Origin of the sequence: Komagataeibacter xylinus, assembly GCF_004302915.1 — a bacterium.
Classification (GTDB): Bacteria; Pseudomonadota; Alphaproteobacteria; order Acetobacterales; family Acetobacteraceae; genus Komagataeibacter; species Komagataeibacter xylinus_C.
Genome location: NZ_QQBI01000001.1, coordinates 113,020 through 216,255, shown reverse-complemented (window position 1 = coordinate 216,255; position 103,236 = coordinate 113,020). Strand labels below are relative to the sequence as shown.

Genomic DNA, 103,236 nt, shown 5'->3' with positions numbered 1-103,236 from the left:
GCGCGTTGTTGAACGCGTAGCGGACGCCTACGATGAACTGGTGGTTGAAGCGGTGGTCGAAGCGCACGCCGCCGCTACCGCTGCCATCGGTCGCCTCACCCTTGATGTAGCCCATGCCGAAGGACTCGACCTGGCCAACCATGCGGTATTCGGTGGTCATCTGCAGGCCGGGCACGCCCGGAATGTCATAGGCTGCACCGACGATACCCTGGTAGGCGAAGCTGCCATTGGTGCCGTGCAGGCGGGCGTTCGGGCTGCTTGCGCCACCCATGGCCACCATGGTGTTGCTGTTCACGTTCTCCCAGAGGTAACCGGCACCAACACCGACGAACGGCGTGACGGGCACATCAATGTTGAACAGGCGCTTCAGGTCGATGTCATACAGCACGTTGATGAAACCGCCATAGGAGCGGTCGCTGCCCTTGTCGCTACCGCTCTTGCGGTAGATTTCCGACCAGTTATACGCGCCTTCGACTTCAGCGCGCAGGCCGTTGCCAAAGCCCCAGCCAACCGAGCCGAAGCCGGTCCAGCCATGACGGTGGCCAACGCGGCCCATGCCCTCGCCATCATCCGTGCCGCCGGGGCGCATGTGCTGGGTCTGGGTCAGGTTGTAGCCGCCGCCGATATCGACATACGGGCCGGTGATGGTCGTGGCCTTGGCTGCGAACGGTGTCGCTGCCAGCAGGCTGGTTGCCAGTAACGCTGCGCGAAGACGCATGTTTCAGTCCTTAATCTGTTGTTGCAGGGCAGAGCCCCGTCTTGTGATCGGGCAATGGATTTGCCCCGAGACAGGGCAGCCTGAGATTACCCGCAAGCTATGAAGCGGGGATTAGCCTGTCTGGCCCGGCTTGAGAATGGGCAAAATGCGCCATCCGGAACAGGTGTGGCAAAAAAACACATATCTTTCAGTCCTCTTTGCGGCAGTCTATAAAAAACCCTGATTTTATAAGGATTTTTTTGAACCGCTTTTCCAGCCCCCCTCATTTTGCATAGGACAATGGTGTAAACGGAAGGTCTTTTTCAACCCGTTTCGGGGCCGGAAACGGATTCTCCGGCACGGGGTGCTTGCTAATGCGCACCGTGCCGGATTCTCCATTTCTTTCAGTATATTGCAGCCATGCCTAGTGCAGGATGATTTCCACCCTGCGGTTCTGCGGCTCGCGCGTGTCCGGGCCGGTGGGCACGAGGGGGCGGGCCTCGCCATAGCCATGAATGTCGATGGCGCTGGCCGCCACGCCATCACGGATCAGCTCCGCCTTCACGCTGTCCGCCCGGTGCAGGGACAGGCCAAGGTTGTATTTCTCGCCACGCGGGCCGGGATGGGCGGCGGAGTTATCGGTATAACCGTTAACTTCAAGCCGCGTGGTCTGTACATGGGCGGAGGCCTGCGCCGCCTGCGCCACGATGGCGCGGGCGCGCGGAGTCAGGGCCGCGCCATCCCAGTCGAAGAACACCAGATAGGTACGGGCGGCGACGGGCGCGGGCGGTACGATGGCGGGCGCGGGTGGGGGCGGCGGCGGCGGCGGCGCGGTATTGAACGCATAGCGCACGCCCACAATGAACTGGTGGTTGAAGCGCTGGTCATAACGGATGGAATTGTGGTCGGTTACCGGTTGGTTGTTGGGGTTGATCACCGTCTGGCCGAGATTGCCGTTGTTGAAGGACTCCACCTGACCGATCATGCGGTATTCGGTGGTCATCTGCAGGCCCGGCACGCCGGGAATGTCATAGGCCGCGCCGACAATGCCCTGATAGGCAAAGCTGCCATTGGTGCCGTTATGGCGCACGTTCATGATGCTGTTCGCGATGGGCGTTTCATCATTCACGGTCTGCCACAGATAGCCCGCGCCCACGCCGATGAAGGGCGTTACCGGCACATCGATGCCGAACAGGCGCTTGAGGTCGATGTCATACAGCACGTTGACAAAGCCGCCATAGGAACGGTCGGCACCATCGGTCTTGCCATGGCCGCCACCATAGGATGTGGTGGTGTAGCGGGTGGTTTCCGACCAGTTATAAGCCCCTTCCACTTCCGCGCGCAGACCGTTGCCAAAGCCCCAGCCGAAGGAGGCGAATCCGGTCCAGCCCGCGCCATGGTGCATGGTCTCGCGGGAGTGGGTTGCCGGAGACACTGCAGAGTCGAGAAACTTTGCTTCTTCAGGAGGCAGATTGAGGTTCTTGTTGAACTCGCTTACGCCCTGCCCATCATAGGCATGCATGTGCTGTGTCTGGGTCAGGTCATAGCCTCCGCCGATATCGACGTAAGGCCCGGTGATGGTCGTGGCCATGGCGGCCATGACAGGTGTTGTTGTCAATGCAGTCGCCAGCAGTGCCGCGCGAAGACGCATGGTCCCGTCCTTGATGCTTGATCAGACGCCTTCTTTATTTGGTGGAGATGGGGGCATGTTCCACACTGGCCTGATACGGGTTGATCCGGGCGGCGCATGCGCCGCCATTCCAGTGCCAGCGGGATGTCAGGGGAGTGCGAAGCTGCGTTCATCCGCATCAATCCATGGCAGGATCGTTTTGCGGGGCAAGCGTTGAAATAAGGTAAATGTGGCAGCGCGCCCTATCGGCGCGGGCGGGGCTGTGACCGGAATATCACAGGCCCCGGCAGGGCATCAGGCGGAGCGCTTCAGGGCGTGCAGCCATCCGCGCGCAGGACTTCAAGCACGGCCTCATCAGGCACGTCGCGGCAGGTAAAGGCCCGGCCAATGCCGCGCACCAGCACGAAGGACAGGCGGCCATCGCGCATCTTCTTGTCGCGCTGCATGTTGCGCACGAGCTGGGCTGCGGAGAAATTGCGCCCCGTGTCACCTATGCGTGCGGGCATGGACAGGCGCTCGAGATGGGCCGTGACGCGGTCGAGATCCTCGGCCGGGCAGTAGCCGAGCCGGACCGACAGCATGAAGGCCAGCCGCAGTCCGATCGACACTGCCTCGCCATGCAGCAGGCTGCCGTCATAGCCCATTTCGGCTTCCAGCGCGTGGCCGAAGGTGTGGCCAAGGTTGAGCAGGGCGCGGCCATCGGTCTTGCGCTCCTCGCGCTCATCGGCCACCACCACGCGGGCCTTGAAGGCGCAGGCAAGGCGGATGGCCTCGGCCTGCATGGCCGGATCGCCCGCCAGCACTGCGGCGCCATGGCGTTCGCACCAGTCAAACAGCCCCGCATCGCCCAGCAGGCCGGATTTCACGATCTCGGCGTAACCGGCCTTGAGTTCCCGCACGGGCAGGGTGGCCAGCGTGGAGGTATCGGCCAGCACCGCGATGGGCTGGTGAAACGCGCCAAGCAGGTTCTTGCCAAAGGGCGTGTTGATGCCGGTCTTGCCACCCACCGACGAATCCACCTGCGAGAGCAGCGTGGTCGGGATCTGCACAAACGGCAGGCCGCGCAGCGTGGTGGCCGCACAGAAGCCAGACAGGTCGCCCACCACGCCGCCGCCAAGGGCTACGACCGTGGTGCCGCGCTCGACATGCGCCTCGAGCAGGGCATTGGTCACGCGCTCGTACTGGCTGATGCTCTTTGAACCCTCGCCAGGCGGGATGGTGATGGTCTCGGCGCGGATGCCGGTCTCGGCCAGGGCTTCAAGCAGGCGGGGCAGGTGCAGGGGAGATACGGTGGCGTCGGTAATCACCATCACGCGCTTCTGTGGCAGCACCGGGGCCAGCAGCGCGCCCGCGCGGCGGATCACGTCGGGGCCGATCAGCACCTCGTAGCTGGCGCGGTCGAGCCGCACGGGCACGCGCAGGGGCTGCTGGTTGCGCTGCAGGGCGTGCAGCACATGGTCGGCGCTGTGTTCCACGTTGTCATCTCCACAATCAACGATAATGTCCGCTTCCGCATAGACCGGATGGCGCAGGCGCATAAGGTCGGCCAGCACGGCATGCGGTGTGGCGTTGTTGAGCAGCGGGCGGTGCGTGCGGTCGGCCACGCGCTGCACCAGCACGTCAAGCGGGCAGCGCAGCCAGATCGAGACGGCATGCTCGCGCACGCTCGCGCGCGTGCGCCCGTCCATGAAGGCCCCGCCACCCGTGGCCAGCACCACGGGCGGGCCGGACAGCAGGCGGCGGATGACCAGCCGCTCGCCCCGGCGGAACTCGGCCTCGCCATAGCGCTGGAACAGGTCGGCGATGGTGCAGCCGGCGGCGCGCTCGATTTCCTCATCCGAATCGACAAAGGGCACGCCCAGGCGCGTGGCCAGAAGGCGGCCGATCGTGGTCTTGCCCGCGCCCATCAGCCCGACCAGCACGATGGTGCGCCCGCTGCCCGACTGCCGGGGGCTGGCGGGGCCAACGGCGTTCAGGTCAAGGGGGATGGCAAGGGATGCGGGCTCCGGCTGGGGCCGAATGGGGGGAATCTGGCGTGACATGCCGCGCAACCTAACATACAGCAGGACAGGACCGGTAGAGTCCGTGGTCAGGGCCAGCCCCGCGTGGGCGGGGCAGCACGCCTGTGCGCGCCTGGCTTCGGGCCGCCGGGGTTCGCAGCATAGGAAAGCGGTTGAATGATCCGTATTGTTATTGCCCTGGCCAGTGTTCTGGCCCTGTGCGTGATCGGGGGCTTTTTCGCGCTCGGGGCCTTTCCGCCCGCGCTGGTGCAGGAGGACGTGCACAAGGATGTGCCCTTCGCTGCCCCGCCCGCGCCTGCCGCCCTGCCGCCCCTCGGCGCGCCAGCCCCGCTGCCGGTAGCCCCATTGGCACCGGGCTGAACGGGCGGGGCGCACGGTGAGCGCAAGCGGCGTTGACGCCTTTCTTGAAATGCAGGCCGCCGAGCGCGGGGCGGCGCTGAACACCATCCGCGCCTATACCCGCGACCTTGCGGATATGGATGCCGCCCTGCACGCCCGTGGCGTGACCCCGCTCACGGCGGGCGAAAGTGACCTGCGCGACTACCTTTCGGGCCTTGCGCGGCAGGGTCTGGCTGCGCGTACGCAGGCGCGCAGGCTGTCATGCCTCAAGCAGTATTTCCTGTTCCTGGCCCGCGAGGGTATGCGGCCCGACAACCCCGCCGCCCTGCTTGAAGCCCCCCGGCTCGATGCGCCGCTGCCGCGATTCCTGTCCGAGCCCGAGGTCACGGAACTGCTGGCCGCCTGCGTGCCCGAGCCCGATGCCACACCCGCGCGCAGGCGCAGGCTCATGGTGGCAAGGGCGGCGCTCGAGATGCTGTATGCCTCGGGCCTGCGTATATCGGAACTGCTGTCGCTGCCCCGCCGCGCGCTGGATGCGGCGCCGGGCATGATGCTGGTGCGCGGCAAGGGCGGGCGTGAGCGGATGGTGCCCATGTCGGCCCGGGCGCGTGAGGCGGCGCGCGCGCTGATGGCGCTCGATGCCGGGCGTGAAAGCCCGTACCTGTTCCCGGGCCGGAGTGCCCGCCAGCCCATGACCCGGCAGGGATTCGACCGCATCCTGCACGATGTGGCCCTGCGCGCGGGGCTGGACCCGCAGCGCCTGTCGCCGCATGTGCTGCGCCATTCCTTCGCCACCCATCTGCTGGCCCACGGGGCGGACCTGCGCGCGTTGCAGGTGCTGCTTGGCCATGCGGACATCGCCACCACGCAGATCTATACCCACGTCATGCTCGACCGCCTGCGTGATGCCGTGGCCCAGCACCACCCGCTGGCGCAGCCGCAGCCGCAGGACTGATAAGGCCGCCAGATATGAAGACGTTTCTGGTGAAGTCTTTTTCAAAAAAGCTTCGAACAATGCTGCCTGTATTAAAAAAGACCGTTCTCGCCCCTGCTTTTGCCGGCAATTGAAAACCGGCCTGCCGTCAGGACACGATGCGCGTGGGATGGGTGCATGGCACGCCAGTGCCCGGCAGGGCCGGACGGACAAAAATGCATGGCAGGCGGAATTCCATGCGCGAAAATGTTTGGCTCGCGCACAGGCTGTGCTATCGGCAGCGCATGCGCCAGTTTCTAGATTTCGAAAAGTCGGTCGCCGAGCTTGAGAACAAGATCGACGAACTTCGCAGGATGTCCGGTCCGGACGGGATCAACATCGCGGAAGAGATCACCCGGTTGAGCGAAAAAGCCGACCGGCAGCTGCGTACGGCCTACGCCAAGCTGACCCCGTGGCAGAAGGTGCAGGTGGCCCGCCATGCCCAGCGCCCGCACACGGTCGATTACATCGATGCGCTGATTACCGAGTTCTCGCCGCTTGCGGGTGACCGGCTGTTTGGCGATGACAAGGCCATCATTGGCGGCGTGGGCCGGTTCAATGACCAGCCCGTCGTCGTGATCGGCACCGAGCGCGGCGCCGAGATCGAGACCCGCCTCAAGCACAATTTCGGCATGGCCCGGCCCGAGGGCTACCGCAAGGCCCAGCGCCTGATGAAGCTGGCGGGGCGATTCGGCCTGCCGGTCCTGACCTTTATCGACACATCGGGCGCGTGGCCCGGCATCGATGCCGAAGCCCGTGGCCAGGCGGAAGCCATTGCCCGCTCCATCGAGACCTGCCTGAACGTGCCGGTGCCCGTCATCGCTACCGTGATTGGCGAGGGTGGCTCCGGCGGCGCCGTGGCCCTTGGCGCGGGTGACCGGGTGATGATGCTCGAGCACGCCATCTATTCCGTCATCTCGCCCGAGGCATGTGCCTCCATCCTGTGGCGCGACCCCAAGCAGGCCGCAACTGCCGCTGATGCGCTCAAGATTACCGCGCAGGACCTGCTCCAGCTGCGGCTGATCGACCGGATCATCCCCGAGCCGCTTGGCGGCGCGCAGCGCGACCCCAGGGCAGCCATCCGCGCGGTGGGCGACGCCATTGCCGCCGAACTGCCCGGCCTGCTGGCCAAGGACCCGGTGCTGCTCAAGGCGCAGCGCCGCGAGAAATTCCTCGCCATGGGGCGTGAAGCCGTCGCCTGACGACTTCGGCTAGCAAAAGTTTTTGGTGAAGCTTTTTTCAAAAAGCTTCAAGAAACGCCGCCTTTTTGTAAAAAGGCGGCGCCCAAAAACTTTTATTTTTTAATAAATTCAGGCTTTTGCCGGTTCACCGGGCAGCGGCGTAAAACCAAGGCGTGCAATCAGGTCGCGCACGGCGGTGGCGGCGGTGCTGACGGCCTGCGTATCCGTGCCCTTGCACAGCAGGCACACGCCGCGCTGGCTCTCATCAAGCCGGTAGGGGTAGGAGCCGATATCTATGGCGGGGTAGCGCTCCTGTATCGCCTCGAGCGGGGCGGCGAGCGTGCCTTCATACAGCCCATTGGCGTGCCAGGCCTGTGAGGTGACGGGCGTGCCGTGGGGCAGGGTGGGCAGCACTTCCTCGAACATCGCGCGCATGATGCGGGGCACGCCCGCCATCACATGCACGTTGCCCATGGTGAAGCCGGGTGCAACCGAAACCGAATTACGGATGGGCGTGGCCCCCTGCGGCATGGTGGCCATGCGCTGGCGGGCGGCATTGAACTCACCGGGCGGGAAATGGGCTTCGAGCAGGCTGAAGGTCTCGGGGTGGTGCACCCACGGCACGCCAAACGATTCCGCAACGCAGGCGGAGGTGATGTCATCATGCGTCGGCCCGATGCCGCCGGTGGTGAACACATTGTCATATGCCGCCCGCGCCTCGGTCACGTTACGGACAATGACGGCGCGGATATCGGGAATGATGCGCACCTCGCTGAGCGTGATGCCGGTTTCCGACAGGCGGCGGGCAATATACTGCACGTTTACGTCCTGTGTCCGGCCGGACAGGATTTCGTTGCCAATGACCAGCAGGCAGGCGGTGGGGTTCATGATCGGCATTCCACTAGGTTGCGGGCAGGGGCATTCTGGCCCCACCCTGTAACACCCACAAGCTTACCCCAAAGGAGACTGCATGAACACGCCAGCGATGCCACACCCGCAATGCGTATGGGATATCAGGGCGCAACTTGGCGAAGGGCCGGTGTGGTCCGCGCGCGAGCAGGCGCTTTATTTTGTCGATATCGTGGGCCAGGCCATCCACCGGCTTGACCCCGCCAGCGGGACCAGGACGTCATGGCAGGCCCCGGCGCGGCCCGGCTTTGTCGTGCCGGCCAGTGATGGCACGCTGGTCTGCGGGCTGAAGGATGGCCTGTACCGGCTTGATCCGCGCACCGGCGCGTTCGACGTCGTGCCGGCCAGTGATGGCACGCTGGTCTGCGGGCTGAAGGATGGCCTGTACCGGCTTGATCCGCGCACCGGCGCGTTCGACGTCGTGCCGGCCAGTGATGGCACGCTGGTCTGCGGGCTGAAGGATGGCCTGTACCGGCTTGATCCGCGCACCGGCGCGTTCGACCGCATGCTGGCGGTGGAGCCGGAGCATCCGGGCAACCGCATCAATGATGGCTGCGTCGATTCAAAAGGCCGGTTGTGGTTCGGCACCATGGATGATGAAGAAGGCACACCCTCCGGCGCGTTGTATTCCGTCACCCGCTCCGCGCGCGGGCTGGACGTGCTGCGACATGATGAAGGGTATGTCGTGACCAACGGCCCCGGCATCTCGCCCGATGGCACGCGGCTCTACCACAACCATTCGCCCGCGGGCGTGATTTACGTGTTTGACCTCGCCGCTGATGGCAGCCTGTCGAACAGGCGGGTCTTTGCCCGCGTGGACAATGGCTACCCCGATGGCGTGGTGGTGGATAGTGCGGGCATGCTGTGGGTAGGGGTGTGGAATGGCGGGCGCATCGAGCGTTTCCAGCCTGATGGCACGCGGCTCGAGCCCGTGGCCATGCCCGCGCTCAACGTGACCAAGGTGGCCTTTGGCGGGGCGGACCTGCGCACGCTGTACGTGACCACGGCACGCAAGAACACGCCTGATGACATGCTGGCCCGCTACCCGCAGGCAGGCAGCCTGTTCAGCCTGCGCGTGGACGTGCCGGGACAGGAACCACACGTTTTTCCCGCGGTCTGATCCGGGGCCGTCTTTTATTTTTTACGAGAGGCAGGTTTTCAAACAATCTCTTACAGCAGGTCCTGCAGAAGCGGGATCAGCGGGCGGTCGGCATCGGGCATGGGGTAGTCGCGCAGTCTGGCGGCGGGCACCCATTCCAGTTTCTGCCCCTCGCGCGGGGTGGGCGTGTTCTTCCACCGATGGCAGACATAAACGGGCATGAGCAGGTGGAAATGCCCGTAATCATGCGAGACGAAGGTGAAGGGCGCGAGGCATGAGCGGGCCACGTCCAGCCCCAGTTCCTCATCAAGTTCGCGGATCAGGGCGGCCTCGGGCGTCTCGCCCGCTTCCACCTTGCCGCCGGGGAACTCCCACAGCCCGGCCATGGACTTGCCTTCGGGCCTGCGGGCCAGCAGCACGCGGGCATCCGAATCCACCAGGGCTACGGCGGCCACCAGCACGATCCGGCGCGTATCGCCTGCTTCGGTCCCTTCCATCATCTCCTCGCCCGACAGGTCGGCATGCCGTGCTTCGAACAGGCGCACCGGGTATTCCCCCCCGCGTGAGACGAATTCCTGCGTGCCTGTGCCATGTTCCCGAAAGCCGATGCGCCTGAGCACCGCGATCGAGGCGTGGTTGTCGTGTGCGGCCGATGCGGTGAGCCGGTCCACCGGCAGGTTGGCCAGCGCCCAGCGCGCAAGCCTGCCCGCCGTGGTGCTGGCCACCTTGCGGTTCCAGTGCGCGCGACCCACCCAGTAGCCCAGCGAGCATGAGCGGTCGGCCGCGTTGATGCGCAGCCCGATGCAGCCGATCAGGGCATCGGGCTGGTCGGATTGCGGGCAGGTGATGGCGAAGTGATAGGCCTCGCCATGCTGCGACTGTTCGATGGTGGAGGCGATCCAGTCCTCGGTCATGGCCAGCGAATAGGGGAAGGGAACGCGGCTGAGCATCCGCACCACGCTCCAGTCATTGATCAGCCTGTGCATCGTGCCCGCATCAGATGTGCGGACTTCACGCAGGCGATATTCGCCGGCCTCGAGCAAGGTGGCCGAACCATGTCCCCCCTGATCCATCATGCCGATGCCGCACCCCGTGCAACCGGCGCGGGCGTATCATCCTGCGCGGGCAGGCCGCATTCAGCCAGCAGCGAGCGCAGGTTGTTGATGACCGGGAAGATTTCCTGGTTGCGGTCGCCGCCCTGCTCGTACCAGGCGTTCTGCTCGAGCTCCACGATCTCGCGGTCCTCGCGGAAGATCCGCTCGGTGAACGCGGTCAGGAACGGCCAGGCCAGGTCCAGCACGCCGGGAATGCCGGGCCGCTTGATGGAAAGCAGGCCAAACACGCGGTTGGTCAGTTCCGCCTCGTCCTGCGGCACGTAGGCAATCCACAGGTCCATGACCGGCGGGCTGTCGCCTGTCTGGATATGCAGGGTCTGGTAGGGGTAGGTGGTGCGGATGGTCATGACATCGCGATGGGCGAATTTCTCGCTGTTGTCGCGCTTCTGGCCAAAGATCAGCGCCTCGCCAATCGGCTGCTTGCCGCTGGTGCGCGCAAAGCTGTAGCGCGCCTCCACCAGGCCGGGGCCACGTTCCTGGCCCAGGAAGCGCGGCTTCATCTGGCCCATCTGCTTCATGTGCATGAACTGATGGTTCATATCCATCAGGTTCTCATGCATGAAGCTGTAGTGGCAATGCACAAGCTGGCCAAAGCGGCGGGTCTTGTAGGCGGGGTTCGCCACCTCCGCCAGGCGCGGGAAGGGCGTTGCCTCCGCCTTGTCCGGATCACCGGGAAAAACGAAGATCAGCCCGTCAACCTCGCGCACGGGGTAGGTGCGCACGCCGTTGGGCAGCTTGCCCTTGCCCAGATAGGGCACGTCGATGCACCGGCCCGAGCGGCCATAGGCCCAGCCGTGATAGCAGCACTGCACGGAGTCGCCCTTGACCGTGCCCTTGCTCAGGGGCACCTGCCGGTGGGCGCAGCGGTCTTCAAGCGCGAAGACGCTGCCCCCTTCCTTCGGGCGGACGAGGGCAATGGGCTGGCCCGCATAGCGGGTGCCAATGGTTTTGCCGGGCTTCAGTTCCCGCGACCAGGCAACGGGATACCAGAAATCGGGGTTGGCACGGATTCGGCGCAGATCCCGCCCGCTGGCCGGGGCGGAGGACTGCATGCTGTCAGGCGGTAACGTCTGATCCATTGTCTCTCTTGACTGTTAACAGGGCATGGCAGCCGGATGTGCCATGGCAGGACGTCGGGTACAAAAGGCATTGCGACGCATTCTGAACGATATCCTGCCGCCATGGCGATATTAAGGATGTTTTTTACGGTCAGGGCAAATGGTTCAGTGCCGTCATGTTTTGTAATGCAGGGCGGCATCCTTTCGCATCGGGCCTTTTCTGGCCTGAGGTGGCTCATGGGGAAGAACTGAACCGCTCCAGCATGCCAGCACCCGCATGGATCAATCCTTGTTATGGATCATGGCTGGGCGGAAAGTTCCGCGCTCAGGTCTTCAATGAACTGGAAGGCCACGCGCCCTGAACGCCCCCCGCGTGAGAGCGACCACGCATTGGCGCGGCGCACGAGGTCCTTATCGCCAATCGGCAGGCTGCGTTCCTTCGCATAGGCGCGGACCATGTCCATGAAGGTATCCTGCGCGCAGTTGTGAAAGCCGATCCATAGCCCGAAACGGTCGGAAAGCGAGACCTTTTCCTCCGTTGCCTCGGATGTGTTGATGGCGCTCGAGCTTTCGTTCTCGATCATCTCGCGCGGCATGAGGTGGCGACGGTTCGATGTGGCATAGAACAGAACGTTGTGCGGCCGCCCGGCAATGCCGCCGTCGAGCACGGATTTCAGCGCCTTGTAGTCCGCATCCTCGCGCTCGAACGACAGGTCATCGCAGAACACGATGAACCGGCGCGGGCTTTCACGCAGCAGGGCGAGCAGGTCGGGCAGGGTGGAAAGATCCTCGCGCTGGATCTCGACAAGCACCAGCCGCCCCTTGCCCTGGGCCGCGGGTCTGCCATCAACCAGGTTGGCCTGGGCATGGGCGGCCTTGACGAGCGAGGACTTGCCCATGCCGCGCGCGCCCCACAGCATGGCGTTGTTGGCGGACAGGCCGTGCGCGAAGTGCAGCGTGTTGTCGAGCAGCATCTGGCGCTGGCGGTCAATGCCCTGCAACAGCCCCATCTCCACATGCGCCACGTGGGCCACGGGGGTGAGGCGGCCAAGGCCAGGGTGCCAGATGAAGGCATCCGCCTGCTCCAGCCCGGCCAGCGAGGGGGCGGGGGGCGAGAGGCGCTCGAGGGCCGCGGCAATGCGTTCGAGAACGGGAAGGGTGGTCTGGTCCATCGTCGGTCCTGATTCGGTCATAACAGGGCGGTGGCGCATGCCACCGGGCGATCCGGAGCGCGTTGGCTGACACGGGCCAGGCGAACGCCTTGACGGGAAACAGGCGAAAACTATGGTCCGCATGGCAAACCCGCAACCCGTTCAACCCTTCATTCTGCCGGAAAGATTGCAATGGCCTCTATTTTCAATGATTTACTGACCACGCCCGCCCATGCCCAGGCTGCGGGCGGCGGCCTGCTGAGCGGCGATGGCATCATGGCGGTGCTGCCCTATGTGGCCATGTTCGGCATTTTCTATTTCCTGCTCATCCGCCCGCAGCAGGTCAAGCAGAAGCAGCTGCGCAACCAGCTTTCCACGCTGCGCCGGGGTGACCGGGTGCTGACGGCAGGCGGCATCATCGGGGTGGTGCAGAAGGTCTCGGCGGAGTCGAACGAGGTCGAGGTCGAGATCGCGCAGGGCGTGCGCGTGAGCGTGCTGCGCGACACCATCAGCTCGGTCATTACCAGCGCTGCCACCCCCGCCAATGACACCACGCCTGAAAAGGCGGCCAAAAAGGGCTGATCGCGCCCCACGCGCGCATGTTCGCCCCGGATCGGGGCGAACTTCCCCCCCGGCTGCATCGTTGCTGCTGTCAACAGCAGGAGCAGGCAGAATGCAAACGCAGCCCGGTATCGCGCAGACAGGCCAGCCTGCAGGCCCCCACCACCCGCCAGCCATACGCGGTCGCGCCGGGCTGGTAGGCAGCCTGGCAGCCCTTTCGGGCATCCTGTTCGGGCTGGATACGGGGGTCATGTCCGGCGCGCTCGACCTGATCGCGCAGGAATTCACCCTGTCGGACCTGCAGCGCGAATCGATCGTGGCCATCATGCTGCTCGGTGCGGCCCTTGGCGTGATCGCCGCCGCATGGCTTTCACACACATGGGGGCGCAAGCGCACGCTGGTGCTCACGGCGGGGCTGTTCGTCATCGGCCCGCTGCTGTGCGCCGAGGCTTCATCATTCGGCATGCTCCTGTTCGCCCGCCTGCTGCTGGGCGTGGCGACCGGCGCCACCACGTTCGCCACTCCGCTCTATATTGCCGAGATTGCCGATTCAGGCCGCCGGGGCGCCATGATCCTGGGCTATCAGCTCATGATCTCGTGCGGGTTGCTCGCGGCCTACGTGTCGGATGGGCTGTTCTCCTATTTCGGCGTGTGGCGCTGGATGCTGGGCATCGTGGGGTTTCCGGGCCTTGTGTTCATGATGGGGGTTATGTTCCTGCCACCCAGCCCGCGCTGGCTGCTCGCCCAGGGGCGTGAGCGTGACGCGCGGCGCGTGCTGATCGAACTGCGTGGCCTGCCCCGGCTGGTCATGGCCGAGCGCAACGCCATCATGGCCCGGCTAGCTGCGCGCAAGGATGGCATCGGCAATTTCATGAACGACGTCAACTGCCGCCGCGCCATGTGGCTGGCGGTGGGCCTGCAGGTGGCGCAGCAGTTCTCGGGCATCAACGCGGTGCTGTACTACGCGCCCTACATCATCGGGCTGGTGGGCTACAGCCATTACGTGCAGGTGTGGGGGCCGGTGGGGGTGGGGGTGATCAACCTGCTTTCCACCTGTGTCGCCACGTTCTGGGTGGACCGGATCGGGCGCAGGCCCATGCTGGTGGGCGGATTCGCGGTCATGGCGCTGGCCATGGCGGGGCAGGCCATGATCCTGGCAGGCGGCGTGCCGCCCATGCCGGGGCTGCGGCTGCTCATGGGGGTGTGCATGCTGGTGTTTGTCGCGGCCTTCGCGTTTTCGGCCGGGCCGCTGGCGTGGCTGCTCTGCGCCGAGATCCTGCCGCTGCGCGGGCGCGAGTTCGGCATGGCGTGCTCAACCTGCGCAAACTGGATCGCCAACATGGTGGTCAGCGCCACGTTCCTCACCGGGCTTGAGGTGCTGGGCGCAGGGCGGGTGCTGTGGGTCTATGCGGCGCTCAACGTGGTGTTCATGGCCATGGTGGCGCTGCGCGTGCCCGAGACGCGGGGCATGACGCTGGAGCAGATCGAGGCGGAACTCATGCGCGGCACGAAGCTGCGCGCGCTGGGCGGCAACGCCCCGCCTGAAAAGTGATAGATGCAGAAAACCCGGCGCGAAGCCGGGTTTTCCGTAGTCAGAACGCCAGATGCGTGATCAGGCGGACTGGAGCTGTGCCTCGGCAAACTCGTAGTTGGCGAGCTGGTCGAGGTAGTTGACGATGTAGTCGGGGCGACGGTTGCGGAAGTCGAGGTAGTAGGAGTGCTCCCACACATCGAGGCCGAGCAGCACCTTGCCCTGGCCTTCGGCCAGCGGGTTGGAGCCGTTGGCGGTCTTGGTCACCTTCAGCTTGCCGTCGGAGCCCAGGACCAGCCATGCCCAGCCCGAGCCGAACTGCGAGGCGGCGGCGGCCTTGAAGTCGGCCTTGAACTTCTCGATGCTGCCCAGGTCCTCAACGATCTTCTTGCTCAGGGAATCGGGAATCACCCCGCCCTTGGGCGCCAGGTTCTGCCAGAACAGGATGTGGTTCCAGTGCTGTCCCGCATTGTTGAACACGGGGGCGAGGTCGGGCTTGCCCTTGACCATGAGGATGATTTCCTCAAGCGACTTGCCCTGCAGTTCCGGCTTGGATTCGACAAACCCGTTCAGCGCCGTCACATAGGCCTGGTGGTGCTTGTCATGATGGAGTTCCAGCGTTTCCTGGCACATGCCACGGTTGGCAAGGGCATTGTAGGCGAAGGGAAGGGACGGCAATTCGAAAGCCATGAACATTCTCCTGGGAATTGCAAGGGGCGGCACGTGGCCGCCATACCAAGATTGCTATGGGGGCGGGCCCGGTGCGTCAAGTGACGGACATATGAACGCGCGCCTCCCATGCCTTCGGAACCAAACGCCATGACCGGCCCGATGGATGCATCGCCTGTCGCGCACGATGGCGTGTCCATGCTGCACGCCGCCCGCGCGGCGGACCCGGACCGCTTTTTCTGCGCGCTGTTCCTGCCTGCCGCGGCACGGGCGGCGGCAATGGCGCTGATCGCCTTCAATCATGAATGCGTGCGCGCCGTGGCCACGCCTGCCTCATGGGCGGTGGCCGGGCCGATGGCGGGGCTGATCCGCCTGCAGTGGTGGCGCGACGTGGTGGAAAGCGGCAATGCCCAGCGCCACGAGACCGCCCGCGCCCTGCTGGGCCTGCTGGCGCGGGGGCGGGTGCGGCGCGATACGGTCGAGGCCATCATCACGGCCCGGGAGGATGAACTTGATGGCCTGCCTGACCGCGAACACTGGCAGGCCGCCATGCTGGCGGGCGCGGGAGGCCTGCAGGTGGCCATGGCCATGGAAGCCGGCATTGACGATGGCCCGGCGCTGGAGCGGGTGCGCCTGTATGGCGGGGTGTATGGTGTGGGCGCGCTGGTGCGCTACCTGCCAGCCGTATTGGCCGCAGGCCGCTGCCCGCTGCCTGATGACATGCTGGCCGGGGCGAACCTTACGCGTGAGGGGCTGCGCACCGGCCAGGCTGCCCCCGGCCAGATCGCGGCCCTGCGCGGGGAACTGCGCCAGCAGGGGCAGGCATGGCTGGCGCAGGCGCGTGCGGGAGGCCGCCTGCCGCGCCCGGCGCTTGCCGCAAGCCTGCCCGCAGTGCTCGGCCTGCGCGACATGAAAGCCCGCGCCACGCCCGCCGCCAGCCCCCCGCCGGCGCGTGGCGTGGGCGACAGGCTGGCGGTCATGGCCGCGATGGTGCGCGGGCGGATCTGACACCCGTATAGTGATGCAAACCAAGGGCTTCTGGCGCTCTCTCCGTTCAGGAAAAGGCGGCCTTATCCTCAGGGCGTATTGGCCACCATGGATTCCATTACCGCAAACAGGGCGGAATAATCCTCGTTGGGGTACCGCCTGCGGGTGAGCGACAGGCTCTGGGTGGCGGCGGCCATGGCGGGGAGCGGGGCCATCTGCCGGGCGCCATCGGTCAGCAGCAGGCGCATATCCTTCTGCATGAGGCGGGTGGGGAATTGCGGGCTGAAATCACCCGCCTTCGCGGCCTTGAGCTTGCGCTTGTGGTGCGGCGAGATGACCGGCACCGCATCGAGCGCGTCATACAGCATGTCGCGCTCCAGCCCTGCTGCCAGGCCATAGGTCACGCCTTCGGCCACCACGGCCAGCGTGGCCCCCATGATGCCGTTGATGACAAGCTTGAGCTTGGAGCCGCTGCCAGCGGGGCCTGCGTGGATGGTCAGGCGGCCAATGGCGTCAAACACCGGCTGGGCGCGGCTGATCTCTTCTGCCGTGCCACCGGCCAGCACCACCAGATTGCCCGATTCCGCCTCCGGCGTGCTGCCTGCCACCGGTGCGTCGATTACGGTCAGCCCCAGCGCCTTGCCCTGCTCGGCCAGGGCTACGGAGGTCTCGGGGGCGACGGTGCTGGTATTGATGAGCAGGCCGCCGGGCTTCATGCCCGCCAGCGCGCCATCGGGCCCCTGCAGCGAGGCTTCGAGCGCCTCGTCATCAGGCACGCACACGATCACGATATCCGCCTCCTGCGCCAGCGCGCGCGGCGTGGGCACGAAGCGCGTGCTGCCATCGCCCCCCTTGCCCGAAGGGGTATAGGCCACGAGCCTGTGGCCCGCCTTGCTCAGGTTGGCCCCCATGCGCGACGCCATGGCGCCAAAGCCTATAAATCCGATCAGGGAAGCGGTGGACATGGATATTCTCCTTGTAATGGTGGGCACCGTTCAGGCCCGTGCCCGTCCTGCGCCGCAGCATGCATGAGGGGCGTGGGGCCTGTCACGGGGGCATCGGTCGCACTGCTGCGCGGGTGATATGGCCCGTAAGCCTTAACGGTGGCGCATGCCGGGGCGTGCCTGCAAACCGGGGCGGCCCGTGGTCACATCTGTGTCATGCGGGGCGGGTTCCGGTTGCGCCCTCGCATAAAGATGATGGCGGGCGGATACGGGGGGCTGTGGCATCAGGGGGGCAGGCCCTGCCCGCAACCCGAAAGAAGGCATGATGCGTAGCTTGCGTTTTTTTGATGATCTGGCCCACACCCTGTCCGGCCATGCCCCCATGCGGCTGGGGGTGGTCTATCCGTGCAGCCTGCCCGCCATCGAGGCCGCCGCCGAGGTGGCGCGTAACGCCCTGGCCCAGCCGGTGCTGATCGGCCCGGAGGCGCGGATCCGGCAACTGGCCACGGCATCGGGCGTGTCGCTGGCCGGCTGCACCTTCATTGACCTGCCCACGGCGGAGGAGGCGGCCCGTCATGGCGTGCGCATGGCGCGTGATGGCGCGGTGGCGGCGTTGATGAAGGGCTCGCTGCATTCGCGCATCTTTTTGCACGAACTCGGCCACCACGAGGGCGGGCTGCGCACGGCCCGGCGCATGAGCCATGTCTATGTGCTCGATGCCCCGCAGGCCCCGCGCGTGCTGCTGGTGAGCGATGGCGCGGTCAATATCGCGCCCGATCTCGAATCCCGCCGCGACATCGTGCAGAACAGCATCGACCTCGCGCACATGCTGGGCATGACGCAGCCGAAGGTGGCGCTGCTCTCGGCGGTGGAGATGGTCAACCCGGCACTCCCTTCCACGCTCGATGCGGCGGTGCTGTGCAAGATGGCCGAACGCGGGCAGATCACGGGGGCGGTGGTGGACGGGCCGCTCGCCCTTGATAACGCCGTCAGCCCCGAGGCCGCGCGTTGCAAGGGCGTGGTCTCGCCCGTGGCAGGGCAGGCGGATATTCTGGTGGTGCCCGACCTCGAGGCGGGCAATATCCTGGCCAAGCAGATGACCTTCATCGGGCAGGCGCGGGCGGCGGGCATTGTCATGGGCATGCGCGTGCCGGTCATTCTGACCAGCCGGGCCGACCCGGTGGCGGTGCGCGTGCTGTCGTGCATGGTGGCGGCGGTGATGATCCGTCACGGTTATGGCGGGACTCCGGCCACCTGCATGGACCAGTGCGGATGACGCCGCGCCGCGATGCGTGTAGGGAAGGCCATCCCCTGCGCGCGGGCCGGTTTTTCGGCCGCGCGCAGGAGGTGGGGCGGGGGCCATTGGGGCATGAATATGGCGTCCTCGCGTAGAGATGATGCAGCGCCCTGGCGCACATGGTGGCAAGGAAAGGGCTGACAGTCCGGTTGCCCATGGCGCATGGGGCCGGCGCGCCGGGTGCCACCGGCGCCAACATGAATGTAATCAGGCCGGGTGTCCCGCGCCGCCGGGCGTGCTGCCCGGTCCAGCCGATGAACAGTCACGCAGCGGGTTTCCGATGCCGATCCGGAGAATGCCATGACCTCGAATCCCTCATCCGCCACCACGTATGATGTGGTCCTGATTGGTGGCGGAATCATGAGTGCAACGCTCGGCGCCCTGCTGCGCCAGCTTGAGCCCGGCCTGTCCATCGCCCTGTTCGGGCGGCTTGATGACGTGGCGCTGGAAAGCTCGAATGGCTGGAACAACGCGGGCACCGGCCATTCGGCCCTGTGCGAGCTGAACTACACCCCCCTGCGCCCCGATGGCACGGTGGATATTTCCAAGGCCGTGAACGTCAACGAGGCCTTTCAGGTTTCACGCCAGTTCTGGTCCTACCTTGTCGAGACCGGGCAGATCGCTTCCCCGCGTGATTTCCTCAACCCCATCCCGCATATGAGCTTTGTGTGGGGGGCGGAGAATGTCGATTTCCTGCGCCGCCGTTACGCCGCCCTGCAGCAGCATCCGCTGTTCGAGGGCATGTCGTTCACCACCGATGAAGGCCAGATGCGGCAGTGGATGCCGCTGGTCATGCAGGACCGCGCGCCCGGCCAGCCCCTGGCCGCAACGTGGCACCCGGCTGGCACGGACGTGAATTTTGGCGCGCTGACGCACCGGTTGATCGACCTGCTGGCCAGCAAGCCCGGCTTTGACCTCAACCTCGCCCATGAGGTCGAGGATCTTACCCCCACGGGTGACGGGCAGTGGGATGTCGCGGTCCGTGCCCAGCATGGCGGGGGCGAGCGCAAGGTGCGCGCCAGGTTCGTGTTTGTTGGCGCAGGTGGCGGTGCGCTGCACCTGCTCCAGAAAAGCGGCATCCCCGAAGCCCGTGGCATTGGCGGCTTTCCCGTCAGCGGGCAGTTCCTGCGCTGCACCAACCCCGATGTAGTGGCCCAGCACCATGCCAAGGTGTATGGCAAGGCCTCGGTCGGGGCGCCGCCCATGTCGGTGCCGCATCTTGATACCCGCGTGATCGATGGCAGGCAGGGCCTGCTGTTCGGCCCCTATGCCGGGTTCTCGACCAAGTTCCTCAAGCATGGGTCGTGGCTGGACCTGCCGCGCTCCATCCGCATGGACAATATCGGGGCGATGATGGCGGTTGCGCGTGACAACATGCCGCTGACCAAATACCTGATCCAGCAGGTCATGCAGTCCAACGAGGACCGGCTCAAGGCGCTGCGCGATTTCGTGCCCACCGCCCGCAAGGAAGACTGGGAGCTGATTACCGCGGGCCAGCGCGTGCAGGTGATCAAGAAGGACGCCAAGAAGGGCGGCGTGCTCCAGTTCGGCACGGAGGTCGTGACCGGTGGCAGCGGTTCCATCGCGGGCCTGCTCGGGGCTTCGCCCGGCGCCTCCACCGCAGCGCCCATCATGCTCACCGTGCTGCAGCGCTGCTTTGCCGACCGCCTGCCGCAGTGGGAGGCGCGGCTGCGCGAGATGGTGCCTTCCTACGGCAAGAAGCTGGGGCAGGATGCGGCTTTGTGCGCGCAGGTGCGCGAGCGCACCCGCAATGCCCTGCAGCTTGATGGCTGAGGGCATGTCATGTGCTGAAATGATAAAAGTTTCTGGTGAAGCTTCTTTCAAAAAGCTTTGAAAAGCGACGCCTTAAAACTTTTATTCTTTATTTATCAATGATCTGTATTGAAAAATCCGCCCGGGCCAAGGTCCGGGCGGGTTTTTTCGTATCAGTCGCCGTCCTGTTCGCTCATCTGGTCCGCCGGGTGGCGCACCGGAGGGGGGGCGTTGTGGCGGGGCGGGCGGTTTTCAAGGTGGCGGCGCATGAAGTGGGTGGCGATGTCGGCCAGTTCAACGAACTGGTCGGCCTGGCGGCGCAGTTCATCGCCAATCAGCGGCGGCGTGGTCTTGATCGAGCCGACCACGGTGGTGCGCACGCCCTGGCGCTGCACGGATTCGAGCAGGCGGCGGAAATCGGAATCACCGCTGAAGAGCACGGCATGGTCGATGCGCGGCGCCATTTCCATCATGTCCACCGCGAGTTCCACATCCATGTTGCCACGCACGCGGCGGCGGCCGTTATGGTCGATGAACTCGCGCGCGTTCTTGGTCACGAGGGAATAGCCGTTATAGACGAGCCAGTCCGTCAGTGGCTTGAGGGGGGAGTATTCTTCGGTATCGAGCACGGCGGAATAATAATAGGCCCGCAATACGTTTGACTTCGAACGGAAGAATTGCAACAGCTTGCGGTAATCGACCTCAAAACCAAGGTTGCGTGATGCGGAATACAGGCTGGTGCCATCAATAAAAAGGCAGAGCCGTTCCTCGGGTTGAAAAAACATTTGTGTTCAGTCCCTGAAACAAGAAAGTGAATATGTTGCGATCGTGTTAAATTTCGACTGGCATGTATTTTATTACGATGGGGAAGTTGTGCGGTGGCAATCGGTCCAGTTATATAGAAGCGGATATCCTCACAGAAGTTCCCTGACGCCCGGATTACTCATCGGGCAACAGGCTACCGGACCATAGTTTCCCGATGAACATGCCGCAATCCATCTCCTGCATCACAGACACCTTTATTGCGGTGGGCGCCAATCTACCGCGCGAAAGTGGTGAAACTGCGGCCATGACCTGCCTGTGGGCGGTGGATGAACTCGCCCGCATCCCCGGTCTTTCGGTGGTGGGCGTCTCGGCGTGGTACGAGAGCGCGCCGGTGCCGCCTTCGGGCCAGCCGCCCTATGTGAACGGAGTCGTGCGCATGGCGGGCGATGTTGATCCGGCCTGGCTGCTTGGCCAGCTCCACGCCATCGAGGCCGCGGCCGGGCGCAGGCGCACGGTGGCCAACGCCGCCCGCCCGCTTGATCTTGACATCATCTCCATGGGCGCGCTGGTGCGCGCGGCGCCCGACCCCATCGTGCCGCACCCGCGCGCAACGCAGCGTGCCTTCGTGCTGCTGCCGCTGCGCGATGTCATGCCCGACTGGCGCGACCCGGTGACGGGGCAGGGGATCGACACCTTCCTGCCCGGGGTCGCGGGGCAGGAAATCCGGCGCATGGCGGAGCCTGAGCGGGCCTGAAGCGCCGCATAAGGCTTGCATCACGACAGGCGGGGGCGTAATAGGGTAAATTCTTATCAACACACCTATTTAACAACCGGAGTTCAGGCCTGATGGCACGCGTCACTGTCGAGGACTGCGTTGAGCGGGTTCCCAATCGTTTTGAACTGGTGCTGCTCGCAGCCCAGCGTGCCCGCGCCCTGTCGCGCGGCGAGGAAATGACGATTGACCGCGATAACGACAAGAACCCCGTTGTCGCCCTGCGCGAGATCGCGGACCAGACGATTAACCTCGAGCAGATCCGCAGCGACCTCGTGCGCTCGCTCGCCCGTGCGCCCGAGCCCGAGCCTGCCGATGAGGAAGTGGTCGACCTGATCCCGACTGAGCAGAACATCTTCGGCCTGCAGGATGTCTCGGCCGAGGAAGAAGCCCGCCATGCCACCGGCGGCATGTCGGCTGAAGAACTCGAGGCATCGGTTGAGTCGGCCCTGAGCGGACGGGGCCGTTAATTTCTGGCGAAAGGGTCGAAGGTGACTGACCCGACCGGCTCGGAAACCACATCTTCCTCCCTGCCCGTGCCTGCCACGGGTGGCGTGGCTGCCCCTGCGGCCACCCTTCCCGCCCGGCATGAGGGCGGGGAGCGCGTCCTGTCCTGCGAGGGGCTGATCCGGCGCATCCATGCGTATGACCCCGCCGCCGATGCGGAGCTGATCCGCCGGGCCTTTGCCGTGGCCCAGGCCGCCCATGCGGGCCAGGCGCGCGATAACGGCGATCCCTACATCACCCATCCGCTGGCCGTAGCCAATATCCTGGCAGGCTTCCATCTCGATACCGCCTCGATCGTGACAGCGCTCCTGCACGATACGGTGGAAGATACCGGGGTAACCCAGAAGCAGTTGCGGGAACAGTTTGGCGATACGGTTGCCGAACTGGTCGATGGCGTGACCAAGCTCACACGGCTCGAACTCCAGTCCGACCGCACCAAGCAGGCGGAGAATTTCCGCAAGCTCGTGCTGGCCATGTCGCGCGACATCCGCGTGCTGCTCGTCAAGCTGGCCGACCGGTTGCACAACATGCGCACGCTGCATTACGTGCAGCGCATCGACCGCAGGCAGCGCATCGCGCGCGAGACGATGGAGATCTACGCCCCCCTTGCCGGCCGTATCGGCATGGACAAGGTCAAGGTCGAGCTCCAGAACCTGTCATTCGCCGCCCTCGAGCCCGAGGCGATGGCCACGATCCGCGCCAGGCTCAACTACCTGCGCGGGCAGGGCGCCGATGTGATCGAGGAGATCCGCCGCGAACTCCAGGCCCTGTGCATTGATGCCGGGCTGGAGGGCGTGGAGGTGACAGGGCGCGAAAAGACGCCCTATTCCATCTGGGAAAAGATGCAGCGGCGCAATGTTGCCTTCGAGCAGCTTTCCGACATCATGGCCTTCCGCATCATCGTGCCTTCGCGCGAGGCCTGCTATATCGCGCTCGGCGCGGTGCACGCGGCCTATCCGGTCATTGCCGGGCGGTTCAAGGATTATATCTCCACCCCCAAGGCCAACGGCTACCAGAGCCTGCACACCGGGGTCACGCTGCGCCATCCGCGCAACCAGAAGATCGAGGTGCAGATCCGCACGGCGGAAATGCACGACGTTGCCGAGAACGGGGTCGCCTCGCACTGGCTGTACAAGCAACTGCCCGATGTGGCGGCCAAGGGCGCGACGAAGGGCGTGGTCTCGGGCCTGCGCTGGGTGCAGGACCTGCTCGACATCCTTGAGGATTCATCGGCCCCCGATGAGTTCCTCGAGAACACCAAGCTCGAACTCTATCAGGACCAGGTCTTCTGCTTCACGCCCAAGGGGCAGCTGATCTCGCTGCCGCGCGGGGCGACGCCGGTTGATTTTGCCTATGCGGTGCACAGCCAGGTGGGTGACACCTGCGTGGGCGCGCGCATCAATGGTCGCCTGATGCCGCTGCGCCACGAGTTGCAGAATGGTGACCAGGTCGAGATCATGACCGCGCGCGGCGGCACGCCCTCGCCCTCGTGGGAGCGGTTTGTCGCCACCGGCAAGGCGCGCGCGCGCATCCGCCGCCATGTGGCGCTGCAGCAGCGCGAGGCCCATCTGGAAAGCGGGCGCGTGGCGCTGGCCAAGGCCTTCCGGCAGGAAGGGGTGGACGGCTCGGAAAAGGTGCTCGACACCCTGCTCAAGGACCTGCGCCTGCAGAGTGTGGCCGACCTGTACGTGGCCGTGGGCAATGGCAACCAGTCCGCGCGCGAGGTGGTGCAGCTGGCCTACCCCGAGCTGCGCCGCGCGCCGCGCGCGCCGCGCATGGTGCCGGGCCTGTCCATGCGCGCGCCTGCGGGGGGCGCGCTGAGTGGCGGCGTGCCGGGGCGGCGCAAGCCGGCTGCGGGCGGCATGGCGCTTGCGGGCGTGGGTGCGGGCATGGCGGTGCATTTTGCCGGGTGCTGCCACCCGCTGCCCGGCGACCGGATCGTGGGCATCGTCTCCACCGGCAAGGGCATCACGGTGCATACGCTGGGCTGCCAGACGCTGGAAACCTTCGCCGCTACCCCCGAGCGGTTCATGGACCTCGACTGGGATTACGACCTGATCGCCCGCAACGCCACCGGCCACCATACCGGGCGGCTGAGCGTTGTCACCGCCAACGAACCCGCCATGCTGGCCACGCTGACCAATATCGCCGCCAAGCATGAGGGCGTGATGATGAACCTGCGCATCGTCAACCGGCAGCTTGAATTCATGGAGATCCTTGCCGATATCGAAGTGCGCGACCTGCGGCACCTGACCGCCATCATGGTGGCGCTGCGGGCTGCCAAGGGTGTTGTGCAGGTTGAACGGGCAAGGGGGTAGTCTGCCATGCTGATCGGCATCGGCTCGGACCTGTGCGATGCGCGGCGGATCGAGACGGTCCTTGCCCGGCACGGCGCGCGCTTCATCACGCGCGTGTTCACCGCGCGCGAGCAGCAGGCGGCGGCGCGCAGGCAGGGCAATGCGCGGCTGGGCACCTACGCCAAGCGCTGGGCGGCGAAAGAGGCCTGCGCCAAGGCGCTAGGCACCGGCTTTGCCCATGGCGTGTTCCATAGCGACCTTGGCGTGGAGAACCTGCCCGGTGGGCAGCCGGTCATGCGGCTTTCGGGCGGGGCGCTGGCGCGGCTTGAGGCCCTGCTGCCCGCAGGCCATGAACCCCACATATTCCTGACCATGACCGATGAGCACCCCTATGCCTTTGCCCAGGTCATGATCATGGCGGAGAAGGCGGCCACGGCCTGACGCCCTTCACGTTGCCCTTGGGCAATGCTTGACAGGCGGGGTGCGCGTGGGCTTGATCCGCACGTTATTCGTCCGGCGCAGCCTGTCCGGTCGATGCCAGAGCCGGATTGAAGATACAGACATGCCAATGGACGATAACAAGACAATTCTCTCGCAGGCCGAGCCCGAGCGTCGCTCTGGCGGCCTGCTCGAACTCGTGCGCACCGTGGTCATCGCCGGCGTGCTCGCCCTGAGCGTGCGTACGGTGCTGTTCGAGCCGTTCAACATTCCCTCCGGCTCCATGATCCCGACGCTGCAGGTGGGTGACTACGTGTGGGTGGCCAAATACAGCTATGGCTACTCGCATTTTGCGCTGCCCGGCGCGCCCAACCTGTTCGAGGGGCGGATTTTCAACAGCATGCCCCATCGGGGCGACGTGGCGGTGTTCCGCTTCACCAAGGATACCTCGATCGACTACATCAAGCGCATCGTGGGTCTGCCGGGTGATACGGTGCAGATGCGCGAGGGCAAGCTCTACCTCAACGGCACCGAAGTGCCTCGCGAGCCCGAAGGCGATTATGCCGCCATCGACGAGCACCGCACCCGCATGGAGGGTGACCGCTACCGCGAGATCCTGCCCGGCAGCGGCGGCCACGGCCCCGTGGCGCATGATATCCTGAAGCTGACCGATGAGGGCGGCAAGAACGACACGCCGGAATATGTCGTGCCGCCGGGCTACTTCTTCGCCATGGGCGACAACCGCGACGACAGCGCCGACAGCCGCTTCATGGGCGACGAGCCGCAGGACCTCGGCTTCGTGCCGATGGAGAACCTGGTGGGGCAGGCAAAGTGGATCTTCATGTCGGTCGATAACGCGCACCCGTTCTGGCAGGTATGGTACTGGCCGAGCGAGATCCGCTGGGGCCGCCTGTTCATGGGGGTGCACTGATCATGGAGGCCGAGCGCGTTCCCGTGGCCGAGATCAGGCGGCTGGAGGCGTGCCTGGACTACCACTTCACCCGCCCCGAACTGCTGCTGCGTGCGCTGACCCACCGCTCGGCGGCGCATGAGCGCAGTGGCAACCGCCGCACGCGCCTCAGCGTGGCCAAGCGCGGGGCGGGGTCGAACGAGCGCCTTGAGTTCATCGGCGACCGGGTGCTCGGGCTGGTCATGGCCGAATGGCTGCTCGAGCGCTTCCCTGATGAACAGGAAGGCGCGCTTGGCCCACGGCACGCCCATCTGGTCTCGCGCACGGTGCTGGCGCAGGTGGCCCATGAAATGAAGCTGCAATCGGCGCTTGACGTAGCCGAGCATGAAGCCCGCGCAGGCGTGCGGCAGATGGCCACCGTGCTGGCCGATGCGGTCGAGGCGCTGCTCGGCGCACTGTATCTTGATGGCGGGCTCGACCCGGCCCGTGCCTTCGTGCGCCGCATGTGGCGCGAGGCCATCATAGCCCAGGCCCGCCCGCCCAAGGACCCCAAGACGGCCTTGCAGGAATGGGTGCTCGGGCGCGGCCTGCCCCTGCCGCAATACCGTGTCGTCTCATCGGATGGCCCATCGCACGCGCCGCGTTTTGTCATTGCGGTCGATGCGCAGGGCAGGACCGGACAGGGCGTTGCAGGCAGCAAGCGCGCGGCTGAAAGCGATGCCGCATCGGACCTGCTGCGCCAGTTGGGCGTGGACAGCCAGGCCGCCACCACCACGAACCGTAAAGGGCAGGGACAATGACCGGCCAGGATACTGATCATACGACACGCTGCGGTTTCGTGGCGATTGTGGGCGCGCCCAATGCGGGCAAGTCCACGCTGCTCAACCGCATGGCGGGCACCAAGCTGTCCATCGTCAGCCCCAAGGCGCAGACCACGCGCTTTAGGGTGCTGGGCATTCTCATGCGCGGCACGACCCAGATGCTGCTCGTCGATACGCCGGGCATCTTCCAGCCCAAGCGCAAGCTCGACCGCGCCATGGTCGCCGCCGCCTGGACCGGCTCGGAAGATGCGGACATCACCCTGCTCATCGTCGATGCCCGCGCGGGCATGACCGATGCGCTGCACGCCATCGCCACCCGCCTGGCCGAGCAGAAGCGCAGGCTGTGGCTGGTGCTCAACAAGACCGACCTGGTCAGGCGCGACATGCTGCTGCCGCTCACGGCCCAGCTTTCCGCCATCCTGCCGGTCGAGCACGTGTTCATGGTCAGCGCGCGCTCGGGCGAGGGGGTGGACGACCTGCTCGACCGGATCGCCGCCGAGCTGCCCAAGGGCCCCTATCTCTACCCCGAGGATGACTTGACCGACCTGCCCGACCGCCTGCTGGCCGCCGAGATGGTGCGCGAGCAGGTGTTCTTGCAGACCCATCAGGAAGTGCCCTATGCCGCCACGGCGGAGACGGAAAGCTTTGAGGAACGCCCTGACGGCTCGGTGCGCATCGAGGTTACGATCTATGTCACGCGCGCCTCGCACAAGGCGATCCTGATTGGCGACAAGGGCAGCCGGATTCGCGCCATTGGCGAGAAGGCGCGGCGCGAACTTGGCCGCCTTCTGGACCGTAACTGCCACCTTTTCCTCAACGTGAAGGAACGCGCGGGATGGGACGAGGAGCGCGCCCGCCTGCGCGCCATCGGCCTGGATGACATTTCCTGAATCCTCAAAAGAGCGGCATCATCGGCTTGTGGGGGGGGGCATCCGTCTATATGACAGGGCATGGCCGGGCGGCCTGCCCGTCCCTAGCCCTGTTTGCCTGACCTGTCCCGAGGCCCAATGACCCAGCCCGTCAAAACCCCCGCTCCGTCATACAAGCGTGTTCTGCTCAAGGTGTCAGGCGAGGCCCTGATGGGGAGCGGGTCTTACGGCGTCGATCCGGCAACGGTTGACGCCATTGCAGTTGACGTGGCGGCCGTGGCGCGGACCGGGATCGAGGTGTGCCTTGTCATTGGCGGCGGCAACATCTTCCGTGGTGTTGCGGCGGCGGCGCGGGGCATGGACCGCGCGCAGGGTGATTACGCCGGCATGCTGGCCACCGTGATCAACGCGCTGCTCATGCAGAACTCGCTCGAGCGCCACGGCGTGCCCACGCGGGTCATGACGGCCATTCACATGTCCTCCATCGCCGAGCCCTATATCCGCCGCCGCGCCGTGCGGCACATGGAAAAGGGGCGGGTGGTGATCTTCGCCGCAGGCACCGGCAACCCGTTCTTCACCACCGATACGGGGGCCGCGCTGCGCGCTGCCGAGATGGAATGCGACGCCCTGTTCAAGGGCACGCAGGTTGATGGCGTGTATTCCGCCGACCCGCGCAAGCACCCCGATGCCACGCGTTACGACACGCTGACCTACCGCGATGTGCTGGCCAATGACCTCAATGTCATGGATGCCGCCGCCATCAGCCTGGCGCGTGAGAACCGCCTGCCCATCGTGGTCTTCAACATTCACGGGCAGGAACCCTTCTCGCGCGTGATGCGGGGCGAGGGGCGTTTTACCACCATCGTGGCGGCGGACTGACGCACGCCGGATTGCCCGTGGCGCAGATGCGCCAGGCGATGGACTGATTATTAGGAGGAGGGCCACAGTGTCTGTCGATCAGAAAAGTTTGCTGGCGGATCTGACCCGCCGCATGGACGGCGCCATCGAAAGCCTGCGCCGTGATTTTGCCGGCCTGCGTTCGGGCCGCGCCAGCCCGGCCCTGCTTGAGCCGGTGCGCGTTGAGGCCTATGGCGGCGAAGTGCCGCTGACCCAGGTCGGCTCCATTGCCGTGCCCGAGGCGCGCATGCTGACCGTGCAGGTGTGGGACCGCACGCTGGTGGGGGCTGTCGAGCGCGCGATCCGCGACGCCGGGCTGGGCCTGAACCCGGCGGCCGATGGCCAGACCGTGCGCGTGCCCATTCCGCAGCTGACCGAGGAACGCCGCAACGAGCTGGCCCGCGCGGCCGGCAAGTATGCCGAGAACGGCAAGATTGCCGTGCGTGGCGTGCGCCGCGATGGCATGGACCAGACCAAGAAGCAGGAAAAGGCGGGCGACATCAGCGAAGATGACGTGAAGACGTGGTCTGACGCGATCCAGAAGCTGACGGACCAGTACGTCAAGCGCGTGGACGACCTGCTGGTCGAGAAAGAACGCGAGATCAAGCAGGTCTGACCCTTCCGTGCATCCTGCCCCGCTTTCCCTACCCCCTACCGCGCATGACTAAGGAGGACGATCAGGTTTTGTCCGGGTCAGATCATCCGGTTGCAGGCGCTGCGTGCCTGCCCGAGCATGTTGCCATCATCATGGATGGCAACGGGCGCTGGGCCAATACGCGGGGGCTGCCGCTGCTTGCGGGTCATCGCGCCGGGGCGGAGGCGGTGCAGCGCACTGTTACGGTCGCCATCAAGCGCGGCGTGAAGTGGCTTACGCTTTATGCCTTTTCATCTGAAAACTGGCGGCGCGCGCCCGGTGAGGTCGCCGACCTGACCGGGCTGCTGCGCTACTACCTGCGCCACAAGGTGGCTGAACTGTCGCGTGAAGGCGTGCGGCTGCGCATTATCGGCGACCTGACGCGCTTCCCCCCTGACATTCAGGAAGAAGCGCGGCGTGCCGAGCAGGTGACCATGGGCAATGACCGGCTGGTACTGGTCCTTGCCCTCTCGTACGGAGGCCGGGCGGATATCGTGCAGGCAGCCGCCCGCATGGCGCAGGCCGTGGCGCGGGGCGATATCGCGGCGGACGAAATCGATGAATCCCTCTTTTCCAGCGCCCTGCTGACCGCAGGCATGCCGGACCCCGACCTGGTGGTGCGCACCAGTGGCGAGAGCCGCCTGTCGAACTTCCTGCTGTGGCAGTCGGCCTATGCCGAACTGGTTTTTCTCGACACGCCCTGGCCGGATTTTGACGAAGCGCATTTCGATACCGTGCTCGAGATCTACTCGCGGCGTGAAAGGCGATTCGGTGCAAGACCGGCGTGAAGGGGCGGCGACTTCCGTTGCGCCAGTAAAATCAGGCAACTGGAAAGACCTGCGCGCGCGCGTGCTGTCGGCTGCGGTGCTGATACCGTGCGCCGGGCTGTGCGTGTGGTATGGCGGCCTGCTTTATGGCGCGATGATCGTGCTGGCCATGGCGGGCATGGCGGTCGAGTGGGCGCGCATGTTCGGCTTCGGGCTTGAAACGCGGCGCGGGCAGTTGTGCATGGCGTGGGCCGCATGCATCGGCATTGCCGCGGTGGCCGGCCATTGGAGCGGTGCGCTGCTGGTTATGGCGGCGGGGCTAGTTCTTGGTCCGGCACTCGGGGTGGGGCAGGTGGCCATTGGCTGTGCCGGGCTGTCGCTGCTGTGGCTGCGCACCATGAGCGATCCGGGGGCGGGCGTGGTCCTGTTTGTCGTATCCTGCGTGGCGCTGAGCGATACCGGGGCCTACATGACAGGCCGCCTGTTTGGCGGGCCCAAGCTGGCGCCGCGCATTTCACCCGCCAAGACCTGGTCAGGCTCCATCGGCGGCCTTGCCTGCGCGGTGCTGGGCGGCATGCTGATCGCGAGCCTCATGCCCGCAGCCCAGCCGGGCGTGCTGTGGCGGGGCGCGGTGTTTGGCGGGGTGATCGCCCTTGCGGCCCAGATGGGTGACCTGGCGGAAAGCGCGCTCAAGCGGGCGCGCGGCGTAAAGGATTCGGGCACCATCCTGCCCGGCCATGGCGGCCTGCTCGACCGTTTTGACGGGCTGCTGGTCGCGGCCCCCATGGCGGCCCTGCTGTCTTTGGGGGCGGCGGGACGGGCGGCTTTCTGGTATGTGGGCCAGCACTGAAGCCATGGTCCCGGTCATGGGACGTTTTGGGGAATAAGGTTGCAATGAAGACAGTTTCCGTTCTGGGCAGTACGGGCAGCATCGGCTGCTCCACGGTAGACCTGCTGCTGCAGGCGCCCGGGCAGTTCAGCACCGGCGCGCTGGTGGGCGGGCGCAATGTGGCCAGGCTGGCCGAGCAGGCCCGCGCCCTGGGCGCGCGCCGCGCGGTCATTGCCGATGAAACCCTGCTGCCGGAACTGGAAACCCTGCTGGCGGGCACGGGCATCGAAACCGCTGGCGGCCGCAGGGCCGTGATCGAGGCGGCAAGCCTGCCGGTTGACTGGACCATGGCGGCCATTACGGGCGCAACCGGCCTGGAACCCACGCTGGCGGCGGTGAAGAACGGCAATGCCGTGGCCCTTGCCAACAAGGAGGCGCTGGTCTGCGCGGGCGATGTCATGCTCAAGGCCGTGGCCGATGCAGGGGCAACGCTGCTGCCGGTCGATTCCGAGCATAACGCCGTGTTCCAGTCCATGGCCGACAAGCAGGCCGATGAGGTCGAGCAGATCATCCTCACCGCATCGGGCGGGCCGTTCCGCCGCGCCACGCTTGAGGAAATGGAAAAGGCCCCGCTTGAAGCCGCACTCAAGCACCCGACCTGGACCATGGGCGCCAAGATCACCATCGATTCCGCCACCATGTTCAACAAGGGGCTGGAACTGATCGAGGCCGCGCGCCTGTTCAACGTGACCGAGGACAAACTCGGCGTGGTCGTGCACCCGCAATCCGTGGTGCATGGCATGGTGCAGTATACCGATGGCTCCATCGTTGCCCAGCTTGGCTCGGCCGACATGCGCATTCCCATCGCCCACACGCTGGCCTGGCCCCGGCGCATGCCCACCAACTCGCCCCGGCTCGACCTTGCGGCGCTGGCGCGGCTTGATTTTGAGGCGCCTGATGAAGTCCGCTTCCCCGCGCTGCGCCTTGCACGCGAATCCCTGCGCGTGGGCGGCGCCATGCCGGCCATCCTGTCAGGGGCGAATGAAATTGCGGTCGAGGCCTTCCTCAAGCGCGAAATCGGCTTTCTTGATATCGCCCGCATCGTCGAGGACGTGATGCAGTCCATCGGGCCGCAGCGCGCGGATACGCTGGAGGAAGTCCTGCACTGGGATGGCGAGGCCCGCCGTGTCGCCCGCCTGCGCACCGCTGCCCGCGCGGCTTGATGTGATTGTGGATGGTCACGGCGGCCATCGGGGGATAGCTTAGCATTCATGCATGATCTGATCCGGACCCTTCTGGCGTTCTCCCTTGTGTTGGGAGTGCTGGTCTTCATCCACGAACTTGGTCACTATCTCGCCGCGCGCTGGCGTGGCGTGCATGTCGAGGTGTTTTCGATCGGTTTTGGCCGCCCGCTGCTGCGCTGGCATGACAGCGTGGGCACGGAATGGCGGCTGTGCCCGGTGCCGCTGGGCGGCTTCGTGCGCCCGCATGGATTCGAAGGCCCGGAAGACGCGACCGAGGAGCAGAAGGCCGCATGGCAGCCCGGCCGCACCTTCCATGACAAGCCGGTGGGCTCGCGGGCCATCGTGATCCTGGCGGGGCCGGTTTTCAATTTCCTGCTCGCCATCGTACTGTTTACCGGCCTGTTCGCCACCGCAGGCCAGATCCGCGTGCTCACGCAGGTCGATGCGGTGACGCCGGGTGGCCCGGCGGCCGTGGCCGGGGTGGAAAAGGGCGACGTGATCACGCGCGTGGGCGACCATGCGGTGCGTGACGTGACCGACCTGCGCAATTTCGTGGGCGGCCAGGCGGGCGTGGACACCACGCTGGGCATTCACCGCAATGGCGGCGACACCACGCTGCCCGTCCATATCGGCAGCGTTACGGAAAAGGGCGGCACGCCGCACGGCCAGATTGGCGTGGCCTTCGCGGTTGAAATGGGCAAGCCGCAATCCCTGCCGCGCGCGTTTGTCTCGGCGGTGAAGGAGACGTGGGACGTCTCGGTCCAGACGCTTGACGGGCTATGGCAGATGATTACGGGCAAGCACAGCACCAAGGATCTGGGCGGCCCGCTGCGCATTGCCCAGATGTCGGGGCAGGTGGCGCAGTACGGGGTGGCAAGCCTCGTTTCCTTCATGGCGCTGCTGTCGATCAACCTCGGGCTGATCAACCTGTTCCCGGTGCCGATTCTTGATGGCGGGCGGCTGGTATTTTATATTTTTGAGGCTATTCTGGGGCGACCGGTCTCGCGCCGGGTGCAGGAAGTCAGCTTTCAGGTTGGCTTCGCCCTCATTGCCGGGCTGTTCCTGTTTTCGACATTTAACGATCTGTCACATTTTGGGCTGTTTCAGTGGCTCGCCTCGCGCGCTGGACACGGGTAAGGTGCACTGAGTGATACAAGTGCTTGCACAGTGTGGTGTATATCGGATAGGTGCGCCACCAAGGCTGATACATGACAGGAAGGGAGCCGGCCCTCCATCCGGTCTTAATGCATGGCTGATCCGCATGCCGAGTGGTGAGGAATAGCGATATTGTCGAGTAAACGTTCAGCGCTGCTTGCGTCTGTCTGCGTTGTGCCGCTGTTCTGGACCGCTGGCGCCCACGCACAGGATGAAGCGGCACAGAACACGCCATTCGGCGGAGAGACGGCGCCAGGCGGCGGGGAAGATGCGCAGGCCCCGCAGGTCGAGGCGATCAGGCCCCCCCCGCTGGAGGACCCGATCGAGGCGGTTGACATCAAGGGCAACAGCCGGATCGAGACCAGCACCATCCTGTCCTACATGGTCGTGCAGCCCGGTGACCGGTTCAATCAGGATCTGCTCGACCGTTCGCTCAAGACACTCTACGCCACCGGCCTGTTCCATGATGTAACGCTCAAGCGCGTGGGTAACGTGCTCGAGGTGCATGTGGTCGAGAATCCGATCGTCAACCGCATCGTGTTCGAGGGCAATCACGCCGCCAAGGACGAGGACCTGACCAAGGTCATCTCGCTGCGCCCGCGCGCGGTCTACTCGCCGCAGGGCATCTCGGCCGACCGCCAGAAGATCCTGGGCGTCTATGCCGAGAAGGCGCGTTACGCCGCCACCGTCACCCCCCAGATCATCCGGCTCGCGCATAACCGGGTGGATGTGATCTTCCATATCAACGAAGCGCAGAAGACCCTGATCAAGAAGGTCACGTTCGTTGGCAACAGGTCGTTCAGCAGCGCGCAGCTCGCGGGCGTCGTCTCCTCGAAGGAGACGGCGTGGTACCGCTTCTTTGCCTCAAGCGACCAGTACAACCCCGAGCGCATCAAATATGATGCCGAACTGCTGCATCGTTTCTACCTGAAGAACGGCTTTGTCGATTTCCAGATCAAGAACGCCACGGGCGAACTCTCGCCCGACCGCAAGAGCTTCTACATCACCTATACGATGGAGGAAGGCCCGCGCTACCGTCTGAACAAGATGAGCGTGCAGTCCTCGCTGCGGCATGTCTCGGCGGATTCGATGAAGAAGTACATCTCGCTCTTCCATGGGCAGTGGTATGATGGCAGCGCGATCCAGCATAACGCCACCAACATGCAGGAAATGCTGCAGGGCAAGGGCTATCCCTTCGCCATGGTGCACCCCGAGATCGCGCGCAACCCCGAAAAGCGCACCGTCAACCTGCTGTTCGACATCAGCGAAGGGCCGCGGATGTATGTCGAGCGCATCGACATCAACGGCAACACCATTACCGAGGACAAGGTGATCCGCCGCCAGCTGCCCATGGCCGAAGGCGATCCGTACACCCCGCTCGACCGCAAATATTCCAAGATGATTCTGGAAGATCTCGGCTTCTTCAAGACCGTCTCGATCGACCAGACCCCAGGTTCCGCGCCGGACAAGGTCAACATCTCGGCCGATGTGGTGGAAAAGCCCACCGGCGAGTTCTCGCTTGGTGGCGGTTACTCGACCGACGCCGGCGTGCTCGGCAACCTTGGCCTCAAGCAGCATAACCTGCTCGGCACCGGCATTGATGCCGGCTTTACCGGCACGGCCGCGTATTACGAAGACCAGGCCGACATCTCGCTGACCGACCCGTATTTCCTCAACCGCAACCTCGTGGCCGGTATCGACATCTTCGGCATGCAGAACCATTACATGACCTATCAGAGCTATTCTGAAGGCCGGTATGGCATCACGCTGCGGATGGGTTATTCCTACAACAACCACCTGTCGCAGTCGTGGAACTATACGCTGACCGACCGGCAGGTGGACGATACATGGTCGGATTCATCGTACTACGTGCATGATCAGTCCGGCTGGTCGCTGCTGTCGCAGCTGAGCACCACACTGACATACGATACACGCGACCGGCGGCAGCAGCCGCATAAAGGTTTCGTGGTACGTGTGGGTGGTGACTTCGCGGGTATCGGCGGCAACGAGCGCTACCTGCGTGGCAAGATCGATGCCGCCTACTACATTCCGCTCGACAGCATCATGGGCAACCATGAGTGGACCGTCAGTTTCCGTGGTGGCGCGGGCGACATCATGAACTGGGGCGGCGGTCGTAGCGACATCATCGATAACTTCTACCTTGGTGGTAACTCGCTGCGCGGCTTCATGGATGGCGGCGTCGGGCCGCGAAGCTACGCCATTCCCGCGCGTGACGGCAACCCGATGCATTCGCAGCAGGACTTCCTTGGTGGCCGGTTCATGTATACGGCCTCGGCGCAGGTGGATTTCCCCATTCCGTTCGCCTCGGCCATGGGCATCAAGGGGCGTTACTTCGTGGATATGGGTGGCCTCGATGGTCTGCGCGTGCGCCGCCGCTATACCTCCATGAAGGACTGGCCGAAATATACGCCGGTGTATGACGATACGCTGACGCCTGTTGTCTCGACAGGCGTGGGCATTGCGTGGAAGAGTCCGTTCGGTCTCGTGAATATCGATCTGGGTGTTCCCCTGCACAAGGGAACCAATGACAGGACCCAGCTGCTCCGCTTCGGCTTCGGCCAACAATTCTGAGGTGATAATGTTGCGTAAATCCGGCATCCGTCTGCTTGCCGCAACCGCTCTGCTCGGGTGGGGATATCAGGCCGTATCGAGCGCCCATGCGCAGGGAGCCGGCGGCAATGCCGGGTGGTTCGTGCCCAAGGCCGCGCAGCCCGCGGCCCATGCCCCCCAGCATGAGGCGGCGCCCCCCATGCCGCTCGCCGCCGCCCCGTCCGATACCGAGGAAGCGCAGTCCCAGAATCCGCCGATCCTGCCGCTGCCGCCCGTGCCCAAGGCGCCTGACGTGCCCAAGAGCGCACCGCCGCCCGCGCCCGTTATTGGCGTGATCAGCGTGCCGGAAGTGATGCGCCTGTCGAGTGCGGCCCAGCAGGCCGAGCGCGTGCTCGGCGCCCGGCGCGATGACCTTGCCCGTGAGGCGCAGAAAGAGCAGGCAGGCTGGCGCGATGAGCAGCAGAAGCTGCAGGGCCAGGCGAAGACCATGTCATCCGACCAGATCCAGGCCCAGGAGCGCAAGCTGCAGGAGCGGGTCATGGCGGCGCAGAAGGATTTCCGCAACCGCAACCGCGTGATCCAGGAGGCGGCCCAGGTGGCGTTGGGCCAGATCGAGCGTGAACTGGTCCAGATCATTCGCCAGGTGGCCGCCAGCCGCAGCATGAACCTCGTCCTGCACCGTGAGCAGGTGGCCCTGAGCCAGGAGCCGCTTGACATCACGCAGCAGGTGGCGACCCAGCTCAACGCGGTGCTGCCCACCGTCTTCATCCCCGCAGCCGATGCCGACCCCGAAGTGCTGGCCAAATCGGGCACCATGCCCACCACGGCCGATGCCGACAGGCCCGCTCCCGCCCCGGCGGCCGCAGCGCCCGCCAAGCATTAAGGTCCGTTTCATGACAGTGACGCCGGACAACATACCGGGCGATCCACGCTTCTTTGTCACGCAGGGGCCTTTCGGTCTGGCTGATCTGGCCCGGTGCAGCGGGGCCGAGCTGCGCGCAGCGAAGGAGGGGGACGGGACAGGCCGGTTTACCGGCATAGCGCCCCTGCAATCCGCCACGCGCGCGCAGGTCAGCTTTCTTGATAACCGCCGTTACCTGCCCCTGCTTGAAGGCACGGGCGCGGGCGCGGTGATCGTGGCTCCCGCCTTTGCCGACAAGGTGCCCGCGCATGCGGCGGCCCTCGTGTCGCGCGCGCCGTACCAGGCATGGGCGCGCATCGCCACCCTGTTCTATCCCGCGCCGCCGGTGACCCCCGGCATTCACCCCAGCGCCGTGATCGGCGCGGGCTGCGAGATCGATCCCACCGCCGCCATTGGCGCGTTTGCCGTCCTGGGCGAGCGGGTGCGCGTGGGGGCGGGGGTTGATATCGGTACCCATGCCAGCATTGGCGCGGGTGTCGAGATCGGCGCGCGTTGCCGCATTGGCGCGCATGTCGCCATCTCGCACGCGCTGCTGGGCGAGCGGGTGACCCTGCTGCCCGGCGCGCGCATCGGGCAGGACGGGTTCGGCTTTGCCGTAACGCCCGAGGGTTTCGAGAACGTGCCGCAGCTTGGCCGTGTCATCCTGGAAGACGGGGTGGAGATCGGCGCCAATTCCACGGTGGATCGCGGGTCGATCCGTGATACCGTGATCGGCGCGGGCTCGCGCCTCGACAATCTGGTGCAGATTGGCCATAATGCGCGGCTGGGGCGCTGTTGTATCGTGGTGTCCCAGGCAGGGATTTCCGGTTCCACCGAACTGGGTGATTTCGTGACCGTCGCGGCGCAGGCCGGGCTGATCGGGCACATCAAGATCGGTGCCAAGGCCCGGATCGGGGCACAGTGTGGTGTCATGTCCGATGTGGATGCCGGGGCCGATGTGATCGGCAGTCCGGCGATGCCTTTCCGGGAATTCTTCCGGAACGTGGCCTTTCTGCGTCGCATGGCCAGGAAAACGACGCAGGATGGCGGCGGGGAAAAGGCCGACAGGGCCTGATCGCCAGACGTCATCAGATATTCAACCGGTAGGAGGCGCCTGGCCCGTCTGGTGGCAGGTTTTCCCTTCCTTACCGAACAAGTGGTTGGACGACGTGGATAAAGAAGTAGAGGCACTGCCAGCGGACGCCAAGCCCGCGACCCTGGAATCGATTGACATCATGCGGATCATGGAAGCGATTCCCCATCGCTATCCGTTCCTGCTGATTGACCGCATGGTCGATATCGTGCTCGGGCAGTCGGCGGTTGGCATCAAGAATGTCACGGTCAACGAGCCGCATTTCCAGGGGCATTTTCCTGCCCGCCCCGTCATGCCGGGCGTGCTCATCATCGAGGCGATGGCCCAGACGGCGGCGACCCTCGTGGTGCTGACGCTCGGCCAGGCCTTCGAGGGCAAGCTGGTCTATTTCATGACCATCGACGGCGCGAAGTTCCGCCGCCCCGTGGGGCCGGGCGACCAGCTGCACATTCATGTGGAGAAGGAACGCAGCCGCGCCAATGTCTGGAAGTTCAAGGGCGTTGCGCGCGTTGATGGCGTGTCCGTTGCCGAGGCGACGTTCAGCGCCATGATCATGGGGTAATCCCGCAGGGAACGGGTCGCAGCGCGGCCCAAGGTTTGTGAAGCCACAGTTACTTGCGGGGATGGAGGCTATTCTGGCAGGAAGTTCATCTAACGGTACCCAACTGGATGAACGGCGTGACAAAGCGCCTGAAATCCATCCGTCATCCATTGTTTCCAGCCGGGCGCGCATTGGCAGCGGGGTCCGGATCGGGCCGTGGTGCACGGTCGGGCCTGATGTCGAGATCGGCGATAATGCCGAACTGATCTCGCATGTGGTGGTTGATGGCCATACCACGCTGGGCGCGGGGGTCGTGTGCTATCCGTTCACCACCGTGGGCATGGCGCCGCAGGACCTGAAATACAGGGGCGAGCCGACCGCGTGCGTGGTGGGGCCCCGCACCATCATCCGTGAAAACGTGACCATTCACCGCGGCACGGCCACTGGCACGGGCGTCACCCGCATCGGGCCGGACTGCCTGATCATGGCCAACTCGCATGTGGCGCATGACTGCACGCTCGGGCGTGGGGTGATCATCGTCAATAACGTGGTCATGGGCGGCCATGTCACGATTGGCGATGATGCCCGCATCATGGGGGCGGCAGCGCTGCACCAGTTCGTGCGCATCGGCCACGCGGCCCTTGTGGGCGGCGTGTGTGGCGTGGAAGCCGACGTGATCCCGTATGGCAGCGTGCTGGGCAACCGGGCGCGGCTGGTGGGGCTGCACTGGATCTGGCTGCGGCGCAACGGCGTGCAGCCCGATGAGATCCGGCGCATGCGCCAGGCCTTCCGCGGCCTGTACCCCAAGGCGGCGCATGCCACCGGCACCGTGTTCCAGACCCGGCTCGAGCAGGTGCGCAAGACCTATGGTGATGATGCGCGCGTGGTTGAAATTCTCGATTTTATCGCAGCTCCCAGCCATCGCGGGCTTGTACGCGTGCAGAGCGGCGACATGATCGAGAGCGATGGCGCCTGAGCGGGAAGCCGCTCGGCCTGCGGGGCGGTGTGTCGGCATCCTTGCCGGTGGCGGCCCGTTGCCCGGCCAGGTGGCCCGTGCGGTAACGCAGGCCGGGGGGCAGGTTTTTATTGTGGGCTTTCAGGGGTTTGCCGAGCCGGATGTGATCGGCCCCTGGCCCCACCGCATGATCCGCCTTGCCGCGGCAGGTGAAATCCTGTCCGCCCTGCATGAACATGGCTGCCGCGACCTGGTGCTGATTGGCCCGGTGCGGCGGCCCTCCCTTGTTAACCTACGGCCTGATGCCACGGGTGCGCGCATTCTCGCGCGCATCGGCAAGGCCCTTTTCGCGGGTGATGACGGCCTGCTGGGCGCCATCGTGCGCGTGCTGGGCGAGGAAGGTTTCACCATTCGCGGCGCGCATGAATATCTTGCCGGTTCCGTGGCCCGTCAGGGCGCGATGGGGTGTCATGCACCTGATAAAGCCGCCCTGGCCGATATGGAACTTGGCCGCCGGGTGGTGCGCCAGCTGGGCGCGCTTGATATCGGGCAGGGCTGTGTAGTGCAGGGCGGGCTGGTGCTGGCGGTTGAGGCGCTGGAAGGCACCGACCGCATGCTCGAGCGCGTGGGCGCGTTGCGGCAACCCGACCGGCCGGGCGGCGTTCTGGTCAAAATGGCCAAGCCCGACCAGGAGCGCCGCGCCGATCTGCCCACCATCGGGCCACGCACGGTAGCGGGGGCTGCGGCAGCGGGACTGCGCGGCATTGCCATCGAGGCCGGGGCCACGCTGATGACCGATCCCGCTGCGTGCATTGCCATGGCGGATGAGGCCGGACTGTTCCTCGCCGGATTTGCGGGCGGGGACGCAAGAACAACCTGAAGGGACAGACACCAGTGGGAACCTACCTCCATACCATGGTGCGCGTGCGCGACCTCGAGGCAAGCCTTGCCTTCTACCACCTGCTGGGCATGCAGGAGCTGCGGCGCAGGGTGGTGCCTGAAGGCAAATACACTCTTGTATTCATTGGCTATGGCGACAATGCCGCAGGCCAGGCCGAAATCGAGCTGACCTATAACTGGGGCGTTGATGACGGCTATGACGTGGGCACCGGCTTTGGTCATTTCGCGCTGGGCGTGCCGGATGTGAAGGCGTTGGTGGAGAAGGTGCGCGCCGGTGGCGGCAAGGTCACGCGCGAGCCAGGGCCGGTCAAATTCGGCACGACCTTCATCGCCTTTGTGGAAGACCCGGATGGCTACAAGATCGAACTGATCGAAAAGCCCCACGCCTGATTACCGTCAGGGCTGGCGCGCGGGCAAAAGGCGGCGCATGGCGCTGAGTTCCTTCGTGGTGGCCTCGAGGGCTGCAATAATGTCGCGCGCGGCGGCCCGGGTGCGCTCATCCTTGCTCAGGGCCAGCGAATCCGCCCGCAGCATGGCAGGCGAGAGGTGGCCACGAATGTCGTGGATATGCCGCCTGAGCGCTTCGGTCATGGAAGTGGCGGAGTCGGGGGAGGGGCTGGACATGGAAATCATCCGGTTCGGGCTCAAAGGGCGGGCAGCATTGACGTTGCCCGAAAGCGGCAGTATAAGGCGCCGCTCGGGTCGTGCGCATGGTGCGGGGCCTGATGGAATTTATTCCGTAACCTGTCTGTCATTGTCAATCTGGGAGTGCCGTTGTGAAGCGCACGTATCAACCCTCGAAGCTGGTCCGCAAGCGTCGCCACGGCTTCCGTTCGCGTATGGAAACCGTTGGTGGCCGCAAGATTGTTGCAAACCGTCGCAGCAAGGGCCGCAAGCGTCTTTCTGCCTGAGGCAGGTGACGTCTTTACGTTACGGGCCTTCAGGGGCCCGCAACGATGAATGTCTCTACAAAGGGGCGGCTTGAAGTGGCCGATCAGTCCACGCGTCTTAAAAAACGCGCCGAGTTCCTGCGGGTCGCGGCCAGGGGGCGCAAGGCTCCCATGCCGGGGCTGGTGCTGCAGGCGCTTGAACGCGGTGATGCGGATGCCGCCCGCTTTGGTTTTACCGTTACCAAAAAAGTAGGTAATTCCGTCGTGCGGAACCGCGTGCGGCGGCGCCTGCGCGAGGTGGTGCGGATTCTGGGTCGCGAGCAGGCGCTTGAGGGCGTCGATATCGTGGTCATAGGCCGTTCTGGCACGCGGGGGCGGCGGTTCGAGTCGCTTCTGGCCGATTACCGCAAGGCCCTGAGCAAGGCCGGGGTGAAGGAAGGATCGTGAGCACGTCTTCCATCAGCCTGCCTGCCCATGTGCTGCGCGCGATGATTCGCGCCTATCAACTGGTGATCCGTCCCATCTGGGGCGCGCATTGCCGTTTCTCCCCTTCATGCAGTCATTATGCGCGTGACGCGATTGCCCTTCATGGGGCAGGGCGTGGCAGCGTGCTGGCCGGGTGGCGCATCCTGCGCTGCAACCCGTGGAACGCGGGCGGTCACGACCCTGTTCCGGGCACGGCCTGCGGCTGTGGCATGCAAAACAGTAAAAGTCTGGCGGGTCGCTGATGGATATCAAGCGTTTTATGGTGGCAACGGCACTGTCTGCCGTAGTGCTGGTCGGTTTCGAGTATTTCCTGCCACAGCAGAACCATAAGACAGTCGAGCAGCAGGCTCCCGCGCCAGCACCGGCGCCCGCTCCTGCCGCAGCCGATGCTGCTGCCACCCCTGCAGCTGACCAGGCGGCAAAGCCCGACGCGCCCGACCCGCGGGTCACGATTGACGCTGGTCGGGTGGCTGGCTCGCTTGACCTGCGTGGCGCGCGGCTCGATGACCTCGTGCTCAAGAATTACCATGAAACCGTCAAGGACGGCAGCCCGCTGGTGCGCGTGCTCGCGCCGCGTGGCGGCGAGCAGCCCAACCTTGTCGAAGTCGGCTGGACCAACATCAGCGGCGGTCAGGTGCGCGTGCCCGACGCCAATACGGTCTGGACCGCCGACCACGACAGGCTGACCGAGGCCCAGCCCGTGACCCTGAGCTGGGATAACGGCCAGGGTCAGGTGTTCCAGATCGCCATCGCCATTGACCCCAACTACATGTTCACGGTCACGCAGAAGGTGGTCAATCACGGGAGCGATGGGGTGTCACTCTATCCGTTCTCTCGCGTGGAGCGTGGCTATACCCCGGTCGAGACGGGCGGCTACCTGGTGCATGAGGGGCCGATCTCGGTCATTGACCACCGGCTTGATGAAAGCTCCTACAAGTCGCTGCGCAAGGGAGCCGTGCCGCCGGGCAACATCGCGTGGTCCAAGTCCGGCCAGGGTGGTTGGGCCGGCATTACCGACAAATACTGGCTGTCTGCCGTGATTCCGCAGCAGGATAGCGATGTCGCGGCCAATTACGCCTTCCTCTCGCAGGGCGGGGACAAGGGCATCTATGATGTCGGCTTTACCGCGCGCGCGCCGCTGGTTGTGGCGGCAGGCGGCGAGGCCAGCACCGAGAGCCATGTCTTTGCCGGCGCGAAGGAAGTGCCGCTGCTGGAGAAATACGAATCCAGCCAGCATATCCCCGATTTCTGGAAAGCGGTTGATTTCGGCTGGTTTGCGTTCCTCACGCGCCCCATTTTCACGGTGCTGGACTGGCTGAACACCATGCTGGGCAATTTTGGCCTCGCGCTGATGGCGTTCACCCTGCTGGTCAAGGCGCTGTTCTTCCCGCTGGCTACCAAGCAGTTCCATTCCATGGGCAAGATGCGCCAGCTCCAGCCCAAGATCAAAGCCCTGCGCGAGCGCTATAAAGACGACCAGATGGCGCTCAACCAGCAGATGATCGGGCTGTACAAGCAGGAAGGCGTGAACCCCGCCAGCGGCTGCCTGCCCATGCTGTTGCAGATCCCCGTGTTCTGGTGCCTGTACAAGGACCTGTACGTGACCATCGAGATGCGTCACGCGCCGTTCTTTGGCTGGATCCATGACCTCTCGGCCTTTGACCCGACAAACCTGTTCACCCTGTTCGGGCTGATCCCGTGGGATCCCTCGGTCATCTCGCCCATGCTCCAGCTTGGCCTGTGGCCGATGGCGTTCGGGCTGACCATGTTCATCCAGCAGAAGCTGAACCCGGCCCCTTCGGTTGATCCGGCGCAGCAGAAGATGTTCCAGTTCATGCCGATCATCTTCACCTTCTTCATGGCGCGCCAGCCCGCTGGCCTCGTGATCTATTATTGCTGGAACAACCTGCTGACCATGCTGCAGCAGACCGTGATCCAGCGCCGCATGAACACCAAGGCCGCCGCAGCAGCGACCGGCCAGGCCAAGCTGCCGGCCGGGAAGAAATGACCGCAGGGACCAACATGGTGGATTTCTCGACCCCAGCCCCCACGCCAGAGGAAATGGAACGCGACCGTGAGACCGGTCGCGTGCTGTTTGCCGGTGAATTCAACTTCGTGTTTGGCGCGCAGAAGCTTGGGCAGCTGCCCGACCCGATCCTGCCCGAGATCGCGTTTGCCGGCCGCTCCAACGTGGGCAAGTCCAGCCTCATCAACGCGCTGACCGGGCGCAGGGCGCTGGCGCGCGCCTCGTCCGAGCCGGGGCGGACCAAGCAGCTCAACTTCTTTGAACTTGCCGACCGCCTCACGCTCGTTGACATGCCGGGCTACGGCTTTGCCAAGGCGGCGAAGGCGGTGAAGGAAGACTGGCAGGGCATGATGTTCTCCTACCTGCGTGGCAGGCCCACGCTGCGCCGCGTGGTGCTGCTGCTTGACAGCCGGGTGGAACTCAAGGCCAGCGACGAAGAGATCATGAAGATGCTGGACCGCGCGGCCGTGACCTTTCAGGTCGTGCTGACCAAGTGCGATGTGCCAAAGCCGCCCGCGCTCGCAGCCAAGCTGCGCGAAGTGGGTGAGATCGTGCGCGCGCATGCCGCCGCCTTCCCCGATGTGCTGGCCACGAGCAGCACGACTGGAACCGGGATCGAGGAACTGCGGGCCGAACTCGCCCGCCTGGCCAACCCGGTCTAGGCCGCATGCGGGCCCGCCCCCGTGATGTGGCGGGGCAATGGATATGAAGCAGTCAGGAGCGAAGGGACCGTTCGGATGACAGGAACAGGATCGGCTGATCAGGACGCACAGGCACGCGCCGAGGTTCTGGCCAGGGCGCTGCCTTATCTGCGGCGCTATGCGGGTGATACGGTCGTGGTGAAATATGGCGGCAGCGCGATGGTTGACACCACGCTGTCCACCGCGTTCGGCCACGATATCGCCCTGCTAAAGCAGGTGGGCGTCAACCCTGTGGTGGTGCATGGCGGTGGCCCGCAGATCAGCGCCATGCTCAAGCGTCTGCAGATCGAATCCTCCTTCATCGATGGCCTGCGCGTGACCGATGCCGCCATGATCGACGTGATCGAGATGGTGCTTGGCGGCAAGGTGAACAAGCAGGTGGCGGGCCTCATCAACCGCGCTGGCGCGCTGGCGGTCGGCATTTCGGGGCTGGATGGCGGGCTGATCACCGCGCGCAGGCTCATCCGTCGCGCGCGGGAAAACGGCGTTGAAACCGATCGCCTGCTCGACCTTGGCTTTGTGGGCGAGCCCGAGCGCATCGACCCGCGCGTGATCTATGCGCTGTCAGGCTCGGGGCTGATTCCGGTCATTGCGCCGATTGGCAGCAGTGCGAATGGCGAGACCTACAACATCAATGCCGATACCGCTGCCGGCGCCATCGCGGGCGCGGTCAATGCCAGCCGCCTGCTGATGCTGACCGACGTGCCGGGCGTGCTTGATGGTAATGGCAAACTGATCCCCGAACTCACGGCCGAGGACGCCCGCAAGGGCATTGCCAGCGGCATGATCTCGGGCGGGATGATCCCCAAGGTGGAAACCTGCCTCGAGGCCGTCCGCGCCGGCGCCAAGGCCGCCGTCATTCTCGATGGCCGGGTGCAGCATGCCTGCCTGCTCGAGCTCTTTACCGAAGCCGGGCCCGGAACCCTCATTCGCAGCGCATGATGCGCAGTGCCACGCGGGCTGGCGGGCAGGGGAGTGCGTTGACATTCCCCCTGATCCTCCGCATGGTCCGCGGGCAGATTAATACAGGTTTGCGGCCATGACAGGCCGGGAAAACCAGCCCAGACAGGATTTTGCCGATATGACCGATACATCCCTCCAGAGCCAGATCGAGGCCCTGTGGGAGCGTCGCGAGACGCTGTCCACCGCCACGACCGGCGCCGACCGTGATGCCGTTGAAGCCGCCCTTCTGGCGCTGGATTCGGGCAAGCTGCGCGTGGCCACGCCGGGCGCTGGCGGCTGGGTGGTGAATGAATGGCTCAAGAAGGCGGTGCTGCTGTCCTTCCGCCTCAATGATAACCGCCTTGTTGAGGGCGGCGGCGCGGGCGCGCCGAGCTATGACAAGGTGCCGCTGAAGTTTGCTGGCTGGGATCAGGCCGCCTTCGCTGCCGCCGGTTTCCGTGCGGTTCCCGGCTCGATCGTGCGCCGCTCGGCCTTTATCGCGCCGGGCGTGGTGCTCATGCCCAGCTTCGTCAATGCCGGTGCGTATGTTGATAGCGGCACCATGGTCGATACGTGGGTGACGATCGGCAGCTGCGCGCAGATTGGCAAGAACTGCCACATCAGCGGCGGCGTGGGCATTGGCGGCGTGCTCGAGCCGCTGCAGGCGGCGCCCGTCATCATCGAGGATGGCTGCTTCATCGGCGCGCGTTCGGAAGTGGCCGAGGGTGTCGTGGTCGAGCGCGGCAGCGTGCTGTCCATGGGCGTGTTCCTTGGTGCGTCCACCAAGATCGTGGATCGCGCCACGGGCGAGGTCTTCATGGGGCGTGTCCCGGCTTACTCGGTGGTGGTGCCCGGCACCCTGCCGCCGCGCCAGGCCACCTCGACCGATGGCAAGCCGCTGCCGTCGCTGGATTGCGCCGTGATCGTCAAGCGCGTGGACGAGCGCACCCGCTCCAAGACCTCGATCAACGAGCTGCTGCGCGGCTGATCGGCAACGGAGGCACAACCTGATGGCGGATGATGGAATGGCTGGTCCGGAACAGGACCCCGGTGGCGTTGTGGCGCTGGCGCGCGCACTGATCCGCTGCCCTTCCGTCACGCCTGATGATGGCTGTGCCCTCAACGCGCTGGCCGCCGTGCTCGAGGGCATCGGCTTCAGCGTGACCCTGCTGCCCTTTGGCGAGGGGGCCGCCCGCACGCCCAACCTGTTCGCCCGCCTTGGCACGGGGCACCCGCATCTGTGCTTTGCGGGCCATACGGATGTGGTGCCGGTGGGTGACGCCACCTGGGCGCATGACCCGTTTGGCGGCGAAATACACGACGGCATCCTGTTCGGCCGTGGCGCATGCGACATGAAGGGGGGCATAGCCGCCTTCGTCGCCGCCGTGCGCCTGTACCTGCAAAAGACGCCAAGGCCCCAGGGCACGATCAGCCTGCTGATTACCGGCGATGAGGAAGGCCCTGCCACCAACGGCACCGTGCGCGTGCTGGAATGGATGCAGGCCAACGGGCAGATCCCCGATTTCTGCGTGGTGGGCGAGCCCACCAATCCGGGCGGGATGGGCGAGGTCATCAAGATCGGGCGGCGTGGCAGCCTGAACGCCTGCATTACCGTGCATGGCGCGCAGGGGCATGTGGCCTACCCGCACCGGGCGGATAACCCCATTCACCGGCTGCTCCCCCTGCTTGGCGAACTGACGGCGGCCCCGCTTGACGCGGGCAGCGAGTGGTTCGAGCCTTCAAGCCTGCAGGTCACCAGCCTTGACGTGGGCAATACGGCAACCAATGTCATACCGGCACGCGCGCAGGCGCGGCTCAACATCCGCTTCAACGACCTGCATACCGGCGCGGACCTTGCAGGCTGGATCCGCACGGTGGTGGCCCGGCACGCGCCCAGGGCGGATGTGGCGGTTGCCATCAGCGGGGAATCCTTCCTGACCATGCCCGATGCCCCGGTCGAGGCCCTGCGCCGGGCCGTGCGCGCGGTAACGGGCCATGTGCCGAAGCTGGATACCGGGGGCGGCACGTCTGATGCTCGTTTCATCAGCCGCTACTGCCCGGTGGCCGAATTCGGCCTTGTCGGGGCCAGCATGCACAAGGTGGATGAGCATGTGGCACTGGCCGACCTGAAGCAGCTGACGGCGATCTATTCTGGTTTTCTTGAAAAGGTAATGGGCTAATGTCCGATCGCGGCCCCTCTCAGACCCCGAACGCATCAGGGTTTGGCGGTATTCTCAAAGGCATGATGCTGCTGGGACGGGGTCGCGCGGAAGGAATCGCCTATTTTGGCAATACGCGCGATTCCGTGCTCGCGGCCCTCGCCCCCCGGCTGGCGATGTGGCTGGTGCTCGGCGGCCTGACGCTGGGTGCTGCCCCGCAGGCCATCAGTGGTGTCAAGGTGCTGTTCGCGCTGTGCCTGATCCTGCTGCCTGCGGTTGTGACCAACGCGCTGGCCCGCCACTGGAAGCGTGAAGGGCTGTGGATGCGCTATATCACCGCGACATGGTGGACGGACTGGGTCACCCTGTTTGTCGGCCTCGTGGTGGCGCTGCTCATGGCGCTGGCCTCGCCCAAGCTGCTGCAATCAGCGACGGGGGCGGGCATTCTCAACGGCGTTGAGTTTGGCTACAGCCTGTGGCTGACCTGGTACGTCGCCCGCGTGGGGCTGCTGCTGCGGCGCGGGCAGGCGGTATTGCTGGTGGTGGCCATTCTGGGCAGCCTCGGGCTGCTGGTTGCCGCGACGGGGCTGCTTTCTCCCCACCAGCGGGCATGGCATGATTTTCTCTACCCGCTCATGGTCCAGCAGGCGCAGCCGCATCAAGGTAATGTCTGAAAAGTCAGGCCCGGTAATATCCTGGAAAATATAAAAACTTTGGGTGCCGCCTTTTTTCAAAAAGGCGGTGTTCTTTGAAGCTTTCTTATGATTGCCGGCTGTTTCCTGAGCTAACTTTTCAGACAGTCTCCTGAAACCGGGCTTTACCGGCTGAAGGGATTGTCCTCATAGCTCACCGCCGTCAGGCACAGCCCGTCTGGCGGGGCGGTGGGGCCTGCGGCGCGGCGGTCGCGGGCGGCAAGGGCCTCGGCCACCCGTTCCGGCTCCCAGCGGCCTTCCCCCACCATCTTCAGGGTGCCGACCATGTTGCGTACCTGATGGTGCAGGAAGGAACGGGCCGCGGTTTCAACCACCACGTATTCACCCTCGCGGCGTACATCGAGCCGCTCGAGCGAGCGCACGGGGCTGCGCGCCTGGCAGGCCGAGGCACGGAAGGACGTGAAATCATGCCGCCCGAGCAGGCAGCGCCCGGCGCGCTGCATGATGTCCACATCCAGCGGGGCCTTGATGTGCCAGACCCGCCCCTCATCAAGCGCAGGGCGTGATGAACGGTTGAGGATACGGTAGCGATAGGCGCGCGCGCAGGCGGAAAAGCGGGCATTCCAGTGCGGCAGCACCGGGCGCGCCATGAGCACCACAACGGGGTGGGGCTTCATGTAGAAATTCAGCCCGTCGCGCACCGTCGCACTCGACAGCGTGACATCGGCGGGAAAATCAAGATGCGCGACCTGTCCCGCAGCATGCACGCCCGCATCGGTGCGGCCTGCCGTGATGCTGCGCACCGTGCGGCCGCCGGTCAGGTTGCGCGCGGCGCCTTCCAGCAGTCCCTGCACGGATACGAGATCCTCCGCCGACTGGCGCTGCCAGCCCACAAGGCCCCGCCCGTCATATTCGAGCAGCACGGCCCAGCGGCAGACGGAAGGCGGGGCAATGTCATCAGGGCGGATGGTGGGAATGGCGGGGAGCGGGGGCGTGGTCTCGGTCATTGGTGGGTCACGCCCCGCCCAGCCGCGTGCCAGCGGCCACGGCCTGCCCGCGCAGGAAGTCGGCGGCCTCCATCATGCCCCGGCCGGGGCGTTGCAGGCGCGTAATGCGCAGGGCCGTGCCCCCGCCGCACGCCACGCGCAGCCCGTCATCCACCACCGTGCCGGGTGTTGCCTGCGCGTTGCCCTGCGCCACGCCTGCGGCCCCGATCTTGATCACCTGCCCGTCCAGCGTGGTGAACGTGCCCGGCCAGGGGGTCAGCGCGCGCACCTGCCGGTCGATTTCAGCGGCGGGACGGGTCCAGTCAATGCGGCCGTCCTCGCGGCTCAGGCGCTGCACATAGGTCACGCCGGTTTCAGGCTGGGGGGTGCCGGGGTGGGGTGGCTGCGCCAGCACGTCCACGATCAGGCGGCCGCCCATGGCGGCAAGGTCATCATGGAGCGTGGTGGCCGTGGTGTGGTCGGTCAGCGCCACATGGTCGCGCAGCAGCATGGCCCCGGTGTCCAGCCCGGCATCCATCTGCATGATGGTCACGCCGCTTTCGCTGTCGCCGGCCAGGATGGCGGCCTGTATGGGTGCTGCCCCGCGCCAGCGCGGCAGCAGGCTGGCATGGATGTTCAGGCAGCCGCGCGCGGGCGCATCGAGCATCTCGACAGGCAGGATCAGCCCGTAGGCCGCGACCACGGCGGCATCGAGCTTCAGGTCGCGGAAATGGGCATGTTCTTCCGCATTGCGCCGCAGCGAGAGCGGGGTACGCACGGGAATGCCCAGTTCATCAGCGGCAAGATGCACCGGCGAGGGGCGCAGCTTTTTGCCACGGCCCGCAGGCCGGGGGGGCTGGCTATAGACGGTAACGATGTCATGCCCGGCCTGATGCAGGGCGCGCAGGGCGGGCACTGCAAAATCGGGCGTGCCCATGAAGGCCAGTCGCATGTGGTGTGGGTCCGTTCTGTCTGGGCCGGAACCCTTGGCGTGACAGGTCGGGTTCCGGCGGCGGCGGTGATCCGCGCTGCGCACTCAGTGCTTGAGGCGCTGTTCCTTGGCCAGGCGGCGCATGATCATGTTGCGCTTGAGGGTGGAGAGATGATCGACGAACAGGATGCCCTCAAGGTGGTCGATCTCGTGCTGCAGGCAGGTGGCCAGCAGGCCGTTGGCCTCGAGTTCGTGCTTCTTGCCCTTCATGTCCTGGTAGCGCACGCGCACGGCCTCGGGGCGGATGACCTCGGCATACTGGTTGGGCAGCGACAGGCAGCCTTCCTCGCGCACGGCCATGTCCTCGGTCTCGGCAATCACCTCGGGGTTGATCAGCACGAGCGGGTTGCGGGCCTCCCCCTTGTCGGACACGTCCACAATGGCAAAGCGCATGCCAAGCCCCACCTGGGGTGCGGCCAGCCCGATGCCGGGGGCTGCGTACATGGCGGCGAACATGCGGGGGATGGTGGTGCGCAGGTCGCCCATGTCCTCGGGGCGGACAAGGCGGGTTTTCTGGCGCAGGACCGCCTGGGGCGCGACCAGGATCGGCATGGGGGTCGCCTGAGCGATGACATCATGATCAATCATAGATCGCCATTTAGCGTTTCCGCCCGCGTGATGCCAGTGGTGATGCACTCAAAATGCACCGGCGCGGTACGGTCTGCTCCCTTGTGCATTTCTATTATTCTCCCATATCGTAGGGGAACGGAGGGCGGATGCCGTTTCGGGTCCGCTTTTTCCGTTTCCTGTCTCGCTCACAGCAGAGGAGGCCGATTTGTCGGGAAGAGTTTTCGGGTCGCCCATGTTCCTTGGGTTCGACCATCTGGAGCAGATGCTTGAACGGGCATCAAAGAATGCATCGGACGGGTATCCGCCCTACAACATAGAGCAGGTAAGCCCCACCACGCTGCGCATTACGCTCGCGGTGGCGGGGTTCGTGATGGAAGACCTGCACATAACGCAGGAAGACAACCAGCTTGTCATCCGTGGCCGCCAGAGCGACGACGGGCAAGGGCGTATTTTCCTGCACCGTGGCATTGCGGCGCGGCAGTTCCAGAAGGCGTTCGTGCTGGCCGAGGGAATCGAGGTTGGCGGCGCGTGGATGGATAACGGGCTGCTGCATATCGAACTCGCCCGCCCGCAGCCGGAAGTACGTGTGCGCAAGATCGAGATCGCCCGCGCCCCGCGGGTCAGCCCGCCCGCCTCGCATGATCGTGTTGCGCCGGTGGTTGATGTGCCCGCCGGGCGCAAGCAACGTGTTGTCAGGGTGATTGACGAGGACTGACCCGCGCAATCAGGGGTTCCCCGTTGCGATGCGGAGACGAAGGGTGATGGAGACCCTTCATGATGCAGGAGATGACGCCATGAGAGTTACGACACGCAATGGCCGGGTGCTGCTGCAAGGCGAACCGGCACAGCCCACAACCAGCCCCCACATGATCAGCACGGGCGAACTGCGCGGGCTGGGCATGGAAGCGGTGGCCTATATCCGCGCAGTGCAGGTTGAGGGCGAGGATGCCTTCGCCATCCATGCCGCTGATGGCACACCCCTTGCGGTCGCCGAGGACCGCGATGATGCGGTCAATGCCATCATCCAGCACGACATGATGCTGGTGCCGCTGCACTAGCACCTGGTGCATGCCCCCTAAACAGATGGCCCTGCTCCCCTCTTTGGGGGCAGGGCCATTTTGCGTTGGGGGGCAGGCCCGCAGGGCCTGCCAAGGGGGGGTCAGTTGGGGCGCAGCGAGGGGTCGAGCCAGCCGATATTGCCGTCAGGGCGGCGATAGAGCACGTTGATCGTCTCGGTCTTGCTGTTGCGGAAGAGCTGGATCTGGCTGTCGGCCAAGTCAAGCCGCATTACCGCCTCGCTCACGCTCAGGGTCGGGATCTCGGTCGGGTGCTCGGCAATGATGGTGGCGTAGGGGCCGGTTGCGGGCAGCGCGCTGTCCTCGTCCTCGCTCGTTACGTCGTCTTCCGAGGGGGAAAGGGCGGGCATGCCGGGCCGCAGGATATAGCCGCGCCCGACTTCGGGCACCTGCTGGCGGGCTTTCTGGTGGCCATGCTTGGTGGCCTTGCGGTGGTAGCGGCGCAGGCGGCTTGCAATATGCTCGGCGGCATCATCAAAGGCCGAATGGGCATCGGCGGCCTCGCCTTCGCCGCGCAGGGTCAGCCCGCGCGTGGCATGGAGGTTGATGTCGCATGTAAAGAACGAACGCGCGCGGCTGAAGGTGACGCGGGCTTCCATGGCCTGTCCGAAATATTTTTCCGATATGCGGTCCAGATGGGCGCTTACCCTGTGTTTCAGGGCATCGGACAGGGCGATCTGCTTTCCGGCGACACTGATATGCATAAGGGGCAACTCCTTACATGGTCGTAACGCGGTGGCTTACGGGCAGAAGGAAGACGTGCTCTGAGCGAATGGCTATGAATTTAAGGGGACGATCCTTCCCGTAAGGCCTGCGTGCGTGTGGCTGCTGCGTCGTGTCCGTGGGGCACATGACAGCGAACGGATGTATTTGGGCATGGTTGCCCCCTCGCTGTCCATGCTTTCCTTGCATGTGGGAGCAGTGCTTTTTTTTGCGCCTGCCCCTTGCGTAAAGCGTAACGGATACAGGGGTGGCCTGACGGGCGGATGAGAGCCGTTCTGGGTGAGGCTTTTTTCAAAAAGCTTCGGTCAAAACACCGCCTTTTGAAAACAGGCGGCGCCCGGAAACTTTCATCAATGTGTTTAAAGGGTGAATTTCTCGCCCAGATAGACGCGGCGCACGTCTTCGTTGGCCACGATTTCCTCCGGCCGCCCCTCGGTCAGCACCTGCCCGCTATGCATGATGTAGGCGCGGTCGATCACTTCCAGCGTCTCGCGCACGTTGTGGTCGGTAATCAGCACGCCAATGCCACGGTCCTTGAGATGGGCCACGAGGTCGCGGATCTCGCCCACCGCGATGGGGTCGATGCCGGCCAGCGGCTCATCAAGCAGGATGTAGTGCGGCTGGCTGGCCAGCGCGCGGGCGATTTCAAGCCGCCGCCGCTCCCCGCCCGAAAGCGCGAGCGAGGAGGAATGCCGCAGCCTTGTGATGCCGAACTCGCCCAGCAGCCCGTCAAGCATGGTCTGGCGGCGGTCGGGGTCGGGTTCCACGATCTCGAGGGCGGCCATGATGTTCTGCTCGACATTGAGCCCGCGGAAGATGCTCGACTCCTGCGGCAGGTAGCCAATGCCCATGCGCGCGCGGCGGTACATCGGCAGTTGCGTGATGTCCGCGCCATCGAGCGTGATGGTGCCCATGTCGGGCCGCACCAGCCCCACGATCATGTAGAAGCTGGTGGTCTTGCCCGCGCCGTTGGGGCCGAGCAGGGCCACGGCCTCGCCACGCTGCACCTGCAGCGACACGTCACGCACCACCTGCCGCTTCTTGTAGCTCTTGCCAATGCCGCTGGCGATCAGCCCGGCCGAGGGCGCGGGAATGGGCAGTTCCGTGGGGTCGGGGCTGTCGGTCGGGGGGGTCATGTTCATTTGCCTTGTGCCTTGCCACCTTTGCCTGCCTGGTTGGGAATGACCAGGCCACTCACGCGCGAGCCGGGGTTGTCGGTCAGGGTCGAGATATCGGTATGCAGGTTCACGATGGCCGACGTGCCGCTGACCTGATTTTCCCCACGGGTGATATGCACGTTGCCCACCAGTCGGGCAATGCCCGTATCCGGCACGTACACGCCGCGATCCCCGGTTATGGTCTCGGTGCGGGTGCGGATGATGATGTGGCCGAACGCATCGACATGGTCCATCGTGCCCGCGCCGGGCGAGGGCTTGTCATCCGCCGCCGCGTCCTCCGGCGTGGTGGCGTCGTCGGGCAGCGGGTTCTTGCCGTTGGGGTGGGTCTGGCGCCATTCCTTGCGCTTGTTGCTGCGCTCGGGCTTGGGCTTGTCGTAGCCCACCAGCACGTCGGCACGGATCTGGCGGCCATCATTTGTGGTCATGGTGGCGTTGCCGCGCGCGACCGACATGTGCTCGTGCGAATGATATTCCAGCACGTCGCGCGCGGTCAGGATATCCTGCGGCGCGGTCATCTTCAGGTGTTCGCCGGTCATGACCAGGATGGCCTGATCGACGTCATACACGGCATGGTCGCCCCAGGCCTGGTCATTGAGGTTGAAGGCATGCACGTGGCCAATCGCCTCGAGGCGGTAGACCTCGCTCGACCCGCCGGATGAACCGCCATCGCCCGCCGTGCCGCCGCCGGTGCCATCGCCCTGCCCATTGCCCTGGGCCGTGCCCGCGGGGCCGTTGGCCGGGCCATTGCCGGGTGCGCCGATGGGGTCGGGCCGGTCAGGAATGGGCAGGTCCTGCGGCAGCACGTCGGATGGGGTGGCGAGGTTCGTATCCACGTCCGGGTCGCTGGCGGCGGCCGTGGCGTCGGGCGTACTGGCAGGCGCTGGCGTGCTGGTGGCGCCAGCGGGGGCGGGCGTGTCATCCACGATATGGGGCCTGCGCGTCTCGGGCGGGGGGGCGACGCCAAGATGGGCGGCCAGCGGCGCGTCGGGGCCGGGCGGCTTGCCCGCGGTCTGCGCGCCTGGTGTCGCGGCCGTATTCGCGCCGGGCGTGGCCTGTCCCGGCGCGGGGGTGGTGGCGGCCTTCTTGCGGTAGAAGGCGATGAGCTTGTCGGCGCGCACGGTCACGTCGCCACGGATGGCCTGGGCGCGGTCATAGGCGGTGACGGTCTGCGCGTTCTGGTCCCAGTCGAAGCCGCCTGCTGCGGTGACATTGATCTGCTGGCCATGCGACATGTCGAGCCCCTGCGCCATGGCGGGGATGGCTGCCACCAGCCCGAGCAGGACGCCGCCAAGCGGCAGGTGAGGGAAGAGGCGCGCCATCAGTTCGATCTTTCCGCTGCATTGAGGATCATGCGGCCCGGACCGCGAAACAGCATGATGCCACCGCGTGTATCCACCATGCCGCCGCGCGCGTCGAGCACGCCCACCGGGCCTTCGGCATGGACCCAGCTGTCGGTTACGATGATGTTGTGGCGCATGTCGACATCGGCAGTGGGGCTGAGCATGAGGGTTCCGTCATTGCGATAGAGGGTGACGTCACGCGTCAGGTCCAGCAGCTGGGTGTGCTGCATATACACGCCGTCGCGCGCGGTCACATACAGCCAGTTGCCGTTATCGGTCAGGGTGTCGGCGGCGGGGTTGCTCAGGTCGATGCGCTCGGGGTCGACCTGGCGGGCCTCGTCGGCGGTGATCATGTAGGGGCGGCCATGTTCGTCCAGCCCGCGATAGGTGGGGTTGAGCATGCTGCCGCTTTTAACGCGCACGCGGCTCATCTGCGCCATGGTGCCGGTATGCATGATCACGGCGCGCTCGACGGCGGGCCATGCGGCGATCGAGCCCAGCAGCACGAGGGCAAGCAGCGGCAGCATCCACTTGGCCGAGCGCATGATGGCCTGCCGGCGGGCCTGGTCGGCCGCATTGGGCAGCAGGCGCGTGCGCGCGCCCTGGTCGAATATGCTGCGCTGGCGCTCGATATCGGCGGCGCTGCGGGCATAATCCTCGCGCTGGATGGTGTTGGGATCGGTGTTGTCGTCCCTGTCCTCGGGGCGGTCGGTCATGCAATGCCCGCGCGCAGCAGGTCGTGAAGGTGAAGGATGCCCACCGCATGCCCCCCTTCATCAAGGGCGAAAATGCTCGAGATCGGGCGCGGGCGGTCGTTCATGACCCGCAGCGCCTCGGCGGCCAGCAGGTCGGGGCTGATGGTCTGCGGCGTGGGGTTCATGATGTCGGCGGCAAGGGTGTGGTCGAGGTCACGGCCCAGGGCCAGGCGCAGGTCGTGGTCGGTAATCAGGCCGAGCAGGCGGCCATGTGCGTCCACCACGCCCATGCAGCCAAAGGCCTTGCGGGTCATCTCCACGATCACGCGGCGCAGTTCCATGTCAGGCGGGCCAAGGGGCATGCTCTCACCTGTATGCATCAGTTCGCACACCCGGCGCAGCCTCGTGCCCAGCCGCCCGCCGGGGTGGAAGATGCCAAAGTCACTGGCGCTGAAGCCCCGGCGCTGGAGCAGCACGATGGCCAGCGCATCGCCCAGCGCAAGCTGCATGGTGGAGCTGGTGGTTGGCGCGAGGCCAATGGGGCAGGCCTCGGGCGCATGGGGCAGCAGCAGCACGATATCGGCCGCCTGCGCCAGCGTTGAGCCCGCGCGCGCGGTCATGGCGATGAGCAGCAGCCCGAAGCGGCGGGCATGCGAGATGATGTCGGCCATTTCCGCCGTCTCGCCGGAATTGGATATGGCCAGCACCGCATCGCCCTTCTGCAGCATGCCCAGGTCGCCGTGCGAGGCCTCGGCCGGATGCACGAAAATGGCGGGCGTGCCGGTCGAGGCAAGGGTGGCCTGGATCTTGCGCCCGATATGGCCCGACTTGCCCATGCCGGTCACCACCACGCGCCGGTTGCCCGACCAGATGCCCTCGACCGCCGCGATGAAGGCCGCCCCCAGCCCGCCATCGCCCTCTTCCATTGCAGCGATCATGGCCTGCAGCCCGGCGGATTCGGCGCGCAGCACGGCACGGGCCTCGCCCAGCATGCGCGCGTGCTGGGCCGTGTCATCGCCCGTGGTGGCGGAGGGAGGGGAAGGGGGGCTGCTATTCATGCACGATCTGTATCGGTCTGAATGGGTTCCCGGTCAAACCGGGCATGGGCCATCAGGCGGCCCGATGCGCGAAAATGTCAGGATCCTCGTAACCCAGTATATCAAGCCGCGCGCGCGTGGGCAGAAAATCGTAGCAGGCCTGCGCCAGTTCACGCCGCCCCTCGCGGTGCAGCAGGGCTTCGAGCTTTGCCCACAGGGCATGCAGGTACAGCACGTCGGATGCGGCATAGGCAAGTTGCTCGGGCCTGAGTACGTCCGCCCCCCAGTCCGATGACTGCTGCTGCTTGCTCAGTTCCACGCCCAGCAGTTCGCGGCACAGATGGGCCAGGCCGTGGCGGTCGGTATAGGTGCGCACCAGTTTTGATGCGATCTTGGTGCAGATGGCGGGGGCGACCGTAATGCCCAGCGTGTATTGCAGGATGGCCACGTCAAAACGGGCGAAATGCATGAGCTTGGGCAGGGTGGGGTCGGCCAGCACGCGCACGAGGTTGGGGCAGTCGGCGGCCTTTGCGCCTTTGGGCATCTGCACCAGGTGGGCGTGGCCATCGCCGCCGGAAAGCTGCACGAGGCACAGCCGGTCACGGTGCGGGTTCAGGCCCATCGTTTCCGTATCCACCGCAACACTGCCACTGAAGGTGACATGCGCGGGCAGGTCGCCACGGTAGAAGTGAATGGCGTCGGGTGATGGGCTTGTGGCCATATGTGAAATGCTCCGTCACGCAATTGAATTCACGGTGGCAGGTCTGCAACGCAACCGCAAGCGGGGGCAATCCGTTGTGTCGTAACGCCTGCCTGTGCCCTGGGCGGCCAGCACCGTGAGTGATGTGTTCGGGGCGGTTTACACCAATTCCGGCTGCGGAACAGGCAAAAAGATAACGGGACAGGCCCGTGACGGGCTGTCCTGATCGCCCCCGGAGGGGAATGCTATTCAGTTTTGAGAGATGGTGCCCAGAAGAAGACTCGAACTTCCACGACCTTGCGGCCACAGGTACCTGAAACCTGCGCGTCTACCAATTCCGCCATCTGGGCTCAGAGGCTCCCCAGCGGAGGCCGCCGGGGTGGTGTGAGCGCTGTTTAGTCCGGCCTGCGGGGGCGGTCAACAGGGGAAATGCATTTTTTTGAAACCAGGCGCATTTTTTTCGTTCCGTGGTCCGGCGCAGGCTGCCCGGCATGGCGGCGCAAACGAAATGGCTGGGAAGCCGTTTGCAAAAGATGCGAGAACAGGAGCCGGAAAACGATATGGATCACGGGCAGGAGCAGGTCATGGCGCGCAAGGTGGCAACGGTATTTGGCGGGAGCGGATTCGTGGGCCGTTCCGTGGTGGGGCGGCTGGCGCGGGTCGGCTACGTGGTGCGCGTGGCAGGCCGCACGGCGGCGCATGCCACGACCCTGCGCATGCTGGGTGACGTGGGGCAGGTGGTGCCCGTTGTCGCTTCCATCACCGATGAGGCCGCCTGCGTTGCCGCCATCGAGGGCAGCACGCTGGTCATCAACCTCGTGGGCATCCTTTCCCCCCACGGGGCGGCAACCTTCGAGGCGATCCATGTGGCGGGTGCGGCGAGGGTGGCGCGCATCAGTGCCGCCGCGGGCGTTGTGCGGCTGATCCATGTCTCGGCCATTGGCGCGGATGTGAGCAGCCCCTCGGCCTATGCCCGCAGCAAGGGCGAGGGTGAGGCCGCCGTCAGCCGCCACATGCCGCAGGCGATCATTGTCCGGCCCTCGCTCATTTTTGGCGCGGAGGGGGCCATTCCCGCCATGTTCGCCCGCATGGCGCGTTTCATGCCGGTGGTGCCGGTGTTTGGCCCGGCCACCCGCTTCCAGCCCGTGTGGGTGGGGGATGTGGCCGAGGGCATGCTGCGCATCGCCACCAGCGAGGGCATGGAGGGGGCGATCTTCGAGTTTGGTGGCCCCGTGGTCATGACCATGCGCCAGCTCGTGGCCTGGGCTGCGCGGTGGGGTGGGCATCCGCGCCCGCTCATCGAGGTGCCGCGCTGGCTCGCCACCCTTCAGGCCGGCGTGCTCGAGCACCTGCCGGGCAAGCTGCTCACGCGCGATCAGGTCAGGCTGCTTTATGTCGATAACGTCGTGGCCCCCGGCGCCCGCACGCTCGAGATGCTGGGCATAACACCCTCGCCCATGGATCTGGTGCTGGACTGATTTCCGCGCGGAGGGGAGAATTTCGCGTATTTCTGGTCTTTTCCTGCATTAAGGTCAGTACTGCTGTCTTTTCTTTGGGCAAGGCGTTGCGTAGGTCATGTGCGAACTAGCGGGCGCGCATGCCGTGCCCGACGCCTTCCTTCCATATGCAGACCAGGGGCAGACCGATGGCCGAGCGCATGCTGAAATTCGTCTCCGTGGCGCAGGAGCAGCCCGACAAACGGCCTGCCGAGGCGCGCCGCCAGGACTTCAACGAAATTTACGATGAGTTCGTGCCCGCCAAGGCCGAGGCGCAGGCCTCGCGCTGCTCGCAGTGCGGCGTGCCGTTCTGCTCGGTGCACTGCCCGCTGGGCAACAACATCCCCGACTGGCTGATGATGACGGCGGCAGGGCGGATGGAGGAGGCGTATGAACTGTCCTCCGCCACCAACACCTTCCCCGAAATCTGTGGCCGCATCTGCCCGCAGGACCGCCTGTGCGAAGGCAACTGCGTGATCGAGGAAGGGTTCGAAAGCGTCACCATCGGCGCGGTCGAGCGCTACATTACCGATACCGCCTTCGATAATGGCTGGGTCAAGCCGGTCAGGCCGGTGGCCGAGCGCGACGAGAGCGTTGCCATCATCGGTGCCGGTCCCGGTGGCCTTGCCGCGGCCGTGCAACTGCGCGAGCAGGGCTACCAGGTGCATGTCTATGACCGCTACGACCGTATCGGCGGCCTGCTGATGTATGGCATCCCCGGCTTCAAGCTGGAGAAGGACATCGTGCTGCGCCGGCACAGGCTGCTGGTGGAATCGGGCATCCAGTTCCATCTCGGCAAGGGCATTGGCGATACCGATGGCGCGGACAGCATTGCGTTCTCCACCCTGCGCGCGCGCCATGATGGCGTGCTGATCGCAACCGGTGTGTACAAGTCGCGTGACATTGGTGGCCCCGGTGCGGGTCTGGGCGGCATCGTGCGCGCGCTGGATTACCTGACCGCCTCCAACCGCGTCTCGCTGGGCGACAGCGTGGCCGAATATGACAGTGGCGCGCTGAATGCGGCGGGCAAGTCGGTCGTGGTCATTGGCGGTGGCGATACGGCCATGGACTGCGTGCGCACCGCCATCCGGCAGGGGGCGAAGTCGGTCAAATGCCTCTATCGCCGCGACCGCGCCAACATGCCCGGCTCCGTGCGCGAGGTGAAGAACGCCGAGGAAGAAGGCGTGGAGTTCGTCTGGCTCGCAGCCCCGCAGGCGTTCGAGGGCGAGGGCCATGTGAGCGGCGTGCGCGCCAGCCGCATGAAGCTGGGCCTGCCCGATGCCTCGGGCCGCCAGTCGGTCGAGCCGGTGGAGGACAGCGCGTTCACGCTCGAGGCCGACCTCGTGGTCAAGGCGCTCGGCTTTGACCCCGAGCCGCTGCCCACGCTGTGGGGCCAGCCGGAGCTTGAGGTCTCGCGCTGGGGCACGCTCATGGTCGATCGCAAGAGCTTCATGACCAGCCTGCCCGGCGTGTTTGCCGCAGGCGATATCGTGCGCGGGGCCAGCCTTGTGGTGTGGGCCATCCGCGATGGGCGTGATGCGGCAGCGCAGATGCACGCATGGCTAGAGGAAATGACGGCGGCACAGGCCGAGGTGGCGGAGTAAGCATGATGGATCAGTTCGAAAACCAGTCCACCGATTTCGTGCAGGAATGGCGCGACAACGCGCAGGCCATCTCCGGCCTGTACACCCCCGCCGATGAGCATGATGCCTGCGGCGTGGGCATGGTGGCCGCCCTTGACGGCAAGCCGCGCCGCGACGTGGTGGAAGCGGGTATCGCAGCGCTCAAGGCCGTGTGGCACCGGGGTGCGGTCGACGCCGATGGCAAGACCGGCGATGGCGCGGGCATCCATGTCGAGATCCCGCAGGATTTCTTTGCTGACGCCATTCATGCAGGTGGCGCCGAAAGCGGCGTGGACAGCCAGATCGCGGTGGGCATGATCTTCCTGCCCAAGACCGATATCGCAGCGCAGGAACGGTGCCGCCAGATCATCGAGAGCGAGATCCTGGCATTCGGCTACAGCATCTATGGCTGGCGCCAGGTGCCCATCAATACCGACTGCATTGGCGAGAAGGCCAACGCCACCCGCCCCGAGATCGAGCAGATCCTGATCCGCAACCTGCCCGGCAGCGGGGAGGAAGAGTTCGAGCGCGACCTGTATGTGATCCGCCGCAAGATCGAGAAGAGCGCGATCGCCAACCAGGTCGACCTGTATGTGTGCTCGCTGTCGTGCCGCTCGCTCATCTACAAGGGCATGTTCCTTGCCGAGCACCTGACCGAGTTCTACCCCGACCTGCTCGATCCCCGCTTTGTCAGTCGTTTCGCCATCTATCACCAGCGCTACTCGACCAACACCTTCCCCACATGGAAGCTGGCCCAGCCCTTCCGCCGGCTGGCCCATAATGGCGAGATCAACACCATCTCGGGCAACGTCAACTGGATGAAAAGCCACGAGACGCGGCTGGCCGACCCCATCCTTGACCCCTACATGGATGACCTCAAGCCCGTGGTGCAGGCGCAGGGGTCGGACACTGCCTGCTTTGACAACGTGTTCGAGCTGCTGACCTTCGCCGGGCGTGACGCGCCGATGGCGCGCTGCCTGATGATTCCGGCAAGTGTTGGCGGCAACTCCGCCATGCCGCAGCGCCACAAGGACATGTATTCCTACTGCAACGCGGTAATGGAACCGTGGGACGGCCCCGCCGCCCTGTGCGCCACCGATGGCCGCTGGATGGTGGCGGGTCTTGACCGCAGCGGCCTGCGCCCGCTGCGCTACACCCTGACCGAAGGTGGCCTGCTGATCGTGGGCTCCGAGACCGGCATGGTGAAGGTGCCAGAGGCCGAGATCGTGAGCCGTGGCCGCCTCGGGCCGGGGCAGTCGCTGGCGCTGGATCTGAAAACCGCGAAGCTCTACAGCAATGAAGAGCTGCTTGATGAGCTGTCGCAGCGGCAGGATTTCTCGGCCTGGGTCAAGCGCACGCAGGAAATCTCGAGCATCGTGCGCCCCGATGGCAGCGAGCCGGTGCTGTACGGGGCCGAGATGCTGCGCCGCCGCCAGCTTGCCGTGGGCCTGACGCTCGAGGACCTCGAGACAATCCTGCAGCCCATGGTGGAAAACGCCGCCGAGGCCATCGGCTCGATGGGCGATGACACGCCGCTTGCCGTGCTCTCCTCCCGCTACCGGGGGCTGGCGCATTACTTCCGCCAGGCCTTCAGCCAGGTCACCAACCCGCCCATCGACAGCCTGCGTGAAACGCGGGTGATGAGCCTCGTGACCCGCCTTGGCAACCTTGGCAACATTTTGGAGGAAAACGAGAGCCAGTGCGACCTGCTCCAGCTTCCCTCCCCGGTGCTGACCACGGGTGAGTTCCAGGCGCTGGTCGAGTTCTGTGGCAGGAATGCCTGCATCATTGACTGCACCTTCCCCGCCAGCGAGGGCGAGGCCGGGCTGCGCGCCGCCATCGCGCGCATCCGCGCAGAGGCCGAGGACCGCGTGCGCCAGGGCTGCACCCATGTGTTCCTGACCGATGAGCACCAGTCCAGCGAGCGGGCATATATCCCGATGATCCTCGCCACGGCGGCGGTGCATACGCATCTGGTGCGCCAGTCGCTGCGCACGTTCACTTCGCTCAACGTGCGCTCGGCCGGGGCGCTCGACGTGCATGCCATTGCGGTGACCATCGGCGTGGGTGCGACGACCGTGAACCCGTACCTGGCGCAGGAAAGCATTGCCGACCGCCACCGTCGCGGCCTGTTCGGTCAGCTTTCGCTCAGCGAGTCGGTGGAGCGCTACCGCAAGGCGGTCAACAAGGGCCTGCTCAAGATCATGTCCAAGATGGGGATTTCCATCGTGGCATCGTATCGTGGCGGCTACAATTTCGAGGCCATCGGGCTGTCACGCGCGCTGACGGCGGAATTCTTCCCCGGCATGCCCTCGCGCATCTCGGGCATCGGCCTGACCGGCATCGCGCGCAATGTGCTCAGCTTCCACCACAAGGCGTGGAACAAACAGGTGGAAACGCTTTCCGTCGGCGGGCGCTACAAGCTGCGCCGCAGCGGGGAAGTACATGCCTTTGATGGCAACCTCATCCACATGCTGCAGACGGCGGTGGGCACCGGCAGCTTCTCCATCTACCAGCGTTACGCCGATGCGGTGCGCCGCCTGCCGCCGGTGGCATTGCGCGACCTGCTCGACTTCCGTGGCGGGCGCACGCCCATCCCCGTGGAATCGGTCGAGAGCATCACCGAACTGCGCAAGCGCCTGATCGCGCCCGGCATCTCGCTCGGCGCACTCAGCCCCGAGGCGCACGAGACGCTGTCGATCGCCATGAACCGCATCGGCGCCAAGTCGGATTCGGGCGAGGGCGGTGAAGACCCGGCCCGTGCGAAGCCGCGCCCCAATGGGGATAATGCCTCATCCGCCATCAAGCAGATCGCCTCGGGCCGCTTTGGCGTGACCGCGCAGTACCTCAATGACTGCCGCGAGATCGAGATCAAGATGGCGCAGGGTGCGAAGCCCGGCGAGGGCGGGCAGCTGCCCGGCTTCAAGGTGACCGGCCTGATCGCGAAGCTGCGGCATGCGACGGAGGGCGTGACGCTGATCTCGCCGCCGCCGCACCACGATATCTACTCGATCGAGGATCTGGCCCAGCTCATCTATGACCTCAAGCAGATCAACCCCGAGGCCACCGTGACCGTGAAGCTGGTCGCGCGTTCAGGCATCGGCACGATTGCAGCCGGTGTGGCCAAGGCCAAGGCGGATGCCATCCTGATCTCGGGCCATTCCGGCGGCACGGGGGCGAGCCCGCAGTCTTCGGTCAAGTATGCGGGCATGCCGTGGGAGCTGGGGCTGGCGGAGGCGCATCAGGTGCTGATGCTCAACCGCCTGCGCCACCGCGTGAAGCTGCGCACCGATGGCGGGCTGAAAACCGGGCGCGACGTGGTGATCGCCGCCATGCTGGGTGCGGAAGAGTTCGGCATCGGCACGGCCAGCCTCGTGGCCATGGGCTGCATCATGGTGCGGCAGTGCCACTCCAACACCTGCCCGGTGGGCGTGTGCGTGCAGGATGAGGAACTGCGCAGGAAGTTCGAGGGCACGCCGGAGAAGGTGATCAACCTGTTCTCCTTCATTGCCGAGGACGTGCGCAACATCCTCGCATCGCTGGGATTCTCCACGCTTAACGAGATCATCGGCCGCACCGACCTGCTGCACCAGGTGCTGCGCGGGGCGGACTATCTCGATGACCTCGACCTCAACTCGCTGCTGGCGCAGGCCGATCCCGGCCCCTATGGCCGCTACTGCACGCGTGAGGGGCGCAACGAGGTGCCCGAGACGCTGGATGCCCAGATGATTGCCGATGCGCGCCCGCTGTTTGACCATGGCGAGAAGATGCAGCTGCAGTACAACGTGCAGAACACGCATCGCGCCATCGGCACGCGCATCTCCTCGCTCATCGTGCGCCAGTTCGGCATGGCCAAGCTCGCGCCGGGCCACCTTACGGCGCGGCTGCGTGGCTCGGCGGGGCAGTCGCTGGGTGCATTCGCGGTGCAGGGCCTCAAGCTCGAGGTGCTGGGCGATGCGAACGACTATGTGGGCAAGGGGCTCTCGGGGGCGACCATCGTGGTGCGGCCTTCGCCTTCCTCCAGCCTCGTGTCGAACGAGAACGCGATCGTGGGCAACACGGTGCTGTATGGCGCAACGGCGGGCGCGCTGTATGCGGCAGGACAGGCGGGCGAGCGCTTTGCCGTGCGCAACTCGGGCGCTATTGGCGTGGTCGAGGGCTGCGGGTCGAACGGGTGTGAATACATGACCGGCGGCACTGTGGTGATCCTGGGCGAGACGGGCGACAATTTTGGCGCGGGTTTCACCGGTGGCATGGCCTTTGTGTATGACGCCAGCGGCACGTTTGCCGAGCGCGTGAACCCCGATACGGTGATGTGGTGCCGCGTTTACGACCCCAAATGGGAGGCCATGCTGCGCGAGCAGGTCGAGACCCATGCCCGCGAGACCGGTAGCCGCTATGCCGAACTGCTGCTGCATGACTGGGACAAGACGCTGCCGCGCTTCTGGCATGTCGTGCCCAAGGAATATGCGAAAGTGATCGGCTTCGAGGCCCCCGCGCTGGCGGTCGGCGCGTAAACGGCAGAAGTTTCGCAAAAAATGGCGGGGCCGGGCAGCAATGTCCGGCCCCGCCTGCGTTGGGGGCATAATATCGGGCAGTGGGGTCGCCTAGCAGGGCATGACGCACTAGATTCACATCATGGAATCGCGGGGCCTGCGCTGGTGCGCAGGCTTCGCCCGATCTGATGGTTGGTGCCCGATCTATGTTCAAAGCGAATTTTCCCGCCTTCCCCTCTGCCCCGCGCAGCGCTGATGCGTCCGCCCCCGCGACCACGCCCGGCCTGGCCGGCCTGCCGCGGTGGGACCTGTCGGACCTGTATGCCGGGCCGGATGCCCCGGCACTTGCCACCGACCTCGATCAGGCCGAGGCCGATGCGCAGGCCTTCAGCAATGCGTGGCAGGGCAGGCTGGTCAGCCTGCCGGGGGCGGAGCTGGCGCAGGCCATTGCCGAATACCAGCGCATTGACGAGGTACTGGGCCGCGCAGGCTCCTATGCCCAGCTTCTGTTCGCGGCCAATACGTCGGATTCCGGCGTGGCGCGGTTCGCGCAGTCGATCAATGAACGGCTGACCACCATCTCCACGCATCTGCTGTTCTTCACGCTCGAGATCAACCGCATCGATGATGCGACGCTGTCCGCCCAGATGAGCGATGCGGCACTGGCGCACTGGGCGCCCTTCCTGCGCGACCTGCGCGTGTTCCGCCCCTATCAGCTTTCCGATGAGGTCGAGGCGGTCCTGCACGAGAAATCGGTCACGGGTGCCGCCGCATGGAACCGCCTGTTTGACGAGACGATGGCCGGCCTGCGCGTGCGCCTTGGCGGCGAGCAGGTCACGCTGGGCAATGCACTTGACACCATGTCCAGCCCCGACCGCAGGCAGCGTGCCGCGGCGGCGAGCGCCATTGGCGATGAGCTGAGCCGGAATGTGAAGCTGTTCTCGCTCATTACCAACACGCTGGCCAAGGACAAGGCCATCATGGACGGGCTGCGCCACTACCCGCGCCCCACCTCGGCGCGCAACTGTGCCAACATGGTGGAAGACGAGGTGGTGGACGCGCTGGTTCAGGCCGTGACCGAGGCCTATCCCCGCCTGTCGCACCGCTATTACGCGCTCAAGGCCAAGTGGCTCGGCCTTGAAAAGCTGGAATACTGGGACCGCAACGCCCCCCTGACCACGCAGGATGAACCGCTGATCCCGTGGGCGGAGGCCACAAAGCAGGTGCTGGGCGCCTATGAAGGCTTCGACCCGCGCATGGGCGAAGTGGCAAAACAGTTCTTCGACCACGCATGGATTGATGCGCCACCCGTGCCCGGCAAGGCCTCAGGCGCGTTTGCCCACCCCACGGTGCCCTCCGTCCACCCCTACCTTTTGCTCAACTACCGTGGCCGCACGCGCGATGTGATGACGCTGGCGCATGAACTCGGCCACGGCGTGCATCAGGTTCTGGCGGGCAGGCAGGGCTACCTCATGTCCAGCACGCCGCTCACCCTGGCCGAGACCGCCAGCGTGTTTGGCGAGATGCTGACCTTCCGCGCCCTGCTCGATGCCCAGACCGACCCGGCCCGGCGCAGGCTGATGCTGGCCGCCAAGGTGGAGGACATGCTCAACACCGTGGTGCGCCAGATCGCGTTCTACCGCTTCGAGACACTGGTGCATGAGGAGCGCCGCAAGGGTGAGCTCCTGCCCGCGCGCATTGGCGAGATCTGGCGCCAGACCCAGGCCGAGAGCCTTGGCCCGGCCTTCAACTTCACGCCAGATTATGATGTGTACTGGACATATGTTCCGCATTTCATCCATTCACCATTCTATGTGTACGCCTATGCCTTTGGCGATTGCCTGGTAAACGCGCTATACGGGGTGTTCCGGTCCGGGCATCCTGGTTTCCAGGACAAGTATCTCGACATGCTCAAGGCTGGTGGCACCCTGCGGCACCGCGAACTTCTGGCCCCCTTCGGGCTGGATGCGGCCGATCCGGGGTTCTGGCAGAAGGGGCTGGATGTGATCGCCGGATTTATAGATGAACTGGAGCGTGTCTGACGTGGCGGATGAACGGAACCTCGATAATACCGGCCTGTTTGGTGAATTCCGCCGCATGGTGCGCACCTCGGGCACGGTGGGCGGCATCGCCGCGCGCATTGCCGGGCACAAGATGGGCTTCCGCTCCAATCAGGGCGTGCATGCCGAGGACCTGAAAAGTGTGCTCGGCGGGCTGAAGGGCCCGCTGATGAAGGGCGCGCAGCTTCTCTCCACCATTCCCGGCGCCCTGCCTGAGGAATATGCCAAGGAGCTGGCCCAGCTCCAGGCCAATGCGCCGCCCATGGGCTGGACCTTCGTGCGCCGCCGCATGGCCGCCGAACTCGGCCCGAACTGGGAGCGCAGCTTCCGCTCGTTCGACCGCACGGCCTCGGCGGCAGCCAGCCTTGGCCAGGTGCACCGCGCCGTGCTGCCAGACGGGCGGCAGGTGGCGTGCAAGCTGCAGTACCCGGACATGAAATCCACCGTCGAGTCCGACCTGCGCCAGTTCCGCATGGCCGTGGGCCTGTTCTATCGCCTCGACAGCACCATCTGCCAGGATGACGTGCTCGAGGAACTGCAGGACCGCTTGTACGAGGAACTCGACTACCAGCGCGAGGCCGCCAACATGCGGCTGTACCGCATCATGATGGCGGACTGGCCCGACGTGACCATTCCCGAGCCTGTTGACAGCCTGTGCACGGGCCGCCTGCTGACCATGGAGTGGGTCAATGGCCAGGGCCTGCAGAAGGTGCTCGATGCCAACCCCACCCAGGAGCAGCGCAACAGCATGGCGCGCGCCCTGTTCCGCGCGTGGTATGCGCCGCTGTACCGCTACGGCGTGATCCATGGCGACCCGCATATGGGCAACTTCACCATACGCGATGACTACGGCATCAACCTGCTCGACTTTGGCGCCATCCGCATTTTCCGTCCGCGTTTCGTGCAGGGCATCATCGACCTGCACAAGGCGATCGAGACGGATGACGAGGATCTGGCCATGCACGCCTACGAGGCATGGGGCTTTGCCAACCTGTCGCGTGATACGGTGCGGGTGCTCAATGACTGGGCGCGCTTCATCTACGGCCCGCTGCTCGATGACCGCGAACGCTTCATCCAGGAAGACAACGACCCGCAATATGGCCGCGCCGTGGCCGAGAAGGTCTATAACGGCCTCAAGCGCACCGGCGGGGTGCAGCCGCCGCGTGAATTCGTGCTGGTGGACCGCTCCGCCGTGGGGCTGGGCAGCGTGTTCCTGCGGCTGAAGGCAAAGGTCAACTGGCATGCGCTGTTTCAGGAGCTTGCGGGCGACTTCAGCGAGGCGGCCCTTGCCACCCGCCAGACCGAGGCCCTGCGCGCCGCCCGCGTGCCGCCGCCGCTTGGCTCGCAGCATTAAGGGGGGCGGCGGGACGCAGCCGGCCATGGCCCTTGCGGCAGGGCCGGTGACGCCCCACTTGGTGTAGCCATGGCAACAGCATCACGCAAAAAGAAGAAAACTACCGACATTGACCCCGCCGACATGCCGGTCACCTTCCAGCCCGAGCGGCAGGCGGCCAAGCCCAAGGTCAACAAATTCAGGGTCCATTCGCCCTATGAGCCCGCGGGTGACCAGCCCACCGCCATTGCCGAACTCGTGGCGGGCGTTGAGGCGGGTGAGCGTGACCAGGTGCTGCTTGGTGTTACGGGGTCGGGCAAGACCTTCACCATGGCCAAGATCATCGAGGCCACGCAGAAGCCCACCCTCGTGCTGGCGCCGAACAAGACACTCGCCGCCCAGCTTTATGCCGAGATGAAGCAGTTCTTCCCGGAAAATGCGGTCGAGTATTTTGTCAGCTACTATGATTACTATCAGCCCGAGGCCTATGTGCCCCGGTCGGATACGTATATCGAAAAAGACAGCCAGATCAACGAGCAGATCGACCGCATGCGCCATGCCGCAACGCAGGCGCTGCTCGAGCGCAACGATGTCATCATCGTGGCCTCGGTGTCGTGCATCTATGGTATCGGCTCGGTCGAGACCTATTCGCGCATGGTGGTCAAGCTCGAGGTTGGCGGCGAGATCGCGCGTGACAAGCTGATCAAGGCGCTGGTCGAACTGCAGTACCGCCGCAACGATGCCGCCTTCCAGCGCGGTACCTTCCGCGTGCGTGGCGAGACGGTCGATGTCTTTCCCGTGCAGAACGAGGACCGCGCCTGGCGCATCAGCCTGTTTGGCGACGAGATTGACGAGATCAGCGAATTCGACCCGCTGACCGGCGAGAAGACCAGCGACCTCGAATCCATCAGCATCTACGCCAACAGCCATTACGTCACCCCGCGCCCCACGCTCACGCAGGCCATGACCGGCATAAAGCAGGAACTGCGCGACACGCTGGCCACCTTCACTGCCGAGGGCAAGCTGCTCGAGGCCGAGCGCCTGCAGCAGCGCACCACGTTCGACCTCGAGATGATCGAGACCACCGGCGTGTGCAAGGGCATCGAGAACTATTCACGCTACCTGTCGGGCCGCGCACCGGGCGAGCCGCCGCCCACTTTGTTCGAATACCTGCCCGAGGATGCGCTGCTGATCGTGGATGAAAGCCACGTGACCGTGCCACAGATTGGCGGCATGGAGCGCGGCGATCACGCGCGCAAGTCCGTGCTGGCCGAATTCGGCTTCCGCCTGCCGTCCTGCCTTGACAACCGCCCGCTCACCTTTGCGGAATGGGACAAATTCCGCCCCCAGAGCCTGTTTGTCAGCGCCACCCCCGGCCCGTGGGAGATCCGTCGCACCGAGGGCGTGTTTGCCGAGCAGGTCATCCGCCCCACCGGGCTGATCGACCCCATCACCATCGTCCGCCCGGTCGAGCACCAGGTGGATGACCTGCTGGCCGAATGCCGCCAGACCATTGCCGATGGCGGGCGCGTGCTGGTCACCACCCTGACCAAGCGCATGGCCGAGGACCTGACCGAATACATGAACGAGGCGGGCATCCGCGTGCGCTACCTGCATTCGGATGTGGATACGCTCGAGCGCATCGAGATCATCCGTGACCTGCGGCTGGGCGCATTCGACGTGCTGATCGGCATCAACCTGCTGCGTGAGGGGCTGGACATTCCCGAATGCTCGCTCGTTGCCATCCTTGATGCCGACAAGGAAGGCTTCCTGCGCTCGCGCACCTCGCTCATTCAGACCATTGGCCGCGCGGCGCGTAACGTCGATGGCCGCGTGCTGCTCTATGCCGACAAGATGACCGACAGCCTGGCCTACGCCATCGAGGAAACCGCGCGCAGGCGCGAAAAGCAGAGCCTGTGGAACGAGGAGCACGGCATCACCCCGCAATCGGTGCGCAAGCATATTGGCGAGGCCATTTCCTCGGTGTTCGAGCAGGATTATGTCACGGTGGCCCCCACGGCCGATGGCAGCGTGCAGGAGATGGTGGGCAAGGACTACAAGGCCGCCATCGCTGACCTGGAAAAGAAGATGCGCGACGCCTCGGCGGAGCTGGAATTCGAAACCGCCGCCCGCCTGCGTGATGAAATCCGCAGGCTCGAGGCCCTCGAGCTGGGCATGGAGCCGCCGCCGCTGCCGCAATCAAGCGCAGGCATGCCGGGCACCAGCCCCAAGGCCATCGCCCGGCGCAACCGTGGCCCCGTGCCGCTCGGTCCGGGCGGGGGTGGTTATGATCCCGAGCAGGCGAAGGGAAGGGGAAAGCGCCGTGGGCGATAGGGCCATGCCGCCATGCGCGGGGCAGCATGAACGCGAGATGTCCGCAACGCTGGAACTGAGCGCAGGCGCCGCCCGCCTTGGCCTGCTGCCCGATCTTGGCGGCAGCATCGCCTTCTGGCGCAGCGGCACGATGGATTTCCTGCGCCCGGTGGCCGACCCCCACCTTGTGGCCCAGCACGGGCGCGCGGTGGCGGGGTATCCGCTCGTGCCGTTTTCCAACCGGGTGGCGGGCAACCAGTTCCGTTTCGAGGGGGTGGATTATCACCTCACCCCCAATTTTGGCGGCGAGAACTGCGCCATTCATGGCAATGGCTGGCAGCACCGCTGGCGAATCGCCATGCTGTCGGACAGTAGCGCCACGCTCTCGCTCGATCACGCGCCCATCGGCCAGCGCGCGGGGGAATGGCCGTTCAGCTACCGCGCCCAGCTGCGCTATGACCTGCGCGAGGCCGGGCTTTCGATCGGCATCCTGATCGAGAACACCGATACCCGCAGCCAGCCCGTGGGCATGGGGTTCCACCCCTATTTTCCCCGCCATGCCGGGCTCAGGGTGGGGTTCGCGGCCAGCAGCGTGTGGACCAGCGCGCCCGATCACCTGCCGCTCCTGCGCATCCCGGCGGAGGGGCAGTGGTCATTCGCCCATATGCGCGACGTGGGTGAGGCGGCGATTGACAACTGCTACGCCGGCTGGTCGGGCAGCGCCTTCCTGCGCTGGCCGCGCGAGGGCTATGCCCTGACACTCGAGGGCAGCCCCGAACTGCGCCACCTCGTGCTGTTTACGCCGCCCGGCCAGCCCTATATCGGGCTGGAGCCGGTCAGCAACATGAATGATGGCTTCAACCGCATGGCCATTGCCGATAGCGGCGTGCGCGTGCTCGCCCCCGGCCAGAAGATGGAAGGGCATATCCGCATGACGGTGGCGCGATGCTGAAAACCCGTGCCGCCACAAAGGATGGCAAGCCCGCGACCGGCGGCCTGTCCTGCTACATCACACCCGCGGGCATCGAGACCATGCGGCGTGAACTCAATGCCCTGCTGCGTGATGAACGGCCAAAAATCGTTGAGATCGTATCGTGGGCGGCAGGCAATGGCGACCGCTCGGAAAATGGCGACTACCAGTACGGCAAGCGCCGCCTGCGCGAGATCGACCGCCGCATCCGCTTCCTGACCAAACGCATAGATAATGCCATCATTGTCGATCCCGCCGCCCAGCCACGGCGCGACCGGGTGTTTTTTGGCGCGACCGTGACCTATGTGAGCGAACGCGATGAGGAACGGACCGTTACCATCCTCGGCGTGGACGAGGCGGATATGGCGGCGGGCCAGGTCAGCCTCGTCTCGCCGGTGGCGCGTGCCCTCATGCGCGCGGGCGTGGGCGATGAGGTGAAGCTGGTCACCCCGCGCGGGGAGGAAATGATCGAGGTGATCGCCATTGCTTATCCGCCTTTACCCTGAAAGGGGGGCTGGCCGTGGGGCGGAAGGCATATTATGACATTTGGCTGCGGGTGGTTGCCTTTTGTTACCATCGGCTCGAACCGGACCTGTTCCGCGCGGAGAAACTGATCCTATGTCACGCCCCCTGAAGGTTGCCGTCCAGATGGACCCGCTTGGCGCCATCGACATCAATGGTGATTCGACATTCGCCATGATGCTCGAGGCGCAGGCCAGGGGCTATGAACTGTTTGTCTATCAGGTCGAGGCGCTGAGCCTGAGCGAGGGGCGTACCAGCCCGCAGGGCCACCGCACGGACCGCGTCACCGCCCGCGCGCGCCCGGTTACGGTGCAGCGCAAGGCGGGCGACCACGCCACCTTCGGCCCTGAGCAGGTCATCGACCTTGCGGGCATGGACGTGATCCTGATGCGCCAGGACCCGCCGTTCGACATGGCCTATATCACCGCCACCCATATCCTCGAGCATATCCACGGCATCGGCCCCGACCGCGCGCTGGTGGTGAACAATCCTGCCGCCGTGCGCAACGCGCCCGAGAAGATCCTGGTCACGCATTACCCCGACCTCATGCCCCCCACGCTGGTGACATGGGATGTGAAGGCGATCCGGGAATTCCGCGCAAAATGGCGCGACATCATCGTCAAGCCGCTGTTTGGCAACGGAGGGGCTGGCGTGTTCCGCATCCGCGAGGATGACCCCAACCTCAACGCCCTGCTGGAAATGCACTTCGCCCGCTCGCGCGAGCCCCTGATGATCCAGCGTTACGAACCCGCCGTACGGCAGGGCGACAAGCGCATCATCCTTGTCGATGGACAGCCCGTGGGGGCCATCGACCGCATCCCCGCCGAGGGCGAGACGCGCTCGAACATGCATGTGGGCGGCAAACCCGTGCGTGCGGAACTGACCGCGCGCGACCGCGAGATCTGCAACGCCATCGGCCCGATGCTGCGCGAGCAGGGGCTGATCTTTGTCGGGATTGACGTGATCGGGGAATGGTTGACCGAGATCAATGTCACATCCCCGACCGGCCTGCAGGAAATTGACCGTTTTGACGGCATCAATACCGCTGGCCTGATATGGGATGCGATCACATCCCGTCTGGTCGCGGGCGGCGTGAGCGCGTAGAGATTGAACCGGTGTTCATGGCAGGCACGGTGGTCGTGGCTGTCGCGCCCTGTGGCGTGACACCGGATTGGGATTACAGGCAGTTGCGCGGGCCGTGTGGCGCGTGGGCAGGTCAGGTGGAATTGTAATGCAGCACGATGGGACGGATTTGATCATGGCAGACGCAGCACGGAAGGGGGCTGGCCATGCCCTTTTCCATGGCCACGACAAGGGAGCAGCCCGATGAGCGATGTCCTGCCCAATGAAGCCGCCGAGACGGTCGTGGATATTCCGTCCCCCCGCGCCGCGATGGATGCAAATGCGGTCAAGGCGGCCTATCGCCGCTGGGCCAGCGTGTATGATGCGCTGTTTGGCAGCATTTCCACCTTTGGCCGCAAGCGCGCGGTCGAGGCGGTGAACACGCTGCCCGGCAGCAAGGTGCTGGAAGTGGGCGTGGGCACCGGCCTGGCCCTGCCATATTACCGGTCCGACAAGCGCATTACCGGCATCGACCTGTCAGGCGACATGCTCGAGCGCGCCCGCCAGCGTGCTGCCCGCATGCATCTGTCCAATGTCGATGCGCTGCTGGAAATGGATGCCGAGGCCACCGGCTTCGAGGATGGCGCGTTCGATATTGCGGTAGCCATGTTCGTGGCCTCGGTGGTGCCGCACCCGCGCGCGCTGCTGGCTGAACTCAAGCGCGTGGTCAGGCCGGGCGGCCATATCCTGTTCGTCAATCATTTCCTGGCCGAGGGCGGGGTGAGGCTTGCGGTCGAGCGCGGCATGGCACGGGCCTCGCACTCGCTGGGCTGGCATCCTGATTTTGCCATTGAATCCCTGCTGCCTCCCGCCGACCTGCGCCGCGCCACCCTGCAGCCGGTGCCGCCCGCAGGGCTGTTCACCCTCGTAACACTCGAGCGTGAAGCGGATGACTGTGCCAGCCCGATGGTGGCCTGAGCCACACCGGCACAGCCCTGCCCCAGCGGCAGGGCTGAAATGACGATTGCGCGACCACACGGGCGGCCCACAGGGTCGTTTTTGTGTATAAGTCGCGGTATATGATGAAATCATGGTAACGATTGGCCATGCCATAAGCGGCGCATGGCAGCAGGGAGTACATCGTATGCCCACAGGCACACAGTTCGGGGCGGATGCGGTGCAGGATGCGGGGGCCTGTCACTACAGGACCATCGGCATGCTGTATCTCGTCATGGCCATTGTGGCGGGCCTTGTGGGCGGATTGCTGGCGGTCGGGCTGCAGGCGGGCCTGCTGCCCCATGCCCTGATCGATGCCTGGGCCGGGGGCGACACGCCCGGCGCCATGGAGCGCATTGCGCGGCGCCATGGCATGATGATGGTCTTCTTCTGTGCGCTGCCAGCCCTTACGGGCGGGTTTGGCAACTGGTTCGTGCCGCTACTGCTGCGTGCGCGCGCGCTGGCACTGCCGCGCGTGGCGCTGGCGGGGTGGGGGCTGGTTGCGGCCAGTTTCGTGGCCGTGCTGGCCGGGCTTTCACCCGCGCTGCCCGCGCAGGTTTCGCTGCTCGCGCTGCTGGGCTGGTGCCTGGGCATGCTGATGCAGGGCATCTGCATGGTGGCGACCGTGCTGAACATGGGGCCGATGGGCCAGCGCCTGCGCGACCTGCCGCTGTTTGTGTGGGCGCAGGGGCTTGCGGGCATGATGGCGGTCATGGTCATGCCGGTCATGGCAGGGGGGCTGACGCGCATCTGGCTGGCTGGTGGCGATGTCTCCACCCATATCGATGCGCTGCTGCATGCCTTTTCCGGCCCCGAGATCGCACTGCTGCTGCTGCCTTCCATCGGGATCGTATCGCAGGTTGTCGAGACCTTCTGTAACCGCCCGCTGCAGATGCCGCGCCAGGTGCTGGGTGCGCTGGTGGTCATGTCGGTGGGTGGTAGCTCCGTCTGGGTGCATGACCTGCTGCATGGCGGGCTGGCGCATCTGGCGGCCCCATCGGCTGCGGTGCAGCTCGGGCTGATCGTGGTGCCTGTGCTGGTCGTGCTGGTGGCATGGGCGCAGACGGTGCGGCTGGGCCACATGCGCGCTTCCGTGCCGATGGAATGGGCGGTGGGCTTCGTGGCCCTGCTGCTGGCAGGTTCCGTCATGTCGCTGCTGCCCGGCGGCATGGCCGATGTGCATGCCGCAACGCTGTATGCCGCCGTCTTTGCACTGTTTGCGGGCTTCTATTACTGGATTGGCAAGATGGTGGGCCACGTGGCCCCGGTGGGTGCGAGCCGCCTGCATTTTGCGCTGACGGTGGGCGGAACCGTGTTGTCGCTGCTGGCGTTCCATGGGGCGCTGGGCGTGCTGGGCGCGGTGCTGATGGGCCTGTCGGTGCTGGTGTTCGCAGGCATCGTGGTGCAGGCGGGCCTGCGCCCGGGCAGCACCCTGCCGGATAATTACTGGGGGTCGGGTGCCCGCACGGCTGAATGGCAGGTACCTTCCCCCGCGCGCGAAAAGGCATGACCATGAGCGGCACTGTAACCAATCCGGCCAGTGAAGCTGGCCTTGCTTATGATTCCAGCCGCGTCGGCACGCTGGCGCGTGACTGGCTGCTGCTGCTCAAGCCGCGTGTCATCTCGCTGGTGGTGTTTACGGGTGCTGCCGGCCTGGCCATGGCGCCGGGGCCGATCAACCCGCTGGTGGCTGCTGTCAGCATCCTGTGCGTGTGCATGGCCTCGGGTGCCGCTGGCGCGATCAACATGTGGTATGACCGCGACATTGATGCGGTGATGAAGCGCACCGTCACCCGCCCCATCCCTGATGGGCGGATCGCGCCGGATGCGGCGCTGGGTTATGGCATTGGCCTGTCGGTCGCGTCGGTCATCCTGCTGTGGCTGGCCACCAATGCGCTGGCGGCGGGCATCCTCGCGTTTTCCATCTTCTTCTATGCCGTGATCTACACGATGTGGCTCAAGCGCTCGACGCCGCAGAATATCGTTATCGGGGGAGCCGCCGGCGCCTTTCCGCCTATGATCGGCTGGGCTGCGGCCACGGGGTCGATGGCCATCATGCCGGTGGTCATGTTCGGCATCATCTTCTTGTGGACACCGCCGCATTTCTGGTCGCTGTCGCTTTACGCGTGCAAGGATTACGGGCGGGCGGGCATTCCCATGCTGCCCGTGGTCAGGGGTGCGCGGCATACGCGTTGGCAGATCCTGTGGTACACCATCATCCTCACGGTCGTCTCGCTGGTGCCATCTTTCATGCATCTTGCGGGCTGGCTGTACACGGTTGTGGCCAGCGTGCTTGGCGCGGGCTTCATCCTGTGCGCCATAGGTGTGCTGCGGGACAGGCAGGATGCCAACGGGGTGAGCCTGACAGGCGATGGCCCGGCGCGCCGCTCTTTCCGCTATTCGCTGGCCTACCTGTTTTTCCTGTTCCTTGGCCTGCTGGCCGACCATGCCTTCATTGCCCACTGAGCGGGCTGTTTTCACATACGGGAGATCAGGCTTATGGAGCCAGTAGCAACCGCGCAGGTAAGCCCGCAGCAGGAAGCGCAGGAGGCTCTGCGCCGGCACAGGGGGCGGATCAAGGCCGTGGCCGTTACGCTCTCGGCGCTGGCGTTGATCCTCTACGCGCTCAGCCTCGCGCCCTTATAAAGGGAACAGTGTAAAAGTTTTGGTGAAGCTTTTTCAAAAGCTTTGAAAAGAGCTGGCATGCGGGGATTGGTTTACCGTGCGCCGCACATAAAAAAGGCCTGCATCATACGATGCAGGCCTTTTTCAGTAGGGCTGGTATCAGCGGCGCGGTGTCTGCTGAATGGCCGAGAGCAGCCATGTGCCGAGACCTGCCGCGCGCACGAAGGTCCACAGTTCCGTTACGGTGGTGCGGTTTGAGGGATCGCCCTCAAGCACGCGGCCCGTCATGTCGGTGGTGATGTCGATCATGGAATACTGCATGGCCACGGTGGCGTAGTCGGCCCCGTTTTCACGCCAGCTTTCCACCAGGTCGCCCCGCTCGAAATGCACGTCGGACACCACGTTGCGCACGCCCCGGCTGGCAAGTTCGGTCAACTGGTTGTTGAAGTAGGACACCATCTCCGGCGTGGCCATGTGGCGCATCGCGTCCACGTTCTGCTGGCTCCAGGCGGTCTGGATATTGATCACCGCCTGCTGGAAGGCCTGGTAGTCGGCTCCCGTGATGGCCACCCCCACACTCTGCGGGCCGCCCTGTTGCGGGGCGGCGGGCCCTGTGGCGCCAAAGGGGCTTGCGACGGGCCCGCCAGTGCCACCAGCCCTGTTGCTAAAACGGCGGATTGCCCACCGCACCAGGAAGAAGATCAGCGCCAGCTGGATCAGCAGGCCAAGGAAGCCGCCGCCGCCCATGCCCGAACTGAACATGCCATGGCCAAACACCATGCCAAACAGCCCGGCACCGATCAGCCCGCCCATGAACCCGCTCATGAACGGGTGGCGGGGCCGCGCCATGGCCATGCCTGCACCGGCACCATACGGGGCCCGCGCGCCATAGCCGGGCGCCTCCTGGCGTGGTGTCATGGTGCGCTGGAAGGGTGTTGCGCCAAACGGGGCGGTCTGTGAGGGGGCGGGGGCGCTGTAGGTACGCGAGCCACGGCTGCCCATCGACATGCCGCCACCCGCGCGGGCATCCGCCACGTCGGGGTGCGCCACGAGGGAGAGCATGCTCAGGGCCGCGCCAGCGGCGAGGATGATGCTTTTACGCGGCATCAGGCGCGAGGAATTCTGTTTCATCTGGGTCAGGGTATCTGCAATCCTGTATCGGAACCATCATTATCCATGCAGCCTGCATGAGATCGGGCCGCCTTTAACCAGATATAAGTAAGCCCGCGCCCCCATAACAGGGGCAACGGGCTTACAGAAACATGAAATCACGGAAAGGCAACAATCACGCCCCGGCAATCACCATGTCATCAATGCGGATGGTCGGCGCGTTGGTGGACTGGCGGAAGGTCAGGTCATTTGCCACAACAAGGCGGGCGAACATGTCGTTGAGGTTGCCAGCCACGGTCAGTTCGGCCACCGGCTCGGCCAGCACGCCACCCCGGATCATGAAGCCCGCGGCGCCACGGCTGTAATCGCCGGTAATGCCGTTGATGGCCGAGCCCATCATCTCGGTGATGTAGATGCCCTCGGCAATATCGGCCATCAGTTCGGTGGGCGTGAGCGTGCCGGGCTGCATGTGCATGTTGCCCAGCGAGGGCGCGGGCGGCCCGGACGTGCCCCGGCTGGCGCAGCCATTGGGGGTGAGGCCAAGTTGGCGGGCGGAGCGCGAATCAAGCGCCCAGGTTTTCAGCACGCCATTTTCCACCAGCGTGCGGGTGGCGGTCAGCATGCCCTCGCCATCAAACGGGCGCGCGCCGGGGCCACGCACCCGCCTTGGGTCGTCAATGATGGTGATGCCCGTGGGCATGATCTGCTGGCCCATCTTCTCCTTGAGGAAGGAGGTGCCGCGCGCGATCGAAATGCCATTGATCGCCCCCGAGAGGTGCCCGAGCAGCGAGGTGGAAACGCGCGGGTCGAGCACGATGGGCAGCCGCCCCGTGCGCGGGCGCACCGGGTTGAGGCGGGCCACCGTGCGCTCGCCCGCGCGGCGGCCGATCACGGCGGCATCCTCAAGGTCGGCCAGATGCACGGTTGAATGGTAGTCGTAATCACGCTGCATGTGCGTGCCCGAACCCGCCACCACGCTGGCCGAGACCGAATGGCTGGTGCGGGCATAGCGGCCCGAAAAGCCAGCCGATGTCATGAGGATGATGTCCGACAGGCCGGAACTGGCCGAGGCCCCGTTGCTGTTCGACACGCCAGCCACCGCAAGGGCCGCTTCCTCCGCCGTGCGGGCGCGGGCCATGAGGTCGGTGGTGCTGGGGGTGGCGGGGTCGAACAGGTCGAGGCCCGCGGCATCGACAAAACCGTGCTGCGCCTGTTCGCACAGCCCGGCAAAACGGTCCTCGGGCACCACGCGGGCCATGGCCACCGCGCGGGCGGCCAGCGTGTCGAAGCGTTCGGGGTCGAGTGCGGTGGCCGAGACGATGGCCGCGCGCTGGCCTACGAACACCCGTAAGCCCAGGTCGCACGTTTCGGAGCGCTCGAGGTCTTCCGTGCAGCCATTGCGCACCTGCACGCCATGGGCCACGCGGTTGACGTATATGGCATCCGCCGCATCGGCCCCTGCCGTGCGGGCGCGGCCGATGAGGTCAGCGATCAGGTCGAGGGGACTGGCATTCATGCCGCGAGCGCTCCCGTAATGCTGTCAAGCGAAGGCAGGTGGCTGACCGGCCCGAGCGAGGCCAGGGTGGGCCTGCCGCTGAAGATGCGGGTGGCGACACGCTGCACGTCTTCTATGGTGACGGCGTCGATCTTGCCCACGGTCTCGGTGGTGGGGATCAGGCGGCCAAACACCTGCAACTGGCGGGCAAGCTGCTCGCAGCGGCTGCCCGTGCTCTCCAGCGACATGAGCAGCGAGGATTTGAGCTGGGCGCGTGCGCGCGCAAGCTCGCTGGCATTGACGGTGTGGCGCACCTTGCGCAGTTCCTCCAGCGTGACCGGAACCAGATCGGCCACCTGTGCCTCGCCCGTGCCGGCATAGATGCCGAACAGCCCACCCTGGCGGAACGGCGCGTTGAAGGAATAGACCGAATAGAGCAGCCCGCGCTTTTCACGGATCTCCTGGAACAGGCGCGAGGACATGCCACCGCCGAGCAGCGTGGAGAGCAGCAGGGCGGGGTAATAATCCGGGTCGCCATACGGCATGGAGGGAAAGCCGAGCACGATATGCGCCTGGTCGAGTTCACGCTCCTGCACGAACGACCCGCCCACGTAGTTCACGCCGGGCTGCGGCGGCACGGTGCCGGTGGGCAGGTCGGCAAAGTGCTTCTGCACAAGGTCGACCACGCGGCCATGCTCGAGGTTGCCCGCCGCCGCCACGATGGTGTTGCCCGCCCGGTAATGGGTGCCCATGTAGTTGACCAGCGTTTCGCGCGCCATGGACTCGATGCCCGCTTCCCTGCCCAGCGTGGGGCGGCCCATCGGCTGGTCGGGAAAGGCGGTTTCCTGGAAATGGTCGAACACGATGTCGTCCGGCGTGTCGTTGGCCTGGCCGATTTCCTGCAGGATCACGCCGCGCTCGCGCTCGAGTTCATCGGGTGCGAGGCTGCTATGGGTCAGGATATCACCGATGATGTCCGCACCCAGATCAAGGTTTTCCTTGAGCAGCTTGACGTAATAGGCCGTGTGCTCGCGCGCGGTGTAGGCGTTGATGTGGCCGCCCACGTTCTCGATTTCCTCCGCGATGCCCACGGCGGTGCGGGTGCCCGTGCCCTTGAAGGCCATGTGCTCGAGAAAATGGGAAACCCCGTTCTCCGCCGCGCTCTCGTTACAGGTGCCCGCGGCGACATACGCCCCGAGCGAGATGGTTTCCACCCTGTCCATCCGTTCGGTCACGATGGTCAGGCCGGAGTCCAGTCGGGTCACATTGATCAGGTCGGTCATGCTGGTCCTGCGGGCGGCGTGGCGCCTTGGCGCCAGCAACCCCTTGTTTACGTAAGATGGATGGGGGAAAGGCTCAGGGCGCGTTGGTCAGGACCGCCGCGCGCACCTTGTCCTCGATCACGCCCAGATCGGCAGGCACCACGGTGTAGCGCTCGGGCCGGTCATACAGGTCGGCAAGCGAGTCGGGCAGGGCCGGGCGGATGCCGGTGGCCTTCGCCATCGCATCGGGGAACTTGGCCGGGTGCGCGGTGGACATGGCCACCATGGGAATGCCCGGCTCACGGAAGGCGCGGCCCGCCGCAATGCCGATGGCGGTGTGCGGGTCGGCCAGGTAGTGGCTGCGCGTGTTGAGCATGCGGATTTCGGCTGCCGTCGCGTCATCATCGAGCGCCATGCCGTGGAACAGGGCATTGGCGCGGTCCCACACGGGGGTTGCGACCTTCATCACGCCGGTCTTGCGGAAATCGGTCATGATGCGCGCGCAGGCCGCCGCGTCGCGGTCGAGCAGTTCGAACAGAAGGCGTTCGAAGTTGGAAGACACCTGGATATCCATCGAGGGCGACAGGCTGGGCACCACGGCGTGGATGCTCATGTCGTTCTCGTTGAGGAAGCGGCTCAGGATGTCGTTGCGGTTGGAGCCTACGCACAGCGCGCGGATGGGCAGGCCCATGCGGCGGGCCACCCAGGCGGCCAGCACGTTGCCGAAATTGCCGGTGGGCACCGCGAACGACACCTCGCGGTCGGGTGCGCCAAGGGCGAGGGCGGCATAGACGTAATAGGGCACCTGCGCTGCAATGCGCGCCCAGTTGATGGAGTTGACCGCCGAAAGGCTCATATCCGTGCGGAAGGGCAGGTCGGCGAACATCGCCTTGACCAGGTCCTGGCAGTCATCAAACGTGCCCTTGACCGCAAGGTTGGTCACGTTGGGTTCCAGCACGGTGGTCATCTGCCGGCGCTGCACCTCCGATGTGCGGCCCTCGGGGTGGAGGATGACCACGCGCAGGCGCTCGCGGCCCCGGCAGGCCTCGATGGCGGCCGAGCCGGTATCACCCGAGGTCGCACCCACGATGGTCACTTTCTCGTCACGCTCGGTCAGCACGTGGTCGAACAGGCGGCCAAGCAGCTGCATGGCCATGTCCTTGAAGGCCAGCGTCGGGCCGTGGAACAGTTCCTGCACGAACAGCCCGTCTTCCACCTGTGTCAGCGGCACGATGGCGGGGTGATCGAATCGGCTATAGGCCTCGCGGCACAGCTTCAGCAGCACATCGTGCATAATCGACCCTTCGGCGAAGGGGGCGATGATGCGGGCCGCAAGCTCCGGGTAGGGCAGGCCACGCAGGCCGCGCCAGTCATCGACCGAAAGCTCGGGCCAGCTTTCCGGCAGGTACAGGCCACCGTCCTCTGCCAGCCCCGCCAGCAGAACGGACGAAAAATCGCGGACGGGGGCTTGCCCCCGGGTAGAAATATAGCGCATGGCGCCATCATAATCCCAACCGCCCCCCGCGCGAAGGGGGCGCAGGCCCCGTGCGGGCGATTCCGCTGGCGGTGTGTCAGAATTTCGGCGGGGGCAGGTGGCCTACATTGATGCGGTAGATATGCACCGGCCACTGTATGGCATTGGCGCCGCCATTGAGCGGGGCCGTGCGGTCAAGCTGGGCGGCGGGCACGTAAAGCTGGCCATCCTTCGTGGCAAACGAGCCTGCGGGCCAGTGCAGGCGCGGGTCGGTCACGATTTTCTGGTACACCCGGTCGGGCATCAGGCGGAAGATGCTGCCGGTCGAGACATCATTGAAATACAGCGTGCCATCCGGCCCCACGGTAATGCCGCCGAGGGGGGGCGTCTTGTACCACAGCGTCGGCCCTTCCTCGAGTTCGATGGGGGTGACGTCGGGGTCGACCAGCAGGTCGGTATCGAGCTTGTAGACCGGGCCGCAGAGCGGCTCGAAATACAGCCACTGCCCATCGGCGCTGATATCCATCTGGCTGATATTGACAATGGCGGTGTGGCCTGCCGGGTTGGTCGCCACCTTGCCCTCCACCGTAATGGGCTGGTGGGCGGTCAGCGCAGGCGTATGCTCCATCAGGCGGCGCTGGATGTTGGTTTCGAGCTGGATCACGATCATGGCCGGAACCCCGGCGTCGCCCACAAAGGCATGGCTACGCGCCACGCGCATGGTGGCGGCATAGCTGCCCGCGCGCAGCATGTCGGGGTTGAGCGGCCAGGTCTGGAGCACGCGCTGGCCCCTGGTATCGAGCTTGATGATCTTGGGGCCCCCCTTGAGCGGCCTGCCCGCGGGGTCGGGCTGGCCGCTATCGAGCACCCATAGCGTGCCATCGGGCTGGAGCTGCATGTCAGCCGGTGCCACAAGGCGCGAGGAGGCCGGGGCAGCAGGATCATTCCATGTGGCGTCGGGGTAGGGCTGCGGGTTGCCGCTGGCATCGAGCACGGCAAGCCCCGGACCGGAATTGCCCGCCCAGCGCGGCAGTTCGACCAGCAGCCTGCCATCGGGCAGCACCACCACGCGGTCCCATGCGCTGGTGGAGGAGGATGCGACCTCCTCCAGTGCCGCGGGCGGGTTGAGCGGCGGCGCGGGCTTGGCTGCATGGGCTGCGGGCAGGGCCGCGAGCAGGCTGGTGCCGCAGGCAAGGAGAAAGCCCGCATGGCGCAGGCGGCGGAAGGCTGTAGGGATCATGGCGTGCATCGCGCCTTATCTCGTCACGAACGGGGGCGAATGGCAAGGGCATGATGCGGCATGCCCGCCCTGACCTGATGCGTGCCGAGAAAGCCAGATAAAGTTTGGGGCTGGCATAGGTAAGCCGATAGAGGCTTGATATATCCTATGAAAGCACGTCGTCGTAGCCGGTTACCTGTTGGCATCCAAAAACGGCTTCTGGAGCACTTCGTTGCGGGTACGCCCGCACGGAGTGCTGCCGAACTTGTGGGTGTCAATCGCAATACCGCGACCCTGTATTACCGTAAGCTGCGCGAAATCATTGCTGAACAGATTGCTCGTGACGCGCCCTTTTCCGGTGAGATCGAAGTCGATGAAAGCTATTTCGGTGGACATCGCAAAGGTAAACGGGGCAGAGGCGCTGCCGGAAAAGTCGCTGTCTTTGGTCTGCTGAAGCGGTCTGGCCGCGTTCATGCAGTCATGATCCCCAATGCCGGGCACCAGACGCTGATGTCTCTCATCCGGCAGAAAGTTCTGCCGGATTCAATCGTTTACAGTGATTCCTGGCATGCATACGACAAGCTCGATGTGTCTGAGTTCCACCACGAGCGCGTCGATCACAGCAGGCATTTCACCCAGGGAAGAAACCATATCAATGGCATCGAGAACTTCTGGAGCCAGGCCAAGCGTCATCTGCGACGATACAATGGAATACCACGCAAGGACTTCCATCTCTTTCTGGCCGAGTGCGAGTGGCGCTTCAATATCCGCTCTCCCGCAAAGCTCATGAAAATCCTTGCCGAATGGGCTAAGCTCCCTTCCTAGCCCGTCCCAACAAACGCTTACCTATGCCAGCCCCTAAAGTTTTTAGTGAAGCTTTTTTCAAAAAGCGTCGAAAGAGGCCGCCTTTTTGAAAAAAAGGCGGCACCCAAGACTTTTATGAATTCAAGGGGCTTAGACCTGCGCGCAGTAACGCTGCCGCAGGTGGCGCAGATACGGACCGGTATTGGGCACCGCCCCCGTGGCGTCGCGCACGATCTCCTTTGTGCTCGCCCCGCTGCCACGGGCATGGATGCGCGGGCGCAGCCAGTCGAGCAGGGGCGTGAAGTCGCCCTTCGCGATGGCTGGCATGATGGCGGGGTTGTCGCGCATGGCGGCCTCGCGCAACTGCGCTGCAATGATCGCGCCCAGCGTATAGGTGGGGAAATACCCCCACGAGCCGGACGGCCAGTGAATATCCTGCAGGCAGCCCAGACGGTCATTGGGCACTTTCAGGCCCAGCAGATCATGGATGCGGGCATTGAAGGCCTCGGGCAGGTCGGCCAGCTTCATTGTACCCGCGATCAGCGCGGTTTCCATCTCGTAGCGCACGAGGATATGGGCGGGATAGGTCACCTCATCGGCATCCACGCGGATGAAGCCGGGCCGCACGCGGGTGACAAGGCGGTGCAGGTTGTCAGCCTCCCACGGCGCATCATTACCGCTGCCGCCAAAGGCCGTGCGCAGGCGCGGGGCCATCCAGTCCATGAAGGGACGGCTGCGGGCCACCTGCATTTCCATCAGCAGGGACTGGCTTTCATGCAGGCTCATGCCGCGCGCCTCGCCCACGGGCTGGGCGCGCCAGTCTTTCGGCAGGCCCTGCTCATACAGGGCATGGCCGGTTTCGTGCACGATGCCCATCAGCGCGTTGATGCAGTCACCCTGCTCGTAACGGGTGGTGATGCGCACGTCATCCTCCGCCCCGCCGCAAAACGGGTGCAGGCTGACATCCAGCCGCCCGCGCTGCATGTCAAAGCCCAGGGCGGCCATGGTTTCGCGGCCCAGTTTTTCCTGCGCGGGCACGGCGAACGGGCCGGTGGGGGCAACGGGCGCAGGCAGGCTTTTCTGGTGGTCCAGCGCGGTTGCGATCAGGTGGGGCAGTTCGCTGGCCAGCTCGGCAAAGACGGGGTCGATATCCGCCTGCCGCGTGCCTGCATCATACTGGTCAACCAGGGCGTCATAGGGGGAAAGGTTGAGGGCCTCTGCCTTGGCGGCCGCGACGGCGCGCGTGCAGTCCAGCACGGTTTGCAGGTGAGGCAGGAGCCCGGCGAAATCGCTGTCCTGCCGCGCGGTGCGCCATGCCATCTCGCAGCGCGAGGCCGCGCGGGATGTCGCCTCCACCAGGTCACCGGGCACGGCGGCGGCATGGGCGTGCTGGCGGCGCATCTCGGCCAGGTTGGCCGTGGCCATGGCGTCCTTGCCGGGTTCGGCGCGGGCCAGCAGGTCGGGCATGTCGGGCGCGGTCATGAGCTCGTGCGAGAGCACGGCAAGGGTGGCGATGCTCTCGGCGCGGCTTTCGGCAGCGCCTGCGGGCATCATGGTATCCTTGTCCCACCCCAGAATGCCGAGTGCATTGCGGATCTGTCCCATGCGGGCAAAACGCTGGCGCAGGATGTCATAGGCCTGCTGGCCGGTGGGGCGGGACGGGATGTTCATGCGCACTCCTGCGTAAAAATCATGCCCACCAGTCTGTAAGACATAAGAAAGTTTTTGGTGAAGCTTTTTTCAAGAAGCTTCGGAAAACGCCGCCCGGCGTTCGGGCGTCATCTGCAAACCATTCCTTAACCTCCCGCCCTGTATGCAAACCAGTCCTGCCAGCAATCAAGGGAAAGCGCATGCCATGAACGCGATGACGGGGCGCACGGGCCTGCTGGCACGCGGGCAGGTGGCGCTGCGGGCGGGCGACATGGCTGGGGCCCGCGCCTGTTTTGCCACCATGCTGGGGTTCTGGCCCGATGATCCTGACGCCCTGCATGGCCTTGCCTGTGTTGCGCTGGCGCTTGGCCGGGCGGATCGCGCCATCAGCCTTGCCGGGCGGGCGCGATGTGTCGCGCCGCCGGGGCATCCCCATCTGGGGCATTATCATGAGGTGCTGGCCCGCGCGCTGCTGGCCTGCGGGCACCATGCCGCCGCGCGGGCCGCGATCCGGGCCGCCTGCCTGTGCCGCCCCGATGATGGCGCGATCATGCTGGCGCAGGCCGAGGTCATGGAGCGCACGGGCGATATCGCGACGGCAGAGGCGGCCCATGCGCGGGCCGTGGCGTTGGGCGGCGTGGCCGCGCGGGTGGCGCAGGCGCGCTTCTGGCGGCGGCGCGGGCGGGGTATGGCGGCGCTGGACCAGATGCGCCATGTGGCAGCGCATGCCCCGCATGATGGCACGGCGGTGCATGAACTGGTGGGCATGCTGCTGGCCCACGACCACCGGGAAGAGGCCGAAGCCGTGCTGCGCCGCCGACTGGCCCATGACGGGCGCGACGGGCAGGCGCTCTCCACCCTTGGCGCCCTGCTGTTTACCTCGGGCCGCCTGCGCCTGGCGGCCACCATGCTGCGCGCGGCCCTGCGCCATGATCCCGCCCCCGAAACGGCAAGCAACCTTGGCCTGACCCTGATGGCGCTGGGAGAGATGGCGAAGGCGCAGACCGTGCTGGCTGATGTCTGCCGCGCACGGCCGGATGATGCCCGCATTGCCCTCAACCACGCCACCGCCCTGTTTGAATCCGGCGGGCATGCGCAGGCTGGCACGGCCTTTGAGGATCTGCTTGCCCGCAGCCCCACGCCCGATCCGGCCACGCTGTCGCGTGCGCGGTTCAATCTGGGGGTGGCAAGGCTGGCCGAAGGGGATCTGGCGCAGGGCTGGGCGCTGTGGGAATCCCGCCTCGCCTTCATGCCGCCACATCCTGCCGCGCACCGCCTGCCGCGCTGGCAGGGCCAGGCGCTGCCGGCGGGGCGCAGGCTGCTGGTCACGATGGGGCAGGGGCTGGGCGATGCGGTGCATTTCCTGCGCTATGTGAGGCTTGCGGCGGTACGCGTGCCGGTGGTGCTCGACGTGCCGCCCGGCCTGCGCCGCCTGGCGGCAACGCTGGGGCGGGCGGTGGGTGAAAACACGCCGCACCCGATTGAAATTATCACTCCTGATAAAAATGATTGTCAGGGCGTGGCCTGCCAGTGCGACCTGTTCAGCCTGCCTGCCCTGCTGGGCGTGCGTGCGGTGGCCCCGTTCCGGCCCTATCTGGGGCAGGCTGCGTGGCGGCGGCAAAACCATGCCGGGCCGTTGCGGGTCGGGCTGTGCCATGCGGGCAATGCCGCCTATCGTTTTGATGCACGGCGCTCGATCGCGGCTGAAGCACTGGCCGCGCTGGCGCAGGTGGAGGGGGTGACGTTCATCTCGCTGCGCCCCGGTCGTAATCCTGCGCAGGACGCGGCTTTCATGCAGCACGAACTGGCGGCGGATGCGGACCTGCTTGCAACATCGCGCCTGATCGCCACGCTGGATCTGGTCATCAGCGTTGATACGCTGGCCGCCCATCTAGCAGGGGCCATGGGCTGCCCGGTCTGGCTGCTCAGCCGGTTCGGGGGGGACTGGCGGTGGTCGGCCGCATTTGACGCGGATCAGGGGCAGGGCATCTGCCCACCCGTTTCCGTGCCGGGTGCTGGCGGCCCAGCCCCTGCCAGCCAGTGGTATGACAGCATGCGCGTGCTGCGCCAGCCCGCCTTGCTGCCGCCCGGCCGGGCATGGCAGCCCGTGATTGCGGGCCTCGTGACCGCCCTGCAGGGCTGGGTCAGGCGGCGCAGGGGGTCAGATTGTAATGGATTCGAGCTCGGATGACCGGCGCTGGGCTGCTGCTTCCGCCTCCTGCAGGCCCGACAGCAGGGCCGCGCGCAGGCGGTCGAGGCGGCCCTTGTCGGTAATTTTCAGCCCGAACAGGTCCTTGACGTAAAACACGTCCACCGCCCGCACGCCATAGGTGGTGATGTGGGCGGAGGCGATCTGGAGTTTCTGCTCGCTCAGCGCCGCGGTCACGTCATGCAGCAGGCCGGGGCGGTCGCGCCCATTGATTTCAACCACAGTGCAGGTGTTTGACGCGCGATTGTCGATCACCACGCGCGGCGGCACGTGAATTGCGCGCATGCGCCGGCCTGCAATCCTGCGGCCACACTGCGCAATCTCGCGGTTGATGTTGATCTGCCCGGTCAGCGCCTGCTCGATTAGCAGCGACAGGCGGGCAAGTTGCTGCGGTTCCTCAAACGCAGCGCCGCCTGCATCCTGGATCCACAGCGTGTCGAGCGCCATGCCGTTGGTCATGGTGTGAATGCGCGCATCCACGATCGAGGCGCCTGCAATGGCCACCGCGCCCGCAATGCGCGAGAACAGGCCCGGATGGTCGGCGGCGTAGATGGTCACCTCGGTCACGCCACGCGCGGGCAGGGGCTGGGTCTCGACCGTAAGGGGGGAGTGGAGGCGCTCGGATTCGCCAATCAGCAGGGCATGGCGGGCATGGGTGTCGTGATCGAAGGACAGCCAGTAACTGCCATAGCCCAGCCCCATGAAGTGCTGCACGTCGGCCTCGTTCATACCGTCTTCCACCAGCCACCCGGCGGTGGCGGCCTTGGCGCGCTCCACGCGCACGTCGCGCTCGGTGGTGGCAAGGCTGCCCTCCAGCACCTCGGCCACGCGCATGTAAAGCTCGTTGAGCAGCGTCGCCTTCCAGGCGTTCCATACGCGCGGGCCAACCGCGCGCATGTCCACGATGGTCAGCAAAAGCAGCAGCCGCAGCCGCTCGGGCGACTGGATGATGTCGGCCAGGTCAAGGATGGTTTTGGGGTCGTCGATATCGCGCTGGAAGGCGGTGTGGCTGAGCAGCAGGTGGTGCAGCACCAGCCACGACACGGTTTCCGTCTCCTCGCTGTCCATGCCCAGTTCGGGGCAGACATACAGCGCGATCTGCGAGCCGATTTCCGAATGGTCGCCCCCGCGCCCCTTGGCGATGTCATGCAGCATCACCGCCACGTACAGCGCCCGGCGTGAATGCAGGTTGCGCGCCAGGTCGTAAGCTACGGGAATCTCGTCGGCCATTTGGCCGTGCTCGACCCGGCCAAGGATGCGCAGCGCGTCGATGATGTGCTCATCAACCGTGAACACATGGTAGGTATCGAACTGCATCTGCCCCACCACGCGCGACCAGTCGGGCAGCAGGCGGCCCATCAGCCCGGTCTCGTTGAGGATGTGCAGCCAGTAGGCGTTGCCCTTGCGCCGCCCCTCATCCATCAGGTGGAAGCTGGGGATGGCATCGGGTTTTTCCTCTTCCGCGCGCGCTGCGCGCTGCGGGCGCTCGGGGGGGGCGCCACACATCAGGTCGAGGAAGATGCGCGCGGTCTCGGGGTCGCCACGCAGGCTGGCGGCCTTGCGCTCCCAGCGGATGAGCTGGTGCATGGCCATGGGGTGGATGGGCAGCTTGCGCTTGTTGGCCCAGTCCAGCAGGCGCATCATCTGGATGGGTTCATTCTCGAACGACGTGCCGCGCTGGGGCAGGATGCGGCCGTCAATCACGGTAAAGCCCGCATCACGCATCTGGCTGTCGGCCTCGGGCGCGTTGGCCACGGGGCCGAGGGCCTGGCGCAGCACGGCGGGCTCGAGCACCAGGGTCAGGCGCATGACCTCGCGCACGGTCAGGAAGTAGTGGCGCATGAAGCGCTCCACCCCCACCTGCCGCCCGTGGCGCGTATAGCCCATGCGCCCGCCAACTACGGGCTGCACGTCGAATGTCAGGCGCTCTTCCGCCCGGCCGGACACGTAATGCAGGTGAAAGCGCACCCGCCACAGGAAGTCCCACGCGCGGCGCGCGCGCTTGGCCTCGGGCTCGGTCAGCAGCCCAAGCTCGCTGAAGCCCGGCGCCAGCAGGTCGGACACATGCCGCGTGCCGAAGGTGTAGCGGCACATCCAGTACAGTGTCTGGAGGTCGCGCAGGCCGCCGCGGCCTTCCTTCACGTTGGGTTCGACAAGGTAGGGGCTGTCGCCAAAGCGCTGGTGGCGGGCGGCGCGCTCCTTACGCTTGTCGGTAATGAAGCGGTCGGCGCCGGATTTGACGCAGGCCACGATGTAGCGGGCCTGGAACATGGAGAACAGCGATTCGCTGCCGGTCAGGATGCGGGCGTCGAGCAGGGTGGTGCGCACCGTGGTGTCGGCTTCCGCCTCGGCAATACACTCGTTGATGGTGCGGGTGGCGTGGCCCACCTTCAGCCCGAGGTCCCACAGGAAATACAGGATGTATTCCACGCAGCTGCGCATGTCCTCGCCCTGCGCATCGGGGGTGAGGAACAAAAGGTCGATATCGCTGAACGGGGCGAGCAGCCCGCGCCCGTAGCCGCCGGTCGCCGCGATGGCGAACGGGGCCTCATGGTGCGAATCGATGCCGGTCTGCGCCAGCGCGTAGGCGCCGAGCACCCGGATCATGCCATCCGTATAGGCCGCGAGCAGCTTGCCTGCCTCAGCGCCCCCAAGGCGATGATGCTCGAATTCCTCGCGCACATGCGCCTGGTAGCGCGACAGGTGGCGGCGGAACAGCCTGATCGCCTCCTCACGCGGGGGAAGGGCGTGCGTGCCGTCGTGCTCCCTTGTGGGGAACAGGGCGGCATGAAGGGCGTCGGTCATCGCCTCGACGGAGGAGGCGGGAAGGGGGGCAGCGTTCGACATCGTGGGCGGATGGCGTCCTGTAAGTGGCGAGAATGATCCAGTCCGGGAGTGTGCCGCCCTTGATGGGGTCAGGTCCAGAGCCGTATCAGGGTTTCAGCAGTTTTTTGAGTTTATAGAGCATTTCCAGTGCCGTGCGGGGGCTGAGTGCGTCGGGGTCCAGGGCCTCGAGCATTTCAAGGGCGGCGGGAGGCACGGGTACCTGCGCGGGCTCGGCTTCCACCGCTTCGGCCTGCTGCTCGAACAGGGGCAGCGGCGGGGCCTGCCGGCCGCGTTCCTTCTCCAGCATGTCCAGAAGGCGGCCCGCGCGGCGCACCACGGGTTCGGGCACGCCTGCCAGCTTGGCCACATGCACACCCCAGCTGCGCCGCGCCGAGCCGGGCACGACTTCATGCTGGAAGATGACCTGCCCCTTCCATTCCCGCACGCTCATGGTGTGGGGAGTGAGGCGGGGCATGGTGTTGGCGAGTTCGGCCAGTTCATGGAAGTGGGTGGCGAATATGGCGCGGCAGCGCAGGGTGGAATGCAGCGTTTCGAGCACCGCCCAGGCTATGGCCAGCCCGTCGAGCGTGGAGGTGCCGCGCCCGATCTCGTCCACCACCACGAGGGAGCGCGGGCCGGCCTGGTTGAGGATGGCTGCCGTCTCGGTCATTTCCACCATGAAGGTCGAGCGCCCGCGGGCGAGGTCATCGGCCGCACCCACGCGCGAGAACAGCCGGTCCACCACGCCAAGGCGCATGCTTGCCGCTGCCACCGGCAACCCCGCCTGTGCCAGGATGACGGCGAGCGCCGCCTGCCGCAGGAAGGTGGACTTGCCCGCCATGTTCGGGCCCGTCAGCAGCATGATGCGGTGGTCGGGCTCGAGGTCGCAGTCATTGGGGGTGAAGCGGGTGTTGCGTGGTAATGCGGCTTCCACCACCGGGTGGCGGCCCGCGCGGATGATGAAGGATGTATCATCGCCCACCACCGGGCAGCACCACGCGCCACCGCCCGCCAGCACCGCGCAGGATTGCGCGATGTCGATCACCGCAAGGGCGGCGGCCATGTCCGGCAGGGCGGCTTCATCAAGGATGTGGCCCACCACCTGCGTAAACAGGTGGCGCTCGCGCAGGGCAGCGTTCTCGGCGGCCTGTGCGATCTGCTGGTCAAGGCTGGCCAGCCGCTCGGTGGCAAAACGGCTGGAACTGGCCGTGCCCTGGCGCATGATCAGGTCATCACGCCCGCGCAGGCGGGTGGCTGCCGCGGCAGGCACCTCGATCACGTAGCCAAGCTGGGCGTGGTGGCGGATCTTGAGGTTGGCGATGCCGAATTCCTCGGCATATTCCTTCTGCAGCGCTGCGATGATGCGCCTGCTGCCATCGCGCAGTTCGCGCTGGGCGTCGAGTTCCTCATCATAGCCCGCGGCGATGGTGCCGCCTTCATCCATGCGTGCGGGCGGGTTTTCGCTCAGCGCGCGCTCCAGCAGGGCCTGAAGCGCTTGCGCACGGTCAAGGTGGCCCGCAGCCTGCGCCAGCAGCGGCGGCAGTTCCGCCTGCCGGTTCAGGATCTGCCCGATCTCACGCGCAACGCGCAGCGCCAGCCGGATGGCCCCGGCATCACGCGGCTGCCCGCGTCCGAGCGACAGGCGGCCAAGCGCGCGGGCCATGTCAGGGGCCGTGCGCAGGTGGGTGCGCAGGTCATCACGCACGCCCGGCCTGTCAAGCAGCCAGACCCACCCGGCCTGCCTGCGGGCAATGCGGTCGGGGTTGGTCAGGGGGGCTGCGATCCAGTCGGCCAGCATGCGGCTGCCCGCTGCGGTAACGGTGTTCGAGACGGCGGCAAACAGGGTGTGCTCGGTCGTGCCATCACGCGTGCGCAGCAGGTCGAGGCTGGCGCGGGTGGCGGGGTCAAGGCCGAGTACGTCCTGGCTGTCGCTGGGGCGGGGGTGTGACAGGCGCGGCAACTGGCCCGCCTGGCTGCGGCGGATGTAGTCCAGGGCGGCGGCGGCGGCCTGAGCCTCCGTATCGCTGAAGGTGCCGAATGCATCGGGGCTGGCCACGCCAAAGGCCTCGGCCATGCGGGTGCGGGCGGCCTCGGCGCCGGGCGGGGGCACGATGGGGGTGCGGCGGGGGGCGAAATCACCCAGCTCCACGTTGTCCGCGCACAGGATCTCGGCGGGGTCGAGGCGGCCAAGCAGGTCGTTCAGGTCGCGCGAGGGCACGCTTGCGGTCTCGAACAGGCCGGTGGAAATATCGATCCACGCAAGGCCGGGATCGCCCGCGTCACGCCCGGTGGGGCAGATGATGCAGGCCAGCAGGTTCTGGCGGCCTGCTTCAAGCAGTTCATCTTCCGTCAGCGTGCCGGGCGTGATCAGGCGCACGACCTCGCGCCGCAGCGGCCCCTTCGAGGCCGGTCGCCCCTTGCGCGGCTGCTCGGTCTGCTCGGCCACTGACACGCGGAAGCCCCGGCGGATCAGCCGCGCCAGATAGGCCTGCGCCGCATGCACCGGCACCCCGCACATGGCGATGGGCTGGCCTGCATGCGTGCCGCGCGCGGTGAGCGAAATATCAAGCGCCGAGGCCGCTGCCTCGGCATCATTGAAGAAGAGTTCGTAGAAATCTCCCATCCGGAAGAACAGCAGGGCGTCGGGGTGTTCGGCTTTGAGCGCAAACCACTGCGCCATGGCGGGTGTGGCGCCTTCGGGAGATGGAAATGTCATGTCTGGTGTCTACCGGTGGGGTGGGGGATTCGCCAGAAGGGAACGCCGCCTTTTTGAAAAAAGGCGGCACCCGAGAACTTTTACCCGTTGTTTTTAAAATGCTTTTACGCCTGTCGCTTACGCCCCAGCCGCCGTCTGACCGCGCCAAGGGCGAGCCGCAGGTCGGTCACTCCCAGCACGTGCAGCGCCACGAGGTAAAGCCCCACGCCCAGCCCGATCAGCACGCCCACATCCACAATCCGCATGACCGGGCCTGCCGTCATGGCATGGCCCAGCGGCGTATGGCCCAGCAGGGCCACGCCGCCCGCCATCAGCCCGGCACAGCCCACCATGCCCGCAAGCTGGCGCAGCAGGCCCGGGTCAGGTACGAGTGCGCCGCGCCGCAGCAGGATGAAGGCCAGAACGCCCGCATTGACCATGGCGGCCACGCTGCTGGCCAGAGGCGGGCCGATATGGGCCAGCCAGTGCATGAAGCTGATGTTGAGAATGAAGTTGAGCGCCAGCGTGCCCATGCCCACAAGCACCGGCGTGCGTGTGTCGCCGCGCGCGAAGAAGCCGGGCGAGAGCACCTTGACCAGCACGAAGGCGGGCAGCCCCAGCGCATAGGCCCGCAGCGACTGCGCGGCCAGCACCGCGTCATGCGCCGTGAACTGCCCGTGGCCGAACAGCGCCATCATCACCGGGGCCGCCAGCACCAGCAGGCCGGCGGCGGCGGGCAGGGTCAGGATCAGGGCGTAGGAAATGGCGCGGTTCTGCACGCCATGGGCCCCTGCCTCGTCATCGGCGGCAAGGTGGCGGGTGAGCACGGGCAGCAGCGTGGTGCCCGCAGCCGCGCCGAGCACGCCCAGCGGCAGCTGGTTCACCCGGTCGGCAAAATACATGAGCGACACGCTGCCCGCGGGCAGCAGGGTGGCGATGATGGTATCGACCAGGAAGTTGATCTGGGTAATGCCGCTGCCCACCAGCCCCACGCCCATGCGGGCCAGCAGCGTGCGGATGCGCGGCGTGAGGCACGGCATGACCAGCCGCAGCCGCATGCCCGCCCGGCTTGCTGCATAGAGCAGGATGCCGAACTGCACCACGCCCGAGGCGCTCACCCCCCAGGCCGCGGCATGGGCCACGTCGCCCGTAAAGGGCGGCAGGAGCAATATGGCGGCGATGCCCACCACGTTAAAGCTGACATAGGCGGCAGCGGCCACGCCGAATTTGTGCATGCCGTTGAGCACGCCCGAAACCAGCGCTGCCCCGCAGATCATGAGCAGGTAGGGAAACGTGATGCGGCTGAGCGAGATGGCCAGCGAATCGCGCACATCCCCATGTGCGAAGCCTGGCGCGATCACGCGCAGCACGCCAGGCATGAAGATCTCGCCCAGCACGGTCAGCAGCAGGAGCCACGACAGCAGCACGCTCATGGTCTCGCTGGCGAACTGCCGTGCCGTATCCTTGCCCTCGCGCTCGAGCTGGGAGGCAAACAGCGGCACGAAGGCGGCGTTGAGCGCGCCCTCGCCAAACAGGCGGCGGAACATGTTGGGCAGGCGGAACGCGATCTGATACGCATCCTGCGCCGCCCCCGTGCCCAGAAGGGCTGCCAGAAGCTGGTCGCGCACCAGCCCGAGCACGCGGCTGATCATGGTCCAGCCGCTTACGGTCAGGAAGCCCTTCAGCATGCCTGGGGGCGTGCCATGGTATCCATCAGTGATCCATCACGGCGCGTTCGACCGCCATGCGCACGCGGCGCGATTCGGGCGAGGTGACGCAGGTGAACCAGTTGGCCAGGTTGCCGTCGCGCCCGATCAGGTATTTGTAGAAATTCCAGCGTGGCAGCGACAGGAATCCCCCCTCGCGCGCCAGCCAGCGGAACAGCGGAATCGCCTGCTGGCCCTTCACGTGGCTCTTGAGCGTGAGCGGAAAGGTGACATTGTAGTTGCGCTGGCAGAATGTGCCGATCTCGGCAGGGGTGGTGAGTTCCTGGTTGCCGAAATCACCCGATGGCACGCCAATCACCATCAGGTCATGGCTGCGCCATGTGGTCCACAGGCTCTGCAGCCCCTCATATTGCGGGGTGAACCCGCATTTCGAGGCCGTATTGGCAATCAGGATCGGCTTGCCCCGCAGTGTGCCGAGGTCAATCTCGGAGCCATCCAGGGTGGGGAGTTTAAAATCGTAGATCGTGGTCATGGAATGCTCGGTCTCGTATGCGCGCCGGAATGATCCGATTGCAGGCTAGCTCGCCGGGGTCAAGCTGCCTGTTTGCAAATGTGTAATGTGGCCTGCGCTCCGGTCAGGCGAATTCATGCCCCACGGGCCGGGCCATAAGCGCGGTTGCTGCCTGCGCCATGTCGATCTCGCCCGCCAGCAGGCTGGCCACCGTGGCGATGACGGGCGTGCTGACCCCGTGCGCCTGAGCCAGAAGGTGCAGGGCGGGGGCCGTGGCCATGCCTTCGGCCACGCCCTCAAGGGCTGCTGCCGCCTCCCGCGCGGGCATGCCCTGGCCCACGGCCAGCCCCAGCCGGTAATTGCGCGAGGCCGCCCCCGTGCAGGTGAGCAGCAGGTCGCCGATCCCCGCAAGGCCGGACAGCGTTTCCACCTTCCCGCCCAGCGCGTGCGACAGGCGGGCAAGCTCGGCAATGGCGCGGGTAATCAGCCCCGCGCGTGCGTTCTCGCCCAGTTTCGCGCCCATGGTGGCCCCTGCGGCAATGGCCACCACGTTCTTGGCGGCCCCCCCAAGCTGCACGCCGGTCGGGTCATCGCTGGCATAGAGCCGGAAGGCGGGCGTGGTCAGCAGGTCGGCCAGCCTGCGGGCCTGCGCGCGCTCGGCGCTGGCCAGCACAGCGGCGGCGGGCAGGCTTGCTGCCACCTCATGCGCGAAATTGGGGCCGGACAGCACGCCAAGAACGCTATGGGGAAACACCTCGCCCAGCACCTGCAACGGCATGAGGCCGGTGCCCTGCTCGATGCCCTTGCAGCACGCGATCATCGGTGCGCAGGGGTGCAGCGTGCTGGCGATCGTGCGCAGGTGCTGCATGGGGCAGGCCAGCAGCATCAGATCCGCCTGGTGGGGCAGGGTATCGGTGACCGTAATGGTTTCAGGCAGGGCGAAGCCGGGCAGGCGTGGCATGACCCTTCCTGCCGAGAGAGCGGCGGGATTGCGCGCCCACAGCGTGACATGTGCGCCCGCGCGGGCGGCCTGCAGGGCCAGCGCCGTGCCCCAGGCGCCCGCGCCGATGACGGCGATGCGTTTGGTGTGGGTCATGATGTGCGTTCTCCGCGGGTGTGTGTGCCGTAAACCGGCCTTCTGTCATGTGCCTAACCGCAATGCGGCGCGCGGGGTTGCCGGGCAAGGGGACGGGCGGGTCTGTATCTGATAAAGGTTTCTGGTGAAGCTTTTTTCCAAAAAGCTTCAAAAGACGTCCCCTTTTTGAAAAAAGGCGACACCCAAAAACTTTTATCTTTTAAGGCGTGGCCTCGATCGGATCTGCGGTCATGCGCTGCGCCATCTCCGCCAGCGGCCAGCGCGGGCGCGGGCGCAGGGCGATGTCGTCGGGAATGGGCAGGCCCGCTTCACGGCGCGCGCGCATGGTTTCGATCGCGGCCCATGCCACCATTACCGCGTTATCGGTGCACAGCCTGAGCGGAGGGGCGGCAAAGGGCAGGTCGTGGCGGGTGGCGAACTGCTGCAGGCTGGCCCGCAGCACGCCATTGGCCGCAACGCCGCCTGCCACCACCAGCGTGGTGGGGCGCTCCATCATTTCCAGCGCATGGCCAAGGCGGTCGATCACGATGTCGCTCACCGCCTGCTGGAAGCTTGCGGCAATATCGGCCGCTTCCTGCCGGGGCAGGGCGGTGCGCACTTCGGCGGGCAGTTTCTGCGCCACGGCGGTTTTCAGGCCGGAGAAGGAGAAATCACAGCCCGGCCGGCCCATAAGCGGGCGCGGCAGGGGCACCGCGCGCGGGTCGCCCTCACGCGCCAGTGCCTCCACCGCAGGGCCGCCCGGCCAGCCAAGGCCGAGCATCTTGGCCACCTTGTCAAATGCCTCGCCCGCCGCGTCATCAATCGTGCCGCCCAGCCTGCGGTAATGGCCCACGCCTTCCACCGCGATGCACTGGCAGTGCCCGCCTGATACCAGAAGGAGTAGGTAGGGAAATGGCGCGCCATTCTCCGCCACGCCGGGCAGGCGGGCGGTGAGCGCATGGGCCTCGATGTGGTTGACGGCAATGAAGGGTTTATCAAGTGCTATGGCCATGCCCTTGCCCATGTCGGCACCGACGATCAGCCCGCCAATCAGCCCCGGCCCGCAGCTTGCGGCAATGGCGCCGAGCTCGCGGGGTTGCATGTTGGCCTTGGCCAGCGTGTCGCGCACCAGTGCGGGCAGGGCGGCAAGGTGGGCGCGGGCGGCAATTTCGGGCACGACCCCGCCAAATGGCACATGGCCGGATTGCGTTAATGTCGTTTCTGCCACGATCTGGCCGTCTGTCGCCACGATGGCACAGGCGGTGTCATCGCACGAAGATTCAATGGCCATAACGGGAGTTGGCAGATCGGGTGGGGTCTGGTCGCTGGCGTGCATGGCGTAATTTACAATCCGGATGTGTCGATTGTCATCTTTCCTTTATCGCGATGCGGTAATAGACACGCGATATGGAGTCCGCAAAGCCATCCGCCCCGTTTCCATCGTCCGCGCTACAGAAAGTCGCGGCCGAGGCTGCTGCACGCCAGCGAAAGGAAGCCACCCATACCGAACCCCACCGGCGGCAGCTGCCGCTGAAGGTCGGCACGCGGGCCTCCCCGCTGGCGCTGGTGCAGACACGCGCCTTCCTGACGGTGCTGACCCGCTTCTGCCCCGTCCTGCGTGACATGGGTGCGTTTCAGGAGCACCAGATCAGCACCACGGGCGACCAGGTGCTCAACCGCAAGCTGGCTGAAATTGGCGGCAAGGGCCTGTTCGCCAAGGAAATCCATGAGGCGCTGCTTGATGGACGGATCGATTTTGCCGTCCACAGCCTCAAGGATCTGGAAACCACGCTGCCGCCGGGTCTGGTGCTGGCCTGCACGCTCAAGCGCGAGGATGCGCGTGATGTGCTGATCCTCGGCCCCGGCTGTGGCGAGCCTGATCCGGCGGACCCGTATGCCGTGCTGCCGCAGGGTGCGCTGGTGGGCTGTGCCTCGGTGCGGCGGCAGGCGCAGATGCTGCATGTGCGCCCCGACCTGAAATTCGGCCTGCTGCGCGGCAACGTGCAGACACGCCTCGACAAGCTGGCCGCGCGCCAGTGCGATGCAACGCTGCTGGCCTATGCCGGGCTGCGCCGCCTTGGCATGGAAGACCGCGCCGACGTGATCCTTGACCCCACCATCATGGTGCCGGCGGCGGGGCAGGGCATTGTGGGCGTGACCGTGCGCGAAAGCGACGTGGAACTGCGCGAACTTCTTTCCGCCATCGAGGATTACGAGGCCCGCGCGGTGGCGACCGCCGAGCGTGCGCTGCTGGCCGAGCTTGATGGTTCGTGCCGCACCCCCATTGGCGGTTACGCGCGGCTGATCCCGGTCGTGGCCGGTGGCGCACCGGAACTGCACCTGACCGGGCTAGTGGCGCGCGAGGACGGCTCCTTCCTGCTCAAGCGCTCGATCAGCGGCGCGCCGTCCGATGCAGCCCGTCTGGGCCGTGACCTGGGCCGCAGCCTGCGGGCCGACAGCCCGGCTGATATTTTTGCCGAAAGCGCCTGATCCGCTCGACACTTCCGTTGCACGTGACGGGGTGATCATTACCCGCCCCCCGCCGGGCCTCGCCCCCACCGTGGCGGCGGTGGCCGGGCTGGGGTGGCGGCCCATTGCAGCTTCCATGCTGCATGTCGCGCAGCTTTCCCTTGCTCCGAACACTCCCCGGCCCGATGCGCTCGTGCTGACCAGCGGGCAGGCCATCGCCGCCATCAATCGCCCCGAATGGCATGATGTGCCCTGTTACGTGGTGGGTCATGCCACAGGCGAGCGGGCGCGTGCGGCCGGTTTCAGGCATGTCGTTACGGCAGCTGGCACGGCGGATGATCTGGTTGCGCTGCTGCGTGCGGCCCTGCCCGTGCGTGGCCTGCTGCTGCTGGCCGTGGGGCGTGGCTATGGGGATGACATGGCGCAGGCGCTGCGTGCGGCGGGGTTTCGCGTCATCAGGCGCTGTGTCTATGCGGTGAGCCCCGAACAGCGTCTGCCCGCGCAGGCGGCGCAGGCGCTGGCGGCGGGGCAGGTGGCGGCGATCCTGTTCTATTCCACCCGCACGGCGCAGGCTTTTCTTGCGGCCCTGAGTGCTGCGCAGGCCGCGATGCTGGGGCAGGTGGTGGCGGTGGCCATGTCCGATGGCGTGGCGGCTGCCCTGGCCTGTGGGCCAGCATGGAGGGCCGTGCGCGTGGCAGCCCGACCGGATCAGGCCGCCATGCTGGCCTGCCTTGGCAAAGCCCGCTGAGCGGCACGCCCGGGAAAGTTTTTGGAGAAGCTTTTTTCAACCCGTGAGGGAATGGCACGAACCATGAAAAAAAGGCCGGGAGCCAATGCCCCCGGCCTTTTGCCAGTAACCGCCAGAAGGATCAGGCGTGGCCCGGCGTCTGGTCAAACGAGTTACGCTTGGCCTGCCACAGCGCCACGAAGTCGATCGGCTGCAGCACCACGGGCGGGAACCCGCCATCGCGCGTGACTTCGCTGAGGATGTTGCGCACATAGGGGAAGATCAGGCGCGGCACTTCAACAAGCAGGATCGGCTCGACCAGCTCGGCGGGCGGGTTGGTCAGGGTCACGATGCAGGCATAGGCCAGCTCGGCAATGAATACCGGACGCCCCTGCGGGCCACCTTCCTGCTGCGGCGGCTCGCTGGCCTCGGTCTTTACGGCCAGGATCACCTCAAACACCATCTGGTCGGGTTCCAGACGGTTGGCCTGCACATCAATGTTGACCGAAATCTGCGGGTTGGTGCGCAGTGTTGCGAAGATCTCCGCCCCGGCGGGCACTTCGAACGAAAGGTCCTTGATGTATTGCAGGTTGATCGCCAGCGGCTGCGCCGGGGGGGCGGTCTGGTCGTTTTCAGGGGTGGGCGGCTTGGTCGTGTCGGACATGCTTGTCTGTATTCCCCACAAGAGAGACGCAAAAAGATTTAAGGGTACCGTATCCTCTGGCCGTAGCATGGGTATGCAGGTGATGCCATACCAGCTGCCGGAATTTTAACGCCTGTCGCGCATTGTGCTGGCTCCGGGCGTTGCCTATGTTGTAGCGCAGGGTAATCTTTGGCAGGCTGGCCCGCCTGCGGTAATGGACGCGCGGCATGAATTTTTCTTTTGGTCATTTTCCGCTGGATCTGATTGTTCTGGGGCTGGTGGCTGTCTTTCTCGTGCTGCGGCTGCGCAGTATCCTTGGCCGCCGTGTCGGCGCCGAGCCGACCCCGCGCCCCGTGGCGCCGCCGCCCATGGCCCCCACCGCAGTGCAGGCAACGCCCGAGCCGCCCCCGCCCGCCGTGACCTATGACATTCCCACACCCGATACGCGCGTGGGTGGCGTACTGGCCCGCATTGCCGCACTCCAGCCCGATTTTACGCCAGACGGGTTTGCCAAGGGCACGGAGACGGCCTTTCGCCAGATCGTGACCGCCTATGCGGCAGGCGACCTGAACACGCTGCGCACGCTGCTGACCGCGGCTACTTTCACGGCGTTCGAGTCCGCGATCCAGTCGCGCCAGCAGGCGGGCGAGACCCTGCGTAGCGAAATCCGCGATATTACCGATATCGCCATCATCGGCGCGGATATCGACGAGACGACAGGCCCCAATCCTGTCGCTCATATTGAAGTGCGCATCGTGTCCGACCAGATCAGCGTCACGCTGGATGGCAACGGCCAGCCCGTGGCGGGCGTGGATGCCGTGACCGAATTCTCCGACCTGTGGGTTTTCGAGCGCCTGCTTGGCGTCAATGGTGATGGCTGGCGGCTGGGGGCAAGCCGCAGCGCGTAAGGCAGATGAACGGCCTTACTTTCATCAATAAAGTCATGATAAATACATCTTTATGAAAGTGTTCAAGCGTATCGCGCCGTTGTGCGCCGTTGCCGCCCTGTGCGGGTGTCATATGGAGTCCCCCACGCTGGGGGCGAAGGCACCTTCTTCCCATGCCCGCGCACTCTCGTTCAGCAAACTGCCCGGCTGGCAGGACGATGCCCTCGAAGAGGCGCTTCCCGTCTTCCTGGCTGAGTGCCACAAGATCGAGAGCCTGCCGCCTGAAAGCGGGCTGGGTGGTGACCCTTCGGCGCATGCGGGCCATCAGGTGGGCGACTGGCAGGCCGCCTGCACGGCAGCCCGTGCGGTGCCGACCGGCGACCGGGCGGCGGCGCGGGCATTTTTCGAGCAATGGTTCGTGCCCACCCACATGGCCGCGGGCAAACGCGCGGGCGGTATGCTGTTCACCGGTTATTTCGAGCCCGAGATCCGCGGCTCCCTGCGCCGTGGCGGCATTTACCAGACCCCCGTCTACCGCAGGCCGCCTGACCTGGTGCGCCAGCGTGATGCGCAGGGCAATGTGGTGACCGGGCGTTTGCATGACGGGCAGATCGTGCCCTACTGGACCCGTGCGCAGATCGACGGCGGCGCGCTGGCGCATGAAAAGCTCGAACTGCTGTGGCTGGCCGATCCGGTTGACCTGTTCTTCCTGCAGATTCAGGGTTCAGGGCGTGTGCGCCTGCCCAATGACGAGATAGTCCGCCTTGGCTTCGATGGCCTCAATGGCCAGCCTTACGTGCCGCTGGGCCGGGCCATGGTGGCGCAGGGCCTGATTGGCAGCGATGACATCAACATGGCCTCGATCCGGGGCTGGCTGGAAGCGAATCCGGGCCAGGCGCGGGCGGTGATGGAGCAGAACCCCAATTACGTCTTCTTCCGCCAGCTGCCTTCCGACAGCCCGCTGGCCGGTGCGCCGGGCGCGCTGGGCGTGCCGCTCACGCCGGGGCGCTCCATGGCGGTCGACCGCTCTTACATTCCGTTGGGAAGCCCGGTATGGGTGCAGGCGCAGGTTCCGGTTGCAGGCCACCTGGCGGCGTGGAACCGGCTTGATTTCGCGCAGGATCTGGGTACCGACATCAAGGGACCGGACCGGGCCGACCTGTATATGGGCTGGGGGCCGGAGGCGGCGCAGGCGGCGGGAAACCTGCATTCACCCGGCCAGATGATCCTGCTGGTGCCCCGCAGCGAACCGGGGCGGGAAAAGAAGCACAGGCATAAACACAAACACTAGGTCCGCCCTGGGCGGAGTTAAGAGCGTAGCAGCATCATGACAGGGCGACCCCGCGCGGGGCAGGTTTCCGCATCCACACCCCGCCTGCCGCGGACTGTCCGTTACACCGAGGGGCCGCACCTGCTCGTGCGCGGCGACTGCCTGCGCGCGCTGCGCCGCATGGAAGCCGATAGCGTGGATGTGGTCGTGACCTCGCCGCCCTATAATATCGGCCTGAAATACCGCACCTATCGCGACCGGCTGGAAGAGGACGGCTATCTGGACTGGATGGTCGAGATCGCGCGCGAGGTGCGCCGCGTGATGCGGCCCGATGGGTCGTTCTTCCTCAACGTGGCCGGGTCATCAGCCCAGCCCTGGCTGCCGTTCGAGCTCATGGTGCGGCTGCGCGAGCTGTTCGTGCTGCAAAACCATATTGCATGGGTCAAGTCGATCTCGGTCGGTACCGACACGCATGGCCACTTCAAGCCGGTCAACAGCCACCGTTACCTCAACCGTAACCATGAGCACCTGTTCCACCTCACGCGCGGGGGTGATGTCGGGCTGAACCGGCTCGATATTGGCGTGCCCTACATGGACAAGTCCAACATCGTGCGCCGTGGCCACCGCCAGGACCGGCGCTGCCGGGGCGATACGTGGTTCATCCCGTATGAGACGGTGCAGGGCAAGGCGCAGAAATTCCATCATCCCGGCACGTTTCCCGTGCTGCTGCCACAAATGTGCATCCGCCTGCATGGCAAGAGCGCGCCGGTGGTGCTCGACCCCTTCATGGGCAC

General features: G+C 65.6%; 92 protein-coding genes, 1 tRNA gene and 1 pseudogene (1 of these 94 only partly in view). 60 read left to right on the top strand and 34 right to left on the bottom strand.

Annotation, left to right across the window (positions count from 1 at the left end; translation table 11 throughout):
* From DV027_RS00990 to aroB, 3 genes and pseudogenes are all read right to left on the bottom strand, one after another.
* Positions 1-646, bottom strand: a pseudogene (locus DV027_RS00990) (outer membrane protein); the annotation flags it as partial.
* 475 nt (positions 647-1,121) lie between these two features.
* Positions 1,122-2,348, bottom strand: a complete 1,227-nt coding sequence (locus DV027_RS00985) for an OmpA family protein (RefSeq protein ID WP_130730106.1) — start codon at positions 2,346-2,348, stop codon at positions 1,122-1,124.
* Between the two features lie 287 nt (positions 2,349-2,635).
* Positions 2,636-4,369 (bottom strand): 3-dehydroquinate synthase, encoded by a 1,734-nt coding sequence (aroB, locus tag DV027_RS00980; RefSeq protein WP_130730105.1) that lies wholly within the window; start codon positions 4,367-4,369, stop codon positions 2,636-2,638.
* A gap of 135 nt (positions 4,370-4,504) precedes the next feature.
* On the opposite strand from aroB, the gene DV027_RS00975 reads away from it, so the two are divergent.
* The 3 genes from DV027_RS00975 to DV027_RS00965 all read left to right on the top strand — a co-directional run bounded on the left by DV027_RS00975 (position 4,505) and on the right by DV027_RS00965 (position 6,862).
* Positions 4,505-4,708: a hypothetical protein gene (locus DV027_RS00975; RefSeq protein ID WP_130730104.1), complete on the top strand. Its 204-nt coding sequence runs from the start codon at positions 4,505-4,507 to the stop codon at positions 4,706-4,708.
* 16 nt (positions 4,709-4,724) lie between these two features.
* On the top strand, positions 4,725-5,642 hold the full coding sequence (locus DV027_RS00970) for a tyrosine recombinase (RefSeq protein WP_130730103.1): 918 nt from the start codon (positions 4,725-4,727) through the stop codon (positions 5,640-5,642).
* 263 nt (positions 5,643-5,905) lie between these two features.
* Entirely contained in the window at positions 5,906-6,862 is a 957-nt protein-coding gene (locus DV027_RS00965; protein ID WP_130730246.1) for an acetyl-CoA carboxylase carboxyltransferase subunit alpha, read from the top strand.
* A gap of 108 nt (positions 6,863-6,970) precedes the next feature.
* Here DV027_RS00965 and DV027_RS00960 read toward each other — a convergent pair whose 3' ends face one another.
* Positions 6,971-7,729, bottom strand: coding sequence for a competence/damage-inducible protein A (locus DV027_RS00960; RefSeq protein ID WP_130730102.1), 759 nt, complete (start codon positions 7,727-7,729; stop codon positions 6,971-6,973).
* 97 nt (positions 7,730-7,826) lie between these two features.
* Between DV027_RS00960 and DV027_RS00955 the strand changes: the two genes are divergently transcribed.
* On the top strand, positions 7,827-8,870 hold the full coding sequence (locus DV027_RS00955; protein ID WP_242621687.1) for an SMP-30/gluconolactonase/LRE family protein: 1,044 nt from the start codon (positions 7,827-7,829) through the stop codon (positions 8,868-8,870).
* Positions 8,871-8,920: 50 nt separating this feature from the next.
* Here the strand turns inward: DV027_RS00955 and DV027_RS00950 are convergent, their stop codons facing one another.
* From DV027_RS00950 to DV027_RS00940, 3 genes are all read right to left on the bottom strand, one after another.
* Positions 8,921-9,925, bottom strand: a complete 1,005-nt coding sequence (locus DV027_RS00950; protein WP_130730101.1) for a bifunctional GNAT family N-acetyltransferase/(deoxy)nucleoside triphosphate pyrophosphohydrolase — start codon at positions 9,923-9,925, stop codon at positions 8,921-8,923.
* Positions 9,922-11,043: a Rieske 2Fe-2S domain-containing protein gene (locus DV027_RS00945; RefSeq protein WP_408884438.1), complete on the bottom strand. Its 1,122-nt coding sequence runs from the start codon at positions 11,041-11,043 to the stop codon at positions 9,922-9,924. Before DV027_RS00945 ends, DV027_RS00950 begins: the two co-directional genes overlap by 4 nt.
* Before the next feature lie 278 nt (positions 11,044-11,321).
* Positions 11,322-12,194 (bottom strand): ATP-binding protein, encoded by an 873-nt coding sequence (locus DV027_RS00940; protein ID WP_130730100.1) that lies wholly within the window; start codon positions 12,192-12,194, stop codon positions 11,322-11,324.
* 171 nt (positions 12,195-12,365) lie between these two features.
* Between DV027_RS00940 and yajC the strand changes: the two genes are divergently transcribed.
* Together yajC and DV027_RS00930 are read left to right on the top strand one after the other, a co-directional pair.
* Positions 12,366-12,755, top strand: a complete 390-nt coding sequence (gene yajC / locus DV027_RS00935) for a preprotein translocase subunit YajC (protein WP_130730099.1) — start codon at positions 12,366-12,368, stop codon at positions 12,753-12,755.
* 91 nt (positions 12,756-12,846) lie between these two features.
* Positions 12,847-14,286: a sugar porter family MFS transporter gene (locus tag DV027_RS00930; protein ID WP_130730098.1), complete on the top strand. Its 1,440-nt coding sequence runs from the start codon at positions 12,847-12,849 to the stop codon at positions 14,284-14,286.
* 60 nt (positions 14,287-14,346) lie between these two features.
* Here the strand turns inward: DV027_RS00930 and DV027_RS00925 are convergent, their stop codons facing one another.
* A complete protein-coding gene (locus DV027_RS00925; RefSeq protein ID WP_110566925.1) occupies positions 14,347-14,955 on the bottom strand; it encodes a superoxide dismutase in 609 nt (202 codons plus the stop codon).
* A gap of 129 nt (positions 14,956-15,084) precedes the next feature.
* Here DV027_RS00925 and DV027_RS00920 point away from each other — a divergent pair, with 129 nt between their 5' ends.
* The gene (locus DV027_RS00920; protein ID WP_130730243.1) at positions 15,085-15,942 is read left to right on the top strand and encodes a squalene/phytoene synthase family protein; all 858 of its coding nucleotides are present in this window, start codon (positions 15,085-15,087) and stop codon (positions 15,940-15,942) included.
* A 68-nt stretch (positions 15,943-16,010) separates the two neighbouring features.
* On the opposite strand, the gene DV027_RS00915 is transcribed toward DV027_RS00920, so the two are convergent.
* Positions 16,011-16,886 carry an NAD(P)-dependent oxidoreductase gene (locus tag DV027_RS00915; RefSeq protein WP_130730097.1) on the bottom strand — a complete coding sequence of 292 codons (876 nt, stop codon included), beginning with the start codon at positions 16,884-16,886 and terminating at the stop codon, positions 16,011-16,013.
* Positions 16,887-17,187: 301 nt separating this feature from the next.
* Between DV027_RS00915 and DV027_RS00910 the strand changes: the two genes are divergently transcribed.
* Positions 17,188-18,141 (top strand): bifunctional enoyl-CoA hydratase/phosphate acetyltransferase, encoded by a 954-nt coding sequence (locus tag DV027_RS00910; RefSeq protein WP_130730096.1) that lies wholly within the window; start codon positions 17,188-17,190, stop codon positions 18,139-18,141.
* 321 nt (positions 18,142-18,462) lie between these two features.
* Entirely contained in the window at positions 18,463-19,956 is a 1,494-nt protein-coding gene (locus tag DV027_RS00905; protein WP_130730095.1) for a malate:quinone oxidoreductase, read from the top strand.
* Positions 19,957-20,108: 152 nt separating this feature from the next.
* On the opposite strand, the gene DV027_RS00900 is transcribed toward DV027_RS00905, so the two are convergent.
* A complete protein-coding gene (locus DV027_RS00900) occupies positions 20,109-20,720 on the bottom strand; it encodes a LabA-like NYN domain-containing protein (RefSeq protein WP_061271569.1) in 612 nt (203 codons plus the stop codon).
* 194 nt (positions 20,721-20,914) lie between these two features.
* Between DV027_RS00900 and folK the strand changes: the two genes are divergently transcribed.
* From folK to gloA, 20 genes are all read left to right on the top strand, one after another.
* Positions 20,915-21,454, top strand: coding sequence for a 2-amino-4-hydroxy-6-hydroxymethyldihydropteridine diphosphokinase (folK, locus tag DV027_RS00895; RefSeq protein ID WP_408884437.1), 540 nt, complete (start codon positions 20,915-20,917; stop codon positions 21,452-21,454).
* 92 nt (positions 21,455-21,546) lie between these two features.
* On the top strand, positions 21,547-21,942 hold the full coding sequence (rpoZ, locus tag DV027_RS00890; RefSeq protein WP_130730094.1) for a DNA-directed RNA polymerase subunit omega: 396 nt from the start codon (positions 21,547-21,549) through the stop codon (positions 21,940-21,942).
* A gap of 60 nt (positions 21,943-22,002) precedes the next feature.
* Positions 22,003-24,297, top strand: a complete 2,295-nt coding sequence (locus tag DV027_RS00885; protein ID WP_130730241.1) for a RelA/SpoT family protein — start codon at positions 22,003-22,005, stop codon at positions 24,295-24,297.
* Positions 24,298-24,303: 6 nt separating this feature from the next.
* On the top strand, positions 24,304-24,717 hold the full coding sequence (gene acpS, locus DV027_RS00880) for a holo-ACP synthase (protein ID WP_130730093.1): 414 nt from the start codon (positions 24,304-24,306) through the stop codon (positions 24,715-24,717).
* A 127-nt stretch (positions 24,718-24,844) separates the two neighbouring features.
* Entirely contained in the window at positions 24,845-25,645 is an 801-nt protein-coding gene (lepB, locus tag DV027_RS00875; RefSeq protein ID WP_130730240.1) for a signal peptidase I, read from the top strand.
* A gap of 2 nt (positions 25,646-25,647) precedes the next feature.
* Positions 25,648-26,424 carry a ribonuclease III gene (rnc, locus tag DV027_RS00870; RefSeq protein WP_130730092.1) on the top strand — a complete coding sequence of 259 codons (777 nt, stop codon included), beginning with the start codon at positions 25,648-25,650 and terminating at the stop codon, positions 26,422-26,424.
* On the top strand, positions 26,421-27,335 hold the full coding sequence (era, locus tag DV027_RS00865; RefSeq protein WP_130730091.1) for a GTPase Era: 915 nt from the start codon (positions 26,421-26,423) through the stop codon (positions 27,333-27,335). Before rnc ends, era begins: the two co-directional genes overlap by 4 nt.
* A gap of 117 nt (positions 27,336-27,452) precedes the next feature.
* Positions 27,453-28,193 carry a UMP kinase gene (gene pyrH / locus DV027_RS00860; RefSeq protein ID WP_130730090.1) on the top strand — a complete coding sequence of 247 codons (741 nt, stop codon included), beginning with the start codon at positions 27,453-27,455 and terminating at the stop codon, positions 28,191-28,193.
* 67 nt (positions 28,194-28,260) lie between these two features.
* A complete protein-coding gene (gene frr / locus DV027_RS00855) occupies positions 28,261-28,827 on the top strand; it encodes a ribosome recycling factor (protein ID WP_130730089.1) in 567 nt (188 codons plus the stop codon).
* Between the two features lie 131 nt (positions 28,828-28,958).
* Positions 28,959-29,633, top strand: a complete 675-nt coding sequence (gene uppS / locus DV027_RS00850) for a polyprenyl diphosphate synthase (protein ID WP_242621685.1) — start codon at positions 28,959-28,961, stop codon at positions 29,631-29,633.
* On the top strand, positions 29,602-30,462 hold the full coding sequence (locus DV027_RS00845; protein ID WP_242621672.1) for a phosphatidate cytidylyltransferase: 861 nt from the start codon (positions 29,602-29,604) through the stop codon (positions 30,460-30,462). The genes uppS and DV027_RS00845 overlap by 32 nt, the downstream gene beginning before the upstream one ends.
* A gap of 44 nt (positions 30,463-30,506) precedes the next feature.
* Positions 30,507-31,664, top strand: coding sequence for a 1-deoxy-D-xylulose-5-phosphate reductoisomerase (gene dxr / locus DV027_RS00840; RefSeq protein WP_130730086.1), 1,158 nt, complete (start codon positions 30,507-30,509; stop codon positions 31,662-31,664).
* Positions 31,665-31,712: 48 nt separating this feature from the next.
* Positions 31,713-32,822: an RIP metalloprotease RseP gene (gene rseP, locus DV027_RS00835; protein ID WP_130730085.1), complete on the top strand. Its 1,110-nt coding sequence runs from the start codon at positions 31,713-31,715 to the stop codon at positions 32,820-32,822.
* Between the two features lie 150 nt (positions 32,823-32,972).
* Entirely contained in the window at positions 32,973-35,432 is a 2,460-nt protein-coding gene (bamA, locus tag DV027_RS00830; protein WP_207303388.1) for an outer membrane protein assembly factor BamA, read from the top strand.
* Between the two features lie 7 nt (positions 35,433-35,439).
* Positions 35,440-36,294 (top strand): OmpH/Skp family outer membrane protein, encoded by an 855-nt coding sequence (locus DV027_RS00825; protein ID WP_130730084.1) that lies wholly within the window; start codon positions 35,440-35,442, stop codon positions 36,292-36,294.
* A complete protein-coding gene (gene lpxD / locus DV027_RS00820) occupies positions 36,242-37,387 on the top strand; it encodes a UDP-3-O-(3-hydroxymyristoyl)glucosamine N-acyltransferase (RefSeq protein WP_130730083.1) in 1,146 nt (381 codons plus the stop codon). The genes DV027_RS00825 and lpxD overlap by 53 nt, the downstream gene beginning before the upstream one ends.
* 94 nt (positions 37,388-37,481) lie before the next feature.
* On the top strand, positions 37,482-37,967 hold the full coding sequence (gene fabZ / locus DV027_RS00815; RefSeq protein WP_078528062.1) for a 3-hydroxyacyl-ACP dehydratase FabZ: 486 nt from the start codon (positions 37,482-37,484) through the stop codon (positions 37,965-37,967).
* A gap of 103 nt (positions 37,968-38,070) precedes the next feature.
* Entirely contained in the window at positions 38,071-38,922 is an 852-nt protein-coding gene (gene lpxA, locus DV027_RS00810) for an acyl-ACP--UDP-N-acetylglucosamine O-acyltransferase (RefSeq protein ID WP_130730238.1), read from the top strand.
* Entirely contained in the window at positions 38,912-39,781 is an 870-nt protein-coding gene (locus DV027_RS00805; protein WP_130730082.1) for an LpxI family protein, read from the top strand. Before lpxA ends, DV027_RS00805 begins: the two co-directional genes overlap by 11 nt.
* Positions 39,782-39,795: 14 nt before the next feature.
* Complete coding sequence (gene gloA / locus DV027_RS00800) at positions 39,796-40,191, top strand: lactoylglutathione lyase (RefSeq protein ID WP_130730081.1); 396 nt, start codon at positions 39,796-39,798, stop codon at positions 40,189-40,191.
* A gap of 6 nt (positions 40,192-40,197) precedes the next feature.
* On the opposite strand, the gene DV027_RS00795 is transcribed toward gloA, so the two are convergent.
* Positions 40,198-40,425, bottom strand: coding sequence for a hypothetical protein (locus DV027_RS00795; RefSeq protein WP_130730080.1), 228 nt, complete (start codon positions 40,423-40,425; stop codon positions 40,198-40,200).
* 152 nt (positions 40,426-40,577) lie between these two features.
* On the opposite strand from DV027_RS00795, the gene rpmH reads away from it, so the two are divergent.
* The 9 genes from rpmH to DV027_RS00750 all read left to right on the top strand — a co-directional run bounded on the left by rpmH (position 40,578) and on the right by DV027_RS00750 (position 47,679).
* Complete coding sequence (gene rpmH / locus DV027_RS00790) at positions 40,578-40,712, top strand: 50S ribosomal protein L34 (RefSeq protein WP_078526639.1); 135 nt, start codon at positions 40,578-40,580, stop codon at positions 40,710-40,712.
* Positions 40,713-40,787: 75 nt separating this feature from the next.
* Complete coding sequence (gene rnpA, locus DV027_RS00785) at positions 40,788-41,138, top strand: ribonuclease P protein component (RefSeq protein WP_130730237.1); 351 nt, start codon at positions 40,788-40,790, stop codon at positions 41,136-41,138.
* Positions 41,135-41,419, top strand: a complete 285-nt coding sequence (gene yidD, locus DV027_RS00780; RefSeq protein WP_110566655.1) for a membrane protein insertion efficiency factor YidD — start codon at positions 41,135-41,137, stop codon at positions 41,417-41,419. Before rnpA ends, yidD begins: the two co-directional genes overlap by 4 nt.
* Complete coding sequence (yidC, locus tag DV027_RS00775) at positions 41,419-43,185, top strand: membrane protein insertase YidC (RefSeq protein ID WP_130730079.1); 1,767 nt, start codon at positions 41,419-41,421, stop codon at positions 43,183-43,185. Before yidD ends, yidC begins: the two co-directional genes overlap by 1 nt.
* A 14-nt stretch (positions 43,186-43,199) precedes the next feature.
* Positions 43,200-43,865 carry a ribosome biogenesis GTP-binding protein YihA/YsxC gene (yihA, locus tag DV027_RS00770; protein WP_130730236.1) on the top strand — a complete coding sequence of 222 codons (666 nt, stop codon included), beginning with the start codon at positions 43,200-43,202 and terminating at the stop codon, positions 43,863-43,865.
* A 75-nt stretch (positions 43,866-43,940) separates the two neighbouring features.
* A complete protein-coding gene (gene argB / locus DV027_RS00765; protein WP_130730078.1) occupies positions 43,941-44,846 on the top strand; it encodes an acetylglutamate kinase in 906 nt (301 codons plus the stop codon).
* Positions 44,847-44,985: 139 nt separating this feature from the next.
* The gene (dapD, locus tag DV027_RS00760; protein WP_130730077.1) at positions 44,986-45,834 is read left to right on the top strand and encodes a 2,3,4,5-tetrahydropyridine-2,6-dicarboxylate N-succinyltransferase; all 849 of its coding nucleotides are present in this window, start codon (positions 44,986-44,988) and stop codon (positions 45,832-45,834) included.
* Between the two features lie 37 nt (positions 45,835-45,871).
* Complete coding sequence (dapE, locus tag DV027_RS00755; protein WP_130730235.1) at positions 45,872-47,026, top strand: succinyl-diaminopimelate desuccinylase; 1,155 nt, start codon at positions 45,872-45,874, stop codon at positions 47,024-47,026.
* On the top strand, positions 47,026-47,679 hold the full coding sequence (locus tag DV027_RS00750) for a hypothetical protein (protein WP_207303386.1): 654 nt from the start codon (positions 47,026-47,028) through the stop codon (positions 47,677-47,679). Before dapE ends, DV027_RS00750 begins: the two co-directional genes overlap by 1 nt.
* 143 nt (positions 47,680-47,822) lie before the next feature.
* Here the strand turns inward: DV027_RS00750 and truA are convergent, their stop codons facing one another.
* The 3 genes from truA to def form a co-directional block, all read right to left on the bottom strand.
* A complete protein-coding gene (gene truA, locus DV027_RS00745; protein WP_130730076.1) occupies positions 47,823-48,665 on the bottom strand; it encodes a tRNA pseudouridine(38-40) synthase TruA in 843 nt (280 codons plus the stop codon).
* A gap of 7 nt (positions 48,666-48,672) precedes the next feature.
* Complete coding sequence (gene fmt / locus DV027_RS00740) at positions 48,673-49,596, bottom strand: methionyl-tRNA formyltransferase (protein ID WP_130730075.1); 924 nt, start codon at positions 49,594-49,596, stop codon at positions 48,673-48,675.
* 84 nt (positions 49,597-49,680) lie between these two features.
* Positions 49,681-50,223: a peptide deformylase gene (gene def / locus DV027_RS00735; protein WP_130730074.1), complete on the bottom strand. Its 543-nt coding sequence runs from the start codon at positions 50,221-50,223 to the stop codon at positions 49,681-49,683.
* 214 nt (positions 50,224-50,437) lie between these two features.
* On the opposite strand from def, the gene DV027_RS00730 reads away from it, so the two are divergent.
* Both DV027_RS00730 and DV027_RS00725 read left to right on the top strand, forming a co-directional pair.
* Positions 50,438-50,920 carry an Hsp20 family protein gene (locus DV027_RS00730; RefSeq protein WP_130730233.1) on the top strand — a complete coding sequence of 161 codons (483 nt, stop codon included), beginning with the start codon at positions 50,438-50,440 and terminating at the stop codon, positions 50,918-50,920.
* A 79-nt stretch (positions 50,921-50,999) separates the two neighbouring features.
* On the top strand, positions 51,000-51,263 hold the full coding sequence (locus DV027_RS00725) for a DUF1150 family protein (RefSeq protein ID WP_130730073.1): 264 nt from the start codon (positions 51,000-51,002) through the stop codon (positions 51,261-51,263).
* Positions 51,264-51,364: 101 nt separating this feature from the next.
* Here the strand turns inward: DV027_RS00725 and hpf are convergent, their stop codons facing one another.
* From hpf to DV027_RS00690, 7 genes are all read right to left on the bottom strand, one after another.
* The gene (hpf, locus tag DV027_RS00720; protein WP_130730072.1) at positions 51,365-51,985 is read right to left on the bottom strand and encodes a ribosome hibernation-promoting factor, HPF/YfiA family; all 621 of its coding nucleotides are present in this window, start codon (positions 51,983-51,985) and stop codon (positions 51,365-51,367) included.
* A gap of 378 nt (positions 51,986-52,363) precedes the next feature.
* Positions 52,364-53,146, bottom strand: coding sequence for an LPS export ABC transporter ATP-binding protein (gene lptB, locus DV027_RS00715; RefSeq protein ID WP_373320372.1), 783 nt, complete (start codon positions 53,144-53,146; stop codon positions 52,364-52,366).
* Positions 53,143-54,501 (bottom strand): hypothetical protein, encoded by a 1,359-nt coding sequence (locus DV027_RS00710; RefSeq protein WP_130730071.1) that lies wholly within the window; start codon positions 54,499-54,501, stop codon positions 53,143-53,145. Before DV027_RS00710 ends, lptB begins: the two co-directional genes overlap by 4 nt.
* Positions 54,501-55,238, bottom strand: coding sequence for an LPS export ABC transporter periplasmic protein LptC (gene lptC, locus DV027_RS00705; protein WP_130730070.1), 738 nt, complete (start codon positions 55,236-55,238; stop codon positions 54,501-54,503). Before lptC ends, DV027_RS00710 begins: the two co-directional genes overlap by 1 nt.
* A complete protein-coding gene (locus tag DV027_RS00700) occupies positions 55,235-56,275 on the bottom strand; it encodes a KpsF/GutQ family sugar-phosphate isomerase (RefSeq protein WP_130730069.1) in 1,041 nt (346 codons plus the stop codon). The genes lptC and DV027_RS00700 overlap by 4 nt, the downstream gene beginning before the upstream one ends.
* Positions 56,276-56,327: 52 nt before the next feature.
* The gene (locus DV027_RS00695) at positions 56,328-56,975 is read right to left on the bottom strand and encodes a ribonuclease D (RefSeq protein ID WP_130730068.1); all 648 of its coding nucleotides are present in this window, start codon (positions 56,973-56,975) and stop codon (positions 56,328-56,330) included.
* Between the two features lie 242 nt (positions 56,976-57,217).
* Positions 57,218-57,304 (bottom strand) — tRNA-Leu (locus DV027_RS00690).
* 234 nt (positions 57,305-57,538) lie between these two features.
* Here DV027_RS00690 and DV027_RS00685 point away from each other — a divergent pair.
* The 13 genes from DV027_RS00685 (at position 57,539) to DV027_RS17345 (ending at position 76,470) form a co-directional block, all read left to right on the top strand.
* Positions 57,539-58,432 (top strand): complex I NDUFA9 subunit family protein, encoded by an 894-nt coding sequence (locus tag DV027_RS00685; RefSeq protein ID WP_130730232.1) that lies wholly within the window; start codon positions 57,539-57,541, stop codon positions 58,430-58,432.
* Positions 58,433-58,599: 167 nt separating this feature from the next.
* Positions 58,600-60,054: an NAD(P)-dependent oxidoreductase gene (locus DV027_RS00680; RefSeq protein WP_130730067.1), complete on the top strand. Its 1,455-nt coding sequence runs from the start codon at positions 58,600-58,602 to the stop codon at positions 60,052-60,054.
* A 2-nt stretch (positions 60,055-60,056) separates the two neighbouring features.
* Positions 60,057-64,589, top strand: a complete 4,533-nt coding sequence (gene gltB, locus DV027_RS00675; RefSeq protein WP_130730066.1) for a glutamate synthase large subunit — start codon at positions 60,057-60,059, stop codon at positions 64,587-64,589.
* 185 nt (positions 64,590-64,774) lie between these two features.
* A complete protein-coding gene (locus DV027_RS00670) occupies positions 64,775-66,610 on the top strand; it encodes a M3 family oligoendopeptidase (protein WP_130730065.1) in 1,836 nt (611 codons plus the stop codon).
* The gene (locus tag DV027_RS00665) at positions 66,591-67,982 is read left to right on the top strand and encodes an ABC1 kinase family protein (protein WP_130730064.1); all 1,392 of its coding nucleotides are present in this window, start codon (positions 66,591-66,593) and stop codon (positions 67,980-67,982) included. The genes DV027_RS00670 and DV027_RS00665 overlap by 20 nt, the downstream gene beginning before the upstream one ends.
* A gap of 69 nt (positions 67,983-68,051) precedes the next feature.
* The gene (uvrB, locus tag DV027_RS00660) at positions 68,052-70,295 is read left to right on the top strand and encodes an excinuclease ABC subunit UvrB (protein ID WP_130730063.1); all 2,244 of its coding nucleotides are present in this window, start codon (positions 68,052-68,054) and stop codon (positions 70,293-70,295) included.
* A gap of 37 nt (positions 70,296-70,332) precedes the next feature.
* Entirely contained in the window at positions 70,333-71,226 is an 894-nt protein-coding gene (locus DV027_RS00655; protein ID WP_130730231.1) for an aldose 1-epimerase, read from the top strand.
* Positions 71,220-71,750 (top strand): transcription elongation factor GreB, encoded by a 531-nt coding sequence (greB, locus tag DV027_RS00650; protein WP_130730062.1) that lies wholly within the window; start codon positions 71,220-71,222, stop codon positions 71,748-71,750. The genes DV027_RS00655 and greB overlap by 7 nt, the downstream gene beginning before the upstream one ends.
* A 112-nt stretch (positions 71,751-71,862) precedes the next feature.
* Positions 71,863-72,870, top strand: a complete 1,008-nt coding sequence (gshB, locus tag DV027_RS00645) for a glutathione synthase (RefSeq protein ID WP_130730061.1) — start codon at positions 71,863-71,865, stop codon at positions 72,868-72,870.
* Positions 72,871-73,092: 222 nt separating this feature from the next.
* A complete protein-coding gene (locus DV027_RS00640; protein ID WP_130730060.1) occupies positions 73,093-73,806 on the top strand; it encodes a class I SAM-dependent methyltransferase in 714 nt (237 codons plus the stop codon).
* A 166-nt stretch (positions 73,807-73,972) separates the two neighbouring features.
* On the top strand, positions 73,973-75,334 hold the full coding sequence (locus DV027_RS00635; RefSeq protein ID WP_207303385.1) for a cbb3-type cytochrome c oxidase subunit I: 1,362 nt from the start codon (positions 73,973-73,975) through the stop codon (positions 75,332-75,334).
* Between the two features lie 2 nt (positions 75,335-75,336).
* Entirely contained in the window at positions 75,337-76,290 is a 954-nt protein-coding gene (locus tag DV027_RS00630) for a heme o synthase (RefSeq protein WP_130730059.1), read from the top strand.
* 33 nt (positions 76,291-76,323) lie between these two features.
* Positions 76,324-76,470 (top strand): hypothetical protein, encoded by a 147-nt coding sequence (locus DV027_RS17345; protein ID WP_165399083.1) that lies wholly within the window; start codon positions 76,324-76,326, stop codon positions 76,468-76,470.
* A gap of 138 nt (positions 76,471-76,608) precedes the next feature.
* Here the strand turns inward: DV027_RS17345 and DV027_RS00625 are convergent, their stop codons facing one another.
* The 5 genes from DV027_RS00625 to DV027_RS00605 all read right to left on the bottom strand — a co-directional run bounded on the left by DV027_RS00625 (position 76,609) and on the right by DV027_RS00605 (position 83,030).
* The gene (locus tag DV027_RS00625) at positions 76,609-77,580 is read right to left on the bottom strand and encodes a Tim44 domain-containing protein (RefSeq protein ID WP_130730058.1); all 972 of its coding nucleotides are present in this window, start codon (positions 77,578-77,580) and stop codon (positions 76,609-76,611) included.
* A 154-nt stretch (positions 77,581-77,734) separates the two neighbouring features.
* On the bottom strand, positions 77,735-79,075 hold the full coding sequence (locus DV027_RS00620; protein WP_130730057.1) for a TldD/PmbA family protein: 1,341 nt from the start codon (positions 79,073-79,075) through the stop codon (positions 77,735-77,737).
* Complete coding sequence (locus DV027_RS00615; protein WP_130730056.1) at positions 79,072-80,337, bottom strand: M16 family metallopeptidase; 1,266 nt, start codon at positions 80,335-80,337, stop codon at positions 79,072-79,074. The genes DV027_RS00620 and DV027_RS00615 overlap by 4 nt, the downstream gene beginning before the upstream one ends.
* 73 nt (positions 80,338-80,410) lie before the next feature.
* Positions 80,411-81,811 (bottom strand): threonine synthase, encoded by a 1,401-nt coding sequence (thrC, locus tag DV027_RS00610; RefSeq protein WP_130730055.1) that lies wholly within the window; start codon positions 81,809-81,811, stop codon positions 80,411-80,413.
* Positions 81,812-81,887: 76 nt separating this feature from the next.
* Entirely contained in the window at positions 81,888-83,030 is a 1,143-nt protein-coding gene (locus DV027_RS00605; RefSeq protein WP_242621671.1) for a major royal jelly family protein, read from the bottom strand.
* Between the two features lie 147 nt (positions 83,031-83,177).
* On the opposite strand from DV027_RS00605, the gene DV027_RS00600 reads away from it, so the two are divergent.
* Entirely contained in the window at positions 83,178-83,834 is a 657-nt protein-coding gene (locus DV027_RS00600; protein ID WP_130730053.1) for an IS1595 family transposase, read from the top strand.
* A 129-nt stretch (positions 83,835-83,963) separates the two neighbouring features.
* Here DV027_RS00600 and DV027_RS00595 read toward each other — a convergent pair whose 3' ends face one another.
* Complete coding sequence (locus DV027_RS00595) at positions 83,964-85,484, bottom strand: carboxypeptidase M32 (RefSeq protein ID WP_130730052.1); 1,521 nt, start codon at positions 85,482-85,484, stop codon at positions 83,964-83,966.
* A 184-nt stretch (positions 85,485-85,668) separates the two neighbouring features.
* Here DV027_RS00595 and DV027_RS00590 point away from each other — a divergent pair, with 184 nt between their 5' ends.
* A complete protein-coding gene (locus DV027_RS00590; RefSeq protein ID WP_130730051.1) occupies positions 85,669-87,654 on the top strand; it encodes a tetratricopeptide repeat protein in 1,986 nt (661 codons plus the stop codon).
* Here DV027_RS00590 and DV027_RS00585 read toward each other — a convergent pair.
* From DV027_RS00585 to tsaD, 6 genes are all read right to left on the bottom strand, one after another.
* Positions 87,625-90,519, bottom strand: a complete 2,895-nt coding sequence (locus DV027_RS00585) for a [protein-PII] uridylyltransferase (protein ID WP_130730050.1) — start codon at positions 90,517-90,519, stop codon at positions 87,625-87,627. The genes DV027_RS00590 and DV027_RS00585 overlap by 30 nt on opposite strands.
* Positions 90,520-90,604: 85 nt before the next feature.
* Positions 90,605-93,214: a DNA mismatch repair protein MutS gene (mutS, locus tag DV027_RS00580; protein WP_130730049.1), complete on the bottom strand. Its 2,610-nt coding sequence runs from the start codon at positions 93,212-93,214 to the stop codon at positions 90,605-90,607.
* Between the two features lie 104 nt (positions 93,215-93,318).
* Entirely contained in the window at positions 93,319-94,881 is a 1,563-nt protein-coding gene (gene murJ, locus DV027_RS00575; RefSeq protein WP_130730048.1) for a murein biosynthesis integral membrane protein MurJ, read from the bottom strand.
* 25 nt (positions 94,882-94,906) lie between these two features.
* The gene (locus DV027_RS00570; RefSeq protein WP_130730047.1) at positions 94,907-95,392 is read right to left on the bottom strand and encodes a glutathione peroxidase; all 486 of its coding nucleotides are present in this window, start codon (positions 95,390-95,392) and stop codon (positions 94,907-94,909) included.
* Positions 95,393-95,495: 103 nt separating this feature from the next.
* Positions 95,496-96,467 carry an NAD(P)H-dependent glycerol-3-phosphate dehydrogenase gene (locus DV027_RS00565; protein ID WP_130730046.1) on the bottom strand — a complete coding sequence of 324 codons (972 nt, stop codon included), beginning with the start codon at positions 96,465-96,467 and terminating at the stop codon, positions 95,496-95,498.
* A gap of 199 nt (positions 96,468-96,666) precedes the next feature.
* Entirely contained in the window at positions 96,667-97,782 is a 1,116-nt protein-coding gene (gene tsaD / locus DV027_RS00560) for a tRNA (adenosine(37)-N6)-threonylcarbamoyltransferase complex transferase subunit TsaD (protein WP_130730045.1), read from the bottom strand.
* Between the two features lie 71 nt (positions 97,783-97,853).
* On the opposite strand from tsaD, the gene hemC reads away from it, so the two are divergent.
* Positions 97,854-98,936: a hydroxymethylbilane synthase gene (hemC, locus tag DV027_RS00555; protein WP_130730044.1), complete on the top strand. Its 1,083-nt coding sequence runs from the start codon at positions 97,854-97,856 to the stop codon at positions 98,934-98,936.
* A complete protein-coding gene (locus DV027_RS00550; protein WP_242621670.1) occupies positions 98,920-99,663 on the top strand; it encodes a uroporphyrinogen-III synthase in 744 nt (247 codons plus the stop codon). The genes hemC and DV027_RS00550 overlap by 17 nt, the downstream gene beginning before the upstream one ends.
* A gap of 121 nt (positions 99,664-99,784) precedes the next feature.
* Here the strand turns inward: DV027_RS00550 and secB are convergent, their stop codons facing one another.
* Entirely contained in the window at positions 99,785-100,306 is a 522-nt protein-coding gene (secB, locus tag DV027_RS00545; RefSeq protein WP_061272495.1) for a protein-export chaperone SecB, read from the bottom strand.
* Positions 100,307-100,512: 206 nt separating this feature from the next.
* On the opposite strand from secB, the gene DV027_RS00540 reads away from it, so the two are divergent.
* The 3 genes in view from DV027_RS00540 to DV027_RS00530 are tightly spaced (at most 52 nt apart) and all read left to right on the top strand, a layout consistent with a single transcriptional unit that may run on beyond the window.
* Positions 100,513-101,193, top strand: a complete 681-nt coding sequence (locus tag DV027_RS00540) for a Tim44/TimA family putative adaptor protein (RefSeq protein WP_130730042.1) — start codon at positions 100,513-100,515, stop codon at positions 101,191-101,193.
* 52 nt (positions 101,194-101,245) lie between these two features.
* A complete protein-coding gene (gene mltA, locus DV027_RS00535) occupies positions 101,246-102,463 on the top strand; it encodes a murein transglycosylase A (protein WP_130730041.1) in 1,218 nt (405 codons plus the stop codon).
* Positions 102,464-102,499: 36 nt separating this feature from the next.
* Positions 102,500-103,236: the 5' portion of a DNA-methyltransferase gene (locus DV027_RS00530; RefSeq protein ID WP_130730040.1), read on the top strand. Its footprint extends 154 nt past the window's final position; only the first 737 of its 891 coding nucleotides appear in the window; the start codon lies at positions 102,500-102,502; its stop codon lies off the right edge, out of view.

Coding starts and splice junctions, on each gene's coding strand:
- DV027_RS00985 (WP_130730106.1), bottom strand. CDS start 2,348: ATGCGTCTTCGCGCGGCACTGCTGGCGACTGCATTGACAACAACACCT.
- aroB (WP_130730105.1), bottom strand. CDS start 4,369: ATGTCACGCCAGATTCCCCCCATTCGGCCCCAGCCGGAGCCCGCATCC.
- DV027_RS00975 (WP_130730104.1), top strand. CDS start 4,505: ATGATCCGTATTGTTATTGCCCTGGCCAGTGTTCTGGCCCTGTGCGTG.
- DV027_RS00965 (WP_130730246.1), top strand. CDS start 5,906: ATGCGCCAGTTTCTAGATTTCGAAAAGTCGGTCGCCGAGCTTGAGAAC.
- DV027_RS00960 (WP_130730102.1), bottom strand. CDS start 7,729: ATGAACCCCACCGCCTGCCTGCTGGTCATTGGCAACGAAATCCTGTCC.
- DV027_RS00955 (WP_242621687.1), top strand. CDS start 7,827: ATGCCACACCCGCAATGCGTATGGGATATCAGGGCGCAACTTGGCGAA.
- DV027_RS00950 (WP_130730101.1), bottom strand. CDS start 9,925: ATGATGGATCAGGGGGGACATGGTTCGGCCACCTTGCTCGAGGCCGGC.
- DV027_RS00945 (WP_408884438.1), bottom strand. CDS start 11,043: ATGGATCAGACGTTACCGCCTGACAGCATGCAGTCCTCCGCCCCGGCC.
- DV027_RS00940 (WP_130730100.1), bottom strand. CDS start 12,194: ATGGACCAGACCACCCTTCCCGTTCTCGAACGCATTGCCGCGGCCCTC.
- yajC (WP_130730099.1), top strand. CDS start 12,366: ATGGCCTCTATTTTCAATGATTTACTGACCACGCCCGCCCATGCCCAG.
- DV027_RS00930 (WP_130730098.1), top strand. CDS start 12,847: ATGCAAACGCAGCCCGGTATCGCGCAGACAGGCCAGCCTGCAGGCCCC.
- DV027_RS00925 (WP_110566925.1), bottom strand. CDS start 14,955: ATGGCTTTCGAATTGCCGTCCCTTCCCTTCGCCTACAATGCCCTTGCC.
- DV027_RS00920 (WP_130730243.1), top strand. CDS start 15,085: ATGACCGGCCCGATGGATGCATCGCCTGTCGCGCACGATGGCGTGTCC.
- DV027_RS00915 (WP_130730097.1), bottom strand. CDS start 16,886: ATGTCCACCGCTTCCCTGATCGGATTTATAGGCTTTGGCGCCATGGCG.
- DV027_RS00910 (WP_130730096.1), top strand. CDS start 17,188: ATGATGCGTAGCTTGCGTTTTTTTGATGATCTGGCCCACACCCTGTCC.
- DV027_RS00905 (WP_130730095.1), top strand. CDS start 18,463: ATGACCTCGAATCCCTCATCCGCCACCACGTATGATGTGGTCCTGATT.
- DV027_RS00900 (WP_061271569.1), bottom strand. CDS start 20,720: ATGTTTTTTCAACCCGAGGAACGGCTCTGCCTTTTTATTGATGGCACC.
- folK (WP_408884437.1), top strand. CDS start 20,915: ATGAACATGCCGCAATCCATCTCCTGCATCACAGACACCTTTATTGCG.
- rpoZ (WP_130730094.1), top strand. CDS start 21,547: ATGGCACGCGTCACTGTCGAGGACTGCGTTGAGCGGGTTCCCAATCGT.
- acpS (WP_130730093.1), top strand. CDS start 24,304: ATGCTGATCGGCATCGGCTCGGACCTGTGCGATGCGCGGCGGATCGAG.
- lepB (WP_130730240.1), top strand. CDS start 24,845: ATGGACGATAACAAGACAATTCTCTCGCAGGCCGAGCCCGAGCGTCGC.
- rnc (WP_130730092.1), top strand. CDS start 25,648: ATGGAGGCCGAGCGCGTTCCCGTGGCCGAGATCAGGCGGCTGGAGGCG.
- era (WP_130730091.1), top strand. CDS start 26,421: ATGACCGGCCAGGATACTGATCATACGACACGCTGCGGTTTCGTGGCG.
- pyrH (WP_130730090.1), top strand. CDS start 27,453: ATGACCCAGCCCGTCAAAACCCCCGCTCCGTCATACAAGCGTGTTCTG.
- uppS (WP_242621685.1), top strand. CDS start 28,959: ATGGATGGCAACGGGCGCTGGGCCAATACGCGGGGGCTGCCGCTGCTT.
- dxr (WP_130730086.1), top strand. CDS start 30,507: ATGAAGACAGTTTCCGTTCTGGGCAGTACGGGCAGCATCGGCTGCTCC.
- rseP (WP_130730085.1), top strand. CDS start 31,713: ATGCATGATCTGATCCGGACCCTTCTGGCGTTCTCCCTTGTGTTGGGA.
- DV027_RS00825 (WP_130730084.1), top strand. CDS start 35,440: ATGTTGCGTAAATCCGGCATCCGTCTGCTTGCCGCAACCGCTCTGCTC.
- lpxD (WP_130730083.1), top strand. CDS start 36,242: ATGCCGACAGGCCCGCTCCCGCCCCGGCGGCCGCAGCGCCCGCCAAGC.
- DV027_RS00805 (WP_130730082.1), top strand. CDS start 38,912: ATGGCGCCTGAGCGGGAAGCCGCTCGGCCTGCGGGGCGGTGTGTCGGC.
- DV027_RS00795 (WP_130730080.1), bottom strand. CDS start 40,425: ATGTCCAGCCCCTCCCCCGACTCCGCCACTTCCATGACCGAAGCGCTC.
- yidC (WP_130730079.1), top strand. CDS start 41,419: ATGGATATCAAGCGTTTTATGGTGGCAACGGCACTGTCTGCCGTAGTG.
- yihA (WP_130730236.1), top strand. CDS start 43,200: ATGGTGGATTTCTCGACCCCAGCCCCCACGCCAGAGGAAATGGAACGC.
- argB (WP_130730078.1), top strand. CDS start 43,941: ATGACAGGAACAGGATCGGCTGATCAGGACGCACAGGCACGCGCCGAG.
- dapD (WP_130730077.1), top strand. CDS start 44,986: ATGACCGATACATCCCTCCAGAGCCAGATCGAGGCCCTGTGGGAGCGT.
- dapE (WP_130730235.1), top strand. CDS start 45,872: ATGGCTGGTCCGGAACAGGACCCCGGTGGCGTTGTGGCGCTGGCGCGC.
- DV027_RS00750 (WP_207303386.1), top strand. CDS start 47,026: ATGTCCGATCGCGGCCCCTCTCAGACCCCGAACGCATCAGGGTTTGGC.
- truA (WP_130730076.1), bottom strand. CDS start 48,665: ATGACCGAGACCACGCCCCCGCTCCCCGCCATTCCCACCATCCGCCCT.
- fmt (WP_130730075.1), bottom strand. CDS start 49,596: ATGCGACTGGCCTTCATGGGCACGCCCGATTTTGCAGTGCCCGCCCTG.
- def (WP_130730074.1), bottom strand. CDS start 50,223: ATGATTGATCATGATGTCATCGCTCAGGCGACCCCCATGCCGATCCTG.
- DV027_RS00730 (WP_130730233.1), top strand. CDS start 50,438: ATGTTCCTTGGGTTCGACCATCTGGAGCAGATGCTTGAACGGGCATCA.
- DV027_RS00725 (WP_130730073.1), top strand. CDS start 51,000: ATGAGAGTTACGACACGCAATGGCCGGGTGCTGCTGCAAGGCGAACCG.
- hpf (WP_130730072.1), bottom strand. CDS start 51,985: ATGCATATCAGTGTCGCCGGAAAGCAGATCGCCCTGTCCGATGCCCTG.
- lptB (WP_373320372.1), bottom strand. CDS start 53,146: ATGAACATGACCCCCCCGACCGACAGCCCCGACCCCACGGAACTGCCC.
- DV027_RS00710 (WP_130730071.1), bottom strand. CDS start 54,501: ATGGCGCGCCTCTTCCCTCACCTGCCGCTTGGCGGCGTCCTGCTCGGG.
- lptC (WP_130730070.1), bottom strand. CDS start 55,238: ATGACCGACCGCCCCGAGGACAGGGACGACAACACCGATCCCAACACC.
- DV027_RS00700 (WP_130730069.1), bottom strand. CDS start 56,275: ATGAATAGCAGCCCCCCTTCCCCTCCCTCCGCCACCACGGGCGATGAC.
- DV027_RS00695 (WP_130730068.1), bottom strand. CDS start 56,975: ATGGCCACAAGCCCATCACCCGACGCCATTCACTTCTACCGTGGCGAC.
- DV027_RS00685 (WP_130730232.1), top strand. CDS start 57,539: ATGGCGCGCAAGGTGGCAACGGTATTTGGCGGGAGCGGATTCGTGGGC.
- DV027_RS00680 (WP_130730067.1), top strand. CDS start 58,600: ATGGCCGAGCGCATGCTGAAATTCGTCTCCGTGGCGCAGGAGCAGCCC.
- gltB (WP_130730066.1), top strand. CDS start 60,057: ATGATGGATCAGTTCGAAAACCAGTCCACCGATTTCGTGCAGGAATGG.
- DV027_RS00670 (WP_130730065.1), top strand. CDS start 64,775: ATGTTCAAAGCGAATTTTCCCGCCTTCCCCTCTGCCCCGCGCAGCGCT.
- DV027_RS00665 (WP_130730064.1), top strand. CDS start 66,591: ATGAACTGGAGCGTGTCTGACGTGGCGGATGAACGGAACCTCGATAAT.
- uvrB (WP_130730063.1), top strand. CDS start 68,052: ATGGCAACAGCATCACGCAAAAAGAAGAAAACTACCGACATTGACCCC.
- DV027_RS00655 (WP_130730231.1), top strand. CDS start 70,333: ATGTCCGCAACGCTGGAACTGAGCGCAGGCGCCGCCCGCCTTGGCCTG.
- greB (WP_130730062.1), top strand. CDS start 71,220: ATGCTGAAAACCCGTGCCGCCACAAAGGATGGCAAGCCCGCGACCGGC.
- gshB (WP_130730061.1), top strand. CDS start 71,863: ATGTCACGCCCCCTGAAGGTTGCCGTCCAGATGGACCCGCTTGGCGCC.
- DV027_RS00640 (WP_130730060.1), top strand. CDS start 73,093: ATGAGCGATGTCCTGCCCAATGAAGCCGCCGAGACGGTCGTGGATATT.
- DV027_RS00635 (WP_207303385.1), top strand. CDS start 73,973: ATGCCCACAGGCACACAGTTCGGGGCGGATGCGGTGCAGGATGCGGGG.
- DV027_RS00630 (WP_130730059.1), top strand. CDS start 75,337: ATGAGCGGCACTGTAACCAATCCGGCCAGTGAAGCTGGCCTTGCTTAT.
- DV027_RS17345 (WP_165399083.1), top strand. CDS start 76,324: ATGGAGCCAGTAGCAACCGCGCAGGTAAGCCCGCAGCAGGAAGCGCAG.
- DV027_RS00625 (WP_130730058.1), bottom strand. CDS start 77,580: ATGAAACAGAATTCCTCGCGCCTGATGCCGCGTAAAAGCATCATCCTC.
- DV027_RS00620 (WP_130730057.1), bottom strand. CDS start 79,075: ATGAATGCCAGTCCCCTCGACCTGATCGCTGACCTCATCGGCCGCGCC.
- DV027_RS00615 (WP_130730056.1), bottom strand. CDS start 80,337: ATGACCGACCTGATCAATGTGACCCGACTGGACTCCGGCCTGACCATC.
- thrC (WP_130730055.1), bottom strand. CDS start 81,811: ATGCGCTATATTTCTACCCGGGGGCAAGCCCCCGTCCGCGATTTTTCG.
- DV027_RS00605 (WP_242621671.1), bottom strand. CDS start 83,030: ATGATCCCTACAGCCTTCCGCCGCCTGCGCCATGCGGGCTTTCTCCTT.
- DV027_RS00600 (WP_130730053.1), top strand. CDS start 83,178: ATGAAAGCACGTCGTCGTAGCCGGTTACCTGTTGGCATCCAAAAACGG.
- DV027_RS00595 (WP_130730052.1), bottom strand. CDS start 85,484: ATGAACATCCCGTCCCGCCCCACCGGCCAGCAGGCCTATGACATCCTG.
- DV027_RS00590 (WP_130730051.1), top strand. CDS start 85,669: ATGAACGCGATGACGGGGCGCACGGGCCTGCTGGCACGCGGGCAGGTG.
- DV027_RS00585 (WP_130730050.1), bottom strand. CDS start 90,519: ATGTCGAACGCTGCCCCCCTTCCCGCCTCCTCCGTCGAGGCGATGACC.
- mutS (WP_130730049.1), bottom strand. CDS start 93,214: ATGACATTTCCATCTCCCGAAGGCGCCACACCCGCCATGGCGCAGTGG.
- murJ (WP_130730048.1), bottom strand. CDS start 94,881: ATGCTGAAGGGCTTCCTGACCGTAAGCGGCTGGACCATGATCAGCCGC.
- DV027_RS00570 (WP_130730047.1), bottom strand. CDS start 95,392: ATGACCACGATCTACGATTTTAAACTCCCCACCCTGGATGGCTCCGAG.
- DV027_RS00565 (WP_130730046.1), bottom strand. CDS start 96,467: ATGACCCACACCAAACGCATCGCCGTCATCGGCGCGGGCGCCTGGGGC.
- tsaD (WP_130730045.1), bottom strand. CDS start 97,782: ATGCACGCCAGCGACCAGACCCCACCCGATCTGCCAACTCCCGTTATG.
- hemC (WP_130730044.1), top strand. CDS start 97,854: ATGGAGTCCGCAAAGCCATCCGCCCCGTTTCCATCGTCCGCGCTACAG.
- secB (WP_061272495.1), bottom strand. CDS start 100,306: ATGTCCGACACGACCAAGCCGCCCACCCCTGAAAACGACCAGACCGCC.
- DV027_RS00540 (WP_130730042.1), top strand. CDS start 100,513: ATGAATTTTTCTTTTGGTCATTTTCCGCTGGATCTGATTGTTCTGGGG.
- mltA (WP_130730041.1), top strand. CDS start 101,246: ATGAAAGTGTTCAAGCGTATCGCGCCGTTGTGCGCCGTTGCCGCCCTG.